The following is an 87,528-nucleotide window of genomic DNA, read 5'->3' as shown; positions in this document are numbered from 1 at the left end:
GAGGCCCAGAGCGGCTGACTCGAAGGCTCAGCACGGCTGACCGGGGAGCCGGGGTGGCCGGCCCGGAGACTCGGCACGGCTGACGGGGAAGCCCGGGGTGACCGGCGCGAAGCCCGGGACGGCTGACGCGGAGGCCCAGAGCGGCTGACTCGAAGGCTCAGCACGGCTGACCGGGGAGCCGGGGTGGCCGGCCCGGAGACTCGGCACGGCTGACGGGGAAGCCCGGGGTGACCGACGCGAAGCCCGGGACGGCTGACGCGGAGGCCCAGGGCGGCTGACTCGAAGGCCCGGGACAGCTGACACGGAAGCCAGAGACGGCCGTCGCGGAGGTCCGGGGCGGCCGTCGCGGAGGCCCAGAACAGCCGACAGAAGGCCCGGGACAGCCGACACGGAAGCCCAAGAGCCGTCGGCGCGGAAGCCCCCGTGAGCGGACCGCGGGGCGGCAAGCGCGTTCTGTGTACACGGTCACAGTTCGAGTGCGTCATCCGCCCTCTCCCCGGTGCCGCCCCACGCGCCACTCTTCTCGTCTCGCCGGGCGACAGCGACGGCCCCCTTCCCGAAAGGCGATCATGACCGATCCCGTGAGCCGGACCATCCTGCTGCTCGACATCGAGCGCTACAGCGACCGGGACGACGTCGAGCAGGCCTACTTACGGCGGATGCTGTACGACGTCACCGACCGCGCCCTGGAGAGCGCCGGGATCGACGAGACGCTGCGCCTGCGGGCCGACCGCGGGGACTCCGTGATGGAGCTGATCGACGCCAACTCCTCCGTGCCGGCCCTGCTGCGGGCCCTGCTCACCTCGGTCCCGGCCCAGCTGCGGGCGGTCAACCGCATGGCGTCCAGCTCGGCGCAGATCCGGCTGCGCGGGGTCGTCGCCTCGGGGTACGTCGCCATCGACGAGCACGGCTGGGTCGGCTCCGACCTCAACCACGCCTGCCGCCTCCTGGACGCCGGTCTGCTGCGTGCCGCGCTGCGCGAGCGGCGGGACGACTTCGCGCTGTGCGTGTCCGAGGGGGTCTACACGGGGATCGTGCGGCACGACCACACGGGGGTCCCGGCGGCGGACTTCCACGAGGTGACCGTGGACAGCAAGAACGGCCCGCTGAAGGCGTGGCTGCACGGCCCGGTGCCCGAGGGGGCGGCCGGGCCACGGAACCACAGTGGAACGGGGGCGGGGGGAGCCCCGGTGCCGGGTGCTTCGGGGGACGGCCCGGCACCGGGGCGGACATCGCCCTCCACTCCCCCCGCCGGGGGCGTCGTCTTCAACTTCAACGGCGGCGCGCCCAGCTTCGGCGGCAGCCTGGTCGGCGGTGACCAGCACGGAGTCTCCGGCGGGCAGGTCACCGGAGATGTGTACCTCGGCGGGACCGGGGGTGACGCGGCGTGACCGTTCCGCCGGAGCAGCGGCCGCCGGAGCCGGAGGCCGCGCAGGAGCCCGACGGCGACAGACCCGGGGAAGAGGCCGAGAGCGCCCAGGAGGCCCGCGCCGCCCAGCGTGAGCTGTTCGCCCACACCCCTGGCTTCATCCTCGGCTCGGCGGCCTCCTTCGGGGGCAGCCTGGTCGGCGGGTCCCAGCACGGGGTGTCCGGCGGACAGGTCACCGGGGACGTCTTCATGGGCGGCAAGACCGAGATCCACCACCATGGTCCGACGGCCGCCTCGTACGCCTCCGGAGAGGTCCCGCGGGCCGAGCTCGACGCCCTGGACGCGGTCTTCGCCGAGGGCCCCGCCTTCGAGGCCGCCCTGCGCCGGCTGCGGCAGGAGCGGATCGTCGTCCTGTCGGGCCCGCACGCCGCCGGCCGCTATGCCGCCGCCCTGATGCTGCCGCACCGCCTCGGCGTGCCCGCCGTCCACGCCCTGCCCGCCGAGACGACCCCCGCGACCCTGCCCGCGCAGCTCACCCGGCCCGGCGGCCATGTACTGCGCGACCTGCCGCTGACCCGCAACCGGCCACTGCGCGACACCCATCTCTACGCGGCCGTGGACCAGCTCAAGAAGACCGACGGCCACCTGGTGATCACGGTCGAGAACTCACCGTTCCTCCAGGGCGTCACCCCGACACCGTGGGAGCCGCCGGCGGCCGAGGACGTCGTACGGGCCCATCTGGCCGTACGGCGGCGGGACGAGACGGCGCGGCTGCTGGCGCTCGCGCCGGTGCGGGAGTTCCTCGCGCGCGGGCGGCGCCCCGCCGAGGCCGCCGAGTTCGCGCGGGAGCTGGCCGCGTACGACGGCAGTGCCGAGGCGGGCGCCCGGCTCGCGGAATTCGGGCAGACCGCGGTGGAGAAGCAGTGCCGCAACTGGCTCGGCGCGCCGGAGACGGAGCTGCGCGAGAAGGCCTTCCTGATCTCGCTCGCGGTCTTCGACCAGGCCCCGTACGTGCTCGCCGCCGAGCTCGCGGACCGCCTCTTCGTGCAGTTCCAGAAGCTCCAGCATCCCGAACTGCCCCCGGAGATCCCGGTGTTCGGGCCCTCGGCGGCGGACCGGCTGGAGCGGGCACACGCGGAGGGGGAGCTGCGGGACGAGCAGACCGACTGGGGTGCCGTACCGCAGTTCATGGCGGGGTTCCGGGAGGAGCGCACCGCGCGTGTGCTGCTCACCGAGGTCTGGACGGGGCACCCCTCCGCCCGGCCCGCGCTGGTGGCGTGGCTGCGGGAGCTGGCCCGGGACGGGCGGCCGGTGGTGCGCACCCGGACCGCCGCGGCCGCCGCGCTGCTGGCCGCCGCCGATCTGCCCTCGGCGATCGCGCTGCTCATCGACGGCTGGGCCGACTCGAAGGCCTTCGGCCCCCGGGTGACGGCCGCCAACGCGCTCACCCTGGCCCAGCTACTCGACGCGCCCGCCGTACCGCGGCTGCTCACCCAGTGGTGCACGGACTCGCACTGGGCCCGCCGCTGGACGGCGATCCGGGCCTTCGGCCTGCTCGCGCCGCTCCGCCCCGAGCTGGCGGGACCGGCCCTGGCCGCGCTGGCGGGCCGGGCGCGGGCAGACGTCAGCAGCGACGCGGAGGCGGAGAGCCTGATCGAGTCGGCGGCCCTCCTGCTGTCCTCGGGGCGGCGCCCCGGCGAGGTGCTCTCCGAATTCGTACGGCTGCTGTACGACGACACCCCGGCGGTCCGCGCCCTCGCCCTGAACGCCTTCGTACGCGCCTGCGACAACGCCGAGGAGGGCGCGCTCGTCGAGTGGTACGCCGACACCGGCATGTACGAGCCCGACTCGGCCCGCGACCTGGCGACCCTGTGGCGCACCGCCCTGGGCGACCGGGCCCACACCCGGCAGGCGCTGGGCGCGCTGCGCACCTGGGTGCATGTCGCCCAGCGCCGGGCGGACGCGGCCCAGGCCCTGGAGCTGCTGCTGCCCGCGCTGGTCGTCGAGGCGGCCGACCGTGACCGGCTCGACCACGAACTGCGCACCATGCGCGCGGAGGACGGGGGACCGCGGCCGCCCGTCGCCGACCGGCTGCTGGACGTGCTCTGGCCCGCCGCTTCGACTCTTTCCTGACCGACCCCGCAACACCCGAGGAGTTGTCCCATGGCGGACTTCCGCCGTCAGCCGGAGTGGCAGCAACAGGCCGACCGGCACAGCACGTTGATCGACCCGGTACTCACGGTGCGGCCGATCTCGCGGTTCGACTACACCGCGCGCCGGGTGGTCGGCGCGATCGACCACGCGCTGGTCTTCGCCACGGCGGGCGGCGCGTACGACGTGTACGTCCCGCCGCTCCGGCCCAGCCGTACGGACGCGGCGACGCGTCGCTACACCTCGGTGTACGAGGTGGACATCGGCAGCCATCCGGTCCGGCTGGAGCTGGAGTTGCCGAGCGCCGACGACGCGTTCGCCTTCGGCGCGACGGCGGACCTGACGTGGCGGGTGCGGGATCCGGAGGCGTACGTACGCAGCGGTGAGCGCGACGTACCGACCCGGCTGACCCGCGAACTGCAGCAGCTGGCCCGCCCGGTCAGCCGGCGCTTCCCGATCGAGGAGAGCCCGTCGGCGGAGGTCGAGGTCCAACAGGCCGTCGAGAGCGGGGCGTTCGCGGCGGGCATCGGGCTGGAGGTCACCTGCATGGTGCGGCTGCGGCTCGACGACGAGGCGATCGCCCATCGGCAGCGGAAGCGGACGCTGCGCTACGAGTCCGAGATGCTCGACCCGGAACACGAGTTCCGCATGCGGCAGGCGCGGCAGCAGTACGAGTTGGAGGCGCTGCAGCAGCGGCAGCATCAGCAGCTGGTCGCCGAGAAGATCAACTTCTATCAGTACCACCTGCAGTACGGCGGGGTCGGCGCGTGGGCCGTCCATCTGGCCGCCCACCCCGAGGACACACGGCTGGTCATCGACAACATCCACCAGGACCAACTGAACGTCATCAGGGCCCAGTTGGAGCAGCTCGGCAGCGACGAACTGGAGGACTACCAGAAGGCGGAGTCCCTCAAGCAGGTCCGCCAGGAGATAGACGCCATCATCCGTATGCGCGGGCCGAGTCCGGCGGCGGGGGCCCTGCCCGCGGCTCCGCAGGCGCCGGCGTATCCGGGTCAGATGCCGCAGGGGCAGGCCCCGGCACCGGCGGCCCACCCGCCCCAGCCCGGCGACCCGGCCGCGCCGTACGCGCCCGCCGACGGCCCCTCCTCCGGGTATGCGGTCCAGGAGGGTCCCGCGCCCGTCACCCCGCCGATGCCCGCGCCGTACACCCCGCCCCGGCCCGGTCCGGAACCGGAGGCGTCGTGACGACGCCCGGGACCACACCCCGCCCGGCGCCCGTCGGCTCCCCCGGTCCCGGCACGGCCGGTCTCGGCACCGCCGAGCGGCTCCTCGTCGAGATGCGCGGGGAGATCGCGCGGGCCGACAGCAAGGCGGCCGTGCTGGTCGCGGCGTTGGGGCTGACGGCCGGGGCGTTCAGCGGGCTGGTGGCAGGGCGGAAGTGGGCGCCGGAGGTGCTGTCGGCCGCGGGGACCCTGTTGTGGTGGGCCGGCGCTCTCGCCCTCGCCCTGTCGCTGCTGGCGTTGCTGCTCGCCGTACTGCCCCGGTACCGCACCGGTGTGTGGACCCCGGGCCAGCCCCTCTGCTACTTCGGCGACGTCCAACAGGCCGTACGCGCGGGCCGGCTGGCCGATGCGCTCGCCGACACCGAACGCGACCCCGTCGCCGGGCTCACCTCGGCCCTCACCGAGACCAGCCGCATCGCCGCCCGCAAGCACCAGTGGATCCGTACCGGCCTGATCGCCTTCTGCGCCGGCACGGTCCTGCTCCCCACCGCCCTGCTGGTCGGCTGACGCCCGCTCACACGAAACACGGCACCCGAAGGAAACGTCCCCATGTCCGAAACACCCGACCCCGGCCCCTACCCGGCTCCGGAACCCCAGTACCCCGGCACCCCGCCCGCCCCTACGTACCCGACGGCACCGCCCACGTATCCGGGCGCCGCCCCGCAGTACCCGACGGGCGGCGGCGCTCCGCAGTATCCGCCGCAGTACCCGACGGGCGGCGGCGCTCCGCAGTACCCACCGCAGTACCCGACGGGCACCGGCACTCCGCAGTACCCACCGCAGTACCCGACCGCTCCGGCACCGCAGTACCCGACGGGCCCCGCCCAGCAGTACCCGATGACGCCCCCGCCGTCGCAGTTCCAGCCCACCGCTCCGCCCCACCCGGCCCCCACCCAGGCGTCGCAGGGCGCCGCCCCGGACGATCTCGACTACCGTCACCTCGGCTCCCGCGTCCATGTCGCCGCCCATCAGCGCGGTGCCGACGCCACCGCCGTGGGGCGGCTCGTCGTGCATCTGCCGGGGGCACTGGTGAGCGGTGCCGTGGTCGCCGCCGTCGGGACGGCGTTCGGCGGGACCGTGGGCGGGTGGCTCGCGGTTCTCGTCTGGCTGGCCAGCGGCGGGCTCGTGTTCCACCGGCCCGCCGAACTCCTCTTCGCCCGCAGGGTGTTGAAGCTCCGCACGCCGACGGCCCCGGAGCGGTCCCGGCTGGAGCCCGTGTGGCGCGAGGTCGTCGCCCGCGCGGGCATAGAGGCGCACACGTACGAGCTGATGATCGAGAACAGCGACGAGCTGAACGCGTCCGCGGTCGCCGGGCATGTCGTGAGCGTCACGACGTACGCGCTGAACGAGATCCCGAGCGGCAACCTCGCCGCCGTACTCGCCCATGAGCTGGGCCATCACACCGGCGGTCACTCCTGGGCGGGGCTGCTCGGCTACTGGTACTCGCTGCCCGGCCGGATCGCCTGGGCCGTCACCAAGTTCCTGGCCAGTGTCACCGTCATGGTGGCCAGCCGGTTCTCCGTGGTGGCGACCGGGCTGCTGGTGCTGTTCATGGGGATGTTCGTGGTCTTCGCGGTGATCAGCGCGTGGTTCGTGACCGTTCCGCTGGTCCTCGCGCCGTATCTGCTCGCCTTCGCGGGGCGCCAGGGCGAGCTGCGGGCCGACCAGCAGGCGGCCGCCCTCGGCTTCGCCCGGCAGATGACCGAGGTGCTGCACCGTCTGGAGGCCGAGGAGCAGGCGGAGGCCGTCCGCGCCGCGGCCGCCGGGCAGCGCCTGGAGCGGCCGGGCACGCTGGCCCGTCTGCTGTCGACCCATCCCGACCACGCCACCCGGCTGGCCCGTCTGGAGCCGTATCTGCGCACCGGACTGTGAGCGCGGTCCGCTCAGGAACGCCGGAGGGCGGCCACCCCGTGGGGTGACCGCCCTCCTTCAAGCGGACGCTCGCGCCTTACTGGTTGTACGGACCGTAGTCGTAGTCCTCCAGCGGAACGGCCTGGCCGGAGCCGGTGCCGAACGGTGAGTAGTCGATGTCGTCGTAGCCGACGGCCGAGTACATCGCGGCCTTGGCCTCCTCGGTCGGCTCGACCCGGATGTTGCGGTAGCGGGACAGACCCGTACCGGCCGGGATGAGCTTACCGATGATGACGTTCTCCTTGAGGCCGATCAGGGAGTCGGACTTGGCGTTGATCGCCGCGTCCGTGAGGACCCTGGTCGTCTCCTGGAAGGACGCCGCCGACAGCCAGGACTCGGTCGCCAGCGAGGCCTTGGTGATACCCATGAGCTGCGGACGACCGGAGGCCGGGTGACCGCCCTCCTGGACCACACGACGGTTCTCGGTCTCGAACTTCGAGCGCTCGACCAGCTCGCCGGGCAGCAGCTCGGCGTCGCCGGACTCGATGATCGTCACACGGCGCAGCATCTGCCGGATGATGATCTCGATGTGCTTGTCGTGGATCGACACACCCTGCGAGTTGTACACCTTCTGGACCTCGCCGACCAGGTGGACCTGGACGGCACGCTGGCCCAGGATGCGCAGCACGTCGTGCGGGTTGGTGGCACCCACGGTGAGCTTCTGGCCCACCTCGACGTGCTCGCCCTCGCTGACCAGGAGTCGGGCGCGCTTCGAGATCGGGTAGGCCGTCTCGTCGCTGCCGTCGTCCGGCGTGATGACGATCTTCTTGGTCTTCTCGGTCTCCTCGATCCGCACGCGGCCGGAGGCCTCGGAGATCGGGGCGACACCCTTCGGGGTACGGGCCTCGAAGAGCTCGACGACACGCGGCAGACCCTGGGTGATGTCGTCACCGGCCACACCACCGGTGTGGAAGGTACGCATCGTCAGCTGGGTACCGGGCTCACCGATGGACTGGGCGGCGATGATGCCGACCGCCTCACCGATGTCGACCAGCTTGCCGGTGGCCAGCGAGCGGCCGTAGCACATGGCGCAGGTGCCGACGGCGGACTCACAGGTCAGGACCGAGCGGGTCTTGACCTCGGAGACGCCACGGGCCACCAGTTCCTCGATGAGGACGTCACCGAGGTCGGTGCCGGCCGGGGCCAGGACCTGACCGTCGACCACGATGTCCTCGGCGAGGCAGCGCGCGTACACGGACGTCTCGACGTTCTCCGCCTTGCGCAGCACGCCGGCCGCGTCGACCTCCGCGATGTGGAGCTTGAGGCCACGGTCGGTGCCGCAGTCCTCCTCGCGGATGATGACGTCCTGGGAGACGTCGACCAGACGACGGGTGAGGTAACCCGAGTCGGCGGTACGCAGAGCGGTGTCCGCGAGACCCTTACGGGCACCGTGCGTGGAGATGAAGTACTCCAGCACGGACAGGCCCTCACGGAAGGACGCCTTGATCGGACGCGGGATCGTCTCGTTCTTGGCGTTCGACACCAGACCACGCATACCGGCAATCTGACGCATCTGCATCATGTTGCCTCGGGCACCCGAGTTCACCATCATGAAGATCGGGTTGGTCTTCGGGAAGTTGTCGTTCATCGCCTCGGCGACCTCGTTGGTCGCCTTGGTCCAGATCGCGATGAGCTCCTGCGTGCGCTCGTCCTTGGTGATCAGACCGCGCTCGTACTGCTTCTGGACCTTCTCGTCCTGCGCCTCGTAGCCCTTGACGATCTCCTTCTTCGCCTCGGGAACGACGACGTCGGAGATGGCGACGGTGACGCCGGAACGGGTGGCCCAGAAGAAGCCGGCCGCCTTCAGGTTGTCGAGCGTCGCCGCCACGATGACCTTCGGGTAGCGCTCGGCGAGGTCGTTGACGATCTCGGAGAGCTGCTTCTTGCCGACCTCGTAGTCGACGAACGGGTAGTCCTCGGGCAGCAGCTCGTTGAAGAGCGCACGGCCGAGCGTGGTCTTCAGACGGAAGCTGTCACCCTGCTGCCACTCGGGCTCGCCCTCCTCCTGGGCCGGCGGGGTCCAGCCGCGCGGCGGGATGGTGCCCACCGGGAAGCGGATGTCCACGCGCGACTGCAGCGAGAGCTCGCCGGCGTCGAACGCCATGATCGCCTCGGCCACGGAGGAGAAGGAGCGGTCCTCGCCCTTCACGTTCCGCATCTCGCCGTCGGTGGTGAGGAAGAACAGACCGAGGACCATGTCCTGGGTCGGCATCGTCACCGGACGGCCGTCGGCCGGCTTGAGGATGTTGTTCGAGGACAGCATCAGGATGCGGGCCTCGGCCTGCGCCTCCGCGGACAGCGGCAGGTGCACGGCCATCTGGTCGCCGTCGAAGTCCGCGTTGAACGCGGTGCAGACGAGCGGGTGGATCTGGATGGCCTTGCCCTCGACCAGCTGCGGCTCGAAGGCCTGGATGCCGAGGCGGTGCAGGGTGGGCGCACGGTTCAGCAGCACCGGGTGCTCGGCGATGACCTCTTCGAGGACGTCGTACACAACGGTGCGGCCGCGCTCCACCATGCGCTTGGCGCTCTTGATGTTCTGCGCGTGGTTCAGGTCGACCAGGCGCTTCATCACGAACGGCTTGAAGAGCTCCAGCGCCATGGCCTTGGGCAGACCGCACTGGTGCAGCTTCAGCTGCGGGCCGACGACGATGACGGAACGCGCCGAGTAGTCGACTCGCTTACCGAGCAGGTTCTGACGGAAGCGGCCCTGCTTGCCCTTCAGCATGTCGCTGAGGGACTTCAGCGGGCGGTTGCCGGGGCCGGTCACCGGGCGGCCGCGACGACCGTTGTCGAAGAGGGCGTCAACAGCCTCCTGAAGCATGCGCTTCTCGTTGTTGACGATGATCTCCGGGGCACCGAGGTCCAGGAGCCTCTTCAGACGGTTGTTGCGGTTGATCACACGGCGGTACAGGTCGTTCAGGTCGGAGGTCGCGAAGCGGCCACCGTCCAGCTGCACCATCGGACGCAGGTCCGGCGGGATGACCGGCACGCAGTCGAGGACCATGCCCTTGGGGCTGTTGGACGTCTGCAGGAACGCGGAGACGACCTTCAGCCGCTTGAGGGCGCGGGTCTTCTTCTGGCCCTTGCCGGTACGGATGATCTCGCGGAGCTTCTCGGCCTCCTCCTCCAGGTCGAAGGACTCCAGGCGCTTCTGCAGGGCCTGGGCGCCCATCGAGCCGTCGAAGTACGTGCCGAAGCGGTCACGCAGCTCGCGGTAGAGCAGCTCGTCGCCCTCGAGGTCCTGGACCTTGAGGTTCTTGAACCGGGTCCACACCTCGTCGAGCCGGTCGATCTCGCGCTGCGCACGGTCGCGCAGCTGCTTCATCTCACGCTCGGCACCCTCGCGCACCTTGCGGCGCACATCGGCCTTGGCACCCTCGGCCTCCAGCTCGGCCAGGTCGGCCTCGAGCTTCTTGGCGCGGGCCTCCAGGTCGGCGTCGCGACGGTTCTCGACCTGCTGGCGCTCCACGGAGACATGCGCCTCCAGGGAGGGCAGGTCGCGGGTGCGGCGCTCCTCGTCGACGTACGTGATCATGTACGCCGCGAAGTAGATGACCTTCTCGAGGTCCTTGGGAGCCAGGTCGAGCAGGTAGCCCAGCCGGCTAGGGACGCCCTTGAAGTACCAGATGTGCGTGACGGGCGCGGCCAGCTCGATGTGGCCCATCCGCTCACGGCGCACCTTGGCGCGCGTGACCTCGACGCCACAGCGCTCGCAGATGATGCCCTTGAAGCGGACGCGCTTGTACTTGCCGCAGTAGCACTCCCAGTCCCGGGTCGGACCGAAGATCTTCTCGCAGAAGAGTCCGTCCTTCTCGGGCTTGAGGGTGCGGTAGTTGATGGTCTCGGGCTTCTTGACCTCGCCGTGGCTCCACTGACGGATGTCGTCCGCGGTGGCCAGGCCGATCCGGAGCTCGTCGAAGAAGTTGACGTCGAGCACTATGCGTCAATCCCTCTCAGGGTCGTAAGTCTGTGGTCTGAAACGGGGGCCTGGGGGTCGGCGGAGCCCTGTGGGTGAGGGCCCCGCCGGACTCCCGTCAGACCTCTTCGACGCTGCTCGGCTCGCGCCGGGACAGGTCGATGCCGAGCTCCTCCGCAGCGCGGAAGACGTCCTCGTCGGTGTCACGCATCTCGATGGACATACCGTCGCTGGACAGCACCTCCACGTTCAGGCAGAGCGACTGCATCTCCTTGATGAGCACCTTGAAGGACTCGGGGATGCCGGGCTCGGGGATGTTCTCGCCCTTGACGATGGCCTCGTAGACCTTCACGCGGCCGGTGACGTCGTCGGACTTGATGGTCAGCAGCTCCTGGAGCGCGTACGCGGCGCCGTAGGCCTCGAGGGCCCACACCTCCATCTCACCGAAGCGCTGGCCACCGAACTGCGCCTTACCACCCAGCGGCTGCTGGGTGATCATCGAGTACGGACCGGTCGAACGGGCGTGCAGCTTGTCGTCGACCAGGTGGTGCAGCTTCAGGATGTACATGTAGCCGACCGAGATCGGGTCCGGGAACGGCTCACCCGAACGACCGTCGAACAGCTGCGCCTTGCCGGACGGGAGCACCATGCGCTCGCCGTCGCGGTTCGGGATGGTGTGCTGGAGCAGACCCGCGAGCTCGTCCTCACGTGCACCGTCGAAGACCGGGGTGGCGACGTTGGTGCCGGGAGCGACGGCGTCGGCGCCGATCGCCTGGAGGCGCTGCGCCCACTCGTCCGCGAGGCCGGAGACGTCCCAGCCGCGGCTGGCGAGCCAGCCGAGGTGGATCTCCAGCACCTGTCCCGGGTTCATTCGGGACGGGACACCCAGCGGGTTGAGGATGATGTCGACCGGGGTGCCGTCCTCCAGGAACGGCATGTCCTCGATCGGCAGGATCTTGGAGATGACACCCTTGTTGCCGTGCCGGCCGGCGAGCTTGTCACCGTCGGTGATCTTGCGCTTCTGCGCGACGTAGACGCGCACCAGCTGGTTCACACCGGGGGGAAGCTCGTCGCCCTCCTCGCGGTCGAAGACACGCACGCCGATGATCTTGCCGGTCTCACCGTGCGGCACCTTCAGCGAGGTGTCACGGACCTCACGGGCCTTCTCACCGAAGATCGCGCGCAGCAGGCGCTCCTCCGGGGTCAGCTCGGTCTCACCCTTCGGGGTCACCTTGCCGACGAGGATGTCGCCGGCGATGACCTCGGCACCGATGCGGATGATGCCGCGCTCGTCGAGGTCGGCGAGGACCTCCTCGGAGACGTTCGGGATGTCCCGGGTGATCTCCTCGGGGCCGAGCTTGGTGTCACGGGCGTCGACCTCGTGCTCCTCGATGTGGATCGAGGAGAGGACGTCGTCCTGCACGAGGCGCTGCGACAGGATGATCGCGTCCTCGTAGTTGTGACCCTCCCACGGCATGAACGCCACGAGCAGGTTCTTGCCGAGGGCCATCTCACCGTTCTCGGTGGCCGGGCCGTCGGCGAGGACCTGGCCCTCGATGATCCGGTCGCCCTCGTTGACGACGACCTTCTGGTTCACCGAGGTGCCCTGGTTGGACCGGGCGAACTTGTGCAGGCGGTACGTGATGTACGTGCCGTCGTCGTTGGCGGTGGTGATGTAGTCCGCGGAGACCTCCTGGACCACACCCGCCTTCTCGGCCTTGACCACGTCACCGGCGTCGACGGCGGAGCGGTACTCCATGCCGGTGCCGACGAGCGGGGCCTCGGACTTGATCAGCGGAACGGCCTGGCGCATCATGTTCGCGCCCATGAGGGCGCGGTTGGCGTCGTCGTGCTCCAGGAAGGGGATCATGGCGGTCGCGACCGACACCATCTGGCGCGGCGAGACGTCCATGTAGTCCACGTCGTCACCGGCGACGTAGTCGACCTCGCCGCCACGACGGCGGACGAGGACGCGGTTCTCGGCGAACCGCATGTCGTCCGTGAGCGTGGCGTTGGCCTGCGCGATGACGAAGCGGTCCTCCTCGTCGGCGGTCAGGTAGTCCACCTCGTCGGTGACCTGGCCGTCGACGACCTTGCGGTACGGGGTCTCGACGAAACCGAACGCGTTGACCCGGCCGTAGGAGGCCAGCGAACCGATCAGACCGATGTTCGGGCCTTCAGGGGTCTCGATCGGGCACATGCGTCCGTAGTGGGACGGGTGCACGTCACGGACCTCGAAGCCGGCCCGCTCACGGGAGAGACCACCCGGGCCGAGCGCGGACAGACGACGCTTGTGCGTCAGCCCGGACAGCGGGTTGTTCTGGTCCATGAACTGGGACAGCTGGCTGGTGCCGAAGAACTCCTTGATGGAGGCGACGACCGGCCGGATGTTGATCAGGGTCTGCGGCGTGATCGCCTCGACGTCCTGCGTGGTCATGCGCTCGCGCACGACGCGCTCCATACGAGCCAGACCGGTGCGGACCTGGTTCTGGATGAGCTCGCCGACGCTGCGCAGACGACGGTTGCCGAAGTGGTCGATGTCGTCCGTCTCGACGACGATCGTCTGGCCGTTGTCGGCGGCCGTCTCGGTCTCACCCGCGTGCAGCTTCACCAGGTACTTGATCGTCGAGATGACGTCCTCGACGGTCAGGACACCCGCGTCCAGCGGAGCGTCCGCACCCAGCTTCTTGTTGACCTTGTAGCGGCCGACCTTGGCGAGGTCGTAGCGCTTCGGGTTGAAGTACAGGTTCTCCAGCAGCGTCTGCGCGGCCTCACGCGTGGGGGGCTCGCCCGGACGCAGCTTGCGGTAGATGTCGAGCAGCGCGTCGTCCTGGCCCTGGGTGTGGTCCTTCTCCAGGGTGGCGCGCATGGACTCGTACTCGCCGAACTCCTCGAGGATCTGCTCGGTCGTCCAGCCGAGCGCCTTCAGGAGGACGGTCACGGACTGCTTGCGCTTGCGGTCGATACGGACACCGACCATGTCACGCTTGTCGATCTCCATCTCCAGCCAGGCACCCCGGGACGGGATGATCTTGGCGGAGAAGATGTCCTTGTCAGAGGTCTTGTCGATGGAGGAGTCGAAGTAGACACCGGGCGAACGGACAAGCTGCGACACCACGACACGCTCGGTGCCGTTGATCACGAACGTGCCCTTGTTCGTCATGAGCGGGAAGTCGCCCATGAAGACCGTCTGGGACTTGATCTCACCGGTCTCGTTGTTGGTGAACTCGGCCGTGACGAAGAGCGGGGCGGCGTACGTGAAGTCGCGCTCCTTGCACTCGTCGATCGAGTTCTTCGGCGGCTCGAAGCGGTGGTCCCGGAACGTCAGGGACATCGACCCGGAGAAGTCCTCGATCGGGGAGATCTCCTCGAAGATCTCCTCCAGACCGGACTTGGTGGGGACGTCCTGACCGTTCTCCAGAGCCTCCTCGACCCGACTCTGCCAGGCGGTGTTGCCGAGCAGCCAGTCAAAGCTCTCGGTCTGCAGCGCGAGCAGGTTCGGAACCTCGAGAGGCTCCTTGATCTTTGCAAAGGAAATGCGCAGCGGGGCGGTGCTGGCGCCGTTGTTCATATTCGCGGTCGAGGCATTGCGCGAGGCGGCCAAGAGGGGGTCCTTCCGAGGGCTCGGACTCACTGCGCGCGTACCGGCCCCTCTCCCGCGCACGGAGACAGAAATCCCAGGTCAGGGAAGGTTCGGTCGTCTGTGCTCAAGTGAGGGCATGCCCCTGGTGACGGGCAGGGGACAGCTAACAGGCAGCGCAAAGGGTCAGTGTAGCCACTTGGCACACTGATGTCCAGTGCGGGTTTTTCGCGACCCTCGTTGTTGTCAACGCCCTCGGATCCTGCCCTCAACGCACGTTGATACTGCCCTCTTCGTCGTCGATCCATGCCTCGGATTCGGATCCTTGTGACGACGCGTCCTGAGAATTGCGCGCTGCGTGCGGTTCGTCAAGGCCCTCCCCGCCCAAACCGGATGCTGCGCTCGTCACTTGCAGCCGGACACCAGGGGCGCTTGAGGGCACGACGAAGATCACCATACTCCCCGCACCATCCGGTGCAAGGCAGCCGCCGCCCGACCCTCGGAACGCCGAAGAGCGACCACCCGGATGGATGGTCGCTCTTCGGTGCGTTCGCGTTACAGCCCTACGGGGCTGCCGTCAGCGCGCAAAGGAGTCCACGCGGACCCGTGGGGTCACTTGACCTCGACGGAGGCGCCGGCGCCCTTGAGGGACTCGGCGGCCTTCTCGGCGGCGTCCTTGGCGACCTTCTCCAGGACAGGCTTCGGGGCGCCGTCCACGAGGTCCTTGGCCTCCTTCAGGCCCAGGGAGGTCAGCTCACGCACGACCTTGATGACCTGGATCTTCTTGTCACCGGCGCCGGTGAGGATGACGTCGAACTCGTCCTTCTCCTCCTCCTGCTCGACCGGGGCGCCCGGGCCGGCGGGGCCGGCAACGGCGACCGCGGCGGCGGCGGTGACGTCGAACTTCTCCTCGAAGGCCTTCACGAACTCGGAGAGCTCGATGAGGGTCATCTCCTCGAACTGCGCGAGCAGGTCTTCCTGGCTGAGCTTCGCCATGGTGGGCGATCCTTCCACTAATTCGGCTGGTGCCGGATGTACATGTATGGCGGGCGTACGTTCGGCCCGCTACGACCTCCGCCTCGGACGGCGGCGGTCATTTCGCGAGCCGAGTTACTCGGCACCGCCCTGCTCGGCCTGCTTGGCACGAAGAGCGTCCACGGTGCGGACGAGCTTCGACGGGAGCGCCTGGAAGACCTGAGCAGCCTGAGTCTGCTTGCCCTTGAAGGCGCCCGCCAGCTTGGCGAGCAGAACCTCGCGGGACTCGAGGTCCGCAAGCTTCTTGATCTCGTCGGCGGACAGCGCCTTGCCGTCAAGGACACCGCCCTTGATGACGAGGTTCGGGTTGTCCTTGGCGAAGTCACGAAGACCCTTCGCCGACTCCACCGGGTCACCGGTGACGAAGGCGACCGCCGTCGGACCGTTGAACAGGTCGTCGAGCGTCGTGATCCCGGCCTCGTTGGCCGCAATCTTGGTCAGCGTGTTCTTCACCACGGCGTACTGGGCGTTCTCACCGAGCGAACGACGCAGGTTCTTGAGCTGCGCCACGGTGAGACCCCGGTACTCGGTCAGCACGGCGGCGTTCGAGCTGCGGAACTGCTCCGCGAGCTCGGCTACCGCGGCAGCCTTGTCGGGCCTTGCCATAGAGCGTCGGCCTCCTTCCGGGTGATGGACCGCTCGGAAGGGGCTGAGATAAACGAAACGCCCCGGCGCAGGCGCTCGGGGCGGACTCGACCGGCCGCACGCGCAGGACGCGTACGCTCCGGGAGTTCTTCCACACTCACCTGCGCGGGTCGCCCACTTTTCAGCGGATCCTTCGGCCACCGCACCTTCTCGCGAACGTACGGCAACGACCAGCGGTCTTTGGCTTCTGAAGGAGAGTACGGGACCTGCTCGCACTCAAGCAAATCGGACCGTACGGGGCAGCCGGGTTGCGCCCCGTCCGGTCGTGTGTCGCGCTGGTGTCCGCCGGAGGCTTGGCACGGGCCCGCCTGTCCTCCGGCATCCTCCCGGTCCGGTTCAGGAGCTGGTGCCGGAGCCGCCCGCCGCCGTGCCCGAGCTCTTCACCAGGTCGGTGAAGTCCTTGGTGTCGTTCGCCGGGGGCTTCTGGGCCGAGACCTTCACGCCGTAGTCGCTGTAGTACGCGGTCTGGGTCATCCGGCCGGCCGCCATGTCGGCCTTCTCGACCTTCTTGACCAGCAGGTTCTGGTCGTTGACCCAGATGTCCACGGTCTCCGTGCTGACCCCGGCCTGGGTGAGCTGCTTCTTCAGGTCCGCCAGCTGGGTCGCGCTGAGGTTGCTGCTCTTGCCGGCCAGGTCGGCGACGTTCACGGTGCCCGAGTAGTGCGTGGCGTTCACGCCGGAGACCTTCTCCTCGCCGACCTTCTTGACGTCCCCGGAGGCCAGCAGCAGCTTCACGGACTGGTTCGGCGTGGTGTTCTGCATCTGGTCCTTCAGATACGCGCCGGAGCCGCCGCCGAGCTGGGCGAGGTCGTCGTACGCGTACCGGATCCAGTGCTTGCCGCCCGCCTGCTGGGCGAACTTGTCGCTCATGTGCGCGTAGTAGGCGTCGGGCAGATAGCGGGCCTCCATCGACGTCGAGCCGAGCTGGCGCATCGTCTGGGCCGTTGAGCCGCCGGTGTAGTCGATGGTGAGCGTGCCCTGCAGGCCGTCGGCCCAGCTGAGGGCGCCGTCCGCGGTCATGGACATCACGGAGCCGATGGTCGTCGACGAGCGGACCTTGGCCGACTCGGCCTTGTCCGTGGACTTCTCGGCGGAGCGCAGGGCCGCGACGGGGCTGACGTGCGTCGTGCTCTTCCCGCCCGCCTTGTCGTCCTTGCCGGAGCCGTTCGAGGAATCCGAGGAACCGCAGGCGGCCAGCCCCGTCAGCGCGGTCACCACCGCGATCGAAAGGGTCACGCGGCGCACGGTCGTGCTCTTCATGTCGTCCCACCCCTATGCGAGTCCTGCGCCAGTACGCCGGCCCGGCGCACTGGCGGTCGTACGAAAAGTCGCACAAAGAAAGGACGGGCCCGGAACCTCATAGGTTCCGGGCCCGCCCTTCGATGACGCGTACCCGACGCGGCTACCGGGGTGAGCTCAGGCTCAGACGGCGGCCGGGTCCTCCTCGACGAGGAGGTTGCGGGTGCGGTTCGAGTCGACCGGAATGCCGGGGCCCATCGTGGTGCTGATGGCGGCCTTCTTGATGTAGCGACCCTTGGCGGCGGACGGCTTCAGACGGAGGATCTCCTCCAGGGCCGCGCCGTAGTTCTCCACCAGCTGGGCGTCCTCGAACGACGTCTTGCCGATGATGAAGTGCAGGTTCGAGTGCTTGTCGACGCGGAACTCGATCTTGCCGCCCTTGATCTCGGTGACGGCCTTGGCGGTGTCGGGGGTGACGGTGCCGGTCTTCGGGTTCGGCATCAGACCACGCGGGCCGAGGACGCGGCCGAGGCGGCCGACCTTGCCCATGAGGTCCGGGGTGGCGACGACGGCGTCGAAGTCCAGACGGCCCTTCGCCACCTCGTCGATCAGCTCGTCGGCGCCGACGATGTCGGCGCCCGCGGCACGCGCGGCCTCGGCACGGTCACCGGTCGCGAAGACCAGGACCCGGGCGGTCTTACCGGTGCCGTGCGGAAGGTTCACGGTGCCACGGACCATCTGGTCGGCCTTGCGCGGGTCGACACCCAGACGGAAGGCGACCTCGACGGTGCCGTCGAACTTGGTCGTGGAGGTCTCCTTGGCGAGACGGACGGCCTCGAGCGGGGCGTACAGCTTCTCCCGGTCGACCTTGGCGTCCGCAGCGCGGAGAGCCTTGCTGCGCTTGCTCACAACTGCTCCTGTGTGTTCTGAAAGGAGTCGTGGTGTACGGGCCGAGCAGGCCCTACCACGTGCGGCTGCACATTCGGCAGCTGCATGGTTCTACGAAGGTGGGGCTCAGCCCTCGACCGTGACGCCCATGGAACGCGCGGTACCGGCGATGATCTTCGCGGCGGCGTCCAGGTCGTTGGCGTTGAGGTCGGGCATCTTCGTCGTGGCGATCTCGCGGACCTGCGCCTCGGTGATCTTGGCGACCTTGGTCTTGTGCGGCTCGCCGGAGCCCTTCTCAATGCCCGCGGCCTTGAGGATCATCTTCGCGGCCGGCGGCGTCTTGGTCACGAAGGTGAAGGAACGGTCCTCGTAGACCGTGATCTCCACCGGGATGACCCAACCGCGCTGCGACTCGGTCGCGGCGTTGTAGGCCTTGCAGAACTCCATGATGTTGACGCCGTGCTGACCCAGCGCCGGGCCGACCGGCGGGGCCGGGTTGGCTGCGCCGGCCTGGATCTGGAGCTTGATGAGCCCCGTGACCTTCTTCTTCTTGGGAGGCATGCTCTCTCCGGGTCCTTACTGAGAGGTTGATTACCAGCTGCGTCATTCGGCTGCACCAGGAAGTGCATGATCCCGCAGATGGCATACCGCACAACGATAGCCGCTGTGCCCCCGGGACAAGAAATCGTCCAGGTCAGGAGGCCTGCGCGAGGTCTTCGGCCGCTCACTCGGAAGGGGTACGGCGGCCGGCTCGCACGGATCGTCCCGCCCCCAGGGACGCCACGGCGGACATGCGGCATCCACAGTTCCCCGTCGGGCACGGATCGGCTCCGGATGTCACCCGTTCAGCCCGCCCCTGCCCCGCTAATGGCCCTCGGCCGCGCGCGCCGGACCGCTCGCCGGGCTCTGATGGCGTCAGAGGCATGAACGGCGTGTCTCACCACTCGAAGGAGTCGACCCCCATGCGCCGCACCGCCCATACCGTTTCCGCTGCCGCCCTGGTCGGCCTCATAGCCGGCACCACCGCCCCGGTCGCCTTCGCGGCACCGGCCGAGCAGGTGGATGCACTGAGGGCGGCGCCCCAGAGCCGGTCCTACGAACCCCAGCAGGACGCCGCCCAGGACAACGCCCTGGTCCCGTCCGAGCAGTCCCAGCAGGACTTCGGGCAGAGCACCGCCCAGGAGGCCGCGCCCGGCGACTTCGCCCAGGACTCCGGGCCGGTCGACATCCCGCAGAACCCGTCCCTTCAGGACGCCTCCGGACAGCAGCCCGCCCTGGACCCGGCCTACGAGACGGCGTCCCAGGCCGAACCGGCCGGAGTGCTGCCCCAGGCCGACCCGGCCTCGGTGCTGCCCAAGGGCGGTACCAACGAAGAGAGGCCCACGGGCGTCTCCCCCACCGGGGGAGGCACCATCTCCAGCAACGGGACCTCCAGTCCCGTGCAGCAGGTGGTCATCCAGAACCCCGTGAACAACGCCAATGAGCAGGGTTCGCACAACGTCTCCCACGACAACGAGAACAACGAGAACCACCGCGAGGAGGGACGGGGACATGGCGGGTTCTTCCCCGGGCCCTTCCTGGGCGGCTTCGGCAACCTCGGGACCAACATCGTCGCGATCCCGCGCGGCACCGCCGGCGTGAGCAATTTCGCGGCCGCTCCCGCCGTGATCCCGGGCCCCGTGGCCGCGGGCGAGGGCGGTTCCATCAAGTCGCCGGTGCCCACGATCGTCGCGGGCGGTGCCCTGGTGGCACTGGGCTGCGCCGCGGCAGCCCACCGCCTGTGGCTCCGGAGGCGGCGAATGAACTGACCGGGTCCCGCCCATGGGCCCACACGACACAAAGAACACCCCTTCCGGCGGCGGAACCGCTGGTAGGGGTGTTCCTGAGTCAGGATCCGACTTAGTCGGACTTAGTTCTTCTGGATCTGGTCGAAGGAGAGCTCGACCGGCGTCTCGCGGCCGAAGATCTCCACCAGGCCCTTGACCTTCTTCGAGTCGGGGTTGATCTCGTTGATGGTTGCCTGCAGCGTGGCGAACGGGCCGTCGGTGACGGTGACCGAGTCGCCGACCTCGAAGTCCAGCACCTGGACCTCGACCTTGCGCTGCGGGGCGGGCTTGCCCTCGGCCTCGGCGGCTTCGCGGGCGGCCTTCTCCTCGGCCTCCGGGGCGAGCATCTTGACGATCTCGTCCAGGGTCAGCGGGTAGGGGTCGTAGGCGTTGCCCACGAAGCCGGTGACGCCGGGGGTGTTGCGGACAACGCCCCAGGACTCGTTCGTCAGGTCCATACGGACCAGGACGTAGCCCGGGAGCTTGTTCTGCTTGATCGTCTTGCGGTCGCCGTTCTTGATCTGGACGACCTCTTCCTGCGGCACCTCGGCCTGGAAGATGTAGTCCTCGACGTTCAGCGAGACGGCGCGCTGCTCCAGGTTGGTCTTCACGCGGTTCTCGTAGCCGGCGTACGTGTGGATGACGTACCACTCGCCGGGCAGCAAGCGCAGTTCCTCGCGCAGGGCCTGGACCGGGTCGACGGGCTCGGCGGGCTCCTCCTCGGCCGGCTCGGCCGACTCGTCGGCCGCGATGACCTCGCCGTCTTCGTCCTCGACGTGCAGAGCGGCCTCCTCGGCCGGCTCCCCCGACTCGGCCTCGGCAGCCTCGAACTCGTCCTGCTCGTCCGCGCCCTCGACGATGTCGAGCTCGTCGTCCACCGCCTCGGCAGCAGCCCCGCGAGGCTCAGCGGCGTCGTCGTTCAGGTTCGGGTCAGACACGATGGCTGCTTCTTCCTGGATACATAGAGGTGGAACATGCGAAAACGGGCGCCGGTACCACGGCGCCCTTCGCTCTTGGCTCAGCCGAAGACGTACTTGGCCGCGTGGTTGAGCCCATAGTCAATCACGGTCACCAGCGCGATCATGATGGCGACGAAGAAGATCACCACAGTGGTGTACGACGTCAGCTGGTTGCGTGTCGGCCAGACGACCTTGCGGAGCTCCGCGACGACCTGTCGGTAGAAGATCGCGAGGCGCTTCAGCGGGCCTTTCTTGGCACGCTTGCCGCCCTTGCGGGTCTTCTTCTTGGACTCCGGCACCTCGTCCTGAGCATCAGGCGTGTCGATGGAGCCCACGGCGTCCGTCATTCGTCCTCACCTGATCCCGGGTCGTGGCCGTGCCGCGCCCGGTTTCTGAGCCGCACGGCGGTGCAATGCTGTACGTACATGCGCACACATCCTGGCGGTGTGTGTAGCAGGGCCGGAGGGACTTGAACCCCCAACCGCTGGTTTTGGAGACCAGTGCTCTACCAATTGAGCTACGACCCTTTGGTGTTTCCCCCAACTTACCGCATCCGACCGGGTGCTCGGTGTGCACCGGTTGAACGCGGCCGCCGAAGGCCAACGAGGTAGGAGTGTACGTGGTCCGGGGCCCGGCGTCGAACAGAATGTGTCCGCACGACCTCACCGGGCGGAAGATCGTCCTGGCGGCAGCCCGGATCCGGACTCTTGTTCAGTGGTCGGCCCGATGCCGCTCAGTCTGTGAAACCGGCGTGCCGGGGTCGTTTCCCGTCTGAAACGATGGACCCCATGAGCGCTGCAACCCCTCCCACCGAGCGCCGGGTCTCCGCCCGAATCGGCGCGATCTCCGAGTCCGCCACCCTCGCCGTGGACGCCAAGGCCAAGGCCCTCAAGGCCGCCGGGCGTCCGGTGATCGGCTTCGGCGCGGGTGAACCCGACTTCCCGACCCCGGACTACATCGTCGAGGCCGCCATCGAGGCCTGCAAGAACCCGAAGTACCACCGGTACACACCGGCCGGCGGTCTGCCCGAGCTGAAGGCCGCGATCGCCGCGAAGACGCTGCGGGACTCGGGCTACGAGGTCGACCCGGCCCAGATCCTGGTCACCAACGGCGGCAAGCAGGCCATCTACGAGGCCTTCGCCGCGATCCTCGACCCGGGCGACGAGGTCATCGTCCCGGCGCCTTACTGGACGACGTACCCGGAGTCGATCCGCCTGGCCGGCGGCGTCCCGGTCGACGTCGTCGCCGACGAGACGACCGGCTACCGGGTGAGCGTCGAGCAGCTGGAGGCGGCCCGCACGGAGAACACGAAGGTCGTCCTCTTCGTCTCCCCGTCCAACCCGACCGGCGCCGTCTACAGCCAGGAGGAGGCCGAGGCGATCGGCCGCTGGGCCGCCGAGCACGGCCTGTGGGTCCTGACGGACGAGATCTACGAGCACCTCGTCTACGGCGACGCGAAGTTCACCTCGCTGCCCGCCCTCCTGCCCGAGCTGCGCGACAAGTGCATCGTGGTCAACGGTGTGGCGAAGACGTACGCGATGACGGGCTGGCGCGTGGGCTGGATCATCGGCCCGAAGGACGTGGTCAAGGCCGCGACGAACCTCCAGTCGCACGCCACCTCCAACGTGTCGAACGTCGCCCAGGTCGCCGCCCTGGCCGCCGTCTCCGGCGACCTGGAAGCCGTCGCGAAGATGCGCGAGGCGTTCGACCGCCGCCGCAAGACGATCGTGCGGATGCTGGACGAGATCGACGGCGTGGTCTGCCCGGAGCCCGAGGGCGCCTTCTACGCGTACCCGTCGGTCAAGGGCCTGCTCGGCAAGGAGATCCGCGGCAAGCGCCCGCAGACCACGGTCGAGCTGGCCGCGCTGATCCTGGAGGAGGCCGAGGTCGCGGTCGTCCCGGGCGAGGCCTTCGGCACTCCCGGCTATCTGCGGCTGTCGTACGCGCTCGGTGACGAGGATCTCGTCGAGGGCGTGAGCCGGATCCAGAAGCTGCTGGCGGAGGCGCGGGACTGACGTCCCTCGGTCGCCGGCTCACTTCTCCACGCGTGTGGCGGGTCGTTTCCCTGTGGGGAGGCGGCCCGCTTCTTCGTCTCCGTGTGCGAGCAAGACCACGTTCGAGGAAAGTGCTACCGACACGACACGGGCATACGGCAGGATCCTGGGATGGAGCGTGTACGTGATGTCTCTGAGCTGCCGAAAGCCCATCTGCATCTGCACTTCACCGGCTCGATGCGGCCGGGGACCGTCCTGGAACTGGCCGACAAGTACGGCGTGCGTCTGCCCGAGGCGCTGACGGAAGCACTGACCAGCGGGGAACCGCCGAAGCTACGGGCCACGGACGAGCGGGGCTGGTTCCGCTTCCAGCGGCTGTACGACGCGGCGCGCTCCTGCCTCAGAGAGCCGGAGGACATCCGGCGCCTGGTCCGGGAGGCCGCCGAGGAGGATCTCAGGGACGGCTCGGGCTGGCTGGAGATCCAGGTGGACCCGACCTCGTACGCACCCCGCCTGGGCGGTCTGATCCCGGCGCTGGAGATCATCCTGGACGCGGTGGAGACGACCTCCCGCGACACCGGTCTGGGCATGCGCGTGCTGGTGGCCGCCAACCGAATGAAGCACCCGCTGGACGCGCGCACGCTGGCCCGTCTCGCCGTGCGGTACGCCGACCGGGGCGTGGTGGGCTTCGGGCTGTCGAACGACGAGCGGCGGGGCATGGCGCGGGACTTCGACCGGGCGTTCCACATCGCGCGCGAGGGCGGGCTGCTCGCGGCGCCGCACGGGGGCGAGCTGACCGGCCCGGCGTCGGTGCGCGACTGTCTGGACGACCTGAACGCGTCGCGGGTCGGGCACGGTGTGCGCGCGGCGGAGGACCCGCGGCTGCTGAAGCGGCTGGCGGACCGGGGCGTGACGTGCGAGGTGTGCCCCGCGTCGAACGTGGCGCTGGGGGTCTACGAGAAGCCGGAGGACGTCCCGCTGCGGACGTTCTTCGAGGCGGGCGTCCCCATGGCCCTGGGCGCCGACGACCCGCTGCTGTTCGGCTCCCGCCTGGCCGCCCAGTACGAGCTGGCCCGCCGGCACCACGGTTTCACGGACGCGGAGCTGGCGGAACTGGCCCGGCAGTCGGTGCGGGGTTCGGCGGCGCCGGAGGACGTGAAGACGAAGCTGCTCACGGGCGTGGACGACTGGCTCAGCGCCCCGGCCTCTTGAAGTGGGCATAGGGCGGATACGCCTTGAAGCAGACCAGGACCTCGTCGGGGTGCCCGCCGCCACGGCCGGGCGGCTCGACCAGTGGCAGCCCCGCCATCATGCGTGAGTGCCCTTCGGCGACACGCTTCTGGCGCGGCCCCCAGCCCGCCGCGTAGGCGAGGGACATGGCCGTCTCGGCGAAGACGTCCCGGCTTCCGAACAGGAAGAACGTGCGTGCGTGGGTCGTGTGCCGCAGCTCGTCGCGAAAGCCGGCGCGCTGCTGACGGCCGCGCCAGGACGCGGCGTCCCGCGCCGTGCGTGCCTCGTCGGTGCGAACGGTGAACGGGGTGCCGGCGCCGAGCGCGCGGCGCAGCGCGGGCCACTTGCTGGGGCGCAGTCCGTACGCATGGTGGACCAGGACGAGGTCGACCGGTTCCCCGATGCCTTCGTCCGGCGGGACCGCGTCCCGCAGCGGCACATGGACGATGGTGTGCCGTGAATAGGCGGCGAAGGAGAACAGGCCCGCGAGCCGGTTCAGTCCGTCGTGGTCGCCGTAGAGCCAGCCGATGGGGTCCGGGGCGCGCAGTGTGGTGTGGCGCAGGGGCTGCCGGGGCTGGACGACGCGGTGTTCGTGGGGTCCCGTCCGGGGGCGGAACTGGCGCAGTCTCAGCTGCACGGCGGTCTCAGCCGCATAGCGGTCTCAGCTGCATATAAGGGGGCCTCATGCCCCCAGGGTCGCGGTCGGGCGCGGCCGTCGGCAACGGAAATTCCGCCTCCGGAGACCGCGCACGGCCTCCGGAGCGGCCCGGCTCCTAGAGGCTGACGCCCACTGTCACCGGCTCGTTGACCAGCGTGATCCCGAAGGCCGCGCGGACGCCCGCCACGACCTCGCGGGCCAGGGAGAGGAGGTCCTCGGTGGTGGCCTCGCCCCGGTTGGTGAGGGCGAGGGTGTGCTTGGTGGAGATGCGGGCGGGCCCGCTGCCGTACCCCTTGGTGAAGCCCGCCTTGTCGATCAGCCAGGCCGCCGAGGTCTTGGTGTGGCCGTCGCCCGCGGGGTAGGCGGGCGGCTCGACGCCGTCGCCCAGCCGCTCGCGCACGCGCGCGTGGAACGCGGTGAACTGCTCGTGGGTGAGGATCGGGTTGGTGAAGAAGGATCCGGCCGACCAGGTGTCGTGGTCCTCGGCGTCCAGGACCATGCCCTTCCCGGCACGCAGGTCGAGGACGGTCCTGCGGGCGGCGGCGAGCGGCACCCGGTGCCCCGGCTCGACCCCGAGGGCGCGGGCCGTCTCGGCGTACTTGATGGGGGCCGACAACCCGTCCGCGTCCTCGAGTTCGAACCGGACGCGCAGCACGACATAGCGCGCGGGGTCCGCCTTGAAGCGGCTGTGTCGGTACGAGAAGGCGCACTCCTCGTTCGTGAGGGTGACCGTCCTTCCGTGCCGCCGGTCGTACGCGATCACTTCGGTGATGGTGGAGGAGACCTCCTGGCCGTACGCGCCGACGTTCTGGATCGGCGTCGCGCCCGCGGATCCCGGGATGCCGGCGAGGCACTCGATGCCGGCGAGCCCGGCCTCGACGGTGCGGGCGACGGCGTCGGTCCACACCTCGCCCGCGGCCAGCTCCAGGGTGGTCCCGCGCAGCTCGAACCCGCTGGTGGCGATGCGCAGGCCGGTGCCGTCGAAGCCCTTGTCGCCGATGACGAGGTTCGATCCGCCCCCGATGACCAGCAGCGGTGTCCCGCTGTCGTCGGCCTCGCGGACGGCGTCGACGACCTCGGCGTCGGTGGTCGCGGTGACGAGCCGGGTCGCTGGACCGCCCAGCCGGAAGGTGGTCAGCGGGGCGAGGGGGGCGTCGTGGAGTTCCTGCACGCGCTCAAGACTACGAGACAGCGGTGACAGCGCCGGCCGGGTGGCTCGCCGTAGGCCTTCACTGCCTCCACCACTGCCTCCACGCGCGCGTAGGGCCCCGTTCCGGAGAACGGGGCCCTACCGCGCGCGTGTCCGTCATCGGACCGCCGGAGGTGTCAGCCGGCGACGGGCTCCAGGACCGGCGCCTGCTCGTTCGTCGCCACGAGCCGGGCGGCGCGGCGCCGGGCCGGGATCACCAGGGCGGCGAGGGCGGCGAGGGCGACCACTCCGGAGCCCGTGACCAGGGCGGGCCGCAGACCGTCGACGAAGGACTGCGCGGACTCGTAGCCGCCCTGCGCCGAGAAGATCGAGGACATGATCGCGATACCGAGCGCTCCGCCGACCTCGCGCAGCGCGTTGTTGGCGCCGGAGGCGATGCCCTGCTCCTGCGGGCGGACGCTGGACATCACCAGGTTGGCGGCCGGGGCGAAGTAGAGGGCCATGCCGATGCCGCTGATGATCAGGGCGGGCAGTTGGGCGGCGTAGGAGGCGCCGGCCGTGTCCACGTAGGCCAGGTAGCCGAGCCCGACGGCCTGCAGGAACAGTCCGGTGGCGACGACCGGGCGGCCGCCGATGCGGTCGGAGAGGATGCCGGCGATGGGCGCGACGAGCATCGGCATGCCGGTCCAAGGCAGCATCCGCAGGCCGGCCTGGGTGGGCGAGTAGCCGAGGACGCCCTGCATGTACTGGCTGAGCAGGAAGATCGAGCCGAACATACCGAGGAACATCAGCAGGCTCGCGGCGTTGATGCCGGCGAAGGCGCGGGAGCGGAAGAGCCGCATGGGGAGCATGGGGTTCTTGGCGCGGGAGCCGTGGACCACGAAGGCCGTCAGCAGGGCGACGCCGGCGATCAGCCCGGTCAGCACGAGGGAGCTGGTCCAGCCGTCGGCGGGTCCGCGCACCAGGCCGTAGACGAGACCGAAGAGACCGCCGCTGGCGAGCAGGGTGCCGGGGATGTCGAGCCGGGCGCCGGCGCCGTACGACTCGGCGAGACGGAGGCGGGCGAGCGGCAGCAGGGCCAGGCCGAGCGGGACGTTCAGCCAGAAGATCCAGTGCCAGGAGACGTGTTCGGTGAGGCTGCCGCCGATGAGGGGTCCGGAGGCGACCGCGAGGCCGTTGACGGCGCCCCAGATGCCGTACGCCATTCCACGCTTGGCGGCGGGCACGGCCGCGGTCAGCAGGGTCATGGTCAGCGGCATCATCACGGCGGCGCCGACGCCCTGGACCGCGCGGGCCATGATGAGGGAGTCGATGCCGGGCGCCATGGCCGCGGCGGCGGAGGCGCCGGTGAAGACGGTGAGCCCGGCGAGGAAGAGGCGGCGGCGGCCGAAGCGGTCGCCGAGCGCGGCGCCGAACATCAGCAGCACGGCGAAGGTGAGCGTGTAGGCGCTCACGGTCCATTCCAGGTCGTCCAGCGCTCCGCCGAGGTCCCTGCGGATGGAGGGCAGGGCGGTGGTGACGACGAGGTTGTCGAGGGACGCCATGAATCCGGCGACGCTGGTGATGACGAGGGCCCAGACGACCTGCCCGCGGCGTGCGGTGGTCGGTTCGGCCTGCTGTTCCGTCTGCATGTCCGTCTGCATGTCCGTCTGCTGTTCGGTCTGCTTCGACATCGCTCCCCCAGAGCGTGGTCCACGATCAATGATTAGTTATTGATTACTAACTTTCGCGGCCATGAAAAGACGCCGGAACGCCTCTCCCTGTGCCTCTACTCCTTCTCCAGCCGCCCCGTGACCCGGGCGGACGGATACATCCCCTCCCAGACCTCGTGCTGGGGCGGAAACCCCATGGCCGTGAGGGTGTTGATGAGCATCCCGTAGGCCAGGAAGTTCGTGGTCTCCCCCACGTCCGCCCCCAGGGGCAGATGCACGGTCTCCCACAGCTTCATCCAGCCGGCCCGCACGGCCTCACCGAACTCGTGATCGCCCTCGGTCTCGGCGGCGGCCACCGCGATGTACGTCTGCATCTGCATCTGGAGCCGCTCGGGATGCTCCTGGATCAGTCGCACGTACGCGTTGGCCATGGCGTGCAGGGCTTCCTCGCCGTCCAGCCCCTTCGTCGCCTCCTCGAAGACACCGCACACGTCCTCCATGCAGCGCAGCGAGGCGGCGGCGAAGATCGCCTTCTTGCCCGGGAAGAGCCGGAAGAGGTACGGCTGCGAGACGCCTACGCGCTTGGCGATCGCCTCGGTGGAGGTGCCGTAGTAGCCCCTCTGCGCGAACTCCGCGATCGCCGCGCGTACGACGCTCTCGCGCCTCTCTTCCGCACTCATCCTCGCCATGAGAGAAAGTTAGTACTCAATCACTAACTAAGTCAAGGGGGTGTGGGGCGTTGGGTTTTCGGGGTGTGGGGGCGGGGCGTGCGGGGGCTGGCGCCGGGCGCGGAGTCGGCTGGGTGGGAGGCGTTGTGAGCAGGGGGAACGGTGGGCGGGGCATGGGTGGGGTTGGCAGTGGGTTTGGGCCGGGTGTCGGGCGGGTGGGGGCGCGGGGTGCCTGGGAATCGAGCAGACGGGGACCTTCCTCGGCCCTGCTGCTGTCCCGCTCGGCGGGAGCGCAGGGCGCGGAGGGTGTTGGGGAGCGGGCGGGGGCGCGGGCGAGCGCGCAGGATGCCGAGGGCGGTCGCCCGCTCGGGGCCGGGGACGGTCGCCGGATGCTCGCTCGGGGGAGCGCGGGCTCGCCTGAGGATCGTGGGCGGAGGGCGGCGACTATGGCCACCAGTCCCCATGCGCCCACGCGAAGACCAGCAGGGCAACGCCCATGCACAGCGGACCGCTGGCCCCGCCGGTCCACGGCTCGCAGCGGTCCAAGATCACTGCAGCTGGAGACGACCGCCGGGGCCCGCTCGCGGGTGTCGCGGGCTCGACCCGAGGATCGCGGACGGACGGCAGCAACCACAGCCACCAGTCCCCATGCGCCCACGCGAAGACCAGCAGGGCAGCGCCCACGCACAGCGGACCGCTGGCCCCGCCGGTCCACGGCTCGCAGCGGTCCAACATCACTGCAGCTGGAGACGACCGCCGGGGCCCGCTCGCGGGTGTCGCGGGCTCGACCCGAGGATCGCGGACGGATGGCAGCAACCACAGCCACCAGGCCCCATGCGCCCACGCGAAGACCGGCAAGGCAGCGCCCATGCACAGCCGCCCGCCCCGCCAGTCCACGGCTCGCGGCGGTCCAACATCACCGCGGCCGGAGGCCCGCTCGCCGGCGTCGCGGGCTCGACCCGAGGATCGCGGGCGTATGACAGCACCAGCCCCCATGCGTCCACGCGAAGACCGGCATGACAACGCCCATCCACAGGCACCCGCCGGCCCTGCCCGTCCGCGGCGCGCAGCGGTCCCACGGCACCCCGACCTTTCCCCGGCCGCTCCGCTGTCCCCCTCCGCGAAAGCCAGGCCCTCTCGCAGCGCTCCCCTCGCAATGGACCTGCTGAGCAGTCGGGCTGAGATGGCTCGCAGCGCGATGAGGAAGTGCACGTCGGAGTCACGGGCGTGCCCGCGGAACGTCGAGGAAACTCATCCGAGGATCGCGAACGCGTAAGGGGCGCCCCGTCGCAGAGGGCGCCCCTTGTTTCGTACGCGCGGTGTTCAGGCCAGGCGGACCACGGCCCGGGACATGCCCAGTACCTTCTTGGCGTCGCTCATTGCCGTCAGGTCCACCCGGACCGTGTTGTCGTCGAGCTTGGCCGCGACCTTGGCGGTGACCTCGATCACGGCGCCCTTGTCGTCGTTGGGGACGACGACCGGCTTGGTGAAGCGGACGCCGTACTCGACGACCGAGCCCGGGTCGCCGGCCCAGTCGGTCACCACACGGATCGCCTCGGCCATGGTGAACATGCCGTGTGCGATCACGTCCGGCAGACCCACCTCCTTGGCGAACTTCTCGTTCCAGTGGATGGGGTTGAAGTCCCCGGAGGCCCCCGCGTACCGCACCAGTGAGGCGCGGGTCACCGGAAAGCTCTGCGCCGGCAGCTCGGTGCCGACCTCGACCTCGTCGTATGCGATCTTCGCCGTCATCGGTCTCAGCCCTCCCCGCCCTCGGCGTCCGCCGCGCGCGCGACCAGCTTGGTCCAGGCGGTCACCACGTGCTCGCCCGCCTCGTCGTGGACCTCGCCACGGACGTCCAGGATGTCGTTCCCGGCAAGGGACTTGATCGCCTCGATGGTCGAGGTGACCGAGAGCCGGTCACCGGCCCGCACCGGGCGGCTGTAGACGAACTTCTGGTCCCCGTGCACCACTCGGTCGTAGTCGAGCCCGAGCTGCGGGTCCTCGACGACCTGTCCCGCCGCCTTGAAGGTGATGGAGAACACGAAGGTCGGCGGAGCGATCACATCGGGGTGGCCGAGCGCCTTGGCGGCGTCCGCATCCGTGTACGCGGGGTTGGTGTCCCCGACCGCCTCGGCGAACTCGCGGATCTTCTCCCGGCCCACCTCGTAGGGCTCGGTGGGCGGGTAGGTCCGCCCCACGAAGGACTGGTCGAGCGCCATGGCCCGGCACCTCCTGATGTCTGCTGTGGTTGACCTGCTCGGCTGCCGTGACCGGCCGAACCGACCGGTAACCGGGGCCGGAACGACACGAGGCCGCCCCCGAACTGCGGGGGCGGCCTCGTGTACGAGCCTGATTTATCGCGTCTCGCGGTGCGCGGTGTGCGCATTGCAACGCGGGCAGTGCTTCTTCATCTCAAGACGGTCCGGGTTGTTACGCCGGTTCTTCTTGGTGATGTAGTTCCGCTCCTTGCACTCCACGCAGGCCAGCGTGATCTTCGGGCGGACGTCGGTGGCAGCCACGTGAGTGCTCCTTGACGAACGGATGGGTTATTCAACGCAAGAAAGAGTAGCCGATCGAAGGACCGACCCCGCAATCGGCTACTGTCAGTAGCGGTGACCGGACTTGAACCGGTGACACAGCGATTATGAGCCGCTTGCTCTACCGACTGAGCTACACCGCTTTGATGCGATCAGATCCCGCCTTGCGGCGGGAACCGTTCACACCAGAGCCCCAATACGGAATCGAACCGTAGACCTTCTCCTTACCATGGAGACGCTCTGCCGACTGAGCTATTGGGGCGAGCGATGAAGACATTACACGCTCGGCAGCCGTTCACCCAAATCCGTTTCGAGCACCCCTCCCTGCCCTCTTGCACCGGCTCCCCGGCAGCCCCGTGGGCACCTCCGGACCACGCCGGTACGACTATTGCGCTCCTCCCGGACCTGTGCGGCTCGTCACCCTAGGCTCGACTCACTCTGCGTGATCTTGCCTCCCCGAGCACGGTCCCCGAGCCTTTGGCCCCCGTGGCCCCCTGGACCCCCGAGCCCTTGGAGCGCGATGCCCGACAGCCAGCCGCAGCCGCCCCATTCGTCGTCGAACTCGTCGGGTTCCCCGGGACGACCCGACGGGGCCGCCCTGCTGCTGTGCGGGGCGCGACTCACCGACGGCCGGACCGTGGACGTGCGGCTGGGCGGCGGGCGTATCGAGGCGGTCGGGACGGCCGGCAGCCTGGCGCCGGGCCCGGTCCGTGCCGCGGGCACCCGCGTGGACCTCACCGGCTATCTGCTCCTGCCCGCCCCGGCGGATCCGCACGCCCACGCCGACACCGCGCTGTCGGCCGACACCTGCGGACCGGTCTCGTACGACCCGGAGGACGTCCAGCGCCGGTGCACGGAAGCCGCGCTGCTGCAACTGGGCCACGGGGCAACGGCGCTGCGGGCCCATGTGCGCGTGGGCAATGTGCAGGGGCTGGGCGCCCTGGCCGCCGTACTGCAGGCACGGCGTTCGCTGCGCGGGCTCGCCGAGCTGACGGCGGTGGCGATGCCGCGGCTGCTGACCGGGGTGGCCGGGGCCGAGGGGCTCGCGATGCTGCGGGACGCGCTGAAGATGGGCGCCGCCGTGGTGGGCGGCTGCCCGGATCTGGACCCTGACCCCACGGGCTACGTCGAGACGGTCCTGGAGCTGGCCTCCGAGCACGGCTGCCCCGTCGACCTGCACACGGACGCCGCCGACCCCGCGCGTCTGGCCCGGCTCGCGGCGATGGCGGGCGGTCTGCGCCCCGGCGTGACCCTCGGCCCCTGCGCCGGTCTGGCCCGGCTGCCCGCCGAGGCGTCCTCCCGCGTCGCGGACCAGCTCGCGGCCGCCGGGGTCACGGTGGTGTGCCTGCCCCAGGGCGGCTGCGGGGGCGTCGACCGGCGGGGTACGGCTCCGGTACGGCTCCTGCGGGCGGCCGGGGTCCGGGTCGCCGCCGGGAGCGGGGCCCTGCGGGACGTCTCCAACCCCGTCGGCCGGGGCGACCCCCTGGAGGCGGCCTACCTCCTGTCGTCCCGCTACGGCCTGCGTCCCGAGGACGCCTACGACGCGGTGAGCACCTCGGCCCGCACGGTCCTCGGCCTCCCCGAGGTCCGCGTGGAGGCCGGCTTCCCCGCCGAGCTCCTCGCCGTGCGGGGCCACCATCTGGCGGGCGCCCTGTCTCTGGCGTACAGCCGGATCGTGGTGCACCGCGGCCGCGTGGTGGCCCGCACCAGCGCGGTACGGGAGTACTGCAACTCGGCGGTGGCGGCGGAACTGGGGCTGCCGCGGCAGGGGCGGGGGCAGGTCTCGTAAGCCCGGGGTCGCGGAGCCGGCCGACCCTGATGCGGCCGCACGCCCCCGGCCGCCACACAGCCCCGCCCGCCGCACGACCCCGGGCGCCGCACGACCCCGGGCGCCGCACGACCCCGGGCGCCGCACGACCCCGGGCGCCGCACGGCCCCAGCCGCCGCACCACGGTCGGTCGGATCCGGCGGATGAGGCGCCGCGGGCGTACGGTCGGAACCATGCGCATTGTCATCGCTGGTGGTCATGGTCAGATCGCGCTGCGGCTGGAGCGGCTGCTCTCCGCGCGCGGGGACGAGGTCGCGGGGATCATCCGCAAGGCGGAGCAGGGCAACGACCTCCGGGAGGCGGGCGCCGAACCGGTCCTGCTGGACCTGGAGTCGGTCTCCGTGGAGGAGGTCGCGGCGCATCTGCAGGGCGCGGACGCGGCGGTGTTCGCGGCGGGCGCCGGCCCGGGCAGCGGTGTGGCACGGAAGGAAACCGTGGACAAGGGCGCGGCGACGCTGTTCGCGGACGCGGCCGTCCGCGCGCGCGTACGCCGTTTCGTGGTCGTCTCCTCGCTGGGCGCGGATCCCGCGCACCAGGGCGACGACGTCTTCGACGCGTATCTGCGGGCCAAGGGCGAGGCCGACGCGTACGTGAGCCGTCTTGACGCCCTCGACTGGACGATCCTGCGCCCCGGTTCCCTGACGAACGACGCCGGCACGGGCCTCGTACGCCTGGAGGCGCACACGGGCCGCGGCATGATCCCGCGTGACGACGTGGCGGCCGTACTGGCGGAACTGGTCGACACCTCGGCGACGGCCGGTCTGGTCCTGGAGCTGATCGGCGGGTCGACCCCGGTGTCGGTGGCGGTGAAGTCGGTGGCCGGGAACTGAGGCCCTGCGCCCGGCCTGTGACACAGCTCACCCATGCAAAAGTCGAGGCTGTGGCGGCATAGGCAACCTCCAGGCACCTCGCAGGTAAATTCCAGCCAGCCAGCAGGTAAAGTCCCACCACCCTCTTGAGAGAACATCCATACGCACCGGCTTCCGGCCCGCGGCCATCTCATCGCGCCGGTCAGCGAGTCCGTGCTCGGGGATGTTGAGTTGCCTGGAGCCCGCGAAGTGTCAGCATCCCCCCTGCCCGCTCGGTTGCGCACCGCGGCGGCACGCCTCCTCCTGCCCACGGTGCTCGCCCTGTCGTACGCCGTACAGGCAGCGGGCGCCTTCCTCCCCAGCGTCCCCCTGCTCGCGGGCGCCACCGCCGTCGGGCTGGCGGCGGACTTCGCACTGCACCGCTGGCAGCGGAACCTGGCCACCGCCCTCGGCAAACTGCACGCGACCGTGTTCGTGCGCCAGGTCGTCCGGGACCTGCTGATGGTGGCCGGCCTGATCGTCATCGAGGATCAGGACTACGAGAAGAAGTACCTGGTTCTCGTCTGCGGTCTGCTGGTCTTCTACGCCCTGCACTTCGCGTGCCAGGCGGTGGCGATCCTCATCCGCCGCACCCGCACCCTGCCCGTGGTGACCCGGAACATCGACGCCTCGCCGCTGCGGCTGAGCCCCGCTCCCCCGGCGCTGCTGATGCAGCGCTCCGGGCAGCGGCTCCTCATGTTCAGCCTGCCCTCGACGGCCGGCCTGCTGACCGACGCGACGGGCGGCTCGACCCGGTGGGCCGCCGCGGGAATCGCCGTGTCCGCCGCCCTCGCGGCGGTGGCCGTCGGCATGCTGCTGCTGCGACTGCGCCCGGGACGCGGGCCGGTGACGAGCGAACAGGCGCTGGAGTGGTTCGAGGCCTGGCTCGCGGAGTACCGGCCGACGGTGGGCATGTACTTCTCCGGCGGTACGAGCTCGGCCTACCAGGCGAACATGTGGCTGGAACCGCTGGCCCGGCTGGAGGGCCGCCCGCTGATCGTGCTGCGTGAGCGCTTCATGGTGCGGAAGATCGCCTCCACCGACATCCCGATCGTGTGTCTGCCGAAGGTCGCCGACCTGATGAGGCTGGAGCACTCGACGCTGAGGATGCTGATCCACCCGTCGAACTCGGGGAAGACCTCGCAGGTGCTGCGGATCCCCACCATCAAGCACGCGTTCGTCAACCACGGCGAGAGCGACAAGCTGTCCAGCTGCAATCCGTACGCGAAGGCGTACGACGAGGTGTGGGTGGCCGGTCCCGCGGCGCGCGAGCGGTACGCCCTGGCGAACGTGGGTGTCGACGACCGGGACGTCGTGGAGATCGGACGCCCGCAGCTGGACGCGATCGCGCCGTACGCCGGTGCGCCCACGGGCCCGTGCACCACGGTTCTCTACGCCCCCACGTGGGAGGGCTGGGACGGCAACCCGGGCAACACCTCGGTGATCGAGGCCGGCGAGAACATCGTCCGCGCCCTCCTGGCCGATCCGGGGGTCCGGCTCCTGTACAAGCCGCACCCGCTGACCGGCTCGGTCGAACCCCGGGCGGCGGCCGCGAACACCCGGATCCAGGAGATGATCCGCGCCGCGAACGTCGTACGCACCGCGGAACACCCCACGGAGCGGCCCTCGCCCGCCGCGGCGGAGGAACTGGCCCGCCGGAGCGCCGAACTCGACCGTCTGACCACGTCCGCGTTCCGGGAGAGCGCGGACGACGCGGAGCGGATGCTGCTCCAGTCCGTCCCGGAGCCCGGCCGGGCCGCGGCCGTGGCCGCCGCGACCGCCGCCTGGGAGGCCGCGTACTGGGCCTCGTTCCCGGCGTGGGAGCACCGGATCATCACCGAGGCACGGCCGACCGTCTACGCCTGCTTCAACGTCGCCGACGTGCTGGTCAGCGATGTCTCCAGCGTCATATCCGACTATCTGGAGAGCGAGAAGCCCTACGCCGTCGCCAACACCAGCGGCCTTGCCGAGCAGGACTTCCGCGACACGTTCCCCACGGTCCGGGCAGGCGCCGTCCTCACTCCGGACGCCTCCGGCATACCCGCCCTGCTGGAGTCCGTACGCCACCCCGAGCAGGACACCTACGCCGAGGCCCGCACCGAGCTCAAGCTGCACCTGCTCGGCCCCTCCGACCCGCCGTCCGTCGTCCGCTTCAACGAGGCGGCCCGCACACTGAGCGCGAAGGCCGAGGAACACCGGGCGGGCATGGCGGTACGAGCACTCGCGGCGATCCCGAGCCAGCGGGAGTCCGGGTCACCACTGGAAAGCGAGCCCCTCAAGGGCTGAGCCCCGCGGCGAGTACGCCGTACCGGCAGCACCGCCCGGGCCACAACCCGGGCGGTACGTCCGCCATGCGGGCCGGTTCTGCGCGACGAAGGCACGCAGTAAGGATGCCGACGACCGGGACTCAGGACGCAACCGGCGGGCGGACCTACGGAATCAGCAGCGCCGGCCCGTTCTCCCCACCCAGGTTCGCCCCGAACTCCGCTCCCGCCGCCGGTGCCCCCAGGTCCAACGGGTTCTCCGCGAAGGCCCTCGAAGCCGTCGGACCGGAGGCCGTGCCGCGCAGCAGCCACACCGCACCGCCGTTCGCGACCCTGCCCAGGTCCTCACCCGGCGCGCCCGCGGCGAGGTCCGCCTTCCCGTCCCCCGTCACGTCCGACAGCCGCACCGAGCCGCCGAACAGGTCGCCCCTCTCCACGGTCCCCGGGACACCCGGTGTGCCCTGATGGAACGCCTGCGCGCCCGTTCCGTTGAGCCCGCTCCTGCCTCCTTCGAGCAGCACCACCGAGCCGGCCTTCGCCACCGAGCCGATCGCCTCACCCGGGTCGCCCACGGCCAGGTCCGCGTATCCGTCGCCGTTCATGTCGCCCGCGCTCAGCCGCGCTCCGAACTGATCGCCCTTCTCACTCACGCCGGGCACGCCCGCGGTCTCCTGCGTGATCGTCTTCGTACGGGTCGTGCTGGGCCCGGCCGACGAGCCGTAGTAGATCTTGATCGTCCCCGGGTCGTCCTCCAGATACGTCTCGCCGTTCGGGAAGACCCGGGTGGCGAGATCGTCGTAGCCATCCTTGTCGAAGTCGCCGACGGCGGTGGTGTTCGCCGAGGGCAGCCGCCCGGGGACGGTGGACAGGCCCTGCTTCGTGCCGAGCCACAGCTTTCCGCCCTCGGCATGATCCTCGTATACGTAGAAGGTCGCGAGGTCGTCGATGCCGTCGCCGTTGAAGTCGCCTGCCGCGGTGGAGCAGATCGTGTTGTCGGTGCTGAACGCGGTCAGCTGCTGCTCGCGCGCCGGCGCCCCGTTCCGGCCGAACGGTCCGTAGAGCACGGCGCGGAAGTCGAAGTCCTCGGCGTTGCGCATGAACAGGTCCGTATGCCCGTCGCCGTCGAAGTCGCCCGCGGTGATGTCCTCGCCGGTGAACGCGTTCGCGGGTGCGGGGATGCGGACCGCGCCCTTGCCGGAGATGCCCGTTCCACGGCCCCAAAGGATGATCACCGAACCGCCGATGTTGTTCTCCGGCTGGTACTCGTTCGTCACCACAGCCAGATCGGTCAGACCGTCGCCGTCCAGGTCACGGGGGATCAACTGGTGGCCGAAGCCGTGATTGTCGCCGGAGGCGCCGGGCACGCCCGGCGTGTCCTGCGTGACGATGTCGGTACGGGCCGGGCCGAGGCCGTTCGCCGAGCCATAGCTGATCGCGACGTACCCCGCCCAGGAGTGACCGTTCAGGGTGGCGGCGGGCGCGGCGACCGCGAGGTCCTCGTAACCATCGCCGTTGAAGTCCTCGCGCACGGCGGCGGACCCCTCCCCGGCGAACGCCGCGTCCCCGGCGAGCGGCACGGTGAACGCCCCGATCAGCACGGCAACTGCGGCGACTGTGCCGGCCGGTCTACGAATGCCCACGGGTCCTCCTTGAAGCGCGAGCGCACGCGGGTGAGCTTCGACGGTGAGACACACGGCAAGGGCGGATGGTTGTGCGGTGAACGGCACATGAACGCCCCGCACGACACCGCGGGCCCGGCACGAGGACGACATCCCGGTCCTGCGGGCCGAGCTCTACGACGACGTGGTCAACTCCTCGCGGGCCGAAGGCGGCCCGTGGCGGCCGGTCACGCCCGGCTCGAGGGATCCGCGGCTCGTGGTGGACGACAAGGAGCAGGGGCACGTCCCGTTCTCCGTGGTGGAGCTGGACGGCGGCACCCTGGTCGGCACCGCGACACTGTGGGGCATCGACAACCACAACCGCTCCGCACACATCGGCCTCGGACTGCTGCCGTCCGCCCGCGGCAAGGGCTACGGCAGGCCTGGGTGATGGGCGAGTTCCTGGACGAGGTATTGCTCGGACTCCTCGCCCAGGACTGGAAGCCGGACCGGAAGCCCGACTCGAAGCCCTAGGTCGCCGTCCAACCGTCAAGGGCGGGTCGCGGAGCAGACATGAACGGCCGAGGAATGGCTGCCGCCGTCTGAACTGCCGCTACACCAACTGAGATGATCCAGGCGGATTCACATCAGGACGAACTGCCAGACGAGGAGCAGTGTGCTCAGCACGCCCGTGATGACGGCGCCGCGGAGCGTGGCGCCCAAGCCGCCGTAGGGGTCCATCGGGCTATAGGGGCTGTCCGGGGAAACGAGGACGGTCATCGATGAGCCGACGTCGGCGGGGCGGCCGTAGGTCGCGTTGACGATCTCGGCCTCGTAGCGTTTTCCCTCGATGTAGTAGCGGACGACGGGCGTGAGGAAGTACGCGCCCGGCTTCCCGCTCGAGGTAGCACTGTTGTCGATCACCTCGGCCGACAACTCCAGTGCAGTCGGGCGGATCTGTCGGAGCGTCACGTTTCGTCGCAGTTCGCGCGCCATGGTGACGAGCGACGCCACGAGCACTGCTGCGGTCACCAACACCCACACCATGGGGCATGTATAGCGCACCTGGGAAAGCCATGCGCCGTCGGGCGAGCCACCGAAGGCGCTCCACATCCCGTCCAGAACGGCTTGGGACTGCCAGGGCTGCGGGCTCAGTTCACGCCCCGCGACCTACGCTTTCCCGGGCAGCCAGCGCTGCTGGGGAACGCCTGGGGGAATCCGAGTAGGTTGGCGGGCGATCAGGCAGGGTGGATGGGTTGTGCGGTGTGCCTGCCGCTCATGACGAAGTCCGGGCCATTGCTGCCGGCGAGTCGTGGGTTCTGTTCCTTGCCCTCGCGCCACGCCACCATGACCACAGCATTACTGGTACGCGTGAAATCTGACCTCCGTGCGTGCGGCTGCCAGTCAGGAAATCTCCACGGGAAGATGCCGAGGGCCGCGCAGGAGGGCACTGTTCCGGTACGGGGGCGGGTCCTCGACCAGGCGCGGGCTGTCGAGGCGGCGCACCAGGGTGTTCAGGGCGATCTGCGCTTCGGGCAACGACCGGTCCCGCTGCTCCGACCGGGCAGTGAGCCGGCCCTCTGACCAGGCGGTCACGACCCGATGGGCCCCGGGTCGGGGCTCACAAAGACGGGGCCGGGCGGGCTCTGGGCGAGGGCATGGTCGTGACAACCGGCCGAGGTGGGCCAACCGCCGTATCGACGTGGCGCTTGAGGAGTGGGGCGAAGTCACGGAGCCTGACGCCTGGAGCTGGCGTAAATGGCCCTACTTGATCAAGTCCCGGCTGCGGGCACGTAGTGGCGTGCGCGGGGTGCTCCGGGGTGAGTGGTGGGTGCAGGGGGTGGGCAGGGATGGGCAGCCGGACCGCCGACCGCCCCGGACCTGTTTGTATGCTGCGTCACCGCACACAATGCGTCGCCAGGGGGAGGAACGCACGTGTACACGACGCTCGCCAGCCCTACGAACTACGCCATTCCATTCCTCATCATCTCCATCCCCTTTGGCGTCACCTCACTTCTGTTCATCCCGCAGCAACTGCGAGACCGACGGCTCAGGAGGAACGGGGTGGCGGCCCAGGCCGTCTGCGAGGAACGGATACGCCGCGGCGGTACGGCGGTGGAGAAACTGAACTGTTCCTTCAGCACGTCCGGCGGTGAGGTTGCCTGGGCACTCGTCACCGCCCCAAAGCCGCCGCCGTGGGAGGGCGAGGAGGTTGCCATCGTGTTCGACGCACGCAACCCCTCGTCGGCCGAGAGCGCGTACTATCTGGCCTCTTTCGGATCACGCGCGGGTGTCGTGGTCCAGTCGGTCTCCTGCCTTCTGCTCGTCGCAGCCGCTGTGGCAGGTGCCCTTTCCTGACACTGTCCCTGCCACGAGTGACCTCGTCGGTCGCCTGACACCAACGGCTGACACAAACAGGCGCGGGCGGAGGCGGTCAGCAGCGGAATGTGTGGACAGGGGGGCGGCCGAAGGGTGGCGGTGCCGCAGGACAAGGGGAGCGGGCGGGTCGAGTACCGTCCCGCGCAGCGCAGGCTGCGGTTGATTCTGTCCGCCGTGTTCACGCTGTGGGCGGCGATCGGCCTCGTTCTGCTCCTCTCTGCGATCGGCCCCCTTGGTTTCCCTCAACTGGGACTCATCATCGTGTGGTTGGTGCCCTACATGCTCAACTGCGCGTTCGGGCGCACGATCACGGACGAGCGGGGCGTACGGATCTGGCGGCCGATCGGCCGACGAGAGTGTGCCTGGACGGATGTCGCGGACATCACGACACGGCGGAAAAGCGGGGGCAGCGAGGTGCGTTACGACATGTGGCTGTACGTGCACCAGCTCGACGGTCGATCGTTCCGCCTTCCCGCTCCGATGACCTCGTCAGCCTTCCAGGACAAGCAGTTCGAGGCGAAACGCGACGCGATCATCCAGCAGTGGCAGCGCGCCACCGGAAAGGACCCCGCTCTCGGTCCATGAGTCGGGCCGTTTGTCCTCCGCGCATGCCCTCGCCCTGGTGGAGCGCGGGTACGTCAGGTCGGAACCGCTCTCGAGACCTTGGCGACGTCACGGATCCGATGGGTCCGGGCCGCCGGCGGGTCCGGGGTGTGGACGAATCACCGAGGCCATGCAGCTGGAAGCGTCGTGCACCAGGCGTTCAACGGCGTGCCACAAGACGGCGGTCAGATCTGCCAGGAGTTCCCGCTCGTCGGGTGCTGCGCGGATGGACCGGGTTCATGCCGGAGTTTTCGCCCAAGCGACAAGCCGGGCCCACCACCCGCCCGTCGATCGTCCCGGTGAACTGTCTGGACGCCGAGGAACGTGTGTGTGTCGCGCCGACTCACACACGCACCGCTGAGGCGTTGGCACGCCGGCGAGCACTTGCTCTACATGTCTCCCGCAGCCCTCATAGGTCACCTTCCCGCACGACGGACAGACAGCTCGTTGGCACATGATTCCCACAATCAGCGTCTTCATCTACGACCTACAAATCAAACAGTTTCGTCACAGCAAAATTCACAATTTCGCCACAACGGTGCCCATATTCTCACTGGCTCCACAAACAACTGACTCACGGCCGGCGCGAGGGCTGGTCCTGAGATCCAATCACGCTCCAAGTGGCTTCGCGTTTCGGGCTGGAATATCACGACATCAGCGATAAAAGGGCGCAAGCGCGGCGCGGTATATCTCACTCAGCGATATCAAGCAGTCACGCTTGGATCCTCCTTTAAGTTGCTTGGGGCGCCGATTAATGGTTCCATCACGCCCGGTCGAAGAAGGGAGGCACAGCTCCGTAGTGTGAAAGGCCGTCATCGCGTCGTTCTGAGATCGTCGACCGGGCGCGGCGAGGGCAAGATTTCGAGAACGGCAACCGCCCTCTCCGAATGGGTGGTGTGGGCCGCTCGGAAGGGAGCAACGTGGGTTGCTCGCACGCCGAAGGATGCCCCCTTTTCCCGCTGCTCAGGGCGAGCTTGCAAGGTTGGCGTGACTACTACTGCGACAGCGACGATCAATGGCTCGGCTGTGCGCGCTACCAGTTGTCGCTCACCGGGGAGCGCGTGCCGATCAGTCTGCTGCCCAACGGGGCCCGCGCGCGACACCTCGAAGACGCGGCCGAGGCGGACCGGTACGGCGCCGCCAACTCAGAGCAGAGACCTCAGCAGGCCCCGCCTCCACGGCACGATCCGTGGTCAGCGGAGAGCGCGCCTGGGCCGCAGCCAGGGCCGGCCCAGCCCCCTCAGCCGCATGTACCCGTGACCGCGGCACCGGAGACCGTGGCTCAGTTCGGGGCGGCATCTCCGCCGACACCGGTCTCGCATCACCAACCGTCACCACCCCTACGGATTCCCCAGCCTCCAGACCGCCCCTCTCAACACGCGCGGCAAGCGCCCAGCAGGCAGCGCGGCTGGTGGGCCCGATTCACCGAATGGATGGGAGGCCCCGCATGAGTAACTACTGGCCCTGGTGGGCCGGCGCTGCCGGGCTCGCTCTGGTCACCATCAACTACGCCCTCACCACAGATCGGTCGTTTGGGGTGTCGTCCGCGTGGGATCGCGTGTTGCACTGGCGCAGGGAGCGCCGACTCGAGCGGATGGACGAAGAGTTCACCGACGATCAGGCTCTCGCCGAGGCGCTCGCCGCAGCTACAGCGGAGCACTTCGGCACCAGCCCCGGCGCGTACACCGTGCCGCCGGGCCCGTATGGGACGTCCCAGCAGCTCGACACGGAAGTCGAACCGGCGGCAAGTGAGGACACCTCGGTGACAGCCCCGGGCCCGGCCCCGCTGGTCACCCAGGCCGCTCTGCTGATATCGATTTTCCTCGGCGGATTGATCGCCGCGGTCACTTCCGGGCGGTTCCACCTCCGCTTCGACATGGGCCCGGGTTTCAAGAACCTGGTCACCGCCAATCCGACCACCATGACCGTCCTGCTGTTCGTCGGAGGCGTGCTGGTCGGCTTCGGCACTCGGCTGGCCGGCGGGTGCAGCTCCGGCCACGGACTCAACGGCTGCGGCCGCCTACGCCCGGTCAGCCTCGTCGCGACCGCCGTGTTCTTCGGCACCGCCGTCGCGGTGTCGTTCCTGCTGTGGAAGGTGATCTGATGCGTACTCGGGGCGCGCTCCTACTGGCCAACATCATCACCGGACTGACGCTCGGCTATACCGTCTCCAACATCGGCTTCGGCGACTACGCCGAGCTGAACCGCATGTTCACCTTCCAAGACCTGCGCATGCTCCTGTCCTTCGCGGGCGCCGTCGTGATCATCGTGTGCGCATTCGCTCTGCTGCGGGTCCGCCGCACCCCGGGGCGCATCCACGCCGGCGTGATCCCCGGCGCGGTCCTGTTCGGTACGGGCTGGGCGATCTCAGGTGGATGCCCGGCAATCCCGATCGTCCAGGCCGCCGGCGGATACCTTCCCGCCCTGGTCACCATCGTCGGCGTCACCGTCGGTATCCGGCTGTGCCGCTGGGCCAACGCCCGCTACTTCCATCTCGACCGCGGCTCCTGCGGGCTGTAACCAAAGAAGCCCAGCGATACCTGTCGAGGAAGCGGCCGTCGGCCGGGCCGGAGCCGCTGCGGCTGGTCAGCCGGAGTGGCGCGGGTCACCACCGCAAGTGGATACGGCGCGGACACCTCCAACTATCCCGTCTCCACACAAGGAATCCGCGCAGGAGCATCACAGATGCACAGACCCGCACGCCACCGACGGCTGCAGCAGGTCGGCCCCGAAGATGACGAGCGCCGCACGGGCCACAACTGCTCACCGGGACACTGCGACCTCCGACACGCGTCAATCAAAGCCCGCTTGTCTCTTCACGTTGCTGATGCCGCTTCGTCTCTTCCTCAAGAGCCTTTCGCTTTGTCCGCTCCCGGCTCCGAATCACACCAGCTACCAACGCCGCGGCAGCGGGCACGACGGTAAAGAGCGTGTCCGGACCGACACCCACATAGGGCGCGACAGCCCCGGGATCCGCGCGGAACAGTGTGAGACAAGTCACCTTGTTTCGATTCCACTCGAAAGATCGCCCCCGAACACGAAGAAACCCCCTCCACTCCGCGTTTCCGCAGATCGGAGGGGGTCATCCCCAGTGTGGCGGCGCCAGGATTCGAACCTGGGAAGGCTGAGCCGGCAGATTTACAGTGGGCTGGGCTGTATGGCTCTGACCGGCACCTTTTGGTCAGATCACGGCGCCTGGTCCGCAGTTGGCCCGGATCTTGGTCCGAGGACAGTCTCTGGCGCGCCGCGCATGGCCGCCCTCCCGCGCCGAGGCTGGATAGGTTATGCCGGCGGCGGCCCCCAACCTCTCTGTGCGAACCACTCCTGGCAGGCCTGCACATCTGTCTCCGCCCCAGCCCGGTCGGGCGGCGTCGGCGGCTTCGGCCTTGGCAGGGACCGCCGCGGGCGATCTGGCCGAGGGCGCTGCCGTCGATGGGCCGTGCCGCGCGGGCCTGACGTACGAGGGCGGGGCCCGGTGCGGCGGCACTGAGCATTCAGCCGCCCGACGCCAGAGAAGAGCTCGGTCGTGGCTGGGGCAGTCGGTTCCACGGCTATAGGCACCTCCCCAGACCGGGCAAGCCACCAGCTAAACCCGCTGCGTCCACCTCACAGAGTCAGGTGGAGGCACTTGGGAGCATCCACGTTCTGAATCACGAACTGACTGTGCTGGCTCTGTGTTGGGTCATATGAGATGTCGCCCTCATCGGTAGCCCGTACCACCACCGTCCCGGCACAGGACTCTCCTTTGGCCCTACCAGCCGAGGGCCAAAGCGACGACAAATGTCCTGACGCGCCACTAGCGCACTCACGCGAATGGCAGTTCTTACTAAGCTGGGTACATGCGACGTGAGCTGTCGGCGCAGCGTCCCTGACACCAGCGAGCACCTCAGGCAAAGGATTCTTGTATTTGTGTCGCCCGAGCGAGAACACCACCAAGCGCGGCTTCACCTGCTCACATACCCGTCTAGCAAATGCCCTGTCGTTGCTCCCTTTAGCGGATCCCCCATGATGAGGGAAGACAAGTACGGGAGCCTCTAGGTCGACGCCGCGGCTTGCGATAGCTTCGAAACCCTTATCGTCAATGTCAGCAGCCAACAAAACAGCTGGCTTTCCTGCAAGGCTTACCCTAAGCACCGCAGACATGCGATTACTCGGGATCTCCCCCAGTTTGTGCTTCCGGGAAGCCTGGCCGATTCCTGCTAAGCGCACGTCAGGGTGGAGTACCTCAATGCCTATTCGCTCAAAATTCAGGTCTTCACGGGCCCCAACATTCAAATTGCTTCTGTATCGTGTCTGGCGCCCTTCCTCACGCAAGGCGGCCTGCTCAAGAAGATCAAGATACGTATCAGTGTCCTGTATGGCGCTAGGATTGCACCAAAAGTTTTTGATTGACACATCCGGGTCTGCCAATAAGCGCGCAGCGCCACCAATATGGTCTTCGTCTGGATGAGACAAAAGAAGATGCTCGATATGGTGGCACTTATTGTCCACGAGGGCACTGATGACCGGCTTACCGCGCGGGATGTCAACGATCGCGCTCTTAAGCCCATCTCGTAAGACTGCACAGTTACCGTGGCCGACGTCCACAATAACCACTTCCAGCGGCCGTCCTGTACCTCCGGAAGCCTTGCTAGTCATTACCATCCTGCAGGTACCCCCGGCCCCGCTTTGAAGTTCTGAAAGTACAGCTCACCCGCAGTGGGGGCGTAAATATTGACATCAGCGCTAAGACGCTTACCAATCAACGTCTCGATAGGGACACCCAGACTCTCGGTGATCATCGAGGCCGGCACATCGACAGTAGTGCGAGGTTGCCACGCTGTGATCACGCACTCGGCTACTATTCCTTCCGGACCAAATCGGCAGTCCTGAACGCGCACGACGACACGATACGGCTTTCGTTCCTCAGAGTAAACGCCTCTGCACTCTTCTTCTGCGAGTGCAAGGGCCTGCGTCAGACGTTCTGGATCACTATCTGATCCTCTACTCAACAGCATTGGGATGCCCGAGCGCCAACGTCGGATCGTTGAGTTCTCATCACTATTGGCATAGCTGGTCAGTAGGACCGCTGGAATCTTCCTGCGATTGCTCTTCGCAACGACCTCGGCGCCGAAATATGAGACGTTGCCACCTCTTCCCAGCCTATGATCACAGATGGCGGCCACCGCCTTTTGCTCGACTTCTGCGATCAACTCGTCAACGGACGCCGGGAAGAATGAAACAGGCACAGGGGTGAAATCTGCCTCCTCGACAATCCATCCGGTCGTTCGCCTGTTTACCTCATCATCCTCAATGATCGCGATGGGATCGCCAGGCCGGAGCGGACGATCCAGCACGTTCACTATGGGGTTCTCCTACATCACTCGTGGGTCTCTTGCGCCTAGGAAGACGATGTGGCCCGCGGAAGTTCGATGTTGAATTCTGCGCCGCCATATTCACCGATGGCCTTGGCGAACACTTCGCCCTTGAGGTCACGAGTGGCATCCTTCACGATCGTAAGGCCAAGGCCCGTTCCATCTTCGCGTGTCGTAGCACCTGGCAACCAAATATCGTCGAGCGGAAGCTTCGCCGTATCGATCCCCGGACCGTTATCCATCACCGTGATTAGGACAGCATCAGGGGTGACCTCAGTTCTGACGACAATCAGCCTTTGGGCTGCGCCGCTAGCGTGGGGCTGAGTGAAGACGTACGTCGCATTAGCGAGCAGATTAGCCAAGATGGCTTCAATCGATGCCACGGTGGCCTTTACAGGTGCGCCCCCATCAACGAGCTGCAGCTCAACCTGTATACGGGCGCCCTCCAAGTGCGGCCCGAAGAGACCAACAATATCGGTAGCGACCTCATTTACGTCGACGACTTTAGCGCGGCGCTTTCTGCGATGCAGTAGCCGCAGCGGAATGTCGGCGTAAGTGCGCAACGAATCCGCCGCTCGCTGAACAGTTTCCACAGGCTCAGACAACTGCTCAGTGTACGCATCCTGCAGGAGGCGCGCCGCTCGTCGAGCGATAACCGCTGATGCCTGGTCGATCAAGTCGACTGGTTGCTTGGTCTCATGAGCGAAGACAGCCGTCGTGGTCCCAACTGTGCTGAGAGTCCGATACAGAAGCAGTTCGTCCTCGACAGCCCGAACCCTTTCGTCGAAGGCAGACCTGAGGAGATTCGTAGCTTCCAAGACGTCCCGGCGCTGATGCGGCGGAAGCCTATTCACGGTGTCTTGAAGCTTGCCCAGAGCATTCTGAACCCGGTCGCCAGCCTCCTGCTGTTTCTTGCCCTTATCCCGTTCTCGGCGTCGCAGAAGCTCTTTCGCCGCCCAGTCAAGTACATTACGCCCAAACCGTGCGAGCTCTACGAATTCCGGCGTTTCAAGAAACCCAGTTCGGTCAGTCTTGGGCGTGAGGCGCTGTTCCTCATCTATTACGCTGATGCGCCCAACTGATGTATTAGTACCCGGGCGCAACTCGGGACTGCGGACCCTACGCAGGTTCATGTCGAGCCAGTCGTGTCCCTCATCACCATATGGATGCACCCTCAGATTTCGGTGATAAAGGTGAACTCCCCCAACCGACTTGAGCCAGCCTCTAACATCTGCGACTTTGTGCTTCGAGCCGCGGACGGTGAAGGCATTAGCATTTAGCACAAACGCCCAGAGCTCAAACTGTGCGGCTGGTGCAAAGTACGCCAGCGGTGAATCACCGCGCTCGGATCCAGCCGAACTCACTTCGGTATGTCCGCCGCGAGCGATTGGTTCATTTGTCCAGTCATAGAGGGTGGCCGAGGCCCGACCATCATCGTTCAGTTCTGCAACGATGCGATATTCTGCATCATCGAAGAAGGACTGATGCACGATGCTCGCAAGTTTTTGGAACTCCGGAGCATTGAGATCGACGCGAAAATCAGAGGGTCCCGGGAAAGGACCCGTTAGCAGCACAAGCGCCCTCGCCAAACGCTCAACATCCCTATCCCTGAACTCCGTGGATAGCTCGTCGATCTCAATCTTAGTTCCGGGCTTCTCATCAGTCGGCATGGTTGTGATCGAGAGCTCAACGTCCTCAACTGCCGATACAACATCGAAGCTGTGCCAGTCGATACGCAAGACATGTTGCACGCCTGGGGTCTTTCGAGGCCGCGTGATGAGCGTTACATAACGCCCAAGCCGAAGCGCAGCTAGACGGCCAAGACCTTTTTCGCCGACCTTTCGCCGCCCCTTGCGCGTTAACTTGGCCTCTGTCTTAGATGATTTACCGAGGAGAAGCCATCCGTGAATTATTTCATCCACGGTCATGCCATCGCCCGTATCAGAAACGACGATTCGCCCGCCAGGAAGCTCTACGGCGTGCAACTCAATTGAACACGTCGGAGCGTCGGCATCATAGGCATTTCGCACGAGCTCGATAACGCCAAGGTCAGGATGAGGAACGAGCTCCTCGCCCAAACGGCGAAGGATTTCCGGGGAGAACCGGAGGCTAGCCACAGAGGTCACCCAACATCCTCATCGCGCGTGCCGACATGTCCTGCCCAGAAGGGCAGTAGCGGAGATAGTACTCTTGCGACCTTCCGTTCAACAGGCCTTCGAGAGTCAAGGAGTTGGGACGTGGACAACTCACCGGGCAGTGCTGCGTACGCCGAGCACACAGCCCACATCGATGTGGTCCTTGAAGGCCTACAGACCACAGGTGAGCTGGCACAACCGGCGGTTGACAAGCTCCTTGATGGGCACTCAGCAGCCGAGCTCCGACGCCTGGTGCCCCTCGGGTATCGACGGCGGGTGGGTGCCTTCTTCACGCCAAGTCGTCTCCGAGCAAGGGTGTCTGATGTGCTCAGAGACCTACCTGCCGAGACCTTCCTCGACCCGACGTGCGGCGCCGGCGACCTGCTGCTGGCAGCCACGGCGACCATGGATATCAGCGCAACGGTCCAAGAGACCCTTGCGCATTGGGGAGCACGGCTGCACGGCTGGGATCTGCACGAGGAATTTATTCAGGCCGCCCGCCGTCGCGTATTGCTCTCAGCCCTTAAGCGTCACCATACCCTTGACGGGCTTGTTGCTTCATCTTCCGGTTTGCTGGAACATTTGGTCAACATAAAGCAGGCCGATGCACAGGTGCAGGAGAGTGAACAAGTCGACGCAGTCGTACTAAATCCGCCATTCACTCGCGTCCCGGCCAGGAGTGGCTGCCACTGGGCCCAAGGGAAGACATCTAATGCAGCTATCTTCTTCCTGGAGGCTCTGAAGCATCTAAAACCTAACGGCCATATCGTGGCTATCCTGCCGGACTCATTGAGGAGTGGATCCAACTTTTCGAAGTGGCGTACAACTGTTGAGTCCTGCACTAATGTCCTGCATGTCGAACGCTCGGGGATTTTTGATGATCACACAGATATCGATGTTTTCCTACTCGTAGCCCAGGTTCGCGGAAGCGGTCCCCCTCCAGGCCCTGTTCCGTGGTGGCGCGAGGTAGATGCTGGGAATGTGGTTGGCGATCTGTTCGAGGTTCGAGTGGGTACGGTGGTAGACAATCGGGACCCGCACGAAGGCGAGAATCGACCTTTCCTTGTGGCCCGAGATCTATCAAGCACCGGCCGTATGAACGTTCCGAGCAGACGGCGTCTTTTCGGCGGCCGCGTTTTCGAACCGCCATTCGTCGCGATCAGGAGGACTTCCCGGCCGTCCGAAGGATCATCATCCCGTGCAGCCGGGGTTCTGATCACCGGGTCCGAGGCGGTAGCTGTTGATAATCACTTGCTCATAGCAAAACCAATAAAGGGTGGGCTTAGGTCTTGCAATGCACTGATTAAACTCCTGAACTCCTCGGCCATAAATCAGATCTTGGATGACAGGATCAGTTGTCGACATCTGACCGTTTCAGCGGTACGGCAACTCCCTTGGGACAGGCAGCGTTTCTAATGGATCCCTTCATGTGGGCTTGTCGTAAAGTTATGCAATGCGGCTTCTGCAGCTTGACATGGGTATCGCGGGCCGGCCCTTCGCGCACTATGACCCGCGGAAGACATCCTGATGCTTGCGGCCAGGCAAGCGTCCGTGATCACGACTGAGTGAGGTTCTATGACGGCCACGGTTGCAGGCGGCAGGGTCTGCACCCGCTGCGGAGCGCGGTTAAGCCGGGCAAACGCAGCGAGTGTGTGCGGCCCTTGTGAGCGCGCACTACGGGATACGCCCCCGCCAGCGGCGGTTCTAGCCTCCGAGCCAAAGCAGTGGCTCTACGAGACAGACCAGCGTCAGACGCCACCGGACGGGTCGAACCTGCAGGAGGTGCTACGGGCCTACCGGGCCACGCACAAGCTGACGCAGCAGGACCTGGCCGGCCTGCTTGGGTACGACCAGTCGTACGTGTCGCTCCTGGAACGCGGGAAACGCTCGATCCGGGATGTGGATGAGTTGCGTCGGGTAGCCGGCGTTCTGGGGCTGTCCGAGGACGAGTTGGGCCTGCTGCCCGCGGCACTGTCTGGCCACGGCGAATTCGTGCCCCGCGCTTCAGGCTCGATGGGAACTCCTCAAGACGCCGTGGAGGATCAACGACGTTGGCGAATGGTGCGCCGCGAGCTGAACCAGCGTCGCAGCGAGCTGAACGCAGCCGCAGCCGCCCTGTATCCGGAGTTGGAGCGGGTTGGCACCAGTCCGGCCCTGACACGACCAGGGTGGATGGCACCCGCGCCCATCGACCTGGCCGCGGTGGATCTGTCGTGGATCAATCAGGTACCGCCGCCGACCGTGGTCGGGGCGGAGCGCGAAGCCGCGGCGGTACGACCGCTGTCCGCGCGCGGCGGCCGGTACGACCGGTACTCGCAGGCCATCCGCGCCGTGGACAAGCCATCGCTGTTCGAGAACCGCCCCAGCTTCCGCCTAATGGCCACCGACTGGGCCGCCGGCGGTGCACGGATGGCCTTCGGCTACACCACGTACTTCGACATGGTCGATGTCTGCGAAGGGATGTCCCACGAGCTTGCCGGAGCCTGGCTCGCAGCTGGCAGCGATCCGGCATGGCTGCGGGCTCCTCGCTGGGACGATCTTCCCTTCCGGTCCCTGGTCAGCGACCCGTTCGACCTCACCCGCCGGCCTCTGCTCCCATCGATCGACACGCTGACCATCCGGCGCGACCACGACGACGCCTCTTTCGTCCTTCACCACCGCTCCGCCGCGAACGTCGCCCTCGCGGGCGGGATCTACCACATCATGCCTGCGGGGGTGTTCCAGCCGTCGTCCGTGATGCCCTGGGACCAGTCCAACGACTTCGACCTCTGGCGCAACATGATGCGCGAGTACGCCGAGGAATTCCTCGGCATGCCTGAGGCCGACGGAAGCAGTGGCGAGCCGATCGACTACGGCGCCACCGAGCCCTTCAAATCACTCAACGATGCCCGCCGCGCTGGCAAGCTGCAGGCGTTCACCTTCGGGATCGGTCTGGATCCGCTGTCACTTGCTGGCGAGATCCTGACCGCCGTCGTGATCGACGCCGACGTCTACGACCGCGTCTTCCACACCATGGTCAGCCAGAACACCGAGGGCTCCGTCGTCTCCGCCAGCGCCACCGACGTCGCCGCTGGCATCCCGTTCACCGAGGCCAACGTGCGGCGGCTACTCGACTCCGAGCCGCTGGCCCCGGCAGCCGCCGCGTGCCTCGACCTGGCGTGGGAGCATCGGAAGCTGATACTCGCCGGCTGAGGAGGAACCTTGCGCGTACTGGTGACGGGTGCGTACGGCTTCGTGGGCAATGCCGTAGTGCGGCGCCTCGCCGAAGCCAGGCACGACGTGATCGCGATGACCCACCGCCCATCCGGCGCCTCGCTGTCTTCGGCCCCGGTCGCCAGTACTGTGCACGCCGACCTGCTCAGCCCCGAGCAACTCCGCAAGGCCGTCCACGACGTCGATGCCGTGTGCCACTTGGCCGCACTCACTCGAGTGCGGGAGTCCTTCGAACGGCCCGACGACTACGAAGCCGTCAACCATGGCGGCACAGTCGCGCTGTTGGACGCTTGTGCAGCCGAGTCCGTCCGCGCCGGCCGCCCACTCCGAATCGTCCAGGCATCCACAGCAGCCGTCTACGGCGTCCCCGAACGTCAGCCGATCGACGAACAGACGCCGCCCCGGCCGACCTCGCCGTACGGCAAGACCAAGCTGGCCGCGGACGAAGAGCTGATCCGCCGCACGACCGCCGGGGCCGTCGGAGCGGTGATCCTGCGGGCATTCAACATCTCCGGTGCCGTCGCCAGCGTAGGCGATGCTGATCTCACCCGCATCATTCCGAAGGCAGTCGCGGTCGCGGCCGGTCAGGCCTCCCACGTCGACGTCAACGGTGACGGATCCGCGGTGCGGGACTTCGTCCACGTCGACGACCTGGCACGCGCGTACGTGCTGGCCTTGCAGGCCTGCGAGCCTGGTACGCACGCGGTGTACAACGTCGGCGCCACCGGTGCCAGCGTCAGCAACATCGTCGCCGCGACCGAGCGGATCACCGGCCGACCGGTCCCAGTCATCCACCACCCGCCCAAGCAAGAACCGGCCACGCTGTTGTCCGACACGGCTCGGATCCGGCGAGAGCTTGAGTGGAAGCCGGAACGGTCCTCCCTGGACGAGATCGTCGCCGACGCCTGGGAAGCCGTCACAGCCGCCCACAGCTGAGGTGATCAGCCTCGATCGCGGCCCAAGCCAGCTCGCAGCGGCTCCGGCAGCTGCTCACTCGCCGCACGCCAGGTGCTCAGCACTTCCCGAGCCTTTGCCGGCTCTACTCGCAGCCCCTCAGCCATCTCCTGGACTAGATCCGCGAGGGCGTGCGCCGCGTCGACCAGCGGTGTAGCCCACGGTGGTGGAGCCACGACGGGCGGGTACTGGGCGAAGACCGCCTTGCCTTGGTGGCCCACGACCAAGCCGTCGGTTCGAAGGACGCTGATCCCGTTCTTCACCACAGTGCTGGAGACGCTGAACTCCTTCATGAGCTCCGCTGCCGACGGCAGAGGTGCGCCATTCGGGATCTCACCGGTTTCGATGCGTCTCCGCAGGGTGTCGGCAAGCTGCAGGTACGCCGGCTTGCCCCGGAACTCGGTCATGCACCACACCTTCGCCTAGGCCGTCTCACCTAGTGCATCACACCGCGGCCGAATCCCGTCCTGCCCAATCCAGTGAGACCCGTTGCGGACTTGGTGCACTAGGTGCACGATGATGTAACCGGGTGAGACGCCTGCGAGGCAGCAGCGCTATGACAGACCGTCATTGGCTGTGCATGCGGGAGAAGTTGCAACCTGGTGAGACAGAACGGCCCCGGCAGATACGGGCTGAGACGTGTTGGCGCACCTCTCACGCCCCTGCCGAGGCCGACGCATCGAGTCCCTGTTCAGAGGAGTTCAACGATGCTCAACGAGCGTACCGCCGCACCAGCGGCCGTATCCCCGCCGGCGGAACCGGCTTCCCCCTCCCCATCCCAGTCGCTGCGGAAGCTCGCCGACTTCCTGGATGGCGTTCCCGGCCTGCCCCCGCTGTACATCTCACTGTGGTCCCACTACAGGCAGGCCGACCTGCAGGTGTCGAGGTCGGAGAAGGACACGCGGGAGCGCTGCCTGGCCGTGGCACGTGTAGCTCGGGCCCTCGGGGTGGACACGCACCTGACACGGTTCCGCGACGAGATGGACTTCGAGGCTCACGGAACGGTCGACGACCTGGCCATCCACATCTACGCGCCCAGTGTCGTCGCCGCTGTACCCGCCGACGAGGTCAAGCAGGAGTGCGCGTGATGGCCGCGGCTCCGTTCTACGACTCGCGCCCGGTGTGCGCGAAGTCGAGGTGCCCGCGCTGCCGACACACCGTGTTCGTCTCGCGCTGCCACGTGGCGCGTGAGGAGTGTGGGACGTGCGGCTTCGAGTGGACGCCGGCCGCACGGATCGAGCGAGCGGAGGTGCGCCGATGAGCATCCCGTTCCCCGGCGGCGGCATGGATGAACCCCGTGTCCCCATCCCGGCGCAGCCCGCGCAGCCGTATCTGCTGATGGACGCCTTCGGCCGTACGTACGTGTCGTCGGCCCCGACGCCCGCCGTACTCCCGACGCAGATGCCGACTGGTCTCGTCTCGTCGTGCGGCTGCTCGCACGCGCCTGCCACACCTCCTCGCAGGTTCGCCACGTCACCCAGCGCTCTCGTGATCGGAATCCTGGTCGGCGGCGTGGTGCTGGTGGCACTGCTGCTGTCGGTCGCGGTCGTCGCCGCTTCGGTCGCCGTCGTCGCACTCTCGATCACGGTGTGCGCGGTCGTGCTGCCGTCGATGACCCGCGACAGCGCACGGTCCCGCCGAGGTCCGCACGGGGTCTGACCCCTTCCGCAGTCCTCCCTCGCTTCCCGACTGTCGGGCGCTCCCTGCCTGTCCGGTGCTGCCTGACCGCGCCCGATGGCCGCCTGATTCATGGAGGTTTACCACCTCATGTCCACTCGCAATGTCCCGGCCCGCCCGCGGCCGACGATCCCGTCCCTGACCACCGCGAACGCCCAGTTACGCCGCCAGCTGGCCGCCCTCCGGCACGACCATGCGGAGCTCCTGGTCGCAGCCCGCGCCGCCGTGAGCGCGTACTACGACGGCGAGGCGCTCCCGCTGAGCGTGCTGATCGACACCCTCGACGAGCTGGGAGCGCTGCCGGAGTACGCCCCGCAGCTCACCGACGCCGCCCTGGCCCTCATCGACGGCCAGGCGCCGACGCTGGTCGGGAGGCGGATCGCATGAGCGCCCGGACCCGCTGCCGCGCCTGCGGCTGGCACCCCACCTACCGCAATCAGCGCGCCGCCCGACGCGCCGCCCGCACCCACCTGTGCCACCCGCCGCTGACCCGGAAGGCCGCACGATGACCGAGATCACCACCGCCCCGGAAACCCGCATGCGCCGCCTGCTGCGCCTCGCCGCCGCATCCCGCCAGGCCGTCGAACTGGAGTGGGAACGCGAGAAGCGCGAACGCATCGACGCACAGCGGCAGATGGCCGAGCGCGTCGCCAGCGATGACACGTACGGCACGTTTCCCGACACGCTCGCTCAGGTCATCCACGTCGACGACTGGAGCGGATATCCCGCGCTCTTCGTTGACGAGGCCGGCGAAGAGTGGGCGATCGCCCCATGCGCGGTTACGTACCTGGACGAAGGCATCTGGCTGCACTACGTCGTCGTCGCCGAACCGTGGGACTTCCCGGAACCGCGCTGGACGCTGATCGCGCCCTGCGTGTGCGGCAGCTACCGCGAGGTGCCGGTATCTGACGACTACGCCCTCGCCCGCGAGCTGGAGCATCTGACCGGCCACCGCGACGTCTGCTTCGGCGACTGCAGGCCCAACGGCCTCGCGCCGTCCGCCGCCCAGCTCGCCGAGCTGACCTGCGGCCAGGAAGGGGCAGCGCGATGAGCACCAGCCCGCTACCCGAGGACGTCACGCTTCCGGACGTACCGGTGATCCGCCGTGGTGCCTACCTTGCCGTCTGCGCCGCCACCACCGGTCTCCTCAGCTGCCGCTGGCACGTCTGGCACGCGAATGGCGCCTACGCCGGCTACTGCACCGACACGGGTCTGATCGACCTGACGATCGCCGCCTTCGAGCGCGGTTCCGGCCACCGGTAGCCCTCCTGCTGTCTGCCCCGCGCGATCGCCCCCGCCCGTCCCCGTGCCGGGCGGGTCCCCCCAACTTTCCTGCCTCAACAGCCCTGTTGAAGGAGCCTCGAAGTGTCCGCCCCCATCCTGCTGGCAGCCCCGGCCGCTGCCCCTGCGGTGACCATCTCGGTCCTGCTCCTCCTGCTCCTGATCGCCGGGATGCTCTGCCACTTCACCGAGCACCGCTGGTCGACCCTGGTCCTGGGCGTCGTGATCGGCCTGTACCTGACGGGTGACTTCGCGGACGGCGTCAAGGGCGCCGTCTCCCAGACGATCGTCGCCCTCGCGTCCGGTCTCAGCGGCTCGCTGGGGTGAGCCCGTTGACCACCCCAGAGCACCCCGACTCCCCCACGCCCCCAGTGCCACGCCGGGACTGGCTCCTGTACGCCGGGATGGCCGCCGTCGGCCTGGCGGCCGCCGCCTCCTCCTACGCCGCCCTGCAGGACCTGGCCGTACGGACCGGCTGGTGGCCGCAACTGTCCTGGCTGTTGCCACTGACCACCGACGCCTACGCCATGACCGCGGTACGGGTCTGGCTGGGCCACTCCACACGCAACGCCCGCGCCCGCGCCTGGGCCAAGGCGAACGCGATCGGCGCGATCGTGCTGTCGGTCGCGGGCAACGCCGTCGACCACGCCATCGCCTCCCATGTGATCGCCGTGTCCTGGCCGCTGATCGTCGCGGTCTCCGCCATCCCGCCCGTCGTCCTCGGCCTGCTCGTGCACATGGCACACCTGCGCTCCCTGCCGCCTGCCAGCCCCGCGCCCAGCACCCCCGCCGCCGAGCATGAGTGGCAAGCCCCGGAACCCGCTCCAGCGGCAGCCCCGCCCCCGATTCCCCCGGCACCCCCTGCCGAGCCGAAGCGGCGGCAGCCCCGCCGACCTGTCACCGCCAGTGGCAAGCGGCAAACCCTGCCGCCGGGACCGACCGATGAGGCGCTGATCGCGGCAGCCCGCGAGCGTGCCGCTGCCGGGCAGGAGCCGTCGGCCACCTGGCTGATCAAGACCTACGGCATCGGCACACGCCGTGCCGGCCGCATCCGCGACGCCGCCCTCACCGCCCCAGCACCCGCTCCTGAGCCGACCGATGCACCCACCCAGAACGGCGAGTTGGCGCTGGCCAGAGGCCAGACCTGATGGACACCGCGTATGCGAAGTGACCCCACCCGCACCACCCCTGCCGAAGAACAGGAGTCCACCCCGTGACCGACCCGACCACCCTGGCCGCAGCCCTGCCGCCCCTGGCCGCCTGGACCGCTCACACCCTGTGGCTGGCACGGCGGCTGCGCATCGCCCGCACCGACCCGCTGACCGCCCTGCCCACCCGCGACCCGTTCACTTCCCGCGCTCTGCGGGCCGTCACCCGCCGACCGGTGAGCGTGCTCCTGCTGGACATCGACCGCTTCAAGCACGTCAACGACGCCTTCGGGCACGCGGCGGGGGATGCACTGCTCGCCGCCGTCGGCCAGCGCCTGCACCACTGGTGCACCGAGCACAACGGGTTCGCCGGACGCCTCGGGGGCGACGAGTTCGCCGCCATCGCCGACCTGGACGACGCCGGCGCAGCCGAGGCCCTGAACGACCTGACGCACCGGCTGCGGGCCAACCTCGACATCGCCGACGCGGTCCGGATCTCCCCGCGCGTCTCGATCGGTATCTGTCGCCCGGACGACCGCCCCGGCGAGCCGTTCACCGCCCGGCTGCGGGCCGCTGACGAGGCCATGTACGCGGCCAAGTCCCTCAGCACCGGCTGGCGCTACGCCGCCCCGCACCCCACCCACGCCACCGTCGGCGGCCGCCGCGCCGGACGCCGTGGCACCCACACCGCCCTCGCCTCCCGCTGAAAGGAAACCGGCCCCGCTATGCCGAACCGAACCCGCGCCCGGAAGGTGCCGTACGGCAGCACGCGCACCGCGTACGTTCCGCGCACCCGACGCCGCGATGCCCAGCCCATCGTCCTGGTCGTCCCCGAGCGCCCCACCCTCGCCCAGCGCGCCATGAGTGCTTTCGGCGCCTGGCTGTGGGAGACCCGCGGCACCTGGGCCCCCACCGGCGTCGCCCTCGCGGCGTTACTCGCCACCGGCGTCCTGCACCTGCTGGCCTGGTGGACCGCGCTCCTGCTCGCTCCCGCGGCCGCTGCCCCGTCCGGCTGGCTGGCCTGGATCGGCGTCCGCCGCCCGGCACGTGACCGCTCGATCCGTCGCTGGCGCCGGGCCTTGGCCGCCCTCGCCACGACCGCCGCCATCTGGGCCGTCCTCGCCGTGGGCTTCGGCCCCTTCGCCCGCCCGCTCGTCGTGATCTGGCTGGCCCTCGCCACCACCGCCCAAGCGCTGTGGCTGTACACCCGCCGCACCGCCGCCACCGAACCGATTGAGGAGATCAACTGATGACCACCCCTCCCGGCAACCCGTGGAAAGCCACTGGGCACCCCGGCGCCTCCGCCAACGGCAGCCCCGGCGCCGGCCGCCAGAACAACGGCGGCTCCCGCCGTGGCGGGGACCGGCACTACCACGTCCACGTCGGAGGACCCGCCAACAGCCAGGCCAACGCTGGCCCCGGCGGCGGATTCTTCTCCCGCAGCGCCGGCGGCGGGACCAAGTCCGGCCACAGCCCGCTGGCCGACCCGCAGTTCTTCAACAGCACCGACGTCCGCAACTACTGCGACCAGGCCCGTTCGGTCTTCCTGCAGCTGTCCTTCGAACTCGCCGGAGCCGCCGAAGTCCTGCAGGCCGCACTCAGCCAGGTGCCCGACCCTCAAGGGAGCCGTCTCGCCTCCCGATCCCGAGCGCGCCGAGTCTCCAAGAAGCTCAAGAAGACCGCCGATGACGTGCGCGATGCCGCGAAGAACGCGGTAGCCACCTACGCCGCCTTCCAGCGCGAGTTCGAGCCGGAGCTGGCGCCGTACAACCGGCGCACAGCTGCCTCCCGCCGCCGCTTCGACTTCAACCTCTGACCCCTCTCCCCTCTGATTCACGTACGACCAGGAGGACCAGGCCGTGCCCCAGCTCACCCCCGAGCAGCTGATCGAAGAGCAGTTGCGCGCCGCCCAGGGCGGCGGCGGTGTGATCGAGTACCTGCTGCACCGCCTCAAGCCGCACCTGCCCCCGTGGCTGGCCGGGATCGGGACCGGTCTGGTCTCCTGGCCCGCCCACATCTACTGGGCCGACAACGCCGCGGCCGCCGCCGGCCTCACCCTCGCCTCGGTCGCCCTCACAGGCGCGACCTGGGCGGTGGGCAAGGCCACCACCTCCCAGCGCCGCATGCACTCCGCCGTGACCGTTGCCGCCGGCTCCGGCTGGTTCACTGCGGCCGCCATCGCCGGACCTGCCGCTGGCCCCCTGCCCGGCCTGTACTTCATCGGCGCCCCCGCCCTGGCCCTGTCCTGGAACATCCGCCAGATCCTGCGCCGCAACCCCGACGCCACCGGCAGCGCCGACGGCGGTATCTGGGAGAAGGTCGGCCTGGCCAAGACCCTGACCACCAAGGCCCAAGCCGCGCCGAACAAGGCCACCATCGGCTACCAGCTGCCGGGCGGCGAACTCACCAACGACGACGTCTCCAAGGCCCTGCCCAAGCTCGCCTCCGCCCTCGATGTTCCGCCCAACGCGGTCCGGCACGCCACGGACCCGGAGTCGGCCTCGCGCGGCGAAATCGTGATCGTCCCGCACGACCTGCTGAAGAACACCGTCCCATGCCCCGGGCCCTCGCACCCGGGCGGCTCGATCGCCGACCCGGTGCACGTCGGCATCTACGAGGACGGCACCGAAGCCGGAATGTTCTTCCCGGGCGAAGCAGCCGCGGCCCGCAACGCCATGCATCTTCTGGTGATGGGCATGACCGGCTCCGGCAAGTCCGAGGGCGCCCTGACTGCCCTTGCCGAGATCTTCACCCGCCGCGACGTGATCGTGTGGGGATCCGACCCGGCCAAGGCGGAACAGACCTTCGGTCCGCTGCTGCCTGCCTTCGACTGGGTGGCACTCGACGTGCCATCGACCAAGGCCATGGTCGCAGCCCTGCACTCGGTGATCCCTGCCCGTACGGCGTGGCTGGCCAGGTACGGCTACAAGCAGTGGGAACCGACCTGCGCCAAGACCCAGGCCGATGGTTCGCCCGGCATGCCGTACCTGGTCGGCTGGTTCGAGGAAGCCGCCAAGACCATCCGCGAGACCGACGAGGACGCCTTCACCGGCATTGCCCAGGAGGCCCGGTCGGCCGGCGTCTCCCTGGTCGTCTCCATGCAGCGCGCCTCCCATACCCAGGTCTCCACCGACACCCGCGCCTCCCTCGGCTCCTCCTGGTGCCATGGCGTCCGCAACGACACCGACGCCGGTTTCGCCCTGGACGACGACGTCCTGGACGCCGGAGCCAAGCCGCACGTGTGGAAGGACAAGAAGCCCGGCTACAGCTACCTGGTCGCCAACGGCATCCCCGAGACCTTCTGGGCCACCCCGCTGCGCGACTACCTCTCCGGCCGCGAATACCTCGAATGGGTCGTCCTCACCTTCGCCCGCATCCGCGCCACCGCCGACCCCGTCACGGCCCAGGTCGCAGCAAAGACCGCCGGCCGCAGCTACACCCAGCGCTCCCGCTACCCCCTGCCCGGCACCACCGACACCCAGCCCGCCCAGGAAGGCCCCACCATGCCCACCGGCGCTCCGCACGACTTCGAACGCGCGAACGACGACCGGGCCTTCACCGCATACGACGGCGACGGCCAGGACGACGACCACGCCGACGAGGACCTGGACGATATCGACCCCGAGCAGGAGCTCCCGCAGCCCACCACCGTGGTGCAGTTCGCCGAACGCCCGCCTGCCAAGCCGAAAATCCAGCTCACCCCCAAGCAGGCCCGCCAGGCCATGGAAGACGTCCTCGACGAGTTCGAAGCCGAAGGCCGCACCATCGTGCGCCCCAACGACTTCATGGAGCACTGCGACCGCCACGGCCGCAGCCGCTCCTGGGTCTCCGGCCAGGTCGCACAATTCGTCATCTCCGGCCGCCTCGCCGAGACCGACGAAACGGGCGTCTACCGCATCGTCCGCGACGCCGAGGACGAAGCCGCCTGACGGCCCTGACGCGTCAGGCACGTCTGACACCCCTGATGCCAGCGGGCCCCAAACGCACGGGTCACACGCACGCGCGACTCCCGTCAGACGCGTCTGACACCCCCGCCCTGACGCCCCTGACGGCCCCTCTACGCCCCAGCGCGACCCAGGTTTCTGGACTTTCTGGACCGCCCTACGCGGGCGCGCACGTTGTCCGCGAGTTGCTCCCACAGCGCGCCATGCCAGCCCCCAGATCCGGGGTGTAACAAATTTCGCCCGCTGTCGTACCTAGACCTAGCCGGACTGATCAAGACCGGCCCGAGACGCTCTGAACCGGGCACACAAGGAAGGCCAGTTCGTGAACGAACCACACCACCCCGCCCACAGCGGCGCCCTGGCCCACGCCCTGCGCGCCGCACACAGCGGGTTGGCGGTGATCCCGCTCAGCCGCACCAAGCTCCCTGCGGTCCGCTCCCCGCACCGTGCCGAGCACCGCAGGATCCGCTGCCACGGTGAGTGCCGCCAGATCGGCCACGGCATCTACGACGCCACCACCGACCCCGAAGCCGTACGCGCACTCTTCGCCGCCGCCCCCTGGGCCACCGGCTACGGCATCGCCTGCGGCCGCACCCCACACCACCTGATCGGCATCGACCTGGACGTGAAGAACGACATCGACGGCATTGCCAACTTCGAGGCACTGGCCCGCGAGTGCACCTTCAGCGTCCCGGCCACGGTCACCGTCGCCACCCCCAGTGGCGGCCGACACCTGTGGCTGCGCGGCCCAGCCGACTGCGGCATCCCGAACTCAGTCGGCCGCCTCGCTCCCGGCATCGATGTCCGCGGCTCCGGTGGCTACCTCGTCGGCCCCGGCTCGACCACAAACCGCGGCACCTACACCCTTGCCCCCGACACCGAGCACCAGGCGCTCGCCACCGTCCCGGACAGCCTGCTGCAGCTGCTGGTTCCGCCCGCCCTGGCATCGCCGCGCATGGCGCCCCCTCTGCCCGTGGCCGGCCACAAGGCCCTCGCCCTGGTGCAGTTCGTCATCGACGCCCCCGAAGGCCAGCGCAACGACCGCCTGTACTGGGCCGCCTGCCGGGCCCACGAAACCACCGACGGCCCCGCGCTCGCCGGTCCCCTGATCGAGGCCGCTGTACGTATCGGCCTGCCGGAGAGCGAAGCCCGTGCCACGGTCGCCTCGGCCGCTCGCCCGCGAGGCGCCCGATGACCAAGCCCCTCAACGGCAGTAGGCCGTCCAACAGCCCATCATCCGCACTGGCTCGAGAGATCCTGACCAGCCACGGCGTCGACCCGGACAAGAAGGGGCCCTCGCAGGCTTCACAGCTCGTGGCCCTGGCCCGCGAGCGCTACGACCTGTTCATGTCCGACGACGGCCGCCCCTACGGCGTCAAGGTCGACGGCCCTAACCTCGCCCTCCCGCTGCGCGGAAAGGCCGGCCTGCGCTCTCAGCTCGCCCGCATCTACACCGACGTCAATGGCGGCACCGTTCCTTCGCAGTCGGCCCTCGCCGACGCCATGACCGTCCTCGAGGGCCTGGCAGCCAACGCCGACCCCCGCACCCCACGCCTGCGCGTCGCCGGCCACGACGAACGGATCCTCATCGACCTCGGCACCACCGACGGCCGCTGCGTCAGCGTCGGACCCGACGGCTGGCAGCTCCTGCCCGGCTCCCCGATCGTCTTCCGCCGCTCCGGCGCCATGAAGCCCCTCCCCGCCCCCGTCCGCGAGGGCAACGGCCTGGCCAAGCTGCGCGACCTGCTCAACACCACAGATGAAGGCTTTCAGCTCCTGGTGGCCTGGCTCCTGGCCGCGTTCATCCCCGACCTGCCCCACCCGATCCTCGCCTTCCGCGGCGAGCAGGGCACCGGCAAGTCCAAGGGCGCCGCCATGGTCATCGGCATCGTCGACCCCTCTGGCGCGCCCAAGCGCACCGCGCCACGCGACCTGAAGTCCTGGTCGGTACAGGCCTTCAACTCCTGGGCCATCTGCCTCGACAACATCTCGATCATCCCCGACTGGCTCTCCGACGCCCTGTGTCGAGCCGTGACTGGCGACGGTGTGGTCGACCGCGCCCTGTTCACGGACGACGACGTAGTCGTACTCGAGTTCCGCCGCGTGCTGGCGATAACGACGATCGACGCCGGAGCCCTCGCGGGCGACCTCGCCGAGCGCCTGCTGACGATCGAGCTGCAGCTCATCCCCGACCACAAGCGCCGCGAGGAAGCCGAGCTCGACCGCGCCTACGCCGACGCCCACCCAGCCATCCTCGCCTCGCTCTTCGACCTGCTCGCCAAGGTCCTCAAGGCCCTGCCCGGCATCGAACTGACCGAGCGCCCCCGAATGGCCGACTTCGCTCGCGTCCTGGCCGCCGTCGACGACGTCACCGGCTGGAACACCCAGGCCTCCTACAAGGCCACCGCCGCCGACGCCGTGGCCGACGTCCTGGACGGCGAACCCTTCGCCCAGGCCGTCGTCGAACTGATCGATGCCGCCGGTCCCGAAGGCCTCGCCCTCACCGCCGCCCAGATCCTCGACTCGGTCACCACCCCTGAGAAGCTGCCGAAGAAGTGGCCCAAGGACGCCACCCGCGCCGGCGGCCAGCTCAAGCGGCTCGCCCCGGCCCTGCGCACCATCGGCATCGAGGTCGACGACAGTCACCGCAGCACCGACCGCCGCCGCAGCCGGATCTACCGCATCACGGCATCAGAGAAGAGGCGCAATACAGCGTCCGCAGCGTCCACAGTGTCCGCACCTTCGTCTGACCAGGCAGGACCTGCGGACGCTACGACGGACGCTGCGGCCACACCAGCCACAACCAGCGTCCGCACTTCGCCGACGCCGGACGCTACGGACGCCACAGCGGACACTGGCGCCACCACAGCGTCCGACGTGAGCACTTGGTCTGACCAGGTTGTATCCGCCGAACCGGACGCTGCGGACACTGCGGACGCTCGAACGCGCCTCTTCTCTGCTGCCGCCACCTGCACCGAGTGCGGAATCCCGCTCGACCCCGCATTCGCCATGGCCGGAGAGACCACCCACCCCGGCTGCGGCACCTCCCTGACACGCACCAGGAGTTGACCCATGCGCATCCGCCTGCACGGCACGGAAGCCGAAGTCCGAGCCACCGCCAACCATCTCGCCGTCGTCCTGGAGGTCTTGGACATCAGCCGGCCGTACCCCGATCGCCCGCCAAGCCGCCTCGTACGGCTCTACCTCACTGTCACCCCACCCACCACCAGCACGATCACCAAGTCCGAGATAGCCACGGGGGCCTGACCACCTTGCGAAACGAACCGCATCTGAAGCTCAGCGATGTCCTCGCCGAACTCGACATGTCCCGCGCCGCCTTCTACCGCATGCGCGCCCGCGGCAAGGCCCCCAAGTGCCTGAAGCTCCCCAACGGGCAGCTCAGGTTTCGGCGCACCGACTTCGAAGCCTGGCTGCAGAACTGCGAGGAGGAGACCACCTACTGATGGCCTTCAGCTACAAAGTCCACTTCTGGGCCATCCGCCAGCGCGCCGGACGCCGAAAGCCGTTCGAGATGCGGTGGCAGGTCAACTCTCATGAGAAGTCTGAGTCCTTCACGACCAAGGGACTCGCCGAAAGCCGCAGATCCGAGTTGATGCAGGCGGCCCGCCGCGGCGAACCCTTCGACGAGGAGACAGGTCTGCCTGCATCGGAGCTCCGGGCCAAACTGCGGAACGTGACCTGGTACCAGCACACCCGCCACTTCATCGAGAAGCGCTGGGAAGGCACGCCGGGCAAGTCACGACGAAACTTCGCTGATGCGCTCGCGACCATCACCCCCGCCTTGGTTAAGTCCGAGATCGGATGCCCGGATCCACGCGTACTCCGTCGCGCTCTGTACAGCTGGGCTTACAACAAGTCGGCATGGGAGCAAGAGCCGCCGCCGGACTGGCGAAAGGCGCTCAGCTGGCTGGAACGGAACTCGGTCCCGATCGTCGACCTCGAAGACGCGCAGGTCCTCCGCAAGGCCCTGGACGCTTTGGGCAGGAAGCTGGACGGGAAGCCGGCCGCCGCACGGACCGCACTGCGCAAGCGGGCCTGCCTGAGCGACGTACTGGGGATGGCTGCGGAAGCCAAGTACTTCACGACCTCCGTAAACCCGCTGCAGTCGGTGCAGTGGACCGCGCCCCGCACGGCGGAAGAGCTCGACCCGGAAGCCGTCGCCAATCCACGCCAAGTCCGCCGCCTGCTCGCCGCTGTACAGGCCCAGAGCGAGCGCGGACAGCGCTTGGAGGCGTTCTTCGGCTGCCTCTACTACGCGGGCCTGCGCCCAGCCGAAGCCATCCACCTGCAGAAGTCGCAATGCCGACTTCCAGAGAGGGGATGGGGAACATTGATCCTTCGAGGTGGGACCGTTCGCGCCGGCCGCAGCTGGACTGATGATGGCAGCGCTCACGAAAAGCGGAGCCTGAAGTGGCGAGCCCCAGAAGACTCGCGCCCAGTGCCCATCCCTCCCGCTTGCGTTCGTCTGCTCCGCAGGCACATCGAGCGATTCGGCACGGCCGCTGACGGTCGACTCTTCCGCACTAACCGAGACGGCCTCGTCCAGGAGAGCGGCTACGGCGAGGTGTGGGCGAAGGCCCGCACCTCCGCCCTGACAACCGAGGAAGCCAATTCACCTCTCGCGCAGCGTCCGTATGATCTTCGTCACGCGGGCATCTCGTTCTGGCTCAGCTCCGGCGTGGATCCAGCAGAGGTAGCCCGCCGCGCTGGCCACAGCCTCGCAGTGCTCTTCCGGGTGTATGCCAAGGTGCTCGCGCAGTCGCAAGAGCGAGCCAACCGGCGGATCGACGCTGCCCTGGAGGAATGGGGCGAGGAGACGAGCGACTAGCTCATCGCCACGACATGGCACTCGCCCAGTCGACGTTCCTCACGTCGCCCGAGCCTCGCCATACGTTGTGTGTGGCGCAAGCAGCTATGACTACGCGCCTACCGAACGCCACTCGTCCAGAGCCTGTCGGGGATCAGGCGTAGTCCCAGCAGCGCGTATAGAGCCGTGGGATCCGGAATGTGGACCTGGTTTGTGCGCCATGCTGCTCCACCACACGTTCAAGGAAACCCAAGCGCTCCAAAAGGCGAACCTGATCGCCGATCTTCCCCTCTACTTCATCGAACAACTGCTCGACTTCGGGCAGCGTGAAGTTGGTGAGCTTGCCTGCCCGGCAGTTCAACACGAACGTTGGCGCAACCTTGAAGTCGTTTACCACCTCAGAAAAGCTCAGGTCGGACAGCTTGGTCATGGCTCGTTGCACCGCATCGGCAGAGAACAACGGCACGGCGGTGACCATGTCGTCGGGCCGTGCCGAAAGTTCCCGTGTCAAATGCAGCAGCAGTACGGCCAGGCGCGGCGAGATGTCGCCATTGCCATTCCGTAGTGAGTCGACGAGCCAGCGGTCGACGGGCTGACCCTCGACCTCAGCCGGGAACAACACCTCCAGCGCGGCTCGCAGCTCGATCTCTTCGTCGGCGACACGCAGTCGGCGGGCGAGCCGGTCAAACGGCTCGTTGGCGAACACTCTGCGAATGAGAACCCGCAGCCAGTCCTCCTCCGACCAGTCGAGCGCTAGAGACCGGGAGATCAGCTTGTTTTTCTCCTGAATGTCATACAACTCGAACAGATCCGTCCGCAGGAACACCACCAACTCGATGCTGTCCAGCCGTGATACTCGGGCTTCGGCCTGCAGCAACGCTTGGACCAGGGCTTCCTGCCGACCCCGGTCGTACTTGAAGGTCTCGTCGATTCGGTCAAGCAATACGACGACGCGCCGCCCTAATTGCTTGTGTAGATCGTCCACCTCTTGCAGCAGCGATTCGACATCGAGGAACGACCCGCCAGACCGGGCGCCAGTGGGAAGCGTCGCCTCGAAGTTGACCGGCCCCACACCGAACTTCAACGTCGTACCGCCCAAAAGCCGGGCGGTAGCGCGCATCGCCCGCCGGATGCGGCCGGGTGGCTTGGTAGACAGTCCGAGTGCGGCCCGCAGATCCACGGCATTGCGGTACACCGCCTTGGGCGCCTTGTCCGGGACCGTCGAGGCCACTACAGCGGCGATGACCACCAGCCACGCCGCGCGCAGCGCATCAGCGTCCAGCCAGGCGTCCTTGTCGACGATGCGGTGCAGCAGGTCGCCCGTGTCAGCGACCGGGATGATCTCCACGGATCGCTCTCCCGCGAGCTTGCGGAAGATGGCGCTCTTACCCGAGCCGCGGTCGCCAATAACAATGGAGCGATGCTGACCAAGGATCCGGTCCAGGCTATGCCGCCCGACGAAACTTGCATCGAGCAGGTCGTCCCGTTCCGCTTCCTCCGCCCCGAACCTGAGCTCGGCCAGCCGAAATGGCCGCAAGAAGACCCGCCGGAACAGCACGGACTCTTGGATGGAGGTATGAACGAACGCCACAGTCCCGGCTTGCTGATCAATGGTGAGTAGGCTGCGAATCGGGAGGTAGCCCAGTCCTAGCGCTCTCCAAACCCGCTCTTCCGGCATTTGCAGTTTCCCGGCCAGCGTTGAAACGCGATCTCGGCCCCCGGTAAGCGCGAGCTCATCCAGAATCAGACCGAGCAGAGACTGATCCGGGGAAGCGCCGAGGGCATCATCGACAAGCGATTCGACCAAGTCTTGTAGACGGGCGCTGAGAGGTTCCTCGCGGTCCACTGGAGCGGCCATCAGGAAGCGGGCGATGAGCGGATTTCCGTTCGCGAGGCGCACGATAGTGCCGGCGACGTCCACCGCTATGTCGGGAGCGGTATCCCACAGCATGGCCATCATGTCCGCGTCGGCAAGGGGCCCGAGCGTAAACACATCGAACTGGTCGAACCGGCGGACCTCGACGCCAGGGACGGAACGCGAGGCCACAACGAGCCTCCAGCCGTCCAGGGCGTGGCTCAGCTCCTCGATAGCGGCGGCCATCCGCCGTGGATAGCGCGACTCGTCGAGGCCGTCGAGCAGCAGCACAGGATCTTGTAGCCGCTCGGCGACCCGATTCAGCACTGCCACGGTCCGCTGGAGCGAGCCGCCCCCCGACGCGCGAATCGTCCGCTCAGCCTCTGAACCTCCCGCCGCCCGCGTGATCTGGCTCACGATTTCCACCGCAAGATCATTCACATCGAGGCGAAGCAGGCTGAAGAGAAACGCCGCTTGGCCCTGCTGCCGCAGTTCAGCTTCGAGCTGCTGAAGTAGCACGGTCTTGCCGATAGCCGGTCCGCCCAGGACGAACACGCCCTTGGAGTCCGGAGTGTTGAGGCGATGCAAGAGATCAGCGAGTTCGCGACGTTGGAAGGATGCCTCCACGCTGGCTCACGGTAGCGGATCAGGCGCAGCCCGTGTGGTTGCTGCGCATGTCCCCATCGCATGAGCGCGGCCTAGCCAACACACGTTGGCCAAGGGGCCCCAGATAGCAGTGAGCGCGGACATGGCCCGCACATGGCCCGGAAACCCTGATCGGCAACGGGATCTATGCGGCACAGCAGGAGACAAGTCACCTCGTTTCGATTCCACTCGAAAGATCGCCCCCGAACACGAAGAAACCCCCTCCACTCCGCGTTTCCGCAGATCGGAGGGGGTCATCCCCAGTGTGGCGGCGCCAGGATTCGAACCTGGGAAGGCTGAGCCGGCAGATTTACAGTCTGCTCCCTTTGGCCGCTCGGGCACACCGCCGGGGTTTGCTGCCCGTCGCACCGCTTTTCAGCGGTGCTCCCTGGCAACGACGTAAACAATACCCGATGCACAGGGGTGCTTCGCCACTCGATTGATCGGCACTCTCGGGGCGCGGGGTGGCTAGGCTGGTGCGGATGCGGACCGGCCCTGTGCCGGGCTCGGCGGCCACCCCCACGCACGCCGACACGCACCCGATACGCACCCGGATACAAGGAGCCACAGGACATGGCCGACTCCAGTTTCGACATCGTCTCGAAGGTCGAGCGGCAGGAGGTCGACAACGCCCTCAACCAGGCCGCCAAGGAGGTCTCGCAGCGCTACGACTTCAAGGGTGTGGGCGCCTCGATCGCCTGGTCCGGCGAGAAGATCCTGATGCAGGCGAACTCCGAGGAGCGGGTCAAGGCGATCCTCGACGTCTTCCAGTCCAAGCTGATCAAGCGGGGCATCTCGCTGAAGGCGCTGGACGCGGGCGAGCCCCAGCTCTCCGGCAAGGAGTACAAGATCTTCGCGTCGATCCAGGAGGGCATCTCCCAGGAGAACGCGAAGAAGGTGGCGAAGATCATCCGCGATGAGGGCCCCAAGGGTGTGAAGGCCCAGGTCCAGGGCGAGGAACTGCGGGTCAGCTCCAAGAGCCGCGACGACCTGCAGGCCGTGATCGCCCTCCTGAAGGGCCAGGACTTCGACTTCGCACTGCAGTTCGTGAACTACCGGTAGTCCCCGGCGGCGAGCACGAGGAAGGGTGGGCACCGGACGGTGCCCACCCTTCTCGCTGCCGGCTGCGGTCCCAGAGGTGCGCTCAGTCGCGCGAGTTGCCGAACAGGATGCGGTACAGGATCAGCAGGACCAGTGAGCCGCCGATCGCGGCGGCCCAGGTGGCACCGTCGTAGAAGTTCTTGGTGATCGGGTGGTCCAGCCAGCGGGCCGAAATCCAGCCCCCGATGAACGCGCCCGCGACGCCGATGAGCGTCGTGCCGATGAAGCCGCCGGGATCACGGCCCGGCAGCAGGAATTTCGCGATGGCTCCGGCCAACAGTCCCAGGATGATCCAACCGATGATGCTCATACCGTGAACCTGCCCTCTCGCGCTGTGTCCGCACTTTCCCGGCCCTGTGATCTGCGTCCGGGCCGACTGTGCCGCGCAGTCCGTGCCGCGCGGCCCGTGGCGTGCGGTGGTCCGGGGTGTCCGTCGCGCGCGTGTTCGTGCCTTGTCGATGGCGAGGACGCCGCCGGTACACCGGGCGGTTGCAGCGGTCAGTAAGGTGCGGCGCATGGCCGGCTCCGCATCCTCTCTGCGACGCACCCTCGGGGTGCGTGACGCCGTGGTCGTCGGGCTCGGCTCGATGATCGGGGCGGGCGTCTTCTCCGCCCTCGGGCCCGCGGCCCGCGCGGCCGGATCGGGGCTGCTCGTGGGGCTGGCGCTCGCGGCCGTGGTGGCCTACTGCAACGCCATGTCCTCGGCGCGGCTGGCCGCCCGGTATCCGGCGTCGGGCGGCACGTACGTGTACGGGCGGGAGCGGCTCGGGGACTTCTGGGGGTACCTCGCGGGCTGGGCCTTCGTCGTCGGGAAGACGGCCTCCTGCGCCGCCATGGCGCTCACCGTGGGCACGTACGTCTGGCCGGGGCAGGCGCATGCGGTGGCCGTCGCGGCGGTGGTGGCGCTGACCGTGGTGAACTACGGCGGCATCCAGAAGTCCGCCTGGCTCACCCGGGTGATCGTGGCCGTGGTGCTGGCGGTCCTCGCCGCCGTCGTGGTGGTGTGCCTCGCCTCCGGGCAGTCCGACGCGGGGCGGCTGGACGTGGGGGTCCCGACGGGCGTGGGCGGGGTCCTCCAGGCGGCGGGGCTGCTGTTCTTCGCGTTCGCCGGGTACGCGCGGATCGCGACCCTCGGCGAGGAGGTACGGGATCCGGCACGCACCATTCCCCGCGCGATCCCGCTGGCCCTGGGCATCACGCTCGCGGTGTACGCGTGCGTCGCCGTCGCCGTCCTCTCCGTGCTGGGCGCCGACGGTCTCGGGCACGCGAGCGCGCCGCTGGCCGACGCGGTGCGGGCGGCCGGGGCCTCGGGGCTGGTGCCCGTGGTGCGGGTGGGAGCCGCGGTGGCGGCGCTGGGATCGCTGCTCGCGCTGATCCTGGGCGTGTCCCGGACGACGCTGGCCATGGCCCGCGACCGTCATCTGCCCGGGGCCCTGGCCGCGGTGCATCCGCGCTTCCAGGTGCCGTACCGAGCCGAGTTGGCCGTGGGCGCGGTCGTCGCCGTGCTGGCCGCGACCGTGGACGTCCGCGGCGCCATCGGCTTCTCGTCGTTCGGCGTGCTGGCCTACTACGCGGTGGCCAACGCCGCTGCCTGGACGCTGAGCCCGGCTCCCCTGTCGCGCGCGCTGCCGGCTCTGGGCCTGCTGGGGTGCGTGACCCTGGCGTTCGCGCTGCCGGCCGCCTCGGTGATGGCCGGGGCAGCCGTACTGGCCGTGGGGGCGGGGGCCTTCGGCGTCCGGCGGTGGGTGGCGGCCCGAGCCCGATAGGGAGGGCAAGACCCTAGCCCGACAGGACGGGCAGGACCCGAGCCCGACAGGAAGGGCAGGAGGGGTACGAAGGCGGCCTCCCGGCACGCCCCCTCAGGTCCCCGGTCCCCCGCGCGCGGTCAGCGCGTCGCGAACGGCTGGTCCGTCGGCACGATCTCGCGGCCCAGCGGGAGCAGCGATACGGGGATCAGCTTGAAGTTGGCGATGCCGAACGGGATCCCGATGATCGTGATGCACAGCAGCACGCCCGCGAGCAGATACCCCAGGAACAGCCAGAACCCGCTCAGGACGAGCCAAATGACGTTCAGGATGGTCTTCACTGGTTGCGACCTGCCATCTTCTCTAGCCGAGCGATCCGGTCCGCCATCGGCGGGTGCGTCGAGAACATCTTGGTCAGTCCCTGGCCCGGGCGGAAGGGGTTCGCGATCATCATGTGGCTCGCGGTCTCGATCCGGGGCTCGGGGGGCAGCGGAAGCTGCTTGGTGCCGGCGTCCAGCTTGCGCAGGGCGCCCGCGAGGGCGAGCGGGTCGCCGGTGAGTTGGGCGCCCGAGGCGTCCGCCTCGTACTCCCTGGAGCGGCTGATGGCCAGCTGGATGAGGGAGGCCGCGAGCGGGCCCAGGATCATGATCAGCAGCAGCCCGAGCAGGCCGGGGCCGTCGTCGTCGTCCGAGCGGCCGATCGGGATGAGCCAGGCGAAGTTGACCAGGAACATGATGACCGAGGCGAGGGCGCCCGCGACGGACGAGATGAGGATGTCGCGGTTGTAGACATGGCTGAGCTCGTGGCCGATGACGCCGCGCAGCTCGCGCTCGTCCAGGATGCGCAGGATGCCGTCGGTGCAGCACACGGCGGCGTTGCGCGGGTTGCGGCCCGTCGCGAAGGCGTTCGGCGCCTCCGTCGGGGAGATGTACAGGCGGGGCATGGGCTGCCGAGCCTGGTTGGAGAGGTCTCGGACGATGCGGTACAGGGCCGGGGCCTCGAACTCGCTCACCGGGCGGGCGCGCATCGCACGCAGCGCCAGCTTGTCGCTGTTCCAGTACGCGTACGCGTTGGTGCCGAGCGCGACCAGGACGGCGACGATCAGGCCAGTGCGGCCGAAGAAGCTGCCGATGACGATGATGAGTGCGGACAGTCCCCCGAGGAGTACTGCCGTCCTGAGCCCGTTGTGCCGGCGGTGCACGGTACGCCCTCCAAGTGGTGCAGCAGGGGAACCCTTTGTTTGCTGAGCTGCTTGCTGGTGTCCGAAGCCACTGGTGCCGTGGTGTCACGTCCAGTGGACCCTCCCGCACTGGTCAACGCCAGGCGGCGGCCACTAGTTCCCTTGTGCGTGCGTTGCCGCGCATGGGCCGTCCGGGTGACGGCGGCCGTGGCCGGCACGCGCGCGTGGGACGCGGGGCCTGCCCACGCGCGCGTGAGGAGGGCTCAGAACAGGCCGGTGGCCGCGAAGCGCAGGACCAGTTGGGGGGCTCCGGACAGGACGACGCCGAGGACGGCGGCGACGGTGATCGCGGCCGTGAGCGGGGCGGGGACGCGATACCTCGCGGGCTCGCCCTCGGGGGCGCGGAACAGCAGGGCCGTCCACTGGAGGTAGTAGAAGAGCGCGATCACCACGTTGACGGCCATGACGACGGCCAGCCAGCCCAGGCCCGCGTCGACGGCCGCCGAGAAGACGGTGACCTTGGCGAACAGGCCGATGATGCCCGGCGGCAGTCCGGCGAGACACAGCAGGAAGAACGCCAGGGTCAGCGCGGCGAGGGGGTTCGACGCGTAGAGGCCCCGGTAGTCCGAGATGCGGTTGAGGTGCTTCGTACGGCCCACCAGGGCGGCCACCGCGAAGGCGCCGAGGTTCACCGCGCCGTACATGAGGGCGTAGGCGACGGTGGAGCCGATCGCCTTCTGGCCGTCCTTGACGTACGCGGCGGCGGCGATCGGTACCAGGAGGTAGCCGGCCTGGCCGACGGAGGACCAGGCGAGCAGCCGTACGGCGCTGTACGCGCGCGTGGCCTGCTGGCGCAGGGCGCCGACGTTGCCGACGGTCATGGTGAGGGCGGCGAGCAGGGCGAGTGCCGGTCCCCATACGTCGCCGTACGACGGGAGGGCGACGACGGTGACGAGGATCAGGCCGGAGAAGCCGACCGCCTTGCCGACGACCGAAAGGTATGCGGCGACGGGGAGCGGGGCTCCCACGTAGGTGTCGGGCACCCAGAAGTGGAAGGGGACAGCGGCCGTCTTGAAGGCGAAGCCGACGAGGGTGAGGACGACCCCGGTCTGGGCGAGCGTGTGGAGCTGCCCGTCGACGTGCTGGATGCGGTCGGCGATCCGGGTCAGGTAGAGGGTGCCCGTGGAGGCGTACACGAAGCTGATGCCCATCAGGCTGACCGCGGTGGCGGTGACCGAGGACAGGAAGAACTTCAGGGCCGCTTCGGAGGACTTGCGGTCGCCGTGCCGGATGCCGACGAGGGCGAACGCGGGCAGGGAGGCGACTTCCAGGGCCACGATGAGCGTGGCGAGGTCGCGGGAGGCGGGCAGCAGGGCTGCGCCGGCCGCCGAGGACAGCAGCAGGAACCAGAACTCGCCTTCGGGGATGTTCCTGCGGGCGTCCTTCAGCGCGGTGACCGACAGCAGGGCGGCGAGGAGGGCGCCGCCGAGGACGAGGAACTGGATGACGAGGGTGAACCGGTCGGCCGTGTAACTGCACGCGCGCGGGTCGCCGGTGAGGCAGAACGTGCTGCGGTCGCCGTCCAGGAGGGGCAGCAGCAGGAGCGCCGAGACGGCGAGTCCCGCGACGGAGACCCAGCCGAGGACGGCCTTCCTGGCGTCGGGTACGAACAGGTCGGCGACGAGGACGGCGAGTCCGACGACCGCCGCGGCGGTGGGCGGTGCGATCGCGAGCCAGTCGACGGACTGGACCGCCGACGCTGCCAGCGGCTGGGCCAGGGCGCTCATCGGGTGCCTCCTGCGAGGAGCTGCTGCACGGCCGGATCGGTCAGGCCGAGGAGGACCTTCGGCCACAGTCCGGCGACGACGGTGAGGGCGACGAGCGGGGTCCAGGCCGCGAACTCGTACGTGTGTACGTCAGCGAGCTTCGGCATGTCCTGCGGTACGGCGCCCATGCAGACGCGGCGGACCACGATCAGCATGTACGCGGCGGTCAGCAGCGTGCCGAACACGGCGATGGACATGAACGTGAGGAACGCGGGCCGGCTGAGGTCGGCCGCGGGGTTGAACGCGCCGAACATGGCCAGCATTTCGCCCCAGAATCCGGCCAGGCCCGGCAGGCCGAGCGAGGCGACCGCGGCGAAGGCCAGCAGACCGCCCAGGCGCGGGGCCTTGCCGTACAGCGCGGCGCCCGTCTCTTCGGCCAGGGCGTCGAGGTCGGTCGTGCCCGTGCGGTCCTTGAGCGCGCCGACCACGAAGAAGAGGAGGCCGGTGATGAGGCCGTGCGCGATGTTGGCGAACAGCGCGCCGTTCACGCCGGTCGGGGTCATGGTCGCGATGCCGAGCAGGACGAAGCCCATGTGGCCGACGGAGGAGTAGGCGATGAGCCGCTTGAGATCGCCCTTCGCGCCCTGTTTGGCGAGGGCCAGGCAGGCCAGGGACCCGTAGATGATCCCGACGACGGCGAAGGCGGCGAGGTAGGGCGCGAAGGTGCGGAAACCGTCCGGCGCGACCGGCAGCAGGATGCGTACGAACCCGTACGTGCCCATCTTCAGCAGCACGCCGGCCAGCAGGACCGAGCCGACGGTCGGCGCGGCGGTGTGGGCGTCCGGCAGCCAGCTGTGCAGCGGCCACATCGGGGTCTTGACCGCGAGCCCGATCCCGATCGTCAAAACGGCGATGACCTGCACGGATGTGGTCAGTGACCGGCCGTTGTCAGTGGCGAGTGCCACCATGTCGAACGTGCCCGCCTTGATCCCGATCAGGAGCAGGCCGAGCAGCATGACGACCGACCCGAGCAGTGTGAAGAGGATGAACTTCCAGGCGGCCCGGGTGCGGCCCTCGCCGCCCCAGCGGGCGATGAGGAAGTACATCGGGATGAGCACCATCTCGAACGCGAGGAAGAACAGCAGCAGATCGAGGACGGCGAAGGTCGCGAGCGTGCCGGACTCGAGGACGAGCAGCAGGGCGACGAAGGCCTTCGGGGTCGGCCCCGCAGGCATCTTGAAGTAGGAGTACAGCGCGCACAGGAAGGTCAGCAGCGCGGTCAGGACCAGAAGGGGGAGGGAAATGCCGTCGATGCCGAGGTGGATCCGCACGTCGAGTGCGGGGATCCAGCTGATGTCGGTCGTGGCCTGCATCTTCGACGGCTGGTCGTGGTCGAAGCCGAGCGCGAGGGCGATCGCGGCGACGAGGATCGCGCCGGTGACGGTCACTCCGTGCCGGAGCACGGCCTGCTCGGGCGACTTCCCCTTCAGTCCGGGCGGGGCGGGCAGCAGAGCGGCGACGGCGCCGAGGAGCGGGCCGACGACGACGAATGCCAGAAGGAACTGCATCACGGACTCGTTGATATCGATCACGGCTGCTCACGCTCCCGTGGCGACGAGGAGGACGGCGACCGCCAGGACGACGGTGCCGGCGAGCAGCGCGCTCACATAGGTCTGCACATTGCCGGTCTGGGCGCGCCGTACGGCGGCCCCGAGCAGGCGGGGTAGTTCGGCCGCGCCGCGTACGTAGGTCTCGACGACCTCGCGGTCGAGGAACTGGACGAGGCTCGCTCCGGCCCGGACCGGGCGGACGAACAGCGCCGCGTACACGGTGTCCAGGTGGAAGCCGACGGCCGCGTGCCGGTACAGCGGGCCGAGCAGCAGCCGTCCGGGATCCGCCGGGTCGGGTGCGTAGGCCACGTCGCCGTAGGCGGGCTTGTGGCTGGCGATGGCCTCCGCCTCGACGAGCCCGGCGTCGCCCTCGGGATGGGCGGCGACGGCGCCCAACGGGACCCGGGCAGCGAGTGCGCCGGTCCGCTGCCAGGCGCCGTAGGTGACGAGTACGCCGACCAGGGCGAGGCCCGTGCCGAGGATCGTGGTGAGCAGGGTCGGGTTCAGTTCGCGGCCGTCGAACCAGTCGGGCAGCACGCGGTAGGCGAGCCCGCCCATGGCGATCGACGGGACGGCGAGGACCCACAGCACGAGGGTCATCGTCAGGGGCTGCTTCCCGTGGTCCGGGGCCTCGGCCCCCCGTCCGCGGAAGGCGAGCAGCCACAGGCGGGTCGCGTAGGCGGCGGTGAGCAGGGCCGTGATCAGACCGGCGACGAGGACGATCCAGCCGGCGCTGCCGGGAGCGTGCTCGGTGTGGCCGGTGGCGACGTGCTCGGCGGCGCCGAGGACGGACTCCTTGGAGAAGAAGCCGCTGAACGGCGGGATGGCGGCGAGCGCGAGGAGCGCCACGGTCATCGTCCAGAAGGCGTCGGGGACGCGGTCGCGCAGATGACCCATGCGGTGCATGGCGGCCAGCGAGTTGGTGCCGGCGGCGTGGATGATCACGCCGGCCGCGAGGAACAGCAGCGCCTTGAAGGCGCCGTGGGACAGGAGGTGGAAGACGGCGGCACCGCGGTCGCCGACGGCCAGGGCGCCGGTCATGTAGCCGAGTTGGCCGATGGTCGAGTAGGCCAGGACCCGTTTGATGTCGTCCTGGGCGAGTGCGGCCAGGCCCGAGCCGGCCATGGTGACGGCGGCCATGACGGCGAGTACGACCATCGCGGCCGCGGAGGCCTGGAAGACCGGGAGGAGACGGGCGACGAAGTAGACACCGGCGGCGACCATCGTCGCGGCGTGGATCAGCGCGGAGACGGGGGTCGGACCGGCCATCGCGTCGGGGAGCCAGGTGTGCAGCGGGAACTGCGCCGACTTGCCCGCGACGCCCGACAGGAGCAGCAGGGCGATCAGGGTCGGGTGGTCGAGTCCGCCGCTCGCGACGGTCCCGAGGACCTTGGTGATCTGGAACGAACCGGCGTCGGTGGCCAGCGCGAACAGGCCGATCAGGAAGGGGACGTCACCGAGCTTGGTGACCAGGAAGGCCTTGATGGAGGCGGCGCGGGCCTCCGGGGTCTCCCAGTAGTGGCCGACCAGGAAGTAGGAGCAGATGCCCATGACTTCCCAGCCGACCAGCAGCACGATCAGGTCGCCGGAGTAGACGACCAGGAACATCGCGGAGGTGAACAGGGAGACGAGGGCGGCGTAGGAGGGGTAGCGCGGGTCGTCCCGCAGGTAGCCGGTCGAGTAGATCTGCACACAGGTGGCGACGACGCCGACGAGGATGGCGACGAGGGCGGCGAAGCCGTCGATGTACAGGGCCAGTTCGATCGGGATGGAGCCGGTCGGCGTGAGCTCGGTGTGGGCGGTGACGGCCGCGCCGCCGCCCTGGCGCACGGCCACCAACACGGCCAGCACCAGTGCGGCGAAGGTCGGCAGGACGGCGAGCGGGCGGACGAATCCGGGGGCGGTGCGGCCCAGCAGCAGGCCGGCGACGGCGCCCAGGAACGGCAGGAGGGGGACGAGGACGGCGAGGGTGGTCGTGGTCACGCGGTGGCCTCTGCCTTCTCGGCCGCGAGGGCGTCGCTGTCGGGGCCGTCGGCCTCGGGGCCCTCGGCGGTGTCGCGGAGGCGGTCGATGTCGGAGGTGCCGCGGTTGCGGTAGACGGCGAGGACGATCGCCAGGCCGATGCCGATCTCGGCGGCGGCGATGGCGATGGTGAACAGGGTCAGCGCCTGGCCGGAGTGCAGGGTCTCCCGGGCGGCCTTGCTGAGCCACACGTCGAAGGCGACCAGGTTGAGGTTGACGGCGTTGAGCATCAGCTCGACGGACATCAGGACCAGGATCGCGTTGCGGCGGGCGAGGACGCCGTACAGGCCGGTGCAGAAGAGGAGGGCTGAGAGCACGGCGGGATAGGCGAGGTGCATCAGCGGACACCTTCCTTGTCTGCCTGGCCGCTGCGGCTGCCGGGGACCTGTCCGTCGGCCGGGGTGGCCGCGTCCGCCTTCGCCTTGCGGGACAGGACGATCGCGCCGACCAGCGCGGCGAGGAGGAGGACGGAGAGCGCTTCGAAGGGGAGAACCCAGTTCTGGAAGAGGCTCTGGCCGGTGACCTTGGTCGAGCCGGCGGCGGCGCCGGACAGGTCGATCCAGGTCGTGCGGAAGGCGTCGACGACCACCCAGACCAGGGCGGCCGCGGCGGCGCCGGCCACGGTGAGGGCGGCCCAGCGGTTGCCGGAGTCGGCGTCCGGGGAGCGGCCGATGGGGGCCTTGGTGAGCATCAGGCCGAACAGGAGGAGGACGACGATGGAACCGACGTAGATGAGGACCTGCACCCAGGCGATGAACTCGGCGGTGAGCAGGAGGTACTCGACGGCCAGGCCGCCGAGGGCGACGACGAGCCACAGGGCGGCGTGCACCAGTTGCCGGGTGGTGACGGTGACCAGGGCGGCGCCGAGGGTGACCAGGCCGACGAGGAGGAAGGCGATCTCGACACCGTTCGGGGAGAGGAAGCCGTGGGGTGCGGCGGCGAGGCTCACGCGTCCCCCTCCTTGGGCTCGGCCTGAGCGGCCGCGAGCTTCGCCGCGCTCTTGCGGGCGGCGGAGAGTTCCTTCGGTTCCTCCGCGGCGGAGTCGAGGGCGGGCGGGGCCGGGACGGTCCACATCCACTCGCGGAGCTTGTCGCGCTCGTGGGTGAGTTCGCGGATGTCGGTCTCGGCGTACTCGAACTCGGGGGACCAGAACAGGGCGTCGAAAGGACAGACCTCGATGCAGATACCGCAGTACATGCACAGGGAGAAGTCGATGGCGAAGCGGTCGAGGACGTTGCGGCTGCGCTCGCGGCCGCCGGGGGCCGCCGCCGGGACCGTCTCCTTGTGGGAGTCGATGTAGATGCACCAGTCGGGGCACTCACGGGCGCACAGCATGCAGACCGTGCAGTTCTCCTCGAACAGGCCGATGACGCCGCGGGTGCGGGGCGGCAGTTCGGGCTGGGCGTCCGGGTACTGCTCGGTGACCGTCTTCTTCGTCATCGTGCGGAGGGTGACGGCCAGGCCCTTGGCGAGACCGGAGCCTGGGAAGGGGGACATCAGGAGATCACCACCTTGACGATGCCGGTGAGGGCGATCTGGGCGAGGGAGAGGGGGACGAGGAGGGTCCAGGAGAGCTTCTGGAGCTGGTCCTCGCGCAGGCGGGGGTAGGTGACGCGGAGCCAGATGACGACGAAGGCGAGGATCGCGGTCTTCAGCAGGGTCCAGAGCCAGCCGAGGCCTTCGGCGCCCCAGGGGCCGTGCCAGCCGCCCAGGAAGAGGACGGTGGTCAGGCCGCACAGGACGATGATGCCCGCGTACTCGGCGAGGAGGAACAGGGCGAAGCGGAGACCGGTGTACTCGGTGTACGCGCCGAAGATGATCTCCGAGTCGGCGACGGGCATGTCGAACGGCGGCCGCTGCAGCTCCGCGAGGCCGGCCACGAAGAACACCATCGCGCCGGTGATCTGCCAGGGCAGCCACCACCAGTGGAAGGCGCTGACGATGCCGGGGAGGGAGACCGTGCCGGCCGCCATCGCCACCGAGGCGGCGGCGAGGAGCATCGGGAGTTCGTAGGCGAGGAGCTGGGCGGCGGTGCGCAGGCCGCCGAGGAGGGAGAACTTGTTGGCGCTGGCCCAGCCCGCCATCAGCGAGCCGAGGACGCCGATGGCCATCACCGCGAGCACGAAGAACACGCCCGCGTCGAGGACCTGGCCGACCGCGCCCTCGCCGGGGCCGATCGGGATGGCGAGCAGGACGAGCAGATACGGCAGGAGCGCCACGGCCGGGGCGAGCTGGAAGATACGTCGGTCCGCGCCGGCCGGGACGACGTCCTCCTTCTGCGCGAACTTCACGCCGTCGGCGATGAGCTGGGCCCAGCCGTGGAAGCCACCGGCGTACATCGGGCCGAGGCGGCCCTGCATGTGGGCCATCACCTTGTGCTCGGTCTGGCCGACGATCAGCGGGAAGGTGAGGAAGACGACGAAGACGGCCAGAAGTCGCAGGGTGACGTCGAGCGCGTCGTTCACTGCGGGCCTCCGGTGCGATCGTCACGGTTCTGCTCTTCAGGGGTGGGGCCGGCCGCGGGGGCCTGCTCCTCGGGGGTCGGCTCCTCCGGCTCGGGGACCGGAGAGGACGACTCTTCTTGCGCGGGAGCCTCGGCGGGCCGGCCTTCGGGTGCGGGCGGCTCGGCCGCCGGCGCCTCGGCGGGCTCCGGTGACGTGCTCATGGGCGTGGACGTAGGCGTGGACGTAGGCGTGGCCTCCGGCTCACGGTCCGTCGTCGCCTTGGGTTCCGTCGCCGCCTCTGGCTCCGGCTCCGCCCCGTCGAAAGCCGGGCGGGCGTGGTGCCAGGGAGCGTCCGCGCTGCGGGCGGCGGTGGGGCGCGTGGACGGCCGGGTGGGGGCACCCGGTGTCGATGGTTCTGCCGACGCCGTCCCCGTCGACTCCGGCTGCTCGGTCGGACCAGCCGGACCGGTTGGCTCGGTCTGCGCAGTCGCCGCGGGCTGCTGCTGTGCCGAAGTCGGCTCCTGGTCCCTCTGGGACGCGGAACCCTCGCTCGCGCTGCGGGCCCGGCGTGCGGGACCGGTCGGGGTGGCGGTCTCGGCGACCGGTGCCGGGGTCGCCGCGGCGGTCTCGGCGGCCGCCGTCTCCGGTGTCGGGGTCTGGCTGGCCGAGCCCTGTGCCGCCGTGCGGGCACGTCGTACCGGCCGCTCCCCCGCCGCGCGGGCGGGGCGCTCGCCCGCGGTGGCGCGGGCCGGGCGGGCCGGGGCAGGGGGGAGCTGGCCCTTCAGGGGGCCCCACTCGTTGGGGTCGGGGACGCCCGGCGGCAGCATCTGGCGGCGCTTGGGGCCGCCGTGGTCGGACTCGCCCGGTTCCTTCGCACCGGGCCAGGCCTTGGCGACGCGTGACGCGAGGACGAAGTCCTTGCGGAGGGGGTGGCCCTCGAAGGTCTCCGGGAGGAGGAGGTGATCGAGGCCGGGGTGGCCCTCGAAGTCGACGCCGAACATCTCGTGCGTCTCGCGTTCGTGCCAGCGCGCGCCCGCGTAGACGCCGACGGCGGAGGCGAGGACCGGGGTCTCGTGCGGGACCGTCGTGCGCAGCAGCAGCCGGCGGACCGGGAACAGGGCGACGACGTGCGCCGAGACGCGGAAGCCCGTGCCCGGTTCGTCGACCGCGTTCAGCCAGTCGAAGTAGGTGCAGGACAGGGTCGTACGGGCCGTCTCCAGGGCGGTGAGCCAGGAGGACGGCGGGACGTCCACCGTCAGGACCTCGTACGACTCCTCGGCCGTGGCCTCCGCGCCGAAGAGGTCTTCGACGGGGGCGGGCAGCCAGCCGACGGTGGTCATCTCGTGTCCCCCTCGGCAACCTCGGCAACGGGCGCCTTCACCAGGGGGCTCTGCAGCGCGGCCGCCGAAGGGCGCGGGGCACCAGTGGCGCCGTACCGCTCCTCCAGGGACTCCCTGGCGATCTTCTCCTGCAGCTTGAGGATGCCCTGGAGCAGCGCCTCGGGGCGCGGGGGGCAGCCGGGGACGTAGACGTCCACCGGGATGATCTGGTCGACGCCCTTGGTGACCGAGTAGGAGTCCCAGTAGGGGCCGCCGCAGTTGGAGCAGGCGCCGAAGGAGATCACGTACTTCGGTTCGGGCATCTGCTCGTAGAGGCGCTTCACCGCGGGGGCCATCTTGTCCGTGACCGTGCCGGAGACGACCATCAGGTCGGCCTGGCGCGGTCCCGGCGCGAAGGGGATCACGCCGAGGCGGATGAAGTCGTGGCGGGCCATCGACGCGGCGATGAACTCGATCGCGCAGCAGGCGAGGCCGAAGTTGAAGACCCAGAGCGAGTAGCGGCGGCCCCAGTTCAGGACCACCTTCATGGGCTCGGGAGCCAGGCGGGCGAGCGCGCCCAGCCGCTTCGGTTCAGGAAGCAGCACCGGCTCGGGGAGCGAAGGAGTCGCATCCGGCGTCGTGTTGGTCACGTCCATGCCAGGACTCCCTTCTTGTATGCGTACAGCAGGCCCACGGCAAGGAAGCCGAGGAAGATGAACATCTCCACGAGCGTGGTCGCGCCGTAGCCGGGGGCGGCGAAGATCGTCGCCCAGGGGAACAGGAAGATCGAGTCGACCGCGAAGATCACGTACAGGAAGGCGTACACGTAGTAGCGGACCTGGGTGTGTGCCCAGCCCTCACCTACAGGATCCACGCCGCACTCGTATGTCAGAAGTTTTTCTGGTGTGGGGACCACCGGCCGCAGCAGGCGTCCCGCGCCGAAGGCGACTCCGACGAAGAGCACGCCCACAAGAGCAAGCAGTCCCACGACCGAATAGGACTGGAAGTACCCCGCCGCGACGGTGGTCGAGCCCCCCAACGTCTCCCGCAACGTCCGTCCCCTCGCTCCCTGACCTGGTGACTTCGGTGAACTCTTGATTCGAACGATCTGTACGCACGGGAGTCTAGGCCCTGATAAAGAGACCGTAAGCAGCCTGTCACGGCGTGAGACGCCAGGGTGGGGTTTTCCCCAGGAGACCCCTGCGGCGAACTTCATGGCGCCATCGCGCGACGCACGGCACGCTAACCGGTATGACCGCTCCCACCCCCTCCGCCGGCGTCGCGCGGGCCGACGGCGACGAACAGCTGCCACCGGTCCGTTTCGCCTATGACCCGCACACCTGGAAGGAGATCGCGCATCTCCTGGTGAACCTCCCGATGACGTTGCTCGGGTTCATCTACGCGGTCACCGCGCTGTTCGTGAGCGGCATGCTGACGGTCACCGTGGTCGGCTTCCCGCTGCTCGCGGGCGCGCTGCTGGGCGCGCGGCAGCTGGGGAAGCTGGAGCGGGCGCGGGCCCGCGGGCTGCTCGGAGTGCGGGTGGAGGAGCCGAGTCCGCTGCCGCTCGGCAAGAGCGGCGGGCTGCTGCCGCGGCTGTGGCTGGCGCTGAAGGACCCGGTGGGCTGGCGGACGCTGCTGTACGACCTCATCCGGCTGCCGTGGGGCATCGTCACCTTCGTCACGGTGCTGACCGGCCTGTTCGTGCTGTGGCCGGTGCTGCCGTACATCGTGCGGGGGCTGTCGAACGTGGACCGGGTGATGGTGCGCGGGCTGCTCTCGCCCTCCGACGAGCTTGAACGCCGTATCGCCGAACTGGAGTCCGATCGCGGGGTCGTGGTCGACACCGCGGCCGCCGACCTGCGGCGCATCGAGCGCGATCTGCACGACGGGGCGCAGGCCCGCCTGGTCAACCTGGCCATGGGGCTGGGCCTGGCCAAGGAGAAGCTCCTGGAGGACCCCGATTCGGCCGCGGCGATGGTCGCGGAGGCGCACGGCGAGGTGAAGCTGGCGCTCCAGGAGCTGCGCGACCTGGCCCGCGGCATCCACCCCGCCGTACTGACCGACCGTGGCCTGGACGCGGCCCTGTCCTCGGTCGCCTCCCGCTGCACCGTGCCCGTGAAGGTGACCGCCGACCTGGAGTCGAGACCGGCCGCCGCGATCGAGGGCATCGCCTACTTCACCGTCTCCGAGCTGCTGCAGAACATCAGCAAGCACAGCGGGGCCCGGTCCGCCTCGGTCGACGTGTGGCGGGCGGAGGACCGGCTGCTGATCCAGGTGTGGGACGACGGCCGCGGGGGCGCGCGCCTGGACGGCGGCAGCGGGATGCGCGGTCTAGCGGACCGGCTGGGCGCCGTCGACGGCCTCTTCGTCGTCGATTCACCGCCCGGCGGCCCGACCACGGTCATCGCCGAGCTGCCCTGGCGGGACCGGAGCCAGGCCCCCCACGGGCAGTAGGGAAAACCCCCCGGCCAAGACGCCGACGGCCTCCATGGTCCGTGGACCTGCGGCGCAGCAGGGTGGGGGTACGGCAACACAGCCGCCGGACGAGGAGAACGGACGACGCCGATGGCCACGGAGTACGGACAGGGGTACGGGCACCACAGCGGGCCCGGATTCCAGGACGCGGACGAGAGGGAGCGGCACCTGCCCGCCGCCCTGCGGGCTCCGTTCGAGGCACGCAGCTGGCGGGAGTTCGGCTACGTCCTGCTCAGCTTCCCGATCAGCATCGTGTTCTTCGTGTTCGCCGTGACGATGGTGTCGCTCGGGGCGGGCCTGTTGGTGACGTTCCTCGGGATCCCGGTGCTGGCGGCGGCGCTGGCCGGCTGCCGCGGCTTCGGGGCGCTGGAGCGGGCGCGGGCCCGCGGGCTGCTCCGTCTCCAGGTGGCCGACCCCGAGCCGCTGCGGATGCGCAAGCCCGGCGCGATGGCCTGGATGGGCGCGGTCCTGAAGAGCGGCACGTCGTGGCGGCACCTGCTGTACGCGCTGCTGCACTTCCCGTGGGCGGTGTTCTCGTTCGTCGTCGCGGTGAACTTCTGGGCGTACGGCTGGGCGCTGCTGACGTACCCGCTGTGGTTCTGGCTGTTCCCGATGTACGGCGGGCAGGGCGGCCTTCAGCTGTACGGCGACGGGACCCACAGCATCTATCTCGACAACCCCTTCGAGATCACCGTCACCGCGCTGGTGGGCCTGCTCTTCACACTGGCCACGCCGTGGATCGTGCGGGCGCTGACGCTGGTGGACCGGCTGCTGGTGCAGGGGCTGCTCGGACCGTCGCAGCTGGCGACGCGGGTGGTGGAGCTGGAGTCCGACCGGGGGGTCGTGGTGGACACGGCGGCCGCCGATCTGCGGCGCATCGAGCGGGACCTGCACGACGGGGCACAGGCGCGGCTGGTGGCGCTGGCCATGGACCTGGGGCTGGCGAAGGAGAAGCTGACGGAGGACCCGAAGGCGGCGGCGCGGATGGTCGAGGAGGCCCACGGCGAGGTGAAGACGGCGCTCCAGGAGCTGCGCGACCTGGCCCGCGGCATCCATCCGGCGGTGCTGACCGACCGGGGGCTGGACGCGGCGCTGTCCGCGGTCGCCTCCCGGTGCACGGTGCCGGTGCAGGTCGACGTGGACCTTGAGGAGCGGCCGGCGCCGGCCATCGAGGGGATCGCCTACTTCACCGTCTCCGAGCTGCTGCAGAACATCAGCAAGCACTCCCGGGCCCGCCTGGCCACGGTCGACGTGTGGCGGTCCGAGGACCGGCTGATGCTGCAGGTCGCGGACGACGGGATGGGGGGCGCCGATGTCTCAGCGGGCTCGGGGCTGGCGGGGCTGGCCGAGCGGCTGGACGCCGTGGACGGAATCCTGGTCGTGGACTCCCCGGCCGGCGGGCCCACCCGGATCACGGCGGAGCTGCCCTGGCGCCGCTGACGCCTTCGGCTCGGCGGGCCCACCGCCGGGCCCCACCGTGCCCCTCCCCGGCCGCCGTGCCCTCCCCGGCTGCCGTGGCACGCCCCGACCACCCGACAACAAGCCGTCCGGGGAGCGGAACCCGACATGCCCCGCGCCCAATCCCGCAGCCCGGGCGCGATGAGGTCCGAATGCTGGAATGCTGGACTTTCGTCAGGGGAGCACGGAACGAAGACGGGTTGTGGGGGCCGGAAGATCGTGGAGGACAGGGTGCGGGTGGTCATCGCCGAGGACTCAGTGCTGCTCAGGGAGGGCCTGACCCGGTTGCTGACCGACCGGGGGCACGATGTCGTCGCCGGTGTCGGGGACGCCGAGGCGCTGATCAAGACCATCGCCGACCTGCACGCGCAGGGCGCGTTGCCGGACGTCGTCGTCGCGGACGTACGGATGCCGCCGACGCACACCGACGAGGGGGTAAGGGCCGCGGTGCGGCTGCGCAAGGCGCATCCCGGACTCGGTGTGCTGGTGCTGTCACAGTACGTGGAGGAGCGCTACGCCACCGAACTGCTGGCCGGTTCCAGCCGTGGCGTCGGCTATCTGCTCAAGGACCGGGTCGCCGAGGTGCGGGAGTTCGTGGACGCGGTCGTCCGGGTCGCACAGGGCGGTACGGCCCTGGACCCCGAGGTCGTCGCGCAGCTGCTCGGGCGCAGCCGCAAGCAGGACGTGCTCGCCGGGCTCACCCCGCGGGAGCGGGAGGTGCTGGGGCTGATGGCCGAGGGACGGACGAACTCGGCGATCGCCAAGCAGCTGGTGGTCAGCGACGGAGCCGTGGAGAAGCACGTCAGCAACATCTTCCTGAAGCTGGGGCTGTCGCCCAGCGACGGGGACCACCGGCGTGTTCTGGCCGTTCTCACCTATCTGAACTCATGAGGACCTGACACTGTGTCAGCGCACACCCGCACGAGAACCGACCAACGCACGGGAGCGTCTCCATAGAAAGCCCCGGGGGGCGAGAAATCATGACAAGTCAGGGCGACGAGTCGTCTCAATGTGCCGTCCATCATGCGAACGGCCGAGGGAAGGCGACCCTAACCGACGTAGGGTTGATCCTGGGAAGGTCCATGGGACGACCAAGCCCGGACAGCCGCCTCGAAGGAGGTCCAGTTCAGTGACCAGCCAGGTCAGCAGGACAGCGGAACAGGCCGACGGAGCCGTCGTAGGAGAGCAGCGGAAACCGCGTGGCGTGAAGGATGTACAACGCCTCGATCGGGTGATCATCCGGTTCGCGGGGGACTCGGGTGACGGTATGCAGCTCACCGGTGACCGGTTCACGTCCGAGACGGCGTCCTTCGGCAATGACCTCTCCACTCTGCCCAACTTCCCCGCGGAGATCCGTGCCCCGGCCGGCACGCTGCCGGGGGTCTCGTCGTTCCAGCTGCACTTCGCCGACCATGACATCCTGACCCCGGGGGACGCGCCGAACGTGCTGGTCGCGATGAACCCGGCGGCGTTGAAGGCGAACATCGGGGATCTGCCGCGGGGTGCGGAGATCATCGTGAACACGGACGAGTTCACCAAGCGGGCGATGCAGAAGGTCGGGTATGCGGCCAGTCCGCTGGAGGACGGTTCGCTGGACGGTTACAGCCTGCATCCGGTGCCGTTGACGACGCTGACGGTGGAGGCGCTCAAGGAGTTCGCGCTGTCGCGCAAGGAGGCCGAGCGCAGCAAGAACATGTTCGCGCTGGGTCTGCTGTCGTGGATGTATCACCGGCCGACGGAGGGTACGGAGAAGTTCCTGCGGGCGAAGTTCGCGAAGAAGCCGCAGATCGCCGAGGCGAACATTGCGGCGTTTCGGGCGGGCTGGAACTTCGGGGAGACGACGGAGGACTTCGCGGTCTCCTTCGAGGTGGCGCCGGCGGCGTCGGCGTTTAGGCCGGGCCTGTACCGGAACATCTCCGGGAACCTGGCGCTGGCCTACGGTCTGGTGGCGGCGTCCCGGCAGGCGGATCTGCCGTTGTTCCTGGGTTCGTATCCGATCACGCCGGCCTCGGACATCCTGCACGAGCTGTCGCGGCACAAGAACTTCGGGGTGCGCACGTTCCAGGCGGAGGACGAGATCGCCGGGATCGGTGCGGCGCTGGGCGCGGCGTTCGGCGGCTCCCTGGCCGTGACGACCACCTCGGGGCCGGGTGTGGCGCTGAAGTCGGAGACGATCGGGCTCGCGGTCTCCCTGGAGCTGCCGCTGCTGGTGATCGACATCCAGCGTGGGGGCCCGTCGACGGGTCTGCCGACGAAGACGGAGCAGGCGGACCTGCTGCAGGCGATGTACGGCCGCAACGGCGAGGCGCCGGTGCCGGTGATCGCGCCGAGGACGCCCGCGGACTGCTTCGACGCGGCGTTGGAGGCGGCCCGGATCGCGCTGGCGTATCGCACGCCGGTGATGCTGCTGTCCGACGGCTATCTGGCCAACGGCTCGGAGCCGTGGCGGATCCCGGAGCTGGAGGAGCTGCCGGATCTGAGTGTGCAGTTCGCCCGGGGCCCCAACCACACGCTGGAGGACGGCAGCGAGGTGTTCTGGCCCTACCAGCGTGACCCGCAGACGCTGGCCCGGCCGTGGGCGGTGCCGGGTACGCCGGGGCTTGAGCACCGGATCGGCGGGATCGAGAAGCAGGACGGCACGGGCAACATCTCCTACGACCCGGCCAACCACGACTTCATGGTCCGTACCCGCCAGGCCAAGATCGACGGTATCGACGTCCCGGACGTCGAGGTCGACGACCCGCACGAGGCCAAGACCCTGGTGCTGGGGTGGGGCTCGACCTACGGGCCCATCACCGCCGCCGTGCGGCGGCTGCGGACGGCCGGTGAGTCCATCGCGCAGGCCCACCTGCGCCACCTCAACCCGTTCCCGGGGAATCTCGCAGCCGTGCTGAGGCGTTACGACAAGGTGGTGATCCCCGAGATGAACCTCGGGCAGCTCGCCCTGCTCGTCCGGGCGAAGTACCTGGTGGACGCCCACTCGTACAACCAGGTCAACGGCATGCCGTTCAAGGCCGAACAGCTTGCCAAGGCGCTCAAGGAGGCCATCGATGGCTGAGACGTCCACGGAAGGCGCGGGCACGATCGAGGCGCTCTCGCTGGTTCCGAAGGCCGAGGGCCGGCAGTCCATGAAGGACTTCAAGACGGACCAGGAGGTGCGCTGGTGTCCCGGCTGCGGTGACTACGCGATCCTGGCCGC

76 protein-coding genes, 4 tRNA genes and 4 pseudogenes are annotated in these 87,528 nt (G+C 68.9%); 43 read left to right on the top strand and 41 right to left on the bottom strand.

Annotated features, from left to right (window positions below):
• Positions 1 to 569: 569 nt before the first annotated feature.
• The 5 genes from AB0I54_RS00420 (at position 570) to AB0I54_RS00400 (ending at position 6,636) form a co-directional block, all read left to right on the top strand.
• Complete coding sequence (locus tag AB0I54_RS00420; RefSeq protein WP_363293643.1) at positions 570 to 1,391, top strand: hypothetical protein; 822 nt, start codon at positions 570 to 572, stop codon at positions 1,389 to 1,391.
• Positions 1,388 to 3,502: a hypothetical protein gene (locus AB0I54_RS00415; RefSeq protein WP_363293642.1), complete on the top strand. Its 2,115-nt coding sequence runs from the start codon at positions 1,388 to 1,390 to the stop codon at positions 3,500 to 3,502. Before AB0I54_RS00420 ends, AB0I54_RS00415 begins: the two co-directional genes overlap by 4 nt.
• Positions 3,503 to 3,532: 30 nt before the next feature.
• A complete protein-coding gene (locus tag AB0I54_RS00410) occupies positions 3,533 to 4,726 on the top strand; it encodes a PE-PGRS family protein (RefSeq protein WP_363293641.1) in 1,194 nt (397 codons plus the stop codon).
• 92 nt (positions 4,727 to 4,818) lie between these two features.
• Entirely contained in the window at positions 4,819 to 5,271 is a 453-nt protein-coding gene (locus tag AB0I54_RS00405; protein ID WP_363294335.1) for a Pycsar system effector family protein, read from the top strand.
• 42 nt (positions 5,272 to 5,313) lie between these two features.
• Positions 5,314 to 6,636 (top strand): M48 family metalloprotease, encoded by a 1,323-nt coding sequence (locus AB0I54_RS00400; protein WP_363293640.1) that lies wholly within the window; start codon positions 5,314 to 5,316, stop codon positions 6,634 to 6,636.
• A gap of 76 nt (positions 6,637 to 6,712) precedes the next feature.
• Here AB0I54_RS00400 and AB0I54_RS00395 read toward each other — a convergent pair whose 3' ends face one another.
• The 8 genes from AB0I54_RS00395 to rplK all read right to left on the bottom strand — a co-directional run bounded on the left by AB0I54_RS00395 (position 6,713) and on the right by rplK (position 18,539).
• Positions 6,713 to 10,612 (bottom strand): DNA-directed RNA polymerase subunit beta', encoded by a 3,900-nt coding sequence (locus AB0I54_RS00395; RefSeq protein WP_363293639.1) that lies wholly within the window; start codon positions 10,610 to 10,612, stop codon positions 6,713 to 6,715.
• 97 nt (positions 10,613 to 10,709) lie between these two features.
• Positions 10,710 to 14,195: a DNA-directed RNA polymerase subunit beta gene (gene rpoB / locus AB0I54_RS00390; RefSeq protein ID WP_363293638.1), complete on the bottom strand. Its 3,486-nt coding sequence runs from the start codon at positions 14,193 to 14,195 to the stop codon at positions 10,710 to 10,712.
• 244 nt (positions 14,196 to 14,439) lie between these two features.
• A complete protein-coding gene (locus AB0I54_RS00385; protein WP_363293637.1) occupies positions 14,440 to 14,628 on the bottom strand; it encodes a hypothetical protein in 189 nt (62 codons plus the stop codon).
• Between the two features lie 155 nt (positions 14,629 to 14,783).
• A complete protein-coding gene (gene rplL / locus AB0I54_RS00380; protein ID WP_152784543.1) occupies positions 14,784 to 15,167 on the bottom strand; it encodes a 50S ribosomal protein L7/L12 in 384 nt (127 codons plus the stop codon).
• 114 nt (positions 15,168 to 15,281) lie between these two features.
• Positions 15,282 to 15,812 (bottom strand): 50S ribosomal protein L10, encoded by a 531-nt coding sequence (rplJ, locus tag AB0I54_RS00375; RefSeq protein WP_363293636.1) that lies wholly within the window; start codon positions 15,810 to 15,812, stop codon positions 15,282 to 15,284.
• A gap of 375 nt (positions 15,813 to 16,187) precedes the next feature.
• Positions 16,188 to 17,111: a hypothetical protein gene (locus tag AB0I54_RS00370; protein WP_363293635.1), complete on the bottom strand. Its 924-nt coding sequence runs from the start codon at positions 17,109 to 17,111 to the stop codon at positions 16,188 to 16,190.
• Between the two features lie 162 nt (positions 17,112 to 17,273).
• Positions 17,274 to 17,999, bottom strand: coding sequence for a 50S ribosomal protein L1 (gene rplA / locus AB0I54_RS00365; RefSeq protein ID WP_250402411.1), 726 nt, complete (start codon positions 17,997 to 17,999; stop codon positions 17,274 to 17,276).
• Positions 18,000 to 18,104: 105 nt separating this feature from the next.
• On the bottom strand, positions 18,105 to 18,539 hold the full coding sequence (gene rplK / locus AB0I54_RS00360; RefSeq protein ID WP_033528316.1) for a 50S ribosomal protein L11: 435 nt from the start codon (positions 18,537 to 18,539) through the stop codon (positions 18,105 to 18,107).
• Positions 18,540 to 18,940: 401 nt separating this feature from the next.
• Between rplK and AB0I54_RS00355 the strand changes: the two genes are divergently transcribed.
• Positions 18,941 to 19,786 (top strand): hypothetical protein, encoded by an 846-nt coding sequence (locus AB0I54_RS00355; RefSeq protein WP_363293634.1) that lies wholly within the window; start codon positions 18,941 to 18,943, stop codon positions 19,784 to 19,786.
• A 101-nt stretch (positions 19,787 to 19,887) separates the two neighbouring features.
• On the opposite strand, the gene nusG is transcribed toward AB0I54_RS00355, so the two are convergent.
• The 3 genes from nusG to AB0I54_RS00340 form a co-directional block, all read right to left on the bottom strand.
• A complete protein-coding gene (gene nusG, locus AB0I54_RS00350) occupies positions 19,888 to 20,742 on the bottom strand; it encodes a transcription termination/antitermination protein NusG (RefSeq protein ID WP_363293633.1) in 855 nt (284 codons plus the stop codon).
• Positions 20,743 to 20,822: 80 nt separating this feature from the next.
• Positions 20,823 to 21,110 (bottom strand): preprotein translocase subunit SecE, encoded by a 288-nt coding sequence (secE, locus tag AB0I54_RS00345; RefSeq protein WP_363293632.1) that lies wholly within the window; start codon positions 21,108 to 21,110, stop codon positions 20,823 to 20,825.
• 107 nt (positions 21,111 to 21,217) lie between these two features.
• Positions 21,218 to 21,290, bottom strand: a tRNA-Trp gene (locus tag AB0I54_RS00340).
• Between the two features lie 261 nt (positions 21,291 to 21,551).
• Here AB0I54_RS00340 and AB0I54_RS00335 point away from each other — a divergent pair.
• Both AB0I54_RS00335 and AB0I54_RS00330 read left to right on the top strand, forming a co-directional pair.
• Complete coding sequence (locus AB0I54_RS00335) at positions 21,552 to 22,778, top strand: pyridoxal phosphate-dependent aminotransferase (RefSeq protein ID WP_363293631.1); 1,227 nt, start codon at positions 21,552 to 21,554, stop codon at positions 22,776 to 22,778.
• Between the two features lie 150 nt (positions 22,779 to 22,928).
• On the top strand, positions 22,929 to 23,969 hold the full coding sequence (locus AB0I54_RS00330) for an adenosine deaminase (protein ID WP_363293630.1): 1,041 nt from the start codon (positions 22,929 to 22,931) through the stop codon (positions 23,967 to 23,969).
• On the opposite strand, the gene AB0I54_RS00325 is transcribed toward AB0I54_RS00330, so the two are convergent.
• From AB0I54_RS00325 to AB0I54_RS00285, 9 genes are all read right to left on the bottom strand, one after another.
• Positions 23,950 to 24,624 carry a hypothetical protein gene (locus tag AB0I54_RS00325; RefSeq protein WP_363293629.1) on the bottom strand — a complete coding sequence of 225 codons (675 nt, stop codon included), beginning with the start codon at positions 24,622 to 24,624 and terminating at the stop codon, positions 23,950 to 23,952. The two genes, AB0I54_RS00330 and AB0I54_RS00325, sit on opposite strands and share 20 nt — an antisense overlap.
• A 136-nt stretch (positions 24,625 to 24,760) precedes the next feature.
• Positions 24,761 to 25,816 (bottom strand): UDP-N-acetylmuramate dehydrogenase, encoded by a 1,056-nt coding sequence (locus AB0I54_RS00320; protein ID WP_363293628.1) that lies wholly within the window; start codon positions 25,814 to 25,816, stop codon positions 24,761 to 24,763.
• 155 nt (positions 25,817 to 25,971) lie between these two features.
• Positions 25,972 to 27,426 (bottom strand): DHA2 family efflux MFS transporter permease subunit, encoded by a 1,455-nt coding sequence (locus tag AB0I54_RS00315; RefSeq protein WP_363294334.1) that lies wholly within the window; start codon positions 27,424 to 27,426, stop codon positions 25,972 to 25,974.
• A 137-nt stretch (positions 27,427 to 27,563) separates the two neighbouring features.
• A complete protein-coding gene (locus AB0I54_RS00310) occupies positions 27,564 to 28,136 on the bottom strand; it encodes a TetR/AcrR family transcriptional regulator (protein ID WP_363293627.1) in 573 nt (190 codons plus the stop codon).
• A gap of 1,302 nt (positions 28,137 to 29,438) precedes the next feature.
• A complete protein-coding gene (locus AB0I54_RS00305) occupies positions 29,439 to 29,867 on the bottom strand; it encodes a MaoC family dehydratase (protein ID WP_363293626.1) in 429 nt (142 codons plus the stop codon).
• Between the two features lie 5 nt (positions 29,868 to 29,872).
• Positions 29,873 to 30,337 (bottom strand): MaoC family dehydratase N-terminal domain-containing protein, encoded by a 465-nt coding sequence (locus AB0I54_RS00300; protein WP_316750031.1) that lies wholly within the window; start codon positions 30,335 to 30,337, stop codon positions 29,873 to 29,875.
• Between the two features lie 135 nt (positions 30,338 to 30,472).
• A complete protein-coding gene (gene rpmG / locus AB0I54_RS00295) occupies positions 30,473 to 30,637 on the bottom strand; it encodes a 50S ribosomal protein L33 (RefSeq protein WP_003948671.1) in 165 nt (54 codons plus the stop codon).
• 88 nt (positions 30,638 to 30,725) lie between these two features.
• Positions 30,726 to 30,798, bottom strand: a tRNA-Met gene (locus AB0I54_RS00290).
• A gap of 46 nt (positions 30,799 to 30,844) precedes the next feature.
• Positions 30,845 to 30,917 (bottom strand) — tRNA-Thr (locus tag AB0I54_RS00285).
• 258 nt (positions 30,918 to 31,175) lie between these two features.
• On the opposite strand from AB0I54_RS00285, the gene AB0I54_RS00280 reads away from it, so the two are divergent.
• The 3 genes from AB0I54_RS00280 (at position 31,176) to AB0I54_RS00270 (ending at position 35,617) form a co-directional block, all read left to right on the top strand.
• Positions 31,176 to 32,444, top strand: a complete 1,269-nt coding sequence (locus AB0I54_RS00280) for an amidohydrolase family protein (protein WP_363293625.1) — start codon at positions 31,176 to 31,178, stop codon at positions 32,442 to 32,444.
• 212 nt (positions 32,445 to 32,656) lie between these two features.
• Complete coding sequence (locus AB0I54_RS00275; protein ID WP_363293624.1) at positions 32,657 to 33,313, top strand: NAD(P)H-binding protein; 657 nt, start codon at positions 32,657 to 32,659, stop codon at positions 33,311 to 33,313.
• A gap of 228 nt (positions 33,314 to 33,541) precedes the next feature.
• A complete protein-coding gene (locus tag AB0I54_RS00270) occupies positions 33,542 to 35,617 on the top strand; it encodes a hypothetical protein (protein WP_363293623.1) in 2,076 nt (691 codons plus the stop codon).
• A gap of 145 nt (positions 35,618 to 35,762) precedes the next feature.
• Here AB0I54_RS00270 and AB0I54_RS00265 read toward each other — a convergent pair whose 3' ends face one another.
• On the bottom strand, positions 35,763 to 37,235 hold the full coding sequence (locus tag AB0I54_RS00265; protein WP_363293622.1) for an FG-GAP and VCBS repeat-containing protein: 1,473 nt from the start codon (positions 37,233 to 37,235) through the stop codon (positions 35,763 to 35,765).
• Between the two features lie 130 nt (positions 37,236 to 37,365).
• Between AB0I54_RS00265 and AB0I54_RS00260 the strand changes: the two are divergent.
• A pseudogene (locus AB0I54_RS00260) lies at positions 37,366 to 37,727 on the top strand (GNAT family N-acetyltransferase).
• A 108-nt stretch (positions 37,728 to 37,835) separates the two neighbouring features.
• Here the strand turns inward: AB0I54_RS00260 and AB0I54_RS00255 are convergent.
• Positions 37,836 to 38,225, bottom strand: coding sequence for a DUF3592 domain-containing protein (locus AB0I54_RS00255; protein ID WP_363293621.1), 390 nt, complete (start codon positions 38,223 to 38,225; stop codon positions 37,836 to 37,838).
• A 372-nt stretch (positions 38,226 to 38,597) separates the two neighbouring features.
• Positions 38,598 to 38,726 (bottom strand): annotated as a pseudogene (locus AB0I54_RS00250) (cytochrome P450); the annotation flags it as partial.
• A 402-nt stretch (positions 38,727 to 39,128) separates the two neighbouring features.
• Between AB0I54_RS00250 and AB0I54_RS00245 the strand changes: the two are divergent.
• The 4 genes from AB0I54_RS00245 to AB0I54_RS00230 all read left to right on the top strand — a co-directional run bounded on the left by AB0I54_RS00245 (position 39,129) and on the right by AB0I54_RS00230 (position 42,695).
• Positions 39,129 to 39,551 (top strand): hypothetical protein, encoded by a 423-nt coding sequence (locus AB0I54_RS00245; RefSeq protein ID WP_363293620.1) that lies wholly within the window; start codon positions 39,129 to 39,131, stop codon positions 39,549 to 39,551.
• A 120-nt stretch (positions 39,552 to 39,671) separates the two neighbouring features.
• Positions 39,672 to 40,157, top strand: a complete 486-nt coding sequence (locus AB0I54_RS00240; protein ID WP_363293619.1) for a hypothetical protein — start codon at positions 39,672 to 39,674, stop codon at positions 40,155 to 40,157.
• 1,465 nt (positions 40,158 to 41,622) lie between these two features.
• Positions 41,623 to 42,279 carry a YeeE/YedE thiosulfate transporter family protein gene (locus AB0I54_RS00235; protein ID WP_363293618.1) on the top strand — a complete coding sequence of 219 codons (657 nt, stop codon included), beginning with the start codon at positions 41,623 to 41,625 and terminating at the stop codon, positions 42,277 to 42,279.
• A complete protein-coding gene (locus AB0I54_RS00230; protein WP_363293617.1) occupies positions 42,279 to 42,695 on the top strand; it encodes a YeeE/YedE thiosulfate transporter family protein in 417 nt (138 codons plus the stop codon). Before AB0I54_RS00235 ends, AB0I54_RS00230 begins: the two co-directional genes overlap by 1 nt.
• Positions 42,696 to 44,812: 2,117 nt before the next feature.
• Here the strand turns inward: AB0I54_RS00230 and AB0I54_RS00225 are convergent.
• Positions 44,813 to 45,517 (bottom strand): hypothetical protein, encoded by a 705-nt coding sequence (locus AB0I54_RS00225; RefSeq protein WP_363293616.1) that lies wholly within the window; start codon positions 45,515 to 45,517, stop codon positions 44,813 to 44,815.
• Positions 45,518 to 45,555: 38 nt separating this feature from the next.
• Positions 45,556 to 47,607: an ATP-binding protein gene (locus tag AB0I54_RS00220; RefSeq protein WP_363293615.1), complete on the bottom strand. Its 2,052-nt coding sequence runs from the start codon at positions 47,605 to 47,607 to the stop codon at positions 45,556 to 45,558.
• Between the two features lie 159 nt (positions 47,608 to 47,766).
• Here AB0I54_RS00220 and AB0I54_RS00215 point away from each other — a divergent pair, with 159 nt between their 5' ends.
• The 3 genes from AB0I54_RS00215 to AB0I54_RS00205 all read left to right on the top strand — a co-directional run bounded on the left by AB0I54_RS00215 (position 47,767) and on the right by AB0I54_RS00205 (position 51,813).
• The gene (locus tag AB0I54_RS00215; protein ID WP_363293614.1) at positions 47,767 to 49,080 is read left to right on the top strand and encodes an N-6 DNA methylase; all 1,314 of its coding nucleotides are present in this window, start codon (positions 47,767 to 47,769) and stop codon (positions 49,078 to 49,080) included.
• Positions 49,081 to 49,446: 366 nt separating this feature from the next.
• Positions 49,447 to 50,856 carry a helix-turn-helix transcriptional regulator gene (locus AB0I54_RS00210; protein ID WP_363293613.1) on the top strand — a complete coding sequence of 470 codons (1,410 nt, stop codon included), beginning with the start codon at positions 49,447 to 49,449 and terminating at the stop codon, positions 50,854 to 50,856.
• A gap of 9 nt (positions 50,857 to 50,865) precedes the next feature.
• The gene (locus AB0I54_RS00205) at positions 50,866 to 51,813 is read left to right on the top strand and encodes an NAD-dependent epimerase/dehydratase family protein (RefSeq protein ID WP_363293612.1); all 948 of its coding nucleotides are present in this window, start codon (positions 50,866 to 50,868) and stop codon (positions 51,811 to 51,813) included.
• 5 nt (positions 51,814 to 51,818) lie between these two features.
• On the opposite strand, the gene AB0I54_RS00200 is transcribed toward AB0I54_RS00205, so the two are convergent.
• A complete protein-coding gene (locus tag AB0I54_RS00200; RefSeq protein ID WP_363293611.1) occupies positions 51,819 to 52,238 on the bottom strand; it encodes a winged helix-turn-helix domain-containing protein in 420 nt (139 codons plus the stop codon).
• A gap of 300 nt (positions 52,239 to 52,538) precedes the next feature.
• Between AB0I54_RS00200 and AB0I54_RS00195 the strand changes: the two genes are divergently transcribed.
• The 17 genes from AB0I54_RS00195 (at position 52,539) to AB0I54_RS00115 (ending at position 64,730) form a co-directional block, all read left to right on the top strand.
• Complete coding sequence (locus AB0I54_RS00195) at positions 52,539 to 52,919, top strand: hypothetical protein (RefSeq protein ID WP_363293610.1); 381 nt, start codon at positions 52,539 to 52,541, stop codon at positions 52,917 to 52,919.
• Positions 52,920 to 53,088: 169 nt separating this feature from the next.
• Positions 53,089 to 53,490 carry a hypothetical protein gene (locus tag AB0I54_RS00190; protein WP_363293609.1) on the top strand — a complete coding sequence of 134 codons (402 nt, stop codon included), beginning with the start codon at positions 53,089 to 53,091 and terminating at the stop codon, positions 53,488 to 53,490.
• 108 nt (positions 53,491 to 53,598) lie between these two features.
• Complete coding sequence (locus AB0I54_RS00185) at positions 53,599 to 53,895, top strand: hypothetical protein (RefSeq protein ID WP_363293608.1); 297 nt, start codon at positions 53,599 to 53,601, stop codon at positions 53,893 to 53,895.
• Positions 53,892 to 54,017 carry a hypothetical protein gene (locus AB0I54_RS00180; RefSeq protein ID WP_363293607.1) on the top strand — a complete coding sequence of 42 codons (126 nt, stop codon included), beginning with the start codon at positions 53,892 to 53,894 and terminating at the stop codon, positions 54,015 to 54,017. The genes AB0I54_RS00185 and AB0I54_RS00180 overlap by 4 nt, the downstream gene beginning before the upstream one ends.
• Positions 54,014 to 54,559, top strand: coding sequence for a hypothetical protein (locus AB0I54_RS00175; protein WP_363293606.1), 546 nt, complete (start codon positions 54,014 to 54,016; stop codon positions 54,557 to 54,559). Before AB0I54_RS00180 ends, AB0I54_RS00175 begins: the two co-directional genes overlap by 4 nt.
• Positions 54,556 to 54,771: a hypothetical protein gene (locus AB0I54_RS00170; protein WP_363293605.1), complete on the top strand. Its 216-nt coding sequence runs from the start codon at positions 54,556 to 54,558 to the stop codon at positions 54,769 to 54,771. Before AB0I54_RS00175 ends, AB0I54_RS00170 begins: the two co-directional genes overlap by 4 nt.
• 102 nt (positions 54,772 to 54,873) lie before the next feature.
• On the top strand, positions 54,874 to 55,116 hold the full coding sequence (locus AB0I54_RS00165; protein WP_363293604.1) for a hypothetical protein: 243 nt from the start codon (positions 54,874 to 54,876) through the stop codon (positions 55,114 to 55,116).
• Positions 55,117 to 55,121: 5 nt separating this feature from the next.
• Complete coding sequence (locus AB0I54_RS00160) at positions 55,122 to 55,937, top strand: DUF2637 domain-containing protein (RefSeq protein WP_363293603.1); 816 nt, start codon at positions 55,122 to 55,124, stop codon at positions 55,935 to 55,937.
• 65 nt (positions 55,938 to 56,002) lie between these two features.
• Complete coding sequence (locus tag AB0I54_RS00155; protein WP_363293602.1) at positions 56,003 to 56,644, top strand: GGDEF domain-containing protein; 642 nt, start codon at positions 56,003 to 56,005, stop codon at positions 56,642 to 56,644.
• Positions 56,645 to 56,662: 18 nt separating this feature from the next.
• Positions 56,663 to 57,187 carry a hypothetical protein gene (locus AB0I54_RS00150; protein ID WP_363293601.1) on the top strand — a complete coding sequence of 175 codons (525 nt, stop codon included), beginning with the start codon at positions 56,663 to 56,665 and terminating at the stop codon, positions 57,185 to 57,187.
• Complete coding sequence (gene traA, locus AB0I54_RS00145; protein WP_363293600.1) at positions 57,187 to 57,753, top strand: plasmid transfer protein TraA; 567 nt, start codon at positions 57,187 to 57,189, stop codon at positions 57,751 to 57,753. The genes AB0I54_RS00150 and traA overlap by 1 nt, the downstream gene beginning before the upstream one ends.
• 43 nt (positions 57,754 to 57,796) lie before the next feature.
• The gene (gene traB / locus AB0I54_RS00140; RefSeq protein ID WP_363293599.1) at positions 57,797 to 59,866 is read left to right on the top strand and encodes a plasmid transfer protein TraB; all 2,070 of its coding nucleotides are present in this window, start codon (positions 57,797 to 57,799) and stop codon (positions 59,864 to 59,866) included.
• Between the two features lie 337 nt (positions 59,867 to 60,203).
• The gene (locus tag AB0I54_RS00135; protein ID WP_363293598.1) at positions 60,204 to 61,076 is read left to right on the top strand and encodes a bifunctional DNA primase/polymerase; all 873 of its coding nucleotides are present in this window, start codon (positions 60,204 to 60,206) and stop codon (positions 61,074 to 61,076) included.
• Positions 61,073 to 62,950 (top strand): ATP-binding protein, encoded by a 1,878-nt coding sequence (locus AB0I54_RS00130; protein WP_363293597.1) that lies wholly within the window; start codon positions 61,073 to 61,075, stop codon positions 62,948 to 62,950. The genes AB0I54_RS00135 and AB0I54_RS00130 overlap by 4 nt, the downstream gene beginning before the upstream one ends.
• A gap of 3 nt (positions 62,951 to 62,953) precedes the next feature.
• Positions 62,954 to 63,148, top strand: a complete 195-nt coding sequence (locus AB0I54_RS00125) for a hypothetical protein (RefSeq protein ID WP_363293596.1) — start codon at positions 62,954 to 62,956, stop codon at positions 63,146 to 63,148.
• Between the two features lie 5 nt (positions 63,149 to 63,153).
• The gene (locus AB0I54_RS00120) at positions 63,154 to 63,345 is read left to right on the top strand and encodes a helix-turn-helix domain-containing protein (RefSeq protein ID WP_363293595.1); all 192 of its coding nucleotides are present in this window, start codon (positions 63,154 to 63,156) and stop codon (positions 63,343 to 63,345) included.
• Complete coding sequence (locus AB0I54_RS00115; protein WP_363293594.1) at positions 63,345 to 64,730, top strand: tyrosine-type recombinase/integrase; 1,386 nt, start codon at positions 63,345 to 63,347, stop codon at positions 64,728 to 64,730. Before AB0I54_RS00120 ends, AB0I54_RS00115 begins: the two co-directional genes overlap by 1 nt.
• Before the next feature lie 133 nt (positions 64,731 to 64,863).
• Here the strand turns inward: AB0I54_RS00115 and AB0I54_RS00110 are convergent, their stop codons facing one another.
• Together AB0I54_RS00110 and AB0I54_RS00105 are read right to left on the bottom strand one after the other, a co-directional pair.
• On the bottom strand, positions 64,864 to 67,191 hold the full coding sequence (locus AB0I54_RS00110; protein ID WP_363293593.1) for an AAA family ATPase: 2,328 nt from the start codon (positions 67,189 to 67,191) through the stop codon (positions 64,864 to 64,866).
• Between the two features lie 284 nt (positions 67,192 to 67,475).
• Positions 67,476 to 67,557 (bottom strand) — tRNA-Tyr (locus tag AB0I54_RS00105).
• 225 nt (positions 67,558 to 67,782) lie between these two features.
• Between AB0I54_RS00105 and AB0I54_RS00100 the strand changes: the two genes are divergently transcribed.
• Entirely contained in the window at positions 67,783 to 68,271 is a 489-nt protein-coding gene (locus AB0I54_RS00100) for a YajQ family cyclic di-GMP-binding protein (protein ID WP_263211521.1), read from the top strand.
• A gap of 82 nt (positions 68,272 to 68,353) precedes the next feature.
• Here AB0I54_RS00100 and AB0I54_RS00095 read toward each other — a convergent pair whose 3' ends face one another.
• Positions 68,354 to 68,620: a GlsB/YeaQ/YmgE family stress response membrane protein gene (locus AB0I54_RS00095; RefSeq protein ID WP_363293592.1), complete on the bottom strand. Its 267-nt coding sequence runs from the start codon at positions 68,618 to 68,620 to the stop codon at positions 68,354 to 68,356.
• A 205-nt stretch (positions 68,621 to 68,825) separates the two neighbouring features.
• Between AB0I54_RS00095 and AB0I54_RS00090 the strand changes: the two genes are divergently transcribed.
• On the top strand, positions 68,826 to 70,076 hold the full coding sequence (locus AB0I54_RS00090; RefSeq protein ID WP_363293591.1) for an APC family permease: 1,251 nt from the start codon (positions 68,826 to 68,828) through the stop codon (positions 70,074 to 70,076).
• A 119-nt stretch (positions 70,077 to 70,195) separates the two neighbouring features.
• Here AB0I54_RS00090 and AB0I54_RS00085 read toward each other — a convergent pair.
• The 12 genes and pseudogenes from AB0I54_RS00085 to AB0I54_RS00030 all read right to left on the bottom strand — a co-directional run.
• Positions 70,196 to 70,381 (bottom strand): annotated as a pseudogene (locus AB0I54_RS00085) (YccF domain-containing protein); the annotation flags it as partial.
• A gap of 11 nt (positions 70,382 to 70,392) precedes the next feature.
• Positions 70,393 to 71,256 (bottom strand): zinc metalloprotease HtpX, encoded by an 864-nt coding sequence (gene htpX, locus AB0I54_RS00080; protein WP_363293590.1) that lies wholly within the window; start codon positions 71,254 to 71,256, stop codon positions 70,393 to 70,395.
• Between the two features lie 242 nt (positions 71,257 to 71,498).
• Positions 71,499 to 73,022, bottom strand: coding sequence for an NADH-quinone oxidoreductase subunit N (locus AB0I54_RS00075; RefSeq protein WP_363293589.1), 1,524 nt, complete (start codon positions 73,020 to 73,022; stop codon positions 71,499 to 71,501).
• Complete coding sequence (locus tag AB0I54_RS00070; protein ID WP_363293588.1) at positions 73,019 to 74,593, bottom strand: NADH-quinone oxidoreductase subunit M; 1,575 nt, start codon at positions 74,591 to 74,593, stop codon at positions 73,019 to 73,021. The genes AB0I54_RS00075 and AB0I54_RS00070 overlap by 4 nt, the downstream gene beginning before the upstream one ends.
• 6 nt (positions 74,594 to 74,599) lie before the next feature.
• On the bottom strand, positions 74,600 to 76,594 hold the full coding sequence (locus AB0I54_RS00065; RefSeq protein ID WP_363293587.1) for an NADH-quinone oxidoreductase subunit L: 1,995 nt from the start codon (positions 76,592 to 76,594) through the stop codon (positions 74,600 to 74,602).
• Positions 76,591 to 76,971, bottom strand: coding sequence for an NADH-quinone oxidoreductase subunit NuoK (nuoK, locus tag AB0I54_RS00060; protein ID WP_363293586.1), 381 nt, complete (start codon positions 76,969 to 76,971; stop codon positions 76,591 to 76,593). Before nuoK ends, AB0I54_RS00065 begins: the two co-directional genes overlap by 4 nt.
• Positions 76,971 to 77,582: an NADH-quinone oxidoreductase subunit J gene (locus AB0I54_RS00055; RefSeq protein ID WP_363293585.1), complete on the bottom strand. Its 612-nt coding sequence runs from the start codon at positions 77,580 to 77,582 to the stop codon at positions 76,971 to 76,973. Before AB0I54_RS00055 ends, nuoK begins: the two co-directional genes overlap by 1 nt.
• Entirely contained in the window at positions 77,579 to 78,130 is a 552-nt protein-coding gene (locus AB0I54_RS00050) for an NADH-quinone oxidoreductase subunit I (protein WP_363293584.1), read from the bottom strand. Before AB0I54_RS00050 ends, AB0I54_RS00055 begins: the two co-directional genes overlap by 4 nt.
• The gene (locus tag AB0I54_RS00045) at positions 78,130 to 79,098 is read right to left on the bottom strand and encodes a complex I subunit 1 family protein (protein ID WP_363293583.1); all 969 of its coding nucleotides are present in this window, start codon (positions 79,096 to 79,098) and stop codon (positions 78,130 to 78,132) included. The genes AB0I54_RS00050 and AB0I54_RS00045 overlap by 1 nt, the downstream gene beginning before the upstream one ends.
• Positions 79,095 to 80,417 carry an NADH-quinone oxidoreductase subunit C gene (locus AB0I54_RS00040; protein WP_363293582.1) on the bottom strand — a complete coding sequence of 441 codons (1,323 nt, stop codon included), beginning with the start codon at positions 80,415 to 80,417 and terminating at the stop codon, positions 79,095 to 79,097. The genes AB0I54_RS00045 and AB0I54_RS00040 overlap by 4 nt, the downstream gene beginning before the upstream one ends.
• Positions 80,414 to 81,052, bottom strand: coding sequence for an NADH-quinone oxidoreductase subunit B family protein (locus AB0I54_RS00035; RefSeq protein ID WP_363293581.1), 639 nt, complete (start codon positions 81,050 to 81,052; stop codon positions 80,414 to 80,416). The genes AB0I54_RS00040 and AB0I54_RS00035 overlap by 4 nt, the downstream gene beginning before the upstream one ends.
• Positions 81,043 to 81,447, bottom strand: a complete 405-nt coding sequence (locus AB0I54_RS00030) for an NADH-quinone oxidoreductase subunit A (protein WP_363293580.1) — start codon at positions 81,445 to 81,447, stop codon at positions 81,043 to 81,045. The genes AB0I54_RS00035 and AB0I54_RS00030 overlap by 10 nt, the downstream gene beginning before the upstream one ends.
• Positions 81,448 to 81,647: 200 nt before the next feature.
• Between AB0I54_RS00030 and AB0I54_RS00025 the strand changes: the two genes are divergently transcribed.
• From AB0I54_RS00025 to AB0I54_RS00005, 5 genes and pseudogenes are all read left to right on the top strand, one after another.
• Entirely contained in the window at positions 81,648 to 82,850 is a 1,203-nt protein-coding gene (locus AB0I54_RS00025; protein WP_363293579.1) for a sensor domain-containing protein, read from the top strand.
• 111 nt (positions 82,851 to 82,961) lie between these two features.
• Positions 82,962 to 84,311, top strand: a complete 1,350-nt coding sequence (locus AB0I54_RS00020; RefSeq protein ID WP_363293578.1) for a sensor domain-containing protein — start codon at positions 82,962 to 82,964, stop codon at positions 84,309 to 84,311.
• A 249-nt stretch (positions 84,312 to 84,560) separates the two neighbouring features.
• Positions 84,561 to 85,220 (top strand): response regulator transcription factor, encoded by a 660-nt coding sequence (locus AB0I54_RS00015; protein ID WP_363294333.1) that lies wholly within the window; start codon positions 84,561 to 84,563, stop codon positions 85,218 to 85,220.
• A 238-nt stretch (positions 85,221 to 85,458) separates the two neighbouring features.
• Positions 85,459 to 87,387 (top strand): 2-oxoacid:acceptor oxidoreductase subunit alpha, encoded by a 1,929-nt coding sequence (locus tag AB0I54_RS00010; RefSeq protein WP_363293577.1) that lies wholly within the window; start codon positions 85,459 to 85,461, stop codon positions 87,385 to 87,387.
• A pseudogene (locus tag AB0I54_RS00005) lies at positions 87,380 to 87,528 on the top strand (2-oxoacid:ferredoxin oxidoreductase subunit beta); the annotation flags it as partial. The gene AB0I54_RS00010 and the pseudogene AB0I54_RS00005, both read left to right, overlap by 8 nt.

The organism is Streptomyces sp. NPDC050625 (assembly GCF_040654755.1).
Classification (GTDB): domain Bacteria; phylum Actinomycetota; class Actinomycetes; order Streptomycetales; family Streptomycetaceae; genus Streptomyces.
Note: the sequence above shows the minus strand (reverse complement) of the source record. Positions and strands in the feature narration are given on the sequence as shown.

Bases quoted from the DNA above. Each gene is read 5' to 3' on its own strand.
- AB0I54_RS00355 (WP_363293634.1), top strand. From the start codon at position 18,941: ATGCGCCGCACCGCCCATACCGTTTCCGCTGCCGCCCTGGTCGGCCTC.
- AB0I54_RS00400 (WP_363293640.1), top strand. From the start codon at position 5,314: ATGTCCGAAACACCCGACCCCGGCCCCTACCCGGCTCCGGAACCCCAG.
- AB0I54_RS00420 (WP_363293643.1), top strand. From the start codon at position 570: ATGACCGATCCCGTGAGCCGGACCATCCTGCTGCTCGACATCGAGCGC.
- AB0I54_RS00335 (WP_363293631.1), top strand. From the start codon at position 21,552: ATGAGCGCTGCAACCCCTCCCACCGAGCGCCGGGTCTCCGCCCGAATC.
- AB0I54_RS00300 (WP_316750031.1), bottom strand. From the start codon at position 30,337: ATGGCGCTCGACCAGTCCTTCGTGGGGCGGACCTACCCGCCCACCGAG.
- AB0I54_RS00025 (WP_363293579.1), top strand. From the start codon at position 81,648: ATGACCGCTCCCACCCCCTCCGCCGGCGTCGCGCGGGCCGACGGCGAC.
- AB0I54_RS00230 (WP_363293617.1), top strand. From the start codon at position 42,279: ATGCGTACTCGGGGCGCGCTCCTACTGGCCAACATCATCACCGGACTG.
- traA (WP_363293600.1), top strand. From the start codon at position 57,187: ATGACCACCCCTCCCGGCAACCCGTGGAAAGCCACTGGGCACCCCGGC.
- AB0I54_RS00315 (WP_363294334.1), bottom strand. From the start codon at position 27,426: ATGCAGACGGAACAGCAGGCCGAACCGACCACCGCACGCCGCGGGCAG.
- rplK (WP_033528316.1), bottom strand. From the start codon at position 18,539: ATGCCTCCCAAGAAGAAGAAGGTCACGGGGCTCATCAAGCTCCAGATC.
- AB0I54_RS00170 (WP_363293605.1), top strand. From the start codon at position 54,556: ATGAGCACCAGCCCGCTACCCGAGGACGTCACGCTTCCGGACGTACCG.
- AB0I54_RS00125 (WP_363293596.1), top strand. From the start codon at position 62,954: ATGCGCATCCGCCTGCACGGCACGGAAGCCGAAGTCCGAGCCACCGCC.
- AB0I54_RS00100 (WP_263211521.1), top strand. From the start codon at position 67,783: ATGGCCGACTCCAGTTTCGACATCGTCTCGAAGGTCGAGCGGCAGGAG.
- AB0I54_RS00090 (WP_363293591.1), top strand. From the start codon at position 68,826: ATGGCCGGCTCCGCATCCTCTCTGCGACGCACCCTCGGGGTGCGTGAC.
- AB0I54_RS00305 (WP_363293626.1), bottom strand. From the start codon at position 29,867: ATGACGGCGAAGATCGCATACGACGAGGTCGAGGTCGGCACCGAGCTG.
- AB0I54_RS00180 (WP_363293607.1), top strand. From the start codon at position 53,892: ATGAGCGCCCGGACCCGCTGCCGCGCCTGCGGCTGGCACCCCACCTAC.
- AB0I54_RS00040 (WP_363293582.1), bottom strand. From the start codon at position 80,417: ATGACCACCGTCGGCTGGCTGCCCGCCCCCGTCGAAGACCTCTTCGGC.
- AB0I54_RS00310 (WP_363293627.1), bottom strand. From the start codon at position 28,136: ATGGCGAGGATGAGTGCGGAAGAGAGGCGCGAGAGCGTCGTACGCGCG.
- AB0I54_RS00175 (WP_363293606.1), top strand. From the start codon at position 54,014: ATGACCGAGATCACCACCGCCCCGGAAACCCGCATGCGCCGCCTGCTG.
- AB0I54_RS00330 (WP_363293630.1), top strand. From the start codon at position 22,929: ATGGAGCGTGTACGTGATGTCTCTGAGCTGCCGAAAGCCCATCTGCAT.
- AB0I54_RS00035 (WP_363293581.1), bottom strand. From the start codon at position 81,052: ATGGACGTGACCAACACGACGCCGGATGCGACTCCTTCGCTCCCCGAG.
- AB0I54_RS00150 (WP_363293601.1), top strand. From the start codon at position 56,663: ATGCCGAACCGAACCCGCGCCCGGAAGGTGCCGTACGGCAGCACGCGC.
- rplL (WP_152784543.1), bottom strand. From the start codon at position 15,167: ATGGCGAAGCTCAGCCAGGAAGACCTGCTCGCGCAGTTCGAGGAGATG.
- AB0I54_RS00130 (WP_363293597.1), top strand. From the start codon at position 61,073: ATGACCAAGCCCCTCAACGGCAGTAGGCCGTCCAACAGCCCATCATCC.
- AB0I54_RS00020 (WP_363293578.1), top strand. From the start codon at position 82,962: ATGGCCACGGAGTACGGACAGGGGTACGGGCACCACAGCGGGCCCGGA.
- AB0I54_RS00200 (WP_363293611.1), bottom strand. From the start codon at position 52,238: ATGACCGAGTTCCGGGGCAAGCCGGCGTACCTGCAGCTTGCCGACACC.
- AB0I54_RS00405 (WP_363294335.1), top strand. From the start codon at position 4,819: ATGCGCGGGGAGATCGCGCGGGCCGACAGCAAGGCGGCCGTGCTGGTC.
- AB0I54_RS00095 (WP_363293592.1), bottom strand. From the start codon at position 68,620: ATGAGCATCATCGGTTGGATCATCCTGGGACTGTTGGCCGGAGCCATC.
- AB0I54_RS00195 (WP_363293610.1), top strand. From the start codon at position 52,539: ATGCTCAACGAGCGTACCGCCGCACCAGCGGCCGTATCCCCGCCGGCG.
- secE (WP_363293632.1), bottom strand. From the start codon at position 21,110: ATGACGGACGCCGTGGGCTCCATCGACACGCCTGATGCTCAGGACGAG.
- AB0I54_RS00280 (WP_363293625.1), top strand. From the start codon at position 31,176: ATGCCCGACAGCCAGCCGCAGCCGCCCCATTCGTCGTCGAACTCGTCG.
- AB0I54_RS00190 (WP_363293609.1), top strand. From the start codon at position 53,089: ATGAGCATCCCGTTCCCCGGCGGCGGCATGGATGAACCCCGTGTCCCC.
- AB0I54_RS00370 (WP_363293635.1), bottom strand. From the start codon at position 17,111: ATGAAGAGCACGACCGTGCGCCGCGTGACCCTTTCGATCGCGGTGGTG.
- AB0I54_RS00050 (WP_363293584.1), bottom strand. From the start codon at position 78,130: ATGTCCCCCTTCCCAGGCTCCGGTCTCGCCAAGGGCCTGGCCGTCACC.
- nuoK (WP_363293586.1), bottom strand. From the start codon at position 76,971: ATGCACCTCGCCTATCCCGCCGTGCTCTCAGCCCTCCTCTTCTGCACC.
- AB0I54_RS00235 (WP_363293618.1), top strand. From the start codon at position 41,623: ATGAGTAACTACTGGCCCTGGTGGGCCGGCGCTGCCGGGCTCGCTCTG.
- AB0I54_RS00275 (WP_363293624.1), top strand. From the start codon at position 32,657: ATGCGCATTGTCATCGCTGGTGGTCATGGTCAGATCGCGCTGCGGCTG.
- AB0I54_RS00185 (WP_363293608.1), top strand. From the start codon at position 53,599: ATGTCCACTCGCAATGTCCCGGCCCGCCCGCGGCCGACGATCCCGTCC.
- rplJ (WP_363293636.1), bottom strand. From the start codon at position 15,812: ATGGCAAGGCCCGACAAGGCTGCCGCGGTAGCCGAGCTCGCGGAGCAG.
- AB0I54_RS00075 (WP_363293589.1), bottom strand. From the start codon at position 73,022: ATGAGCGCCCTGGCCCAGCCGCTGGCAGCGTCGGCGGTCCAGTCCGTC.
- AB0I54_RS00115 (WP_363293594.1), top strand. From the start codon at position 63,345: ATGGCCTTCAGCTACAAAGTCCACTTCTGGGCCATCCGCCAGCGCGCC.
- AB0I54_RS00410 (WP_363293641.1), top strand. From the start codon at position 3,533: ATGGCGGACTTCCGCCGTCAGCCGGAGTGGCAGCAACAGGCCGACCGG.
- AB0I54_RS00385 (WP_363293637.1), bottom strand. From the start codon at position 14,628: ATGGTGATCTTCGTCGTGCCCTCAAGCGCCCCTGGTGTCCGGCTGCAA.